Here is a 115,343-nt window from a genome sequence, read left to right on the forward strand (position 1 = left end):
CCTATTTCCATCAACCGCGATACACTCATAGTCCGTACGGGATTCGAACCCGTGTTACCGCCGTGAAAAGGCGGTGTCTTAACCCCTTGACCAACGGACCTCGAGCTTTTCAACTCTTTCTATTATACCTACTTTTTCTACCTTGTCAACTAGTTTGACTCTTTTTTCTGAAATTTTATTACTAGTTTTCATAAATTTGTATTTATATAGTAAAAAAGAGAGGAACATTTTTTATCCTCTCTTGTATCTTGTCTACTAAGATTTTAGTTTTCTTCAGCCATTTTCGATTTGACTTCATCATATGATAGAGCACGAGATTCTTCTTCTTCTTCTGATTCAGGCATCTTTCCTGTTTCATACAGAGATTTGATTTGTGTACTATCCAATGTTTCATATTTCAACAAGGCTTGTGCAATCAATTTATGCGTTTCACGGTTTGATTGAATGATCTCAGCCGCTTTATTACGTGCTTCATTCAATAAAGCTCGAACTTCTTCGTCAATTTCGTAAGCAGTACGCTCTGAAATTGTTTTTTGTGGAGATTGAGCACCAAACATAGCATGATTACCTTCATACTGAACTGGTCCAAGTTTTTCACTCATTCCATACTCAGTAACCATAGCACGCGCCATTTGTGTGGCTTGCTCGAAGTCGTTCGATGCACCTGTTGTTTGGACGTTGAAGATAATCTCTTCAGCAACACGTCCACCCATCAAACCTGCTAATTGTTCTTTCATATCTTCTTTAGATAGTAACATTTGATCTTCTTTTGGAAGAGCAATCATATAACCACCAGCACGACCACGAGGAACAATTGTTACCTTATGAACGACACGCGCATTGGACAAGACCAAACCAACAATTGTGTGTCCTGCCTCATGGTAAGCAACCATTTCACGTTCTTTTTGAGAAACAGTTTTATCTTTCTTAGAAGGCCCTGCAATTACGCGATCTTCTGCCTCATCAATATCAGAAGCATCAATGACTGACTTATTGCGACGGGCAGCAACTAAGGCTGCCTCGTTCAATACATTTTCCAAATCAGCTCCAACAAAACCTGGCGTTTGTTGTGCTACTAACTTCAAATCTACATCTTCTGCTAAAGGTTTATTTCTAGCGTGAACTTTTAGAATTGCTTCACGTCCCTTAACATCTGGACGACCAACCAATACTTTTCTATCAAAACGACCTGGACGAAGAAGGGCTGGATCTAATACGTCAGAACGGTTTGTTGCCGCAATAACGATAATTCCTTCGTTTCCTTCAAAACCATCCATTTCAATCAAGAGTTGGTTCAAGGTTTGTTCACGTTCGTCATTACCTCCACCTAAACCAACACCACGTTGGCGACCAACAGCATCGATTTCATCAATAAAGATAATGGCTGGTGCTGCTTTTTTAGCGTCCTCAAATAGAGAACGGACACGGCTTGCACCGACACCGACGAACATTTCTACAAAGTCAGAACCTGAAATACTAAAGAACGGCACGCCAGCTTCTCCCGCAACTGCTTTAGCAAGCAATGTTTTACCAGTTCCTGGAGGTCCTTCTAAGAGAACACCAGCTGGGATACGAGCACCTAATTTTGTAAAGCGTTTCGGATCTTTCAAGAATTCAACAACTTCAACAAGTTCTTGTTTTTCTTCCTCAGCTCCTGCTACATCTGAAAAGCGTACTTTGATATCTTCTTTATTAGCAGCCTTAGCTTTACTACGTCCAAAACTCATTGGATTACGTCCGCTATTTCCGCCCATATTTCCCATCATAGAAAACAGGAAGAAGAATAAAATGGCAAATGGTACTACTGAAACTAGGATGTTAATCCACATACCACTTGAGCTCTCATGCTTCACTTCAACTTGTGTTTGGTGTTCACTTGCCAGTTTCTGCAAGTCCGCTACAGTAGTATCCGATGGCAGAATAATACTTGTAAATTTCTCTACTTTTGTTACAGAAGGTGTGAAAAACTGAATACCTGTTTCTGGTTTTTCTGTTTTAGCAGTTTTATAAACACCAGATACTTCAATAACACTACCACTTGGCTGATAGGTTATTTCTTTTACATTGTCATTAGTGATTTCCTGCACCAATTCTGAGTACTTAATTTGTTGGCTATGACCAGCAGCTCTTCCAGCAAAAAAGTACTGAAATCCTGTTACTAACAAGAAAATCATCAACAAATAAAGAAATGGATTTTTTATAAAACCATTATTTTGTTTTTGCATTCAACAACTTACCCTTCTATTTTGAGTAAACTTCCTCTTTTAATACACCTACATAAGGAAGATTACGATAGTTTTCATTATAGTCTAAACCATAGCCTACAACGAATTCATTTGGAATTGTAAAACATGTATAATCTGCTTCGATTTCTACTGTACGTCCTTCTGGTTTATCCAGCATAGTAACAATCTTAACAGATGCTGCTTCTCTAGCAGTAAACATATCTCTCAAACTTTTTAAAGTCTGACCAGTATCAATAATATCTTCTACAAAGACAATGTGTCTACCTTTAACATCTTGAGTTACATCTTGTTTGATATTGATGACACCACTACTTACAGTTCCACCATGATAACTAGAAACCATCATAAAATCCATTTCAAGATGAGTGTCGATATATTTAACTAATTCTGCCATAAAAGGAATAGAACCTTTTAAAATTCCAACTAAAATCGGATTTTTTCCTTCGTAATCTTTCGTCAGTTGAGCACCTAACTTTTTAGCTGCTTCTGTAATTTCATCTTGTGAAATCATAATTTTCTTGATGTCTTGTTCTAACATGATTTTACCTATCTATTTTTTCTATATAAAGTACAGTGTTCATTATATCATTTTTCATTTTTATACTCAAATCACTGATTTCAATTCCTAAAATTGAACAAATTTCGCCGGATTGCTCAATAATAATCGCATTTTTTCGTTTTTCTGTAGGAATTTTTAAATCAATAAAAAGTCGTCTTACTTTTTTTCGGTAACCATTTTTTATCAAATAATCACCTGGCTTTCGATGTCGCAAAATCAATGATGTTTCACGGGAAACATTTATATGTTGAATATCTTCTCCTCTTAGAGGAATTCCAAATGAAAAGAGATAACCATCATAATAAACTTGATTTTGATAGTTTAACACACACTCACTACTTTTTTCATCAGACTTTGGTCTGATTTTACAAATTTGAAAGTGATTGTACTCTTTAACTAATTTGTAGCCATTTTTCAAACTATGGTGGTATTGACTTTTAGTCTTTAGAATATGATGAATTTCTCGAAATTGTTCTCTAGTTACATTTAAATCAGCAAAACGACTAAGATATTGTTGTAGTAAAACTCCTTGCGTTGCTTCACTAAAAGATAAAAACTGAGTTAAATCTTCTACATCAACTGCTTGAGATAATTCAGCCAGAGCAATTTGATAGTCAGAAACTTCTTTTCCAAACTCTAAAATTGCTTTTTTTACCTGAACATTTTCTTTTTCTAACTGTGGCAGATAGAGGTTGCGAATACGATTGCGAAGATAGTGATTTTCTTTATTCGTTGAATCTTCAAAATGCTCAATTTCAGGAAAATCCTTCTTATAAAAAGACAACAAAGGACGAATCAACTCTCCCTTATCAAACATTTGTCTTTCTTTAATAGCTGATAAATGGTGTAGTCTAACACCTCTAATCAATCGCATAAAGATTGTCTCAACTTGATCATCTGCATGATGAGCAGTTACAAGAGCTGTAGATGAAGTTTTCTCCATCACTTCTCTAAAAAATTCATAGCGAAATTGACGAGCATTCGCTTCTGAAAAATCTCCAGTAAAACAAGCTACATAAATTGGAATTCCAACTTGTTCAGCTAGTTTTCTTAATTCAATTTCTTCCTTATCTGACTCTGGTCGTTGTTTATGATTTACATGAGCTAAAAACAATTCAATACCAAGTTCTTTTTTATAGGTCAAAAGAAGTTGAAAAAGAAACATCGAATCCAATCCACCAGACAAGGCTAGCACAACTCTTGAATGTCCTTCAAAGTAACCTTTTTCTAGAAAATGATTTAAAAAATCTCGGTCTCTCATTTTAGGACCTCGTAGACATCCTTAGCAATTTTAGAAATGGTATCGTAATCAGAATTTTTGGTAAAGATTGAAATAACGAAAGGAGAATCTGTGTAGACTATTCCTACATCGTGTTTAAATTCATCTGCATCCCCAATTTTATGGGCTACCTTAGTAGAAATATTCTTAGCAATCCGCTGATTATCAAAAGATGTTTGTGAAAGGGATTCTAAAACAAAACCATTCTGATTATAAATAGATTCCATAACTTGACCAGCCATTTTAGCTGAAGCCAACTTATCTGTCACATCCCATTCCTCACCTGCGATAGTAGCCATTTCTTTTTTAAAGACTTCATCTGATTTATTCGTAATATAATAAGCAAGAATATTATGAGCTACATTGTCAGATTCTTTTGCAGTTTTTGTGATTAAATCTTTGATTGTGTATTCTTTATTGTCCGCTGTTTTAGGGAGACTTCCGCTTCCTTCCGGTTTATAAGAACCAGGAAAATCGTTAACTTCAGAAACATACTTTAGTTTCGTATCAAGTTGGTAATCACCTTGATTGATTTTTTCCTGAATATAATAAAGATAAGGTAATTTCATAACACTAGCAGCGTACATTTTTTGATTTTCATTAATGCCAGCTTCCTTACCTGTACTAAGTTGTTTAACATAAATAGAGAACTGTTCATTTTGATAATTCGCAGATAGAAACTCTTGTACTTTCTGAATACGATTATCATCATCGGAAATATAATTCGTCGAAATCCAACCTTTTTGCTTGATATGTAAGAATTCACGACCTTCAGCAAAAATAGACATATCTGCTTCAACTTCTTGATAAGACGCTAAAGTAGACTTTAATTCTTGTTGATCATAAGGACTATTATAAACGACAAATCCTGGTTCTAGCCATACTCGTTTTGAGAAATTATTGACGATGGAGCTATCGTATAAAAGTCGTTTATCAGCCATCACAAATTGATTATTAGACAATTTAAAGACAGGCTGTCCTTGTTTATTTAATCTCCATTCTGTAACGGTTAATGTTGTTTCTGCATTTACTTTACCTGATTCATTAATCAGGTCTTCTGTAGAATAAACAGGTGTCTCACCATAAAATTTTGGAGATTCTATAGTATCTTGATAATAAAAATGATACGGAGCGTGAGTTAAGGAATAAACTTCTTGTTTTGGAATAATAACTTGATTCTCAGTGCTTACTACTTGTACACTTTTTAGGAAAATAGGAAGTAGTAATATCACTAAAAATTTACGCATTCTTTTTCCCCTCTTCTTCTTGCAGTCGTAATAGATGATTTTTTTGAGCTAACTCATCTAATTTTTCATCTGATTGACTTAAAAATTGTTCAACAATCTCTAATAAATTTTCCATTTAACATTACCTAGGAAGCAAGTCCGGAATTGTATAAACTTCCTCCCATGTTTTTGAATAATAATATTTTGCACGGGAATATTTAGCAGCATAGGATTCGTCTTTTAACTTCGTTGCTAAACTAGCTTCTTTATCCTTTTCATCGCTCAATTCCTGATATTGTTTGTTCAAATCAGCTAGTTGCTGGCGACGTGTTAGTAATTGTTGATAACTTTGCGCTAAATTATAAGTTGGTAAGATAAATAACAACATAATCAAAATTAAAACCCAACCCATAAAACGATTCCGTTTTTGACGTTCTTCCATCATGTACTTACGACGTTGGTATTCATTTTGAATAAAAGAGTTATTCATTTGGACTATTTTTTTATACATCGTCTTCTACCCTTGTTTCACTGATGATTTCATACATTCCAGCTGCATCTTCTTTTTTTGTGCTATCTTTCATTTCTAGCACTCTCACAAGCAACAACTTATTTCCAAAGCGAATTTCAACCTGATCGTTGACTTTTAAATCTGTTGAACTCTTCGCAAGGATTCCATTTACCTTGATTCGCCCTTTATCTGCAACTTCCTTAGCCACTGTACGGCGTTTAATAATTCGTGATACTTTTAAATATTTATCTAATCTCATCTTATAATACCTCAAATTATTATTGTACCATTTTTATCCCTTTTATAGAAGAAAAAAGGTAACTCCTAATGTGACTCTTTTGATTCTTTTATGTTTGCTAATGTTTCTCCAAAGGTTAAAAGACCTTCTAAAATCTCATAATCTTTTTTATTTCGAATATCAAAAACAACTTCTATCAAACCTTGATTCTCAGAAATGTTAGCCTTCAAACTTGTCTGTGAGAGGGCTTGGAAATAATCTTGAGTTAAGAATAGTTGTTGAGATATCTTTTCAAATTGAATCACAAGCTTATTATCTCTTCTTTCAACACGATTGACAAAGACTTTATCAAGATAAGCTTTTGCTAATCCAATTTCTAAGAGGTAAGCAACTACATCTGGATACTCTCCAAATCGGTCTATCAACTCATCTTGTAATTCTTCGTAGTTGACACGGTTGTCAATTTGACGAATTCTCTTGTAAATTTCAATTTTATGCCGTTCATCTGAAATGTACTCATCAGGAAGATAGGCATCAATTTGTAGAAGTAACTCAGCATTTCCTTTTTCACGTTTCTTGTCAGTTCCATTTTTCTTAGCAATGGCTTCTTCCAGTAACTGAGAATACAGTTCAAAACCAACTGAATCGATAAAACCGGACTGGGAACTTCCTAAAAGATTACCCGCTCCACGGATAGACAAATCACGCATGGCAATTTTGAAACCTGAACCCAATTCAGTGAAACCTTTGATAGCTTCTAATCTTTTCTCAGAAACTTCTGTCAATGATTTATCTGGTCGATACATGAGATAAGCATAAGCAATACGATTACTACGACCAACCCGACCTCTTAATTGATACAAGGTAGATAGACCCATGTGATCTGCATTTTCGATAAACAAGGTATTGGCATTTGGAATATCCACACCTGTTTCAATGATTGTCGTGGTCACTAAAATATCATATTCACCTTCAATAAAATCAAGCAGTGTGTTCTCCAAACGAATTTCACTCATTTGACCATGAACAAAACCTATAGAAGCTTCAGGAATCAATTCTTGTAACTCTGAAACCTTCTTTTCAATCGTGTCAACTTTATTGTAAAGATAGTAAACCTGACCACCACGATCAATTTCTCTCAATACAGCATCACGAATGACACGATCATTCTGTTCAAGGACATAGGTTTGTACAGGGTATCGATTTGTTGGAGGAGTTTCGATGACAGATAAATCTCGGATACCTAACATAGACATATGAAGAGTTCGAGGAATCGGTGTAGCTGTCAAGGTTAAGACATCAACCTTCTTTTTTAATTCCTTGAGTGCTTCTTTATGCTTGACACCAAAACGCTGTTCCTCATCGATAATGATCAATCCTAAATCAGCAAATTCAACATCTTTAGATAAAACGCGATGAGTTCCTATCAAAATGTCTACTTGTCCTTTTTTCAATTTTTCAAGTGTCTCAGCCTGCTCTTTTTTACTTCTAAAACGACTCAAAACATCTACATTGACAGCAAATTGCTCAAATCTTTCTTTGAAATTACTATAATGTTGCTGAGCCAAAACTGTAGTAGGTACTAAAACAACAACCTGTTTATGATTATTGACAGCCTTAAAAGCAGCTCTCATTGCTACTTCTGTCTTACCAAAACCAACATCTCCAACTAAAAGTCGATCCATTGGTTGAGAACTTTGCATATCTTTCTTAATTTCTTCGATACTTCGAAGTTGATCTTCAGTTTCAACATAAGGGAAAGCCTCATCAAAAGCAACCTGATCTTCATCATCTTTTGAAAATGCATATCCTTTAAGTTGACTCCTCTCGGCATACAGTTTAATTAAGTCATCTGCAATATCTTCAACTTGATTTTTAACTTTTTGCTTGGCTTTTTTAAAACGTCCATCGTTTAATTTGTTTAACTTTGGAGCCTTACCATCACTAGAAACATACTTAGAAAGAGTCTGTATCTGCTCTACAGGGATAGAAATTCGATCTCCATTTTGGTATTGGACACTTACGTAGTCTCTATGAATTCCTTTTATTTCAATTGTTTCAATTCCTAAATATTGGCCAATACCATGAATTTGGTGAACAACATAATCTCCTTTTTGAAGCTCATTATAATCCTTTAATCGTTCAGCGTTGCTAATATTTTGTCTGCGATACTTGCGTTTAATCTTCTTTTTAAAAATTTCATATTCAGTGATGAATACAAGATTCTCATCTACAAAATGAAAACCATGACGAAGATTTCCTTCAACTAGATTGACAGTTCCTTTACAGATTTCACTTTGATTACTGTTATCAACTTTAATGCTATATTCATCAAGAATCGTTGACAGTTTTTTTAATTCTGTTTGGCTGCTTGATTGAAGAACAATCGTATACTTTAATTTTTTATAGCGTTCAATTTCTTCCTTCAGAAAAGAAAACTGATTGAAGAATTCTTGCATGGGATATTGATTGAATTGATAAAGATCATCAAATTTTAGATTTCCAAGACCTTTTTGAAAATTCGAAAAGAAACTCGCTGGTACATATTTTTTTAATTGACTTTCTACATCCGCAAAATATTGTAAATTTGACACAGCTTTACTGTTATGTAAATCTTCTGTCAAGTAACTAGCTGTTTCCTTATCAAAAACATCATACTGATTGATAATTTTTTGAAAATCATCAAAGATAATAGGAATTTGATTCAAATAGTCAATCAATGTCCATTGTTTTTTATAAAAAATAGATAAAAACTTGCGAATATCTGCATGAAGAACTTGCTCTTTCGTGCAACTAAAAACTTCTTCTAAGTAAGACTTTAAAGTTGGAGAAATAGCTTTATCAATCTCATGTTCTAAGAATTTTTGACCACGATGATAATCTTCAGCAGTTAGCAAAATATCACTAGCTGGATAAATCAAGACTTGAGATTGACTATCTTTTGATAATTGCGTTTCAGCATCGAATTCTCTAATCCCATCAATCTCATCACCAAAAAATTCTATTCGATAAGGAGATATTTGAGAAGTTTCAAAGATATCCAGAATATCTCCACGAAGACTAAACTCACCTTGACTTTGAACTTGTGTAACTTTTTTATAACCAAGAGAAATCAATTGAGTTTTTAGTTCACTTTGTTCACATTCTTGGCCAATTTCAAGATTTAAAATACTATTATCAAAAATTTGAGGATCTGGTAAAAATAAGCGGCTAGCTGCTAGGTTACAAACTAAAATCCCTTTTTGAGACCTATCTCTTAAAAAACGCAAAGCTTCAACCCGAGAAAAAATCTTTTCCTGAGATGATACCAAAAATTCGACCATTGGTGAATCATCTACTAGAAATGGATAAACCAGATCTGAACCTAGTATGGAGATTAAATCATTGACCAAACGCTCAGCCTCTCCATATGTAGAAGTCATCACTAAAATCTTATCCTGACTCTTTAGACTACTAGCAATAGCTAAGGATTTTGCTGATCCAGAAAGACCAAGTAGTAATTGTCTTTGTTTGAGAGATAAATGCTCATTCCATGATTGTATCTGTTTATTCTCTAAAAAGAAATCGATTAATGACATTTCCTTACCCATTATATTTCTGCACTGTTTTTTCAAAGTTTTTCTCTTGTAAATAATAATTTACAGCGTCGTCAACTTTGTCAATTGACTGTAAAATACCAATATAATCTTCTTGATCAAACTTACTCAAGACATGATGAACCACTGACATTCCTTTTTTAGGTCTTCCAATGCCAATCTTTACACGATTGAAAACCTGTGTACCGATATGTTGAATAATTGACTTGATTCCATTATGGCCACCAGCTGAGCCCTTAGCTCGGAGACGAATTTTTCCAACTTCCATGTCAAGATCATCGTAAATAATCAGTAAATCTTCAATATCTAAACCATAGTAGGTTAATAAAGCATGAACTGCTTTTCCACTTTCATTCATAAAAGTAGTTGGTTTCACCAGATAAATTTTTTCACCATTAAGGAAAAATGAAGCTAACTCCGCTTGGAATATCTTATCGTGTGTAAAGGTGACGTTCTGTTTTTTTGCTAGTTGATCAATCAGCATAAAGCCAACATTATGTTTGGTTTCAAAATATTTATCTCCTGGATTTCCCAATCCCACAAGTAGTTTTGTCATTTATTTTTCCTTTCAAAAGCCAAAAGGGTTGGAATTTTTTTCCAACCTAATTGACACTATTTAAAATGTTCATTAAACGTTAAAGCGGAATTCCATGATGTCGCCATCTTGAACGACATATTCTTTTCCTTCTTCACGCAAGCGTCCAGCTTCTTTTACAGCCTTTTCAGATCCATATTTCACCAAATCGTCATAAGACATGGTCACTGCACGAATAAAGCCTTTTTCGAAGTCAGAGTGAATAATACCAGCTGCTTGAGGAGCTTTCATACCTCGTTTAAAGGTCCAAGCACGAACTTCTTTTTCACCAGCTGTAAAGTAAGTTCCAAGTCCTAATAGATGGTAAGCAGCTCGAGTCAACTTATCCACACCAGATTCTGTCAAACCAATGGCTTCAAGAAACTCTTTTTTATCTTCATCGTCTAACTCAGAAATTTCTTCTTCAGCACGCGCAGAAATGACCACTACCTCTGCATTTTCTGTTGATGCGAATTCACGGATTTGCTTCACATATTCAATAGATTCTGGATCTCCAACGACATCCTCATCCACATTTGCTACATAAAGAACTGGTTTAGTGGTCAAGAGGAAGAGTCCTTTAACTACTTTTTGTTCTTCATCTGTGAATTCAATGGTACGAGCTGATTTTCCATCTTCAAGAACTGGTTTAATCTTTTGAAGAACGTTAAATTCTGCAACGGATTCCTTATCTTTTTGCGTACGTGCCATCTTTTCCACACGCGCATAGCGTTTATTAACAGATTCTAAGTCTGCAAGAATCAACTCTAGGTTAATAGTGTCAATATCTGCTAGTGGATCGACAAAGGCATCTTCACGACCTTGCTCACGCATAACATTCTCATCATCAAAAGCACGAACCACGTGAACAATGGCATCAACTTCACGGATATTGGCCAAGAATTTGTTTCCAAGCCCTTCACCTTTAGAAGCCCCTTTGACAATCCCTGCAATATCTGTAAATTCAAAGGTTGTTGGGACTGTTTTCTTAGGAGTAATCATTTCCGTCAATTTTTGGAGGCGTTCATCTGGAACTTCTACCATTCCAACGTTTGGATCAATGGTCGCAAAGGGATAGTTTGCAGCCTCTGCTCCTGCTTTTGTAATTGCATTAAATAGGGTTGATTTACCAACGTTTGGCAAACCCACGATACCTGCTGTTAAAGCCATAGTTTCTCATTCTCCGTTCACATTTCAATCTTCCATATTATAACACAAAAAGGGAAAACTTGCTAACCCTCTAACTTCTTGCCTTTAGTCGATGATTTTACTCATTTTTCTTTCAAAATCATAACGACTCATCATGACAACATGGTCACAATTGCTGCATTTTATCTTGATATCTGCACCTAAACGTGTGATTTCCCAACGATTGGCTTTTTTTCCTGTTGACTTGATTGTGCAAGCATGTGGTTTTTTCATCTCAACAAAATTTCCAACTTGATACATACTACTCTCCTTTTCATATTTCTGATTATATCATAAAAGAGGTGAGCTAGGCTCAACCTCTTTCCATTAATTTGTACGAACTGGTGTAATTAGCTGCATAAAATCTTCATCTGTATCAGCTGGTACTAAAGTAAAAGGACGAACTGCTGAGATGAAGCTGATTGTTACCTTTTCACTATTCAAGGCTTTCAGTGCTTCAATCAAGTAAGTTGGGTTAAAGCTAATCGTTAAATCTTCACCAGATACAGCAACTGTATCGATTTCCTCATCTACTTTACCAACTTCTGGAGAATTTACATGTGCTGTAACTACTCCTTGTTTGATTTCTAATTTTACAGTTCCATTTTGAGTAGCACTTGATAAAAGACGAGCACGTTCCATAGATTGACGTAAATTAACAACATCAAAAGTCACTGTCGTATTAAAGTCAGTTGGAATTAAGCGATCTGTATCAGGATAATTACCTTCTAAGAGGCGTGTATAGAAGCTAATATTTTCGCTTCTAAAGAGAATTTGATTATTTGCAAAGAAAATCTCTACTGTTTCAATATCGTCCGTAAAAACAGCTGAAAATTCGCGTAGAGAGCGACTTGGGATGACAACATCAAAATTATCACTATTTTTCTCAAGAGTTAATTTTTTCTGGCTCAGACGATGTGAGTCTGTTGCAACTGTTTTTAATTCTTGATGATTACTCAAAACAAAGTGAACACCAGTCAAAATAGGACGACTTTCTTGTACACTAGCTGCAAAGGCAGTTTCGTTGATAATCTTCTTAAGAAGTTTTGTTTCAAGAACTAAAGGATTACTTGCAGCGATTTCCTGGATACGTGGATATTGTTCACTGTCTTTACCTTTAAGGGTAATTTCTGACTTTCCACTTGTTAATACAATCTGATGTTGCTCAATCTCTTTGAAATCAAGAGTTACATCTGGAAGACTTGATACTACATTGATAAAGAATGAAGCTTCTAGAAGGATAGAACCTAAAGAGTTAATCAAAAGACCTGCATTCTCATCTTTTTGAGAAATGAAGTTTTCAATTGAAATTTGACCATTAGATCCAATTAATGTTATTCCTTCGTTTGTCACATCGATTTTGATTGTTGATAAAACAGGAATAGCATTTTTAGAACTAATAGCACGTTTTGTAATATTTAATGATTGCAGGAATAGATTTTTGTTAATTGAAAAATGAATCATGGAATCTCCTTTATTTATTTTTATTATTAGAAGGTTAATAGTAATAGTAGTCTGTGTGAAATTTGTGGAAAACCTAGTTTAGTATAGAAAATTCAAGAAGTTACACTTGTTTAAAAGATGTGTATAAATTAGTAAAAATATTAACACTTATCCACAAGCTATTTGATTTTCTTTTTGATAGTTTCGATTTCTATACGTAATTTATCATCAGTTTCAATCATCGATTTGATTTTTGCATGAGCATGAATGACGGTCGTATGATCTTTACCACCAAATTCTTTTCCGATTTTTGGAAGGCTGTTATCTGTCAGCTCTCTAGCTAGATACATAGCAACTTGACGAGCTAGAACAATATTCTGAACACGTCTAGTTCCCTTCATCTCCTTAACGCTGACATCATAAAATTTTCCGACTTCCTCTTGGATTTTTTCAATTGGAATGACGATCATGGTGCTGACACTTTGTTTTCGAGCACGTATAGCCTCAGATGCAATATCCACAGTTATCGTGTTGATTTGTTTGACTTTAGCCATGAGACTAATATCTTTGAGCGCACCTTCCAGTTCACGTACATTTGAATCAAACTGGCCAGCCAAATATTCGATTGTATCAGGTTGAAAATGATAATCAAGATCCTCTGTTTTACTGTTTAAGATAGCGATACGAGTTTCAAAATCTGGTGGTGTTATATCTGTAGTCAGACCCCATGAGAAGCGCGTAACAAGACGCTCAGGTAGATTTTCTAGTTGTTCTGGTCTGCGGTCACTCGTTAAAACAATTTGTTTATTATTACTGTGAAGTTTGTTAAATGTATTAAAAAATTCATCCTGAGTTTGTACTTTATTTCCACTAAGAGATTGAATATCATCAATAAGAAGTAGATCTAGACTTCGATAGGTTTTTTTAAAATTATCCATATCATTAAGCCTTAAGTGATCTAAAAATTCATTAATAAAGCTTTCAGCAGGAATGTATTTAACACGCGCATTAGGATTTTTTTTGAGAATTTCATTTCCCAGAGCATTGAGCAAGTGAGTTTTTCCTAAACCAGGTCCTCCATATATAAACAGAGGATTATAAGTTAGTCCAGGATCTTCCGAGACAGCTAAAGCAGCAGACTTGGCCCAAATATTTCCATCACCTTGGATAAAATTATCAAAAGTATAAATATCTCTTAATCCTGTTTCAGAATAAGGAATAGATTTTTCAATTTGTTCCTGTTGATGATTAGTACTTTCAACATTGCTTACTATATCGGAGGTATTAGAATTTTCCTTAGTCAATACATATTGAGCTTTTATTTCAGTATCGTAGATTTGGAAACCGACAGCTACAATTATATCATTGAGTTTTGTACTCCAAACCATTTCCATTTCAGATCTTGGTAAAAATATAGTAGCTACATTTCCCTCGACCTTTATTAATTCAGCAGGTGTTGCGTAGAAATCAAACATTGATCGTGTTAATCTCTCTTTAGCTAATTCTAAAATCTGATTCCAAAATTGTTTTTCTTTCAACAACAAACTCCTCCTTTTCTAAATGGTATAATCTTAAACACTATTTTATCATATAGCAAGCATTTTTTCCACAACTTGTGAAAAACAATCCACAATGTTTGAAAGATTTATCCACAACTTGTGGATAAAAGGTATAAATTTTGATTTTACTGCTTTTTCCTTTACTAATTCAGTGGATAAGGCTGTGATTTGAGAAAAATAAAATAACAGCCTTATTTCAGACTGTTAATAAAACGTTGGTACTCTTCTTGATTATGAAAAGAAATGGTTATTTTTCCAGCTTCCTTCTTTTGGAGGCGAATTTGGACATCTAACCCCAGTAATTTTTTTAAATTTTCTTCTTCTTCTTTGATAAAGTGATCTTTTTCTTTACTTTTTCTCTTATTTTTTTCTTCTTTAAGTAGGTGTTCTACCTGTCGAACTGATAAATCCTCTGTCTGAATGCGATAGAGTAATTTTTTTTGTTCATCAGTAGATAGTTGAATCAGGAGTCTAGCATGTGCTTGAGACAATTTTCCAGCTTCTACTTCGGTTAAAATAAAATCAGGGAGCGTTAGCAAGCGGACAAGATTGGTAATATATGGACGTGATTTCCCCATTTTTTCAGCAATTTCAGCATGAGTGAAACCTTTATCAATCAAAGATTGATAGGATTTAGCTTCCTCAACAGGATTTAAATCTTCTCGTTGCAGATTTTCAATGATTGAATGAAGCATCATATCTTGATCAGATAAATTTTTGATGATTACAGGAACTTCTGAGAGTCCAGCTAGAATGGATGCACGATAACGTCTTTCTCCAGCTAGGATTTCGTATCCAATAACTGGAGATTGACGGACGATAATGGGTTGAATTAATCCATTTTCTTTAATAGACTGAGCCAGTTCTTCTATTTTTTCTTTTGAGAATTCTTTACGAGGTTGATAGGGATTTTTTTGAATATCTTTTATATGAATTAGTTTTAATTCTTCCATATTTCTACAGTATCACATCTTTGATATTCTGTAAAGTAGGTTTACAGATATGTAAACTATTGATTTAAATCATTTGTACTCTTATCTAATTTGATTGTTGTTGTTTCTTCTTTACCATTACGATAGTAAGTTATTGTCATTTCATCTCCAACAGAGTGACTGTAAAGCGCATTTTGCAATTCAGTAGTAGATGCAATTGGGTTACCATCTACTTTTGTGATGACATCATATTTTTCTAAGTGTCCATTTGCTGGCATATTAGGTTGAACAGAACGAACAGCTACTCCAGAAGTAATATTATCAGGAAGTTTTAATTTTTGAAGATCAGTTGTGCTAAGATTTGATAAGTTAACCATTTGGATCCCCAAAGCTGGTCGAGTTACTTTTCCATTTTTCTCCAACTGTTCTATGATTTTAATAGCATCATTTGAAGGGATAGCAAATCCTAGACCTTCTACAGAAGTTCCACCATTGGTAGCAATTTTACTTGATGTAATACCAATGACTTGTCCCTGAATATTGATTAAAGGACCACCTGAGTTACCAGGGTTGATAGCTGTATCTGTTTGAATAGCCTTAGTAGAGATAGCTTGGCCATCTTCAGATTTTAAAGAAACAGTTCTATTTAAACTAGATACAATTCCTTGAGTAACTGTGTTTGCGTACTCTGAACCTAAAGGACTACCAATTGCGATGGCTGTTTCTCCAACAGTCAATTGACTTGAGTCTCCAAATTCAGCTACTGCAGAAACCTTTTCTGAAGAGATTTTAACAACGGCTATATCAGAATAAGTATCAGTTCCTACAATTTCTCCTGGTACTTTTGTTCCGTCAGCCAAACGAATATCAACTTTCTTAGCTCCATTAATAACGTGAGTGTTAGTTACGATATAGGCGTACTCCCCATCTTTTTTATAGATAACACCAGATCCTTGGCTGGAAACTTGTTCAGTATTTGTGTCTGTATCAGATTCACCGTATCCAAACAGACCATTTTGAGAATTTGCTGAATAGGTGATAATCGACACTACAGCATCTTTAACTTTATCCACTGCTTTAGTAGTTGAGTTCTCATTTTTAACTGCAGTTTGAGTGATTGTTGTACTATTCTGTGTATTAGTTTTCTGTTTTTGGTTTAGCTGAAGAATAGTCAAACTACCCAATACACCACTAAAAAAGCTGATGAGAATAATTAGTAAAAGTTTTCCGATTTTTTTTGAAATATTTTGTATTTTTTTCATAGATTGATTCCTCCATGTTTTAGTCATTGTTTAAAGTATAAAACTGTTAACTTAATTCAAACTTAAAAAAAATATGTTTTCAACAATCTGTGGATAACTTTTGGGAATATGTTAATTTCTTGAAGATTTTAGTTCTTTTACTTGTGTATAAGATGTGAAATATGATTTGAATGTGATAGAATATAAGAATGAAAATTAAAATTGTAACAGTAGGAAAACTGAAAGAAAAATACCTCAAAGATGGGATTGCTGAATATTCAAAAAGACTTTCGCGATTTGCGAATTTAGAAATGATTGAACTTGCTGATGAAAAAACACCAGATCGTGCAAGTAATTCTGAAAATCAGAAGATTTTAGAGATAGAAGGGACTAGAATTCTTTCTAAAATTGCTGACCGAGATTTTGTTATTGTACTAGCTATAGAAGGGAAAACTCTTTCTTCTGAAGAGTTTAGTAAACAATTGGAACAAGCGCCTATAAATGGTTTTTCTACTTTAACCTTTGTCATTGGTGGGAGTTTAGGTCTCTCTCCTCAAGTAAAAAAGCGTGCTAATCTATCTATTAGCTTTGGCCGTTTGACTCTTCCACATCAATTAATGAGATTAGTTTTGGTTGAACAAATTTACCGTGCCTTTACTATCCAGCAAGGTTCTCCCTATCATAAATAGGATTGACTAACCTAGATTTTTCTGATAATATAGACTAGTGAGGTCTCATAGCTCAGCTGGATAGAGCATTCGCCTTCTAAGCGAACGGTCGCAGGTTCGAATCCTGCTGGGATCATACACTAGATGTAACGCTGGGGCAACCCAGCGTTTTTTGTAAAAAATGACAGTTCAGGTACAAAAATGTGCAGTTGAGAATGAATTGTTTTAAAACAAACTCCGTTTTGTATAATAGGCTTGTAAGTTAATTTACAAGAAAAAACAATAAAGGAGAATTTAATATGGAAAAAACAGTTAAATTAGAACAGTTCAAAAAACTTACAGAAAAAGAATTACAGGAAATTCAAGGTGGGGATAAAAGATTAACTTACTTTATTACTAACCTTTTTCCTAAAAGGAAAAAATAGAAAACATTGTAGATTATAGGGAGACATAATGGGTTTATTAAAAATATTCATAGTTATTCTTCATATTTTTATTTTAACAAATAGCTATAAACTAATTTGTAGAGCAACAAAAAAAGAAAGATTTCTATTCATATGTTGGATTTTTATATTGCAGTCCATAGTTGAAATTTTCTTTTATTTTGTTTTTTTACATGGTTTAGGTTTAGAAAAACTAATGTTTCCCTTTATTATATATTTTTATCTAATAGGGATAAAAAAGTATGATAAGTACAAGGCTATTTTTATCAGCTTACTGATATCCCTATTATATCATAGTACACACACTTTTATTGCAGTAACTATATCCTCAATAACAGGTGATTCTTTTGTAACAAAATATGAAAATTTCTTCTTTTTAGTAGTATTATTACTAACTTATTTTGCTATAAAAAAAATTATTACTTATTTTCACCTTGAACTTAATTATTTTGACAAAGACTACCTCTATCCATTTCTTAAGAAAGTTATACTTGCTTTCTGTGCTTTACATGTTCTATCATTCATTTCAGATATGGTAAGTACTCATACACATTTTAATAGTTTTGGTAGTATTTTAGCAACAATTGTCTTTATTTGTTTACTACTAATCTTCTTCGCAATGAATTCTCATAAGGTACGAGTTGAAAAAGAAATAGCCCTAAAACAGAAAAAATTTGAACAAGAACATTTACAGACTTATACAGATGAAATTGTGGGTTTGTATAATGAAATTCGTGGTTTTCGTCATGATTATGCAGGTATACTTGTCAGTATGCAAATGGCTATTGACAGTGGAGATTTACAGGAAATTGACAGAGTTTACAATGAAGTTCTAGTCAAAGCTAATCAAAAATTACGTTCAGATAAGTATACATACTTTGATTTAAACAACATAGAAGATTCAGCTTTAAGAAGTTTAATTGCGCAATCTATTGTATATGCACGAAATAAGAACGTAGAGTTTACACTAGAAGTAAAGGATACTATCACAAGATTGTCAATCGATTTACTTGATCTTGTTCGTATTATGAGTGTTTTGTTGAACAATGCTGTTGAAGGTGCTGCAGAAAGTTATTTGAAACAAATGGAAGTTGCAGTGATTAAGATGGATTTGGAAACAATTATCGTGATTCAAAATTCGTGTAAAATTACTATGACACCTTCAGAAGATTTGTTTGAACTAGGTTTTTCTACTAAAGGTAGAAATAGAGGAATAGGGCTTAATAATGTTAAAGAAATTTTGGATAAGTATGAAAATATCATTTTAGAAACAGAAATGGAAGATAGTACCTTTAGACAGATTATTAGATTTAAGAGAGAGTTTGAATGAAAGTATTAATTTTAGAAGATGTTATTCAACATCAAGTCAGATTAGAAAGAACCTTGGATGAAATTTCAAAGGAATTAAATATTCCTATTTCTTATAAAACAACAGGTAAAGAACGAGAATTTAAGGAATATATCGAAAATGATGAAGTAAACCAGCTTTATTTTCTAGATATTGATATTCATGGAGTTGAGAAAAAAGGATTTGAAGTCGCACAGTTTATTCGTCACCATAATCCCTATGCAATTATTGTATTTATCACTAGTAGATCAGAATTTGCTACCTTAACTTATAAATATCAAGTATCAGCCTTGGACTTTGTTGACAAAGATATCAATGATGAATTATTTAAGAAACGTATCGAACAGAGTATCTTATATACCAAGAGTATGCTACTTGAAAATAAAGATGTTGTGGATTATTTTGACTATAACTACAAGGGAAATGATTTGAAAATTCCCTACCATGATATTTTGTATATTGAAACAACAGGAGTATCTCATAAGTTAAGGATTATTGGTAAGAATTTTGCCAAAGAATTTTATGGGACAATGGCGGATATTCAAGAAAAAGACAAAGATACGCAAAGATTTTATTCCGCTCATAAGTCGTTTCTTGTCAATGTAGGAAATATTAGGGAAATTGATCGAAAAAATTTAGAAGTGGTTTTTTATGAAGATCATCGTTGTCCGATTACTCGTCTCAAGGTTCGGAAATTAAGAGATATTCTGGAGAAAAAATCTAAAAAGTGATTGACAATTAGTAAGAAATTGATATAATGGTTATATCTGCTACAGATAGATGGTCCGTTGGTCAAGGGGTTAAGACACCGCCTTTTCACGGCGGTAACACGGGTTCGAATCCCGTACGGACTATATTATCCGCCATAGCTCAGTTGGTAGTAGCGCATGACTGTTAATCATGATGTCGTAGGTTCGAGTCCTACTGGCGGAGTCAAACAAAAAAGAACACCATTGGTGTTCTTTTTTATGTCTAATTTTAATCTCCTAACATTTTCATAAGAAAGTCTGTCATTTCTTGCGGACTTTCTTTTTTTCCATGAGCAATCCAAGTTTGGCATACACCAAATAGTGCATTTGTTAGATAGATACTACTATACTCTAACTCAATCTCGTTTAAATTTAACTGCATAAAACGTTTTTGGAGATCTGTACTGAGCAGGATGTGCAGTTTATTTCTCAAGAAGTTTTGTATTTCTTTTGTACCATTTTCAGAAAGAAGAGCAGCTAGTAGTGGTTCAGATTCTAAGTATTCGAAAACTTCTAGAATAGCATCTCTTTTATGATTTGCGTGTTTTTGGAAAATGTACTCAAAAGTATGAAATAGCTTACTTTGGTAGTGTTCAATCATATCATACTTATCTTTGTAGTGAGTATAAAAGCTAGAACGACTAATTCCGGCTTTTTCTGCTAATTTAACAGTGCTAATTTGATCAAATGGCTGTTCCGTTAATAATTGAACCATGGCGTTCTCAATAGTACGTTTGGTTTTTAAGCGTTTGTTGCTCTCTTTCATAGCTCCTCCTTGTGAACATAAATAGACAATGTGTCCAAATATAATTATTTTGACTTGTAAATAATATTTTTTAATGTATAATCTATTATATCAAAATTTTAGACAATATGTTTAAAAAAGGAGACAATATGTTTAAAGAATGGAAAGCAATTTTTAAAAAACCAACCTTTATCATTGTAATGATAGGGATTTCTCTTATTCCTGCTTTATACAACATCATATTTTTATCATCTATGTGGGATCCATATGGGCAATTATCTGAGTTGCCTGTAGCGGTTGTTAATAACGATAAGGAAGCTTCTTACAATGGAACTACAATGACTATTGGAAAAGACATGGTGTCCAATTTAAAGGAAAATAAATCATTAGATTTTCATTTTGTCAATGAAGAAGAAGGTCAGAAAGGTTTAGAAGATGGTAATTACTATATGGTAGTCACTTTGCCAAGTGACTTATCTGAAAAGGCTGCTTCTATTTTAACAGACCATCCAGAACAAATGACCATTAACTATCAAACTTCTAGTGGGCATAGCTTCATCGCAAGTAAGATGAGTGACTCTGCCATGACACAGTTAAAACAGACTGTTTCTGCTAATGTAACCGAAACCTATACGAAAGCTTTATTTCAAAAGATGGGAGATTTAAAATCTGGTTTAACGAAGGCAACAGATGGAAGTGAACAATTGGCCAACGGGGCTAGTCAGTTAGCTGTTGGAAGTCAGACATTATCTTCAAATCTTAATACTTTAGCCAACTCAAGTTTAACTTTTTCTAATGGAAGTGAACAATTTACAAAAGGGTTGACAACATATGTCACAGGAGTAAACCAACTAAATGTTGGGTTAGGAACATTTAATGATGGGTTACAGAACTATACAAGTGGGGTTTCACAGGTTGACAGTGGACTTAATCAATTATCTTCAAAGACTCCTGAATTAGTAGCAGGTGTCAATCAGCTAAATACAGGAATGAAGACATATGCAGGAGGAGTTTCGCAACTGAATGCAGGTCTCAATCAATTTTCAGTTGGTGTCAATGCATATACAAGTGGTGTTGACAAACTATCTGTTGGAACAAATCAATTATCTAGTCAATCAGATTCATTAAGAGATGGTATTACTCAATTAAATAAAGGGATAAAAGAAATTTCTACTCAATTGAATACGACATCTCAACAGAAAGAAGATATAACCCAGTTAACTACTAGTTTAGATGAGTTGAATAAAGCTCTTCAAGCTGTAACTATATCAGATAATACTGAACTTAAAACGACAATATCTAATGACTTAGCAACTATATCTACTCTCGCTCAAACTATTGTAACTAATAGTCAATCAGAACAAGAGAGAACTCTTAGCAATCTTCAATCAACAGTAACTTATCAAACTCTCACTGATGCTCAGAAAAAAGAATTGGCTGAAGCTGTTTCAAATAATTCTAATTCTACGATTGATTCAGCAAAAGAAATTTTAACATCAGTAGGAAATTTAAAAGTAAGTTTGGAAAGTGTGAACCAACCAGTCTCCAATCTTTCTACTTTACAGACGAAAGCAAATCAATTATTACCTGTAGCTTCTAGTTCTTTGACATCTATGTCAAGTGGATTTACACAGTTACAAAATGCTGTAGATAATCAGTTAGTTCCTGGTAGTCAATCAATTGAAAATGTAGTTAAAGAATATACTAAAGGATTGGATACTATTTCTTTAGGTGTAAATCAACTAAGTGAAAAGAATACAACTTTGACAACAAGTTTAGATCAATTGGTTTCTGGGTCAACTAAGTTGACAGAAAATTCTTCAACATTGACAACTGGTTTGGATACACTAGCTGGGAAAACTCCAGAATTAGCAACAGGTATCGAAAAATTATCATTTGGCTCTAGTCAATTAAATAGTAAGAGTCCAGAGTTAATGTTAGGTCTTGATAAAATATATCTAGGATCAAGTCAATTAACAGATAAATCAAGTCAATTACTTTCAGCTAGCTCTCAATTAGGAAGTGGTGCAGAAAAAATTGCAGACGGTGCTGGGAAATTAGCAGATGGCAGTGCAACTTTAACTGCTGGTATAGAAAGTTTACAAGTAGGAGCTACAGGACTAGGAAAAGGATTAGGTAGTGCTAGCAATCAGCTAAAACAAGCATCAACAGAGCCTAATAATGCAGAAATACTATCCGCTCCTTTGAGTCTTTCAAAAACAGATAATGATCAAGTTCCTGTAAATGGAATTGCTATGGCTCCTTATATGATATCAGTCGCCCTTTTTGTTGCTGCATTATCAACAAATATGATTTTTGCTAAATTACCTTCAGGTCGTCATCCTGAGAGCCGTTGGGCTTGGGTTAAGTCACGCTTTGAAATAAATGGAGTCATTGCTGTGTTAGCAGCTGTCTTAGTCTATGGAGGAGCCCATCTTATTGGCTTAACAGCAAATCATGAAATGAGAACCTTATTCTTAATCATCATCGCAAGTTTGACCTTTATGTCTATGGTAACTACTTTAACGACATGGAATAGTCGTTTAGGTGCTTTCTTCTCTCTTATTTTACTATTATTACAATTAGCATCAAGTGCAGGAACTTATCCACTTGCTTTGACAAATGATTTCTTTAAAGCGGTCAATCCTTGGTTGCCAATGAGTTATTCAGTTTCAGGATTGAGACAAACAATTTCTATGACAGGGAATATGCATCATCAAGTAATTTTCCTTCTTGTAACGTTAGTTCTATTCATAGGATTAGGTATGCTGGCTTATCAACCTAAGAAAATGGACGAAGATTAGATATGTTTCACGTGAAACAATGATATAAACAGATTGATAGAACTATCAACTAAAAATTCATAAAAACAATAAAACTCAGTTGGATTATCCAACTGAGTTTTTATAATCTAATTTAATCTTTCCAAAGTTCTTTTACTTTTGCTTGAACTTCAGCATTTTCTAAGAATTCGTCATAGGTTTCATCAATACGATCAATGACACCATTTTTAGAAAGGACGATGATGTGATTTGCTAATGTTTGAATAAATTCATGGTCATGACTGGCAAAGATGATCGATTCTTTAAAGTTTTTCAATCCATCATTCAGACTTGAGATTGATTCCAAGTCTAAGTGATTTGTAGGATCGTCAAGCACAAGGACGTTTGATTTCAAAAGCATGAGTTTTGAAAGCATCACGCGCACTTTTTCCCCTCCTGACAAGACGTTTACAGGTTTGTTAACTTCGTCTCCAGAGAAGAGCATACGACCCAAGAATCCTCGTAGGAAGGTATTGTCATCTTCTTCTTTACTTGCAAATTGACGTAACCAGTCAAGGATAGATTCGCTACCAGCAAAATCAGCTGAATTGTCTTTTGGCAAGTAAGAGCGACTAGTTGTAACTCCCCACTTGACAGTTCCTTCATATTCGATTTCACCCATAATAGCACGGATCAAGGCAGTTGTTTGGATGTCGTTTTGTCCGATAAGAGCTGTCTTGTCACCTGGACGCAAGATGAAGCTGATGTTGTCAAGAATAGTTTCACCGTCAATCTTTACAGATAGATTTTCTACTGTCAAGAGGTCATTACCAATTTCACGTTCAGCTTTAAAGCTGATAAATGGGTATTTGCGACTAGAAGGAACGATTTCTTCTAGTTCAATCTTGTCAAGCATTTTTTTACGTGAAGTTGCTTGTCTTGATTTAGAAGCATTGGCAGAGAAGCGAGCAACGAATTCTTGGAGTTGTTTAATTTTTTCCTCGGCTTTGGCATTACGGTCTGCTAGTAATTTAGCAGCAAGCTCAGATGACTCCTTCCAGAAGTCGTAGTTTCCGATATAAAGTTTGATTTTACCAAAGTCCAGGTCGGCCATGTGAGTACATACTTTGTTCAAGAAGTGACGGTCATGGGAAACAACAATGACAGTATTATCAAAGTCAATCAAGAAATCTTCTAACCATGTAATAGATTGGATATCAAGACCGTTGGTTGGCTCGTCCAAAAGAAGGACATCTGGTTTACCAAATAGGGCTTTAGCAAGGAGAACTTTCACCTTGTCCCCGTTTGCAAGTTCGCTCATATTTTGGTAATGAAGTTCTTCAGGGATATTTAGGTTTTGGAGGAGTTGTGAAGCTTCACTCTCTGCTTCCCAACCACCTAGTTCAGCAAATTCTCCTTCAAGTTCAGCTGCACGGACACCATCTTCGTCTGAAAAATCTTCCTTCATATAGATAGCATCTTTTTCTTTCATGATGTTGTATAGTTTTTCATTTCCCATGATAACAACATCAATAACACGTTCATCCTCATAGTCAAAGTGATTTTGACGAAGGACAGAAAGACGTTCATTTGGTCCAAGAGAAACATGACCAGTTGTAGGTTCGATATCACCAGCTAAGATTTTTAAAAAAGTTGATTTTCCAGCACCATTGGCACCAATCAAACCATAGGTATTTCCTTCTGTAAATTTGATGTTGACATCATCAAACAATTTTCGATCACTAAAACGTAGTGAGACGTCAGTAACTGTTAGCAAAGTTTTTCTCCTATTATATGTAATACTCTAATTCTACTAGAAAATCACTAAATATTCAAATTTTTATTTGTCAATTTTTTGTAAAGAAAGTTGACAAATGATTTACAGTTGAAAGGGTTAACAAGTCTATTGTTTGAATAAAAAAATTATCTGTCTTTTTATTAAAAAAATGCTATAATTGAAAGGACCATATCAAAGGAGAATCAAATGAATAAACCCATTATTTTAACAGGAGATCGTCCAACGGGGAAATTACATATTGGGCACTACGTTGGGAGCTTAAAAAATCGTGTCTTACTACAAGAAGAAAATAAATATGATATGTTTGTCTTTTTAGCTGACCAACAAGCCTTAACAGACCACGCAAAAGATCCTCAAACTATAGTAGAGTCTATTGGGAATGTCGCTTTGGACTATCTTGCAGTGGGGTTAGATCCTAATAAATCAACGATTTTCATCCAAAGTCAGATACCAGAATTGGCAGAACTTTCTATGTATTACATGAATTTGGTATCTTTGGCCCGTTTGGAACGAAACCCAACCGTCAAAACAGAAATTGCTCAGAAAGGTTTTGGGGAAAGTATTCCAACTGGATTTTTAGTTTACCCAGTTGCGCAAGCTGCGGATATTACAGCATTTAAAGCTAACTTGGTTCCAGTAGGAAATGACCAAAAGCCGATGATTGAACAAACACGTGAAATTGTTCGTTCTTTTAACCATGCCTACAATTGTGATGTTCTAGTGGAGCCAGAAGGAATATATCCGGAGCATGAAGGTGCAGGACGTTTGCCAGGTTTAGATGGTAATGCCAAAATGTCGAAATCACTTAATAATGGTATTTACCTAGCTGACGATGCAGATACTTTACGCAAAAAAGTGATGAGTATGTATACTGATCCAGATCATATACGTGTTGAGGATCCAGGTAAGATTGAGGGGAATATGGTTTTCCATTACTTATATGTGTTTGGTCGTCCTGAAGATGCTCAAGAAATTGCAGAGATGAAAGAACACTATCAACGTGGAGGCCTTGGTGATGTGAAGACGAAACGTTATCTACTTGAAATACTTGAACGTGAACTTGGTCCTATTCGTGAGCGCCGTATTGAATTTGCTAAGGATATGGGAGAAGTGTACAATATGCTTCAAAAAGGAAGTGAAAAAGCTCGCGAGGTTGCAGGGCAAACTCTATCTGAGGTTAAGGAAGCAATGGGACTAAATTATTTTAAATAATAGATAAAATATGAATCGTAAAACTATCTCTTCCATAGAATTACAGAGATAGTTTTTTTATGTTTTCTGCCATAAATATAATTGACAAATTTTCATAGAATGGTATGATAGATACAATACAAAAAGAGTCAAGCTCAAAAGAAAGAAAAGAGGAAACTTCAATGTCTAATTGGGATACTAAATTTTTGAAAAAAGGTTTTACCTTTGATGATGTATTGCTCATTCCAGCAGAAAGTCATGTGTTGCCTAATGATGCAGATTTAACAACAAAATTGGCAGATAATCTGACTTTAAATATCCCAATTATTACAGCCGCCATGGATACAGTCACAGAAAGTCAAATGGCTATTGCCATTGCTCGTGCGGGTGGTCTTGGAGTGATTCATAAAAACATGTCTATTGCGCAACAGGCAGATGAAGTTCGCAAGGTAAAACGTTCTGAAAATGGTGTTATTATTGATCCATTCTTCTTGACTCCAGAACATACCATTGCTGAGGCAGACGAACTGATGGGACGTTACCGTATCAGTGGTGTTCCAGTGGTTGAAACTCTTGAAAACCGTAAATTAATTGGTATCTTGACTAACCGAGACCTTCGTTTTATTTCTGACTATAACCAACCAATTTCAAAACACATGACTAGTGAAAACTTGGTTACTGCACCGGTTGGTACAGATTTAAAAACAGCGGAGAGTATTCTACAAGAACACCGCATTGAAAAACTACCTCTGGTTGATGAAGAAGGTCGCCTTTCTGGCTTGATCACAATCAAAGATATTGAAAAAGTAATTGAGTTTCCAAATGCAGCAAAAGATGAGTTTGGTCGTCTTCTAGTTGCTGGTGCAGTGGGTGTTACTTCTGACACCTTTGAACGCGCTGAAGCCCTCTTTGAAGCAGGAGCAGATGCGATTGTTATCGACACTGCCCACGGACACTCTGCAGGAGTTCTCCGCAAAATCGCTGAAATCCGTGCACACTTCCCAGACCGTACATTGATTGCTGGTAATATTGCAACAGCAGAAGGTGCGCGTGCTCTTTATGAAGCAGGTGTAGATGTTGTCAAAGTTGGAATTGGACCAGGTTCAATCTGTACAACTCGCGTGATTGCAGGTGTTGGTGTTCCACAAGTTACAGCAATTTACGATGCTGCAGCAGTTGCGCGTGAATATGGTAAAACGATTATTGCCGACGGTGGAATTAAGTATTCTGGAGATATTGTTAAAGCCCTTGCTGCTGGTGGAAATGCAGTAATGCTTGGATCAATGTTTGCAGGAACAGATGAAGCTCCAGGTGAAACTGAAATTTTCCAAGGACGTAAGTTCAAGACTTACCGTGGTATGGGTTCAATTGCTGCTATGAAGAAAGGTTCAAGCGACCGTTACTTCCAAGGTTCAGTTAATGAAGCAAACAAACTTGTTCCCGAAGGAATTGAAGGTCGTGTTGCCTATAAAGGAGCTGCGGCTGATATCGTCTTCCAAATGATTGGTGGTATTCGTTCTGGTATGGGTTACTGTGGTGCTACTAATCTAAAAGAATTGCATGATAATGCTCAGTTTATCGAAATGTCTGGTGCAGGTCTAAAAGAAAGTCATCCGCATGATGTGCAAATTACTAACGAAGCACCAAACTATTCAATGTAACAAAAAATCTCCTGTTTAACAGGAGATTTTTTGTTATTTACAACGCTGTAAAACTTAGTTTACAGATAATTGACCATTTTTTACTGTAAATACACTGAGATTATCTGGTAAGTTTTGAAGATGCTCTAGACTAGTAGTAGTAATAAAGGTTTGAATATTTTGAGATATAGTCTCTAACAATTTAAGTTGACGAGTATTGTCAAGTTCACTCATAACATCGTCAAGTAAAAGAATAGGCGCTTCCTTGGTAATACTCTCCATCAACTCAATTTCAGCTAGTTTGATAGATAAAACTAAGCTGCGATGCTGTCCTTGACTGCCAAAACTTGCTTCTATACCGTTGATTAAGAAAACCATATCATCTCGATGAGGACCAACTCCAGTGTTCTTTTTAAATAAATCTCTAGCTCTACTCTTTTGAAGTGCCCTATAAAAAGAATCAGCTAAATGTTCTTTGTCAACAAAATTTACAGAAGGTTGATAGCGTATTGACAGTTCTTCTAATTGGTCTGAAATGTCAAAATGTTTCTTTTGACCAAAGAAATCCATTTTCTGTATAAAGTCAGTTCTATGAATCATTACACGACATCCATATTCAACCAGTTGATCATCAAGAACAGATAAAAAAGTTTCATCAATGTTTTGTGTAGTTTTTAGATAGGTGTTTCTTTGTTTAAGAATATGGTTATAGCTTGACAAGTCTGACAAGTAAATCGGTTTGATCTGTCCCAACTCCATGTCAATGAATTTACGTCGAATAGCTGGCGCACCTTTGACAAGTTGTAAATCTTCTGGAGCAAATAAGACAACATTCATATGTCCGATATAATCAGAAAGACGAGCCTGTTTTAAATGATTCACTTTAGTAATCCGACCTTTTTGTGTTAAGTCGATTTCAAGTGGGATAGTTGCTGTTTTCTTCTGCAACAGTCCAGAGACTTGTAGTTGTTCTTCTTCAAACTGAATTAAATTTTTGTCTGTCTTTGTTCGATGACTTCTTGTTAAGGCTAAAAAATAAATACTTTCAAGAAGATTCGTTTTTCCTTGAGCGTTCCGGCCAACAAATACATTTAATTTTGGATTAAAATCAACTTCGATATTATGATAGTTACGAAATTGTTTAATGGATAAATTTTTCAACCACATAATTATCTACCTGGGAAGCGTGGTGCAGGTTTTGTATTTGTTGGTTGAGCTTTTTTTGTAGATTTTTTTTGAACTTTCTTATTCATTTCCTTTACAAGTTTAGCTACACGTTCTTTCTCAAGTTTTTCTAGACGAAACTCCTCTAGTTCTTCTGGGGTTGGTTGAACTAGAACGATCTGGATTTTTAAATCAGGGATTTCAATAGAATCCCCGATTCTAATTTTCTTGCCTCGACGGTTTTCTAATTCTCCATTAAAATATACAAGATGGTCAGACAAAAAAGATTTAATAGCACCACCACTTTGTATGATTCCAAGGTCTTTCAAAAGAGATTGGAGAGTAATAAATTCTTCAAATAATTTGTATTCCATAGTTCACCTCAATCTTTGGTATTATACCATATTTTGCTCAAAATAGTTGAGAAGAAACCACTGATATGAAAACGATTTTAATTTTAAAAGAGTCAAAGAGAACAAGAAAATTTTTCGTTTTCATGGTATAATAGAACTCTATGTAAAAGGAGGTAAAAGATGGAGTTATTCCCTGGAATTGCAGTGCATTTTATCCAATCTAAAAAGTTTAAGACTAATAAAATAACCATGCGTTTCACAGCTCCATTATCTCTGGATTTAATTTCAGGGCGCATGTTAAGTGCCAGCATGCTTGAAACAGCTAATAAAAGTTATCCAACCGCTCAGATTCTAAAAAAACATTTGGCTGCATTGTATGGAGCGGATTTATCGACTCATGCATATAGAAGAGGACAAAGCCATCTCGTAGATGTCAGTTTAACTTATGTTCGAGACGAATTTTTAAGTAAGAAAAACGTGTTAACTTCTCAAATTTTAGAATTATTGTATCAAGTCATATTCAATCCCTTGTCAGATGAGGAAGGATTTGAAAAGAGTGCCTTTGAAATTGAGAAAAAACAACTGTTGGCAAGACTGGAATCAGAATTAGAGGATCCTTTCTTCTTTGCGCATAAAGAATTAGATCATTTGTTTTTCCAAGAAGAATCCATGCAGTTAGTCCCTAAAGATTTGATTTCCAGAATTTCTGAAGAGACTTCTAAAACTTGTTATTCAAGTTTCCAAAAAATGCTGAACGAAGATAGGATTGATTTATTCTTTTTAGGGGACTTTAATGAAATAGAAGTTCTAGAAATCCTGAAGAAATTTAACTTGACAGGTCGTAAAGATGCTGTAAACATTCAATATCGACAAGAATATTCAAATATTCTTAGGGAAGGAATTATCAGAAAAAACCTAGGGCAGTCTATTCTAGAAATGGGGTACCATAGCACAATTGGTTATGGAGATGATCAAAAGATGGCTTTACTTCTTGTAAACGGTCTGCTTGGAGCTTTCCAGCACTCTAAATTGTTTACTCAAGTAAGGGAAAAGGAAGGTCTAGCTTATACTGTATCTAGTTACCTGGATCTTTTTAGTGGATTTTTACGATTATTTGCTGGAATTAATCGTAAAAACCGAAACAAGGCAAGAAAATTGATGAATGATCAATTACTCAATATCAAAAATGGTAGATTTACAGATGCTGAAATCAATCAGACTAAGGAAATGATTCGTAGAACGATGTTGTTGAGTCAGGATAATCAAGATTCGATAATTGACAGAGAATACTTAAGCATCTTTTTTGGTAAATCGGTTTTAGACCTGGATACTTTGATAGAGACACTAGAGCAAGTCGACAAGGAGGCAATCTGTAGGGCTGCGTCTAGTCTAAAATTGCAAGCTATCTATTTTATGGAAGGAGCAGAATGACTAGAGTAACTTTTGATGAGAAATACTATCCTGCTGTAAAAGAAACTCTTTATCAAGCAACATTAGAAAATGGCTTGACAGTTACTTTACTTCCAAAAAATGACTTTAACGAAGTTTATGGTGTAGTCACCGTTCAAGTTGGTTCAGTTGACACAGAGTTTACAGCAAGAGATGGCAAAAGAAAAACATATCCAAAAGGGATTGCTCATTTTTTAGAGCATAAACTTTTTGAAAGAGAAAATTCTGAAGATATTATGGCTGCTTTTACTGAATTAGGTGCAGATAGTAATGCCTTTACAAGTTTTACAAATACAAGTTACTTTTTTTCAACTTCTGACTATGTTACTGAGTGTTTGGACTTGCTTGACGAGCTTGTTACAAGCTTTAACATTACTGAAGAATCTGTTGAACACGAAAAGGATATCATTCAGCAAGAACGCGAAATGTATCAAGACGATCCGGATTCCTGCTTATTCTTTAAAACACTTGCAAATCTATATCCAGAAAGTTCTCTGGCTTCAGATATTGTTGGAACTGAAGATTCGATAGAAAATATTAGATTAGAGGATTTACGAGACAATTTTGAAGAATTTTACACTCCTGTCAATAGTCATATTTTCCTTGTTGGGAACTTTGATTTAGAACTGATACAGAATTATTTCAGACAAAAGGATGTTGGAGAACCGATAGATGAAACTTCGAGAGAAACAATCGCTTTAAACCCTGTAAAGAAGGTTGACAGCATTCGTATGGATGTCGCTTCTCCTAAATTAGCTATTGGTGTTCGAACGAATTCCAATATGAGTAATCAGGATTGTTACCGATATAGTATTTTGCTAAGAGCTTTATTTACGATGATGTTTGGTTGGACTTCTAAAAGATTTCAGAGTTTGTATGAAACTGGGAAATTAGATTCTTCATTAGCTTTAGAAGTTGAAATCAATCGACGTTTTAACTTTTTGATGCTAACAATGGAGACGAAGGAACCTGTTGCAATTTCGCACCAATTTCGAAAGGCGATTCAGAACTTTGTGACTGATGCAGATGTTTCGGAAGAACATCTTGATTTAATAAAAAGTGAAATTTATGGAGAGTTCATCCATAACATGAATTCTTTAGAATTTATTGCGACTCAATATCAGTCGCATATTGAGGAATCAACCCTATTTGATTTGCCAAAGATTATACAGGAAATGACCTTGGAAGATGTTCTTGAGGTAGGACATCATTTTATCGACAATAGTGAAATCGTTGAATTTACGATTTTTCCACTATAGTCATTCAAGTAAAATAGACTAGAAAGAAGGAATGGTAAGTATGAGAAAAAAAACAATTGGTGAAGTTTTACGTTTAGCAAGAATTAATCAAGGTTTGAGTTTGGAGGAATTGCAGCGTAAAACGGACATCCAACTTGATATGCTAGAAGCCTTAGAATCAGATGATTTTGATAAATTACCTAGTCCCTTTTATGCTCGTTCTTTTTTGAGGAAATATGCTTGGGCGGTTGAATTAGATGAAAACATCGTTCTAGATGCCTATGATTCGGGAAGTATGATTACCTATGAGGAAGTTGATGTTGATGAGATAGAACTATCAGGTCGTAGACGTTCCAATCGTAAGAAGCGCTCCTTACTTCCACTTTTTTACTTTGTTCTATTCTCCCTATCAATTTTAATTTTCGTAACCTACTATGTTTGGAATTATATTCAAACACAGCCAACAGAAACAACTTCAGCTAACTATCATATTGTGACTACAACTACAAATGCACCAAGTAGTGAAACAACAAGTAGTAATCAAACCACTAATCCATCAAGTTCGACTGAAGCCTCAACTGTGACAGTCACAGGGCAAGGAGATGTTATATCAGTGGAATATAAAACTCCTAAAGAAACTGCCGAACTTCAATTATCTGTAGCGGATGCAACAAGTTGGGTTAGCGTTTCAGATACTGATTTGGCTGGAGGGGCAACTCTAGATCCGAATAATAAAACAGTTAAAACAACAATTTCTAAAGGTTCTCCAGTAACTATCACATTAGGTGTTGTTAAAAGCGTGAAAATAAAAATCGATAATCAGGAAATCGATACTTCGAAATTAACAGGCCAAACTGGTTGGATTACAATGAATTTGAGTTCAAATTAAATTAAGGAAGGATAATATGAAAAAAGAGAATATTCCTAACATACTTACGCTGGGTAGAATTGTATTTATTCCGATTTTTGTTCTCCTTCTATCATTTGGACAGTCTCCTGTGTTACATAAAATAGCAGCAATTATTTTTGCCGTTGCCAGTATCACTGACTATCTAGATGGCTATTTAGCTAGAAAATGGCAAGTAGTTAGCAATTTTGGGAAATTTGCAGATCCGATGGCTGATAAGTTGTTGGTCATGTCAGCCTTCATCATGTTGGTTGGTTTAAACATGGCTCCAGCCTGGCTAGTTGCTGTTATCATTTGTCGTGAACTTGCAGTTACTGGTTTGCGCTTGCTCTTAGTTGAAACGGGTGGAACTGTTCTGGCTGCAGCTATGCCTGGGAAAATCAAGACATTCAGTCAGATGTTTGCAATCATCTTCTTGTTGCTTCACTGGAACTTACTTGGCCAGATAACTCTATATATTGCTTTGTTCTTTACAGTTTATTCTGGATATGATTATTTTAAAGGAAGCGCGTATTTATTTAAAGGGACTTTTCGCTAGATATGGAATCAATTATTGAGATTAAAAATCTGTCATTTCGATACCAGGCAGATCAGGAACATTATGATGTTCATAACATTTCGTTTCACGTGAAACGTGGAGAATGGTTGTCTATTGTTGGTCATAATGGTAGTGGGAAATCAACGACCGTTCGCTTGATTGACGGCTTACTTGAGGCTGAATCTGGAGAGATTTGGATAGACGGTGATTGCCTAACTCCAGAAAACGTCTGGGAAAAAAGACGTCAGATTGGTATGGTTTTTCAAAATCCTGATAACCAGTTCGTAGGGGCAACTGTGGAAGATGATGTTGCTTTTGGTTTAGAGAATCAAGGAATCCCTCTTGAAGAGATGAAGTATCGAGTTGCTGAAGCTTTATCATTGGTTGGGATGGCTGAATTTTTTAAAAAGGAACCAGCTCGCTTATCAGGAGGCCAGAAGCAGAGGGTTGCCATTGCAGGTGTTGTCGCCTTACGGCCAGATATTTTAATTTTGGATGAAGCTACAAGTATGTTGGATCCAGAGGGACGTCTAGAGTTGATTAAGATAGTCCAGAAGATTCGCCAAGAACACCAAATGACAGTCATCTCCATAACGCATGATTTGGATGAGGTGGCCATGAGTGATCGTATTTTGGTGATGAAAAAAGGAGAAATCGAATCAACTAGTACTCCTAGAGAATTATTTTCTAGGTCAGATTTAGATCAAATTGGCCTCGATCAACCGTTTGTAAATAAATTAAAAGATTCACTACGTGCCAGTGGTTTGAATTTGCCGGAACTCTATCTTACTGAAGAGGAGCTTGAGGAGGCTTTATGGGAATTATTCTAGACAATGTTAGTTATACGTATCAGGAAGGAACCCCCTTTGCTTCAGCAGCCTTATCTGATGTTAGTTTGACGATAGATGACGGCTCCTATACTGCAATTATTGGGCATACAGGAAGTGGAAAATCCACAATTCTACAACTCTTGAATGGTTTGTTGGTTCCCACAAAGGGAAGTGTCCGTGTTTTTGATACATTAATTACGTCAACATCAATTAACAAGCAAATTCGTCAAATTCGCAAACAAGTAGGATTGGTATTTCAGTTTGCAGAAAATCAAATATTTGAAGAAACTGTCTTAAAAGATGTAGCTTTTGGTCCTCAGAATTTTGGAGTTTCTGTAGAAGAGGCCGAGGCTATTGCGCGTGAAAAATTAGATTTAGTAGGAATTGACGAGTCACTCTTTGAACGTAGTCCATTTGAACTTTCAGGCGGTCAGATGAGAAGGGTTGCTATTGCTGGGATTTTAGCAATGGAGCCAAGTATCTTGGTTTTAGATGAGCCTACCGCAGGACTAGATCCGATTGGTCGGAAAGAGTTGATGACTTTATTTGAAAAGCTTCATCAAGATGGCATTACGATTGTTTTGGTGACTCACCTTATGGATGATGTAGCAGAGTTTGCTGACCAAGTTTATGTGATGGAAAAAGGAAGATTGGTTAAGAGTGGAGCGCCTAGTCTTGTCTTTCAAAATCTGGAGTTTATGGAAAATATCCAATTAGGTGTTCCAAAAATCACAAGATTTGCTCAAAGACTAGCTGACCGAGGAGTTTCTTTTAAACAAATGCCGATAACGATAGAAGAGTTTAAGGAGTTCATTAATGGATAACATGATTTTAGGCCGTTACATACCAGGAAACTCGATTGTCCATCGTCTGGACCCTCGTAGTAAGTTGGTGGCAATGATTTTATTGATTATCATCGTTTTTTGGGCCAACAATCCAATTACAAACGTAATACTTTTCGCTGCAACAGGCATATTTGTGGGTTTATCAGATGTTCCCTTATCTTTTTTCATAAAAGGTTTGAAGTCGATGTTTTTTCTGATTACCTTTACAACTCTTTTTCAACTTTTCTTTATTTCTGGTGGGCAAGTCTTATTTGAAATAGGGTTCATAAAAATCACTACTCATGGGATTGAACAGGCTGGAATCATTTTTTGTCGTTTTGTGTTGATTATCTTTTTCTCAACCTTGCTTACTTTGACCACAATGCCACTAAGCCTGGCAACAGCAGTTGAGTCCTTGCTTGGCCCTTTAAAAAGATTTAAAGTGCCTGTTCATGAAATTGGACTGATGTTGTCTATGAGCTTGCGTTTTGTACCAACCTTGATGTATGATACCATTCGAATTATGAACGCTCAAAAGGCGCGTGGTGTAGATTTTGGAGAGGGCAATATCATCCAGAAGGTTAAGGCTATGATTCCTATTTTAATTCCTTTATTCGCTACAAGTTTAAAAAGAGCGGATTCTCTTGCTACAGCTATGGAAGCTAGAGGGTATCAAGGTGGTCATGGACGTAGTCAGTATCGACAATTGAATTGGATGCATAAAGATAGTGTGGCCTTACTACTTGTATGTGTATTAGGCGGAATCCTGTTTTTATTAAAATCCTAAAGTGAAGTATAGAATAATATAAGGTAAAGGCATGAATCGTTTTAAAAAATCAAAATATATCATTGTTCTATTTGTCGTTATACTAGTAGTTTCAGTTTTTTTAGTGGCGACACAATCCAGTGCACTTGTGACAAAAGCTGGAGATGGAATTTCATTGGTAGATAGAATTGTACAAAAACCATTTCAATGGATAGAAGCCACAAAGTCAGATTTAGGAAATTTGACGAGAGCATATAGCGAGAATGAAACTCTCAAAAAAGAATTCTATCAAATGGAAAAGGAAAAGAATGAAGCAGATCGTTTGAAAGAAGAGAATGAACAACTGCGTCAATTATTAGATATGAAATCAAAATTGAACGCGCCCCAGGTAATTGCCGCAGATGTCATTATGAGAACTCCAGCAACTTGGAAACAGGAATTGACAGTTAATGCCGGTTCAAAACAAGGTGTAACAACTAGTATGCTCGTTGTTTCTGGTGGAGGACTTGTTGGAAGCGTTGAAAAAGTAGAAGACAACTCAACTGTAGTCAATTTATTAACAAACGCTGAAAATACAGAGAAAATTTCTGTTAAAATCCAGCACGGATCTAGTAGTATTTATGGTATTATCATTGGTTATAATAAGGAAAAAGAACTACTAAAAATCAGCCAATTGAATAGCAGTGTCGATATTAGTCAAGGTGACAAAGTGGTAACTGGAGGCTTAGGAAACTTTAATGCTACAGATATCCCTGTAGGGGAAGTCGTATCAGTTACACATAGTAATGACTATTTAACAAGAGAAGTTATGGTTAAACTGCATGCTGATCCGATGAATCTTAAGGTCGTAGAGTTAGCGGGGAATCTATCATGAGACTTTTTAAGCAGATAGGGATGTTTTTGCTCTTGCCCTTAATCGTCTTGATAGATAGCCACTTAGGACAATTTGTAAACAGCTTCTTCCCGCATTTTCAAATGATTAGCCACTTTATCTTCATTTTCTTATTATTCGAGACAATAGAAGTATCAGAGTATCTCTTTTTAGCCTATTGCTTGGTCTTAGGACTTATTTACGATATCTACTTCTTCCATTTGATAGGGATTGCCAGTCTCCTTTTTGTGATTATTGGAGCTATCGTCTATAAAAGCAACTCTGTTATTTTGTTAAATAGATGGACAAGATTATTAGCTATTTTAATGATGACTTTTACATTTGAATTTGCTAGCTTTATCCTAGCACACTTGGTAGGATTAACTGCAGAAAATTTATCTGTATTTATAGTTTATAGCCTTGTTCCTACTATGATATTGAATTTTATATGGATGTTAGTTTTCCAATATATTTTTGAAAAAATATATCTATAAGTAAGAAAGAAACAAAACTGTAATAAAGGCGTAATATTTATTAGGCCTTTTTTTGATATACTAGTATTGTCTTTTTAAAGAAGGAGTATTTACATTTATGAAGAAAAAAATTCTAGCATCACTCATGTTAAGTACAGTATTAGTTTCGCAAGGAGCTGTACTTTCAAGTGTTAAAGCTAACACAACAGATGAAAAAATTGCAGCTCAAGATAGCAAAATTAGTGAGTTGACAACACAACAGAAGGAAGCTCAAAAACAAGTTGATGAGATTCAAACTCAAGTGACAGCTATTCAGACAGAACAAGAAAAGTTGCAAGCTGAGAATGAAAAACTTCAAGAAGAATCTAAAAAACTTGAGGGTGAAATCACAGAGCTTTCAAAAAATATCGTAGCTCGTAATGAATCGCTTGAAAACCAAGCTCGTAGTGCACAAACGAACGGAACTGCTACAAGCTACATTAATACAATTATTAACTCTAACTCAATCACAGAAGCTATTTCTCGTGTAGCGGCTATGAGTGAAATTGTCTCAGCAAACAATAAAATGTTGCAACAACAAAAAGAAGATAAAAAAGCTATCTCTGAAAAACAAGTTGCAAACAATGATGCAATCAACACAGTTATTGCTAACCAACAAACACTTGCTGATGACGCTCAAGCTTTGACAACAAAACAAGCTGAATTGAAAGCAGCCGAGTTGAATCTTGCAGCTGAAAAAGCTACTGCAGAAAATGAAAAAGCAACCTTGCTAGAGCAAAAAGCAGCGGCTGAAGCAGAAGCGAAAGCAGCAGCAGCAGCAGAAGCAGCATACAAAGCAAAACAAACAAGTCAACAACAAACGGTTGCTGCTTCAGCAAATACAACATTTGCAGCACAAGTACAAGCAACTTCAAGTTCTTCTTCTTCATCAGATGAAGACTCAAGTTACACACCTGCACCTACTCCTGTAAGTCAACGACCAACTTATAGTTCAAATGCCTCAAGTTACCCTACAGGTCAATGTACATGGGGTGCTAAGACCTTGGCTCCATGGGCTGGTGATTATTGGGGTAATGGTGGCCAGTGGGCTACTAGTGCAGCAGCAGCAGGTTTCCGTACAGGTTCTACACCACAAATTGGTGCGATTGCTTGTTGGGATGATGGTGGATATGGACACGTAGCGGTTGTTACAGCTGTTGAATCAACGACGCGTATTCAAGTTTCAGAGTGTAACTATGATGGTAGCGGTACTCAACCAATCGGAAATTACCGTGGATGGTTTAATCCTACAGCATCACGTGGTACAGTAAGATACATTTATCCAAACTAATATACTGATTATTATTCAATTTAGGGTGAGGTTTTATGAATCTCACCCTTTGTATAGTGTTTAAAAATAAATTTCATAATATCATTAGTTGTCATTGACATATTATTTTCGTATTCGTTTTGGTAAAGTAATACGAAGTATAGAGAATTAGCACATAAGCAAGCTAATGAAGATAAAATAGATTTTAAGAGAGTTGGTACTGGAATTATGTTTACGTATAAAATGAATGTTGATGTTCAAGAGTGGGATTTATTTTTGCAAAATCATCCACAAGGAAATTTATTGCAGAGTAGTGATTGGTCCAAGATAAAGGACACTTGGGGAAATGAGAGAGTTGGTTTTTATAAAGACAATCAATTAGTTGGAGTAGCAAATATCCTAATTCAGCCGCTACCATTAGGACTTTCTATGTTTTATATTCCACGAGGCCCAGTAATTGACTATGAAGATAAAGAACTTCTGAAATTTGTTCTTTTAACGTTGAAAAAACTTGCTAAAAAAAGCCATGCAATAATGGTTAAATTTGACCCAATTCTATTTATCAGTAAAGGTCTTATTGGCCAAGAAATTGTCCAAAATTCTATGACTTTAGGAATTGTTGAAGAACTGAAAAAAAATAAAGTTCATTGGACAGGCTTAACAGAGGATATGGCAGAAAATATACAACCACGTTTTCAAGCTAATATTCATAAAGAAAATTTCTCACTGGATCAACTTTCTAAGTCTACTAGACAGGCTATCCGAACTGCAAGAAATAAAGGATTGGAAGTAAAATTTGGCGGGCTCGATTTATTAGATGAATTTTCGTTTTTAATGAAGAAAACAGAGTCTCGCAAGAACATTAGTTTACGAGACAAAGATTATTATCAAAAGTTACTGACTACTTATCCTAATCACTCCTTTATCACACTAAGCTATTTAGATTTACCTAATAGATTGAAAGAAGTTGAACAACAACTTGAAAAAAATCTAAAAACAGCGCAGAAGTTTACAGATAAAACAAAAGAAGGCAAAGTAAAAGATAATCAGCAAGAGAGAAACCGATTAGAAGAAGAAATTTCTTTTCTTAAGAGCTATATTGATAGAGGAGATAGTATTGTCCCATTGTCTGGTACTTTAACTATCGAATTTGGGAAGACTTCAGAAAACTTATATGCTGGAATGAATGAAGAATTTAGACACTATCAACCAGCTATTCCTACATGGTTTGAGACTGCCCAACATTCTTTTGAACGTGGAGCAGAGACTCATAATATGGGAGGAATTGAAAATAATTTAGAGGGTGGATTAATTAACTTTAAATCCAAGTTTAATCCTACTATCGAGGAATTTGTTGGTGAGTTTAATTATCCAACTAGTTCATTATATTTCTTGTTTAATCTAGCTTATAAAATTCGTAAGAAACTTCGAAGTAGATAGGATAAACTAATTATTTTACCACTACATTAAATTTAAAAAAACTAGCCATTAGAACATCTCAGCAGTATATGTTGAGATGTTTTAAATTTAGAGTTTTTAACGAGTAATTTAATAAGGAGAAAATAACAAAACTACTTGAAATAAAGCTCCAATTATGATAAAATGAAACTTGTCGTGTGAACGATAATACTCATTCTTGATGAATTGTGAAACTGTTGCCTTCGGGTTGTTTTGCGAGCTGAAATCGAGAAGAGGAAAAAACAAAAAAGGAGAAATACTCATGGCAGTAATTTCAATGAAACAACTTCTTGAGGCTGGTGTACACTTTGGTCACCAAACTCGTCGCTGGAACCCTAAGATGGCTAAGTACATCTTCACTGAGCGTAACGGAATCCACGTTATCGACTTGCAACAAACTGTAAAATACGCTGACCAAGCTTACGACTTTATGCGTGATGCAGCAGCTAATGATGCAGTTGTATTGTTTGTCGGTACTAAGAAACAAGCTGCTGACGCTGTTAAAGAAGAAGCAGAACGTTCAGGTCAATACTACATCAACCACCGTTGGTTGGGTGGAACTCTTACTAACTGGGGAACTATCCAAAAACGTATCGCTCGTTTGAAAGAAATCAAACGTATGGAAGAAGAAGGAATCTTCGACGTTCTTCCTAAGAAAGAAGTTGCACTTCTCAACAAACAACGTGCACGTCTTGAAAAATTCTTGGGTGGTATCGAAGATATGCCTCGTATCCCAGATGTAATGTACGTAGTTGACCCACATAAAGAGCAAATCGCTGTTAAAGAAGCTAAAAAATTGGGTATCCCAGTTGTAGCGATGGTTGACACAAACACTGACCCAGATGATATCGATGTAATCATCCCAGCTAACGATGACGCTATCCGCGCAGTTAAGTTGATCACAGCTAAATTGGCAGACGCTATCATCGAAGGTCGCCAAGGTGAAGATGCTGTAGCAGCAGTTGAAGCAGAATTTGCAGCTTCAGAAGCTCAAGCAGATTCAATCGAAGAAATCGTTGAAGTTGTTGAAGGCGACAACGCTTAATTCGTATAAATAGTAATTACCTAGGAGGGCGGGGCTTAGCCCGGCTCTCCTATTTTTAAAAAAATATAGGAGAATCAAAATGGCAGAAATTACAGCTAAACTTGTTAAAGAGTTACGTGAAAAATCTGGTGCTGGTGTCATGGACGCTAAAAAAGCATTGGTTGAAGTTGAAGGTGATATCGAAAAAGCGATCGAATTGCTTCGCGAAAAAGGTATGGCTAAAGCAGCTAAGAAAGCTGACCGTGTTGCTGCAGAAGGTTTGACTGGTGTATTTGTTAACGGTAACGTTGCAGCAGTAGTTGAAGTAAATGCTGAAACTGACTTCGTTGCGAAAAACGCTCAATTCGTTGAATTGGTAAATGCAACTGCAAAAGTAATCGCTGAAGGAAAACCAGCTAACAACGAAGAAGCTCTTGCTTTGACAATGCCTTCAGGAGAAACTCTTGAAGCAGCGTATGTATCTGCAACTGCTACTATCGGAGAAAAAATCTCATTCCGTCGTTTTGCTTTGCTTGAAAAAACAGATGCCCAACACTTTGGAGCTTACCAACACAACGGTGGACGTATCGGTGTTATCTCTGTTATCGAAGGTGGAGACGAAGCACTTGCTAAACAAATCTCAATGCACATCGCAGCGATGAAACCAACAGTTCTTTCATACAAAGAATTGGACGCTCAATTCGTTAAAGATGAGTTGGCACAATTGAACCATGTTATCGACCAAGATAACGAAAGCCGTGCAATGGTTGGCAAACCAGCACTACCACACTTGAAATTTGGTTCAAAAGCTCAATTGACTGACGAAGTAATCGCTCAAGCTGAAGCTGACATTAAAGCTGAATTGGCAGCAGAAGGTAAACCAGAAAAAATCTGGGACAAAATCATCCCAGGGAAAATGGACCGTTTCATGCTTGACAACACTAAAGTAGACCAAGCTTACACACTTCTTGCACAAGTTTACATCATGGATGACAGCAAGACAGTTGAAGCATACCTTGAATCAGTTAACGCTTCAGTAGTTGAGTTCGCTCGCTTTGAAGTTGGTGAAGGTATCGAAAAAGCTGCGAATGACTTTGAAGCTGAAGTTGCGGCTACAATGGCAGCAGCCTTGAACAACTAATCATACAAAAGGAAGCAAATTTGCTTCCTTTTTCTTTTATAAAAATTTAAAAGCCCTTTAACAAGGGCTTTTTGTATTTAGGAGACTACACTTCAAATTCATAGAGCGCTGTAGATAGATAACGTTCTCCGTTATCTGGTGCGAGTGCAAGTACTTTTTTACCTGCTCCAAGTTTTTTAGCAACTTCAATAGCTGCATAGATAGCTGCAGCAGAAGAAATACCTACTAAGAAGCCTTCTTTTCCGCCAATCTCACGGCCAAGCGTAAGTGCATCATCTGATGTTACACGGACGATACCGTCATAGGCTTTTGTATCAAGTGTATCAGGAATAAATCCAGCTGAAATACCTTGAATTTTGTGAGGTCCAGGTTTTTCACCGGATAAGATGGCAGACTCATCAGCTTCAACCGCAAAAACTTGAATGTTTGGATTGACAGCTTTTAATGCATGAGAAACACCTGAGATCGTTCCACCGGTACCAACACCACCTACAAAGGCATCTAGTCCATCAGAACCGAAAGCAGCTAGTATTTCAGCTCCTGTTGTTCTTTCGTGAACTTCTGGGTTAGCTTGGTTGACGAATTGTAAAGGTAGGAAACCATCGCGCTCAGCAGCAATTTCTTGCGCTTTTGCAATCGCACCTTTCATACCTTCACTACCAGGAGTAAGGACTAGTTCAGCACCATAAGCTTGGATAATCTTACGGCGTTCAACACTCATTGTTTCAGGCATAACGATGACAACTTTATAACCTTTAGCAGCACCAACCCATGAAAGACCGATACCAGTGTTCCCGCTTGTTGCTTCTACAATAGTAGAGCCTGGTTTCAGTTTACCCTCTTGTTCTGCTTTTTCAATCATGCTAAGAGCAATGCGGTCTTTAACGGAAGAACCTGGGTTGAAAGCTTCCAGTTTTACATAAACATCTGCTGCACCTTCTGGTACAATGTTATTCAATTTAACAATCGGTGTTTTTCCGATGAGTTCAGTGATATTGTTATAAATAGCCATGTTAGCACCTCTTTATATAAGATGCTTCTAGTATAACGCTAACTTTTCCTTTTGTAAAATATAGAAATCCTATCAAAGCGATAGGATTCTTTTATATCAATGATCTAAAGCATTAATTCTCAGACGGTTTTGCTCGCAAAAATTTCCAGCGAGTTCATTGCTTCATTTTCCGAACACCATATTTTCTCATTTTTAAGCTAAGTCAACAGGAACTTCAACTTCTCGTAAACCTTGGTCTGTTAAGGTGACTTTCCCATTGAAAAATTCAATAAGGGCAGCTTTGATACCTTCTTTATCCTCTTTATCAACAAAGATTGTCGTTTCAACTTGATCTGTAAAGTTGGTTTCCAGTTCTACAAGATGATGTTCTTTAAGAAAGTTCCCATATTCTTGATATTGAGCATAAGTCATGTGAATCTGAATGCCTACTTGCTCTTTGATTTCAATAATGCCAATTTCTTTGACTGCCAATGCGACACTTCCTGCATAAGCACGAATGAGGCCTCCGGCACCCAGCTTAATACCACCGAAATAACGAGTAACGACTACGCAAACATTGGTCAAATTGTGATTTTCTAGAACCCCTAGCATAGGTACACCAGCAGTTCCACTTGGCTCACCATCATCACTGGTTCGCTTAATTTCGCTACGTTCTCCGATTATAAAAGCAGAGCAGTTGTGAGTTGCTTTATAGTGTTCTTTCTTAATAGCTGTGATGAAAGCACGAGCTTCTTCTTCACTATAGACACGTTTTGCATGGCAAATGAAACGAGATTTTTTGATTTCTTCTTGGACTTGTCCGTCCTCTTTAATTGTTCTAAATTCCATGGTTTTATTGTACTAAAAAATCATATAAAGCGCTAGTTTTTCCGAACATATAAGTATGAAAGTAAATCCAAATTATCTAGGCCGACTTTTTACAGAACAAGAATTAAGTGTAGAAGAAAAACAACTGGCAGTAAAAATGCAGAGTATGAAAAAAGAGAAGGGAAAACTTGTTTGTCAACGATGTGATAGTATGATTCAAGAGGAATGGAAATTACCTATTGATGCTTACTACTGTCGCGAATGTTTGTTAATGAAGCGAGTAAGGAGCGATCAAGCGTTATACTACTTCCCTCAGGAAGAATTTCCTAAGCAAGATGTTCTTAAGTGGCAGGGACAATTAACTCCTTTTCAAGAGAAAGTATCAAAAGGTTTGCTTCAAGCACTAGAAAGTCAGCAACCGACCTTAGTTCATGCCGTGACTGGGGCAGGAAAGACAGAGATGATTTATCAAGTTGTTGCCCAGGTTATTAATGATGGCGGGGCAGTTTGTCTAGCCAGCCCCCGTATAGATGTTTGCTTAGAATTACATAAGCGATTACAGAACGATTTTGACTGTGAAATTGCGTTACTGCATGGCGAGTCTGAACCATACTTTCGAACACCACTAGTTGTTGCAACAACGCATCAATTATTAAAGTTTTATCACGCTTTTGATTTATTAATAGTAGATGAAGTAGATGCATTCCCCTATGTTGACAATAGAATGCTTTACAACGCTGTAAAGAATTGTGTAAAGGAAAATGGGCTCAGCATCTTTCTTACAGCAACTTCTACAGATGAGTTGGATAAAAAGGTTCGCTTAGGAGAGTTGAAAAGGCTGAGCTTGCCAAGACGGTTTCATGGAAATCCTTTGATTATTCCCAAACCAGTCTGGTTATCAGAATTGGACAGTTACTTAGAAAAACTTCGTTTACCAGCAAGGCTAAAAAGCTATATTGAAAAACAAAGAAAAACTGGCTATCCTTTACTCATTTTTGCATCCGAGATCAAAAAAGGAGAAAAGTTAAAGGAAATCTTGCAGCTACAGTTTCCAAATGAGAAGATTGGCTTTGTATCTTCAGTTACTGAGAACCGATTAGAACAAGTTCAAGCATTTAGGGATAAGGAATTAACTATATTGATAAGTACGACCATATTGGAACGAGGAGTTACCTTCCCTTGTGTAGATGTAGTTGTAGTGGAGGCCAATCATCGCCTCTTTACAAAATCAAGTCTCATTCAAATTGGAGGGCGTGTAGGTCGAAGTATGGATAGACCAACTGGAGATTTGATTTTCTTTCATGATGGATTAAATAGTTCGATTAAGAATGCTATAAAAGAAATTAAACTGATGAACAAGGAGGCTGGCTTATGAATTGTTTACTATGTGGACAGCATTTGAAAAGCAATCTAACCTTTAGCAATCTACTCTTGTTAAAAAAAGAGGAGACTTCAGTCTGTGTAACTTGTTCTGAAAGTTTTGAAAGGATTGGGGAAGAACATTGCCCAAACTGTCATAAAAAAGGGGTGTCAACTTCGTGTAAAGATTGTCAAATTTGGTGTAAAGAAGGGATTGATGTAGAACATCAGGCAATTTTTGTTTATAATCAAGCAATGAAAGACTTTTTTAGTCGTTATAAATTTGATGGTGATTATATACTTCGAAAGGTTTTTGCATCGATTTTGAGGGATTCCCTAATCAACTATAAGGACTACCATTTTCTTTTAATCCCATTAAGTCCTGAGAGATATGCAACAAGAGGTTTTAATCAGGTTGCAGGTTTAATAGAAGCTACAGGTCTTTCCTATGAGAATCTTTTAGAAAAAAGAGAAGAGAAAGCAAGTTCTTCAAAAACTCGTTCAGAACGTTTAGCGACTGAACTTCCTTTTTTTATTAAAGATGGCGCCACGGTTCCCAAAAAGATTTTATTGATTGATGATATATATACTACAGGAGTGACACTTAATCGTGTGAAAAAACTACTTGAGAATGCAGGAGCAGAAGAGGTTAGAACATTTTCCCTCGTAAGATGAGGAAAAAGATTGCAATAATTTTTTGAAAGCGTTATAATAAATATAGAAAAAACAAATATGTTTAGAAAGAAGGTACTTATATGATTAAATATAGTATCCGTGGTGAAAACCTAGAAGTAACAGAAGCAATTCGTGATTATGTAGTTTCTAAACTCGAAAAGATCGAAAAATACTTCCAAGCAGACCAAGAACTAGATGCACGTGTAAACTTGAAAGTGTATCGTGAAAAGACTGCTAAGGTGGAAGTAACGATTCCGCTTGGGTCTATTACCCTTCGTGCAGAAGACGTTTCTCAAGATATGTATGGATCTATTGATTTGGTGACAGATAAGATTGAGCGTCAAATCCGTAAGAATAAAACTAAAATTGAACGTAAAAACAGAAACAAAGTTTCTACTAGCCAATTATTTACAGATGCTTTGGTTGAAGAGGCAGATGTAGCTCAAGCTAAAGTTGTTCGTTCAAAACAAATTGATTTAAAACCAATGGATCTTGAAGAAGCACTCCTTCAAATGGACCTATTGGGACATGATTTCTTTATTTACATTGATGTTGACGATGAAACAACGAATGTTATTTATCGACGTGAAGATGGAGACATTGGTCTTCTTGAAGTAAAAGAATCATAATCCTAAGTATGATTTGATTAAAAAGGTGGTTTACACTAGTGTAAACCACCTTTTGTATTCATGTGCACTACAACTGAGCACAAGTGTTATTCCTTCTTTAAAGGTCGCTTTTTTAGTGCAAATATGGTATAATATTGCGCAAGAGGTTTGTAATGAAAAAAAATGAAATGAATCCCTTTTTTATATACTTATTTGCTGGGATTGCCTTTATAATCATGACTGTATTAGTTATTTTTCTTCAAAATAACCTAGTCACAATAGCATGCTTATTTTTCTTGATGGTGGCATTTCTTTTGCTATTTTATTTTCAGAAGAAATATTATCAGAAAACAGAAATTGAACAGATCCAGTACGTAAACCATCAGGCGGAAGATAGTTTAAGTTCACTCTTAGAACAGATGCCTGTTGGAGTTGTCAAGATAAACATGGAAAGTAGTGAGATTGAGTGGTTCAACCCTTACGCAGAGTTAATGTTGACAACGGAAGATGGAGAAATTGATCTTCCTCAAGTTCAAGAAATTATAAAAACATCCATCACTTCGCCTGGCATTTATGCTAATGTAGGGGAAAAACGTTATGCGGTGCATCTAGATAGAAATTCTGGTGTGCTCTACTTTTTTGATGTTTCTGGAGAGTACGAAGCCACAGTAGAATTGGTTACGAGTCGCCCTGTAATTGGTATTATTTCAGTAGATAATTATGATGATTTAGAGAACGAAACATCTGAATCAGATATCAGTCATATTAATAGTTTTGTTGCGAATTTTGTCGCAGAATTTACCGGAAAACATCAGATGTTTTCTCGTAGAGTGACTATGGATCGTTTTTACTTGTTTACTGACTATACGGTATTGGAACATTTGATGCAGGACAAGTTTTCTGTGATTGATACCTTCCGTGAAGAAGCTAAGCAGAGAGATTTAGCCTTAACCATGAGTATGGGCTTTTCATACGGTGATGGCGATCATGAGAGTATTGGTAAAGTTGCTTTATCCAATCTCAATCTTGCAGAAGTTCGGGGTGGAGACCAAGTCGTTGTAAAAGAAAACGATGAAACGAAGAATCCAATTTATTTTGGTGGAGGCTCTGCAGCTTCTATTAAGCGAACAAGAACACGTACTAGAGCGATGATGACGGCGATCTCTGAAAAATTAAAGAGTGTCGATTGTGTATTTGTTGTTGGTCATAAAAACTTAGACATGGATGCTTTGGGATCTGCGGTCGGTATGCAATTGTTTTCTAGTAACGTCTTGGACGAAAGTTACGTAGTCTATGATGCAGAACAAATGTCTCCGGACATCCATCGTGCCATTCAATTTTTAGAAAATGAGGGAGTTACAAAACTTCTTCCTCTAAATCAGGCTATGGGAATGGTCACGAATCGCTCCTTGTTGGTGATGGTGGACCATTCTAAGACGGCCTTGACTTTATCAAAAGAGTTTTATGATTTATTCACACAAACGATTGTTATTGACCACCATAGACGAGATCAGGATTTCCCAGAAAATGCTGTTATCACCTATATCGAGAGTGGAGCAAGTAGCGCGAGTGAGCTTGTAACAGAGTTGATCCAATTCCAAAACTCTAAGAAATCACGTTTAAGTCGGATCCAAGCTAGTGTTCTCATGGGTGGTATGATGCTGGATACTAAGAATTTCACCTCTCGTGTGACTAGCCGAACCTTTGACGTGGCAAGTTATCTAAGAACACGTGGTAGTGACAGTATTGTAATCCAAGAACTTGCAGCAACTGACTTTGAAGAATATCGATTGGTAAATGAGCTTATCTTGCAAGGACAGGCCGTACAACCTTCTATTCTCGTGGCTCAGGCCAAGGATAGTAAGGAGTATGATACTGTAGTGATCAGTAAAGCAGCTGATACGATGTTAGCTATGTCAGGTATTGAAGCTAGCTTTGTCATTGCAAAAAACAGCCAAGGAGATATTTCCATTTCTGCACGAAGTCGAAGTAAGATCAATGTGCAACGGATTATGGAAGAATTAGGTGGTGGAGGCCACTTCAATCTGGCAGCAGCCCGACTGACAGATATGAGTCTGCAAGAAGCGGCTGATAGACTAAAAACCGTTATTTCTAATGAAATTAGAGAAGAGGAGACAGAAGAATGAAAGTAATCTTTTTAGCAGATGTAAAGGGTAAAGGGAAAAAAGGCGAGATTAAGGAAGTTCCAACAGGTTATGCACAAAACTTTTTAATCAAGAAAAACCTTGCTAAAGAAGCAACTTCACAAGCTATTGGTGAGTTGCGTGGTAAGCAAAAATCTGAAGAAAAAGCACATGCTCAACTTCTTGCTGAAGCACAAGAAATCAAAGCAAAACTCGAAGCAGAAGAAACAATCGTCGAGTTTGTTGAAAAAGTTGGCCCAGATGGCCGAACTTTCGGTTCAATTACTAGCAAGAAGATTGCGGAAGAACTTCAAAAACAATTTGGAATTAAGATTGATAAACGTCATATTCAAGTTCAATCTCCGATTCGAGCAGTTGGCTTGATCGATGTTCCAGTAAAAATTTATCAGGATGTAACTAGCGTCATCAATCTTCGTGTAAAAGAAGGCTAAGCTAGATTTGAGAAATGATTTTGTAAAAGGAAGGGAAATCTGATGGCAGAAGTAGAAGAACTACGAGTTCAGCCCCAGGATATCTTGGCAGAACAATCTGTATTGGGAGCTATATTTATCGATGAGAGTAAACTCGTATTTGTTCGAGAATATATTGACTCTCGAGACTTCTTTAAGTATGCTCACCGTTTGATTTTTCAGGCCATGGTTGACTTGTCAGATCGTGGCGAAGCCATTGATGCAACGACTGTTCGTACGATATTAGATGATCAAGGTGATTTGCAAAATATTGGTGGCTTGTCCTACCTTGTTGAGATTATCAACTCTGTACCAACCTCTGCAAACGCTGAATACTATGCAAAAATTGTAGCAGAGAAAGCCACACTTCGTCGTTTAATTGCTAAGTTAACAGAGTCTGTAAACCAAGCTTACGAAGCCTCTAGCCCTGCAGATGAAATCATTGCGCAAGCAGAAAAAGGTTTGATTGATGTCAGCGAGAATGCAAATCGTAGTGGTTTTAGAAACATTCGTGACATTTTAAATCTTAACTTTGGAAACCTGGAAGTTCGATCGCAACAAACGTCGGATATTACGGGGATTGCGACTGGTTATCAAGATTTGGATCATATGACAACTGGGTTGCACGAGGAGGAGTTGATTATTCTTGCTGCTCGTCCTGCGGTTGGTAAGACTGCTTTTGCCTTGAATATTGCTCAAAATATTGGAACCAAGCTAGACAAGACTGTTGCAATTTTCTCTCTCGAGATGGGTGCTGAGAGTCTGGTCGATCGTATGTTGGCTGCCGAAGGATTAGTGGAGTCTCACTCTATCCGTACAGGGCAACTTACTGAGGAAGAGTGGCGTAAATATACGATTGCTCAAGGAAATCTTGCAAAAGCAAGTATCTATATTGACGATACCCCTGGAATTCGAATTACGGAGATTCGTTCACGCGCCAGAAAATTGGCACAGGAAACAGGAAATCTTGGTTTAATTTTGATTGACTACCTGCAGCTAATCACTGGGACAGGTCGTGAGAACCGTCAACAAGAGGTGTCAGAGATTTCCCGTCAGTTGAAAATCCTAGCTAAGGAACTTAAGGTGCCTGTTATCGCGCTAAGCCAGTTGTCACGTAGTGTTGAGCAACGTCAAGATAAAAGGCCGGTGTTATCAGATATTCGTGAGTCTGGATCTATCGAGCAGGATGCGGATATCGTAGCCTTTCTCTATCGAGATGACTATTATGAACGTGGTGGCGAAGAAGAGGAAGGACTTCCGAATAACAAGGTAGAAGTTATTATCGAGAAAAACCGTAGCGGTGCACGTGGAACGGTAGAATTGATTTTCCAAAAAGAGTATAACAAGTTTTCAAGTATTTCGAAGAGAGAGGAACAAAGATGACAGATGCATTTACAGATGTAGCCAAGATGAAAAAAATCAAGGAAGAAATCAAGGCGCATGAAGGACAAGTCGTGGAAATGACCTTAGAAAACGGTCGTAAACGTCAAAAAAATCGTTTGGGAAAACTTATTGAAGTTTATCCATCGCTCTTTATCGTTGAATTTGGGAATGTTGAAGGGGACAAACAGGCCAATGTCTATGTTGAATCCTTCACCTATTCAGATATTTTAACAGAAAAGAATTTAATTCACTATTTGGATTAAGGTTGAAAGTGGGAGTTTTCTCACTTTTTTCTTTTTCTTTCGAATGATATAAATGAGGTCAACCTCAAAAATTTATCTATTCGAAGGAGAATGAATGACAGATAGTAAAAAGGGAACTTTTCTTAAGAGAACGACAGTGGGGACAGCTTCACTATTGTTAGCAGGTGCTTTTTTGTTTGGTGGAGGAGTTGTTCATGCCAATCAGGCAAACAATGGTTCCATAGCTCGTGGAGATGATTATCCTTATTATTACAAAAATAGGAGCCAAAAAATTGATAAATGGCGGCTATACTCCAGACAGTGTACATCTTTCGCTGCTTTTCGATTAAGTAGTGTCAATGGGTTTGAACTACCAGCCGCTTATGGGCATGCGAAGGAATGGGGTTATCGAGCTCAAAGAGAAGGATATCGTGTGGATCAAAAGCCAGTGATTGGAGCTATTGCTTGGAGTACGAGGGGAACGTATGGTCACGTAGCCTGGGTTTCGAATGTGATTGGAGACATGATTGAAATCGAGGAGTACAATTACGATTATACAGAAACGTATCATCGTAGAATAGTAAAAGCAAGTTCTATGACTGGTTTCATTCATTTTAAAGATGTGGGGAATGCTAGTGTAGGGAATCATCAATCTGTACTAGCTCCTAGTGGAACTCATTTCTTTACAGAAAAAGTAGCTATTATGAATCAGCCATCATTGACATCTACTATTATCGATTACTATGAACCTGGAATGAGTGTTCATTATGATCAAACTCTTGAAAAGGATGGCTATAGATGGATTAGTTATGTTGCACGAAGTGGGAACAGACGCTATATCCCGCTAATTAAAACAGAAACCTCTAAGAATGGATGGGAAAAACAGGGGACAACTTGGTACTACTATGAAAATGGGAAAGTGGCTCTTGGTTGGAAAAAGATAAACGGAAGTTGGTACTATTTCCAAACTAGTGGAGCAATGAGAACAGGTTGGTTAAAAGATGGATCTAAGTGGTATTATCTGAAATCGTCTGGAGAAATGCAAACGGGTTGGTTGAAGGATAAAGGTATTTGGTATTATCTTGAAAGTTCAGGAGCAATGAAGGCTAGTCAGTGGTTCCAAGTATCAGGGAAGTATTATTACGTGAATGCATCTGGAGAATTGGCAGTAGATACGACAATCGATGGCTTCCAAGTTGACAGCAACGGTGCGCGAGTAGAACAAGCGTCCCAATAAGCTTCCTCGACAATCTAACTCTTAGCAATGGTATTTTTCCTTGCTTTCCTTTATAATGGGTGTATGGACAAGAAAAAATTATTATTGATTGATGGATCTTCAGTTGCTTTTCGCGCTTTTTTCGCTCTTTACCAGCAGCTGGATCGTTTTAAAAATGACAATGGACTACATACCAATGCAATCTATGGTTTTCACCTGATGCTAAATCACCTATTGGAACGCGTCCAGCCGAGCCATATTTTGGTTGCTTTTGATGCAGGGAAGACGACTTTCCGTACAGAGATGTATGCAGACTATAAGGGTGGCCGGGCTAAGACACCAGATGAGTTTCGGGAACAATTCCCCTTCATTCGTGAGATGCTAGACCATCTTGGAATTCGCCATTATGAGTTGGCTCAGTATGAGGCGGATGATATCATTGGAACTCTTGGTCGCTTGGCTGAAAATGAATCTTTTGATGTAACAATCGTCAGCGGAGATAAAGACTTAATCCAGTTGACGGATGAACATACAGTGGTTGAGATTTCTAAAAAAGGTGTGGCTGAGTTTGAGGCCTTTACGCCAGAATATCTCATGGAAAAGATGGGAATTACCCCAGCTCAGTTTATTGATCTTAAGGCCCTTATGGGGGATAAGTCTGATAATATTCCAGGCGTGACTAAAATTGGTGAAAAGACCAGTATCAAGCTCTTGTTAGAACATGGCTCGCTCGAAGGTATTTATGAAAATATCGATAGCATGAAGGCTTCCAAGATGAAGGAAAATCTCGTCAACGACAAGGAACAGGCCTTCTTGTCTAAAACACTGGCAACGATTGATACCAAGGCACCAATCGAGATTGGCCTAGATGACTTAGTCTATAGGGGTCCAAATGTGGAAAGTTTAGGTAAATTCTACGATGAGATGGGCTTTAAGCAGCTCAAACAAGCCTTGAATGCTTCTCAGTCTAATCAAGCTGAGACATTAAATTTCACCATGGTGGACAAAGTGAGTGAAGAGATGTTGAGTGCCGACTCCATCTTCCACTTTGAACTTTTTGGTGAAAACTATCATACAGATGATTTGGTTGGTTTTGCTTGGTCTTGTGGAGACAAGCTCTATGCGACAGATAAGTTGGAACTTCTGCAGGATTCGATTCTTAAGGATTTTCTAGAAAAAACACCTCTGAAAGTTTATGATTTTAAGAAAACCAAAGTCCTCTTAAATCGCTTGGGCTTGAACCTGCAGGCCCCTGCTTTTGACAGTCGCTTGGCTAAATACCTTCTCTCTACTGTCGAGAACAATGAAATTTCAACCATTGCGAGTCTCTATGGTCAGACTTACATGGTCGATGATGAGACCTTCTACGGCAAGGGGGTCAAGAAGGCAATTCCTGAACGGGAAAAATTCTTGGAACACCTAGCTCGTAAGGTTGCTGTATTGGTTGAGACAGAGCCTGTCCTACTTGAAAAACTCAGTGAACATGGACAGTTAGATCTCCTCTATGACATGGAGCAGCCTCTGGCCTTTGTGCTTGCTAAGATGGAAATCGCTGGAATTACGGTCAAGAAAGAAACCTTGCTTGAAATGCAAGCTGAGAATGAGTTGGTCATTGAAAAGCTAACTCAGGAGATTTATGAGCTAGCTGGTGAGGAGTTTAATATCAACTCACCTAAACAGCTGGGTGAACTGCTTTTTGAAAAGTTAGGGCTTCCCCTCGAATATACCAAGAAAACCAAAACAGGTTACTCAACAGCAGTGGATGTGCTAGAGCGTCTGGCTCCTATTGCTCCAATCGTCAAGAAAATTTTAGATTATCGTCAGATTGCTAAGATACAGTCGACTTATGTGATTGGTTTGCAGGATTGGATTTTAGCGGATGGTAAGATTCATACTCGCTATGTGCAGGATTTGACTCAGACAGGGCGTCTGTCTAGTGTGGATCCAAACTTGCAAAATATTCCTGTTCGCTTGGAACAAGGTCGCCTCATTCGTAAGGCTTTCGTGCCAGAGTGGGAGGATAGTGTCCTTCTCAGCTCTGACTACTCACAGATTGAATTGCGCGTTTTGGCGCATATCTCTAAAGATGAGCACTTAATCAAGGCCTTCCAAGAGGGAGCTGATATCCATACCTCGACAGCCATGCGGGTCTTTGGAATTGAACGTCCTGAGGATGTGACTCCAAACGACCGTCGCAATGCCAAGGCTGTCAACTTTGGAGTGGTTTACGGAATTTCAGACTTTGGTTTATCAAATAATCTAGGTATCAGTCGTAAAGAGGCTAAAGCCTATATTGATACCTATTTTGAACGCTTCCCAGGTATCAAAAATTACATGGATGAAGTGGTTCGTGAGGCGCGTGATAAGGGTTATGTAGAGACTCTTTTCAAGCGTCGTCGTGAGTTGCCAGATATCAATTCGCGTAACTTTAACATTCGTGGTTTTGCAGAGCGTACAGCAATTAACTCACCTATTCAAGGATCGGCTGCAGATATTCTCAAAATCGCTATGATTCAGCTAGACAAGGCCTTGGTAGCAGGTGATTATCAAACCAAGATGCTGTTACAAGTGCACGATGAAATCGTTCTTGAAGTGCCTAAGTCAGAATTAGCAGCCATTAAAAAACTCGTTAAGCAAACTATGGAAGAAGCCATTCAACTCAGTGTGCCACTGATTGCTGATGAAAATGAAGGCGTGACTTGGTATGAGGCTAAATAAAAAATAGACTATTAGACAAAAAGAAATCCCTTTGAACAGTAGCGTTCAAGGGGATTTTTCTTTCAGGAAAAAACAAAAGTGAAACTATCTAGCTAATAGTAGAATTTATTTGATTTGTTTCTTTTGTTCTTTTTTGGCAAGTATTGGTAGAATAACACCTAAACCAATCAGAATAATTGGGGTCAAGATGTTTGTAAGAAGAGAGAATTGCCAAGCAGTTGGATTCTCAGCATAGCTAATTTTTGGAACCATACCTAGGATACAAGCAAAGGCAGTGAAGAGGAAGCACCAAGTACCGATAACAAAGCCAAGTTTTGGATTGTTAACAAACTTGTATTCGGCATTTTTGTATGTTTTCCAAGCGCGATTGAGCATCATATAGGCAAGGAATACCCAGAGATAACGCATTGGCATTACAATAGAATTAAGGTTGGTCATCCATTTTACAAGTCCGTCAATTTCCTGAATACCAAAAATTGGAAGGATGATGATAAGGCTAACGAGGGCGCCTGTAAGGAGGTAACCGTTAATGAGGACACCTTTTTCAGTCCGTTTACGAAGCCAACTTGGGATATAGTTTTCGTCAGCATTATTGAGAAGGATTTGCAATGGTGCGTCAATAGAGAAAGCAAGTGCCGCAATTTGTCCGACCATGTTTGTAAGAGCGTAGATTACGACAAAGAGATTTCCAACTCCCCAAGAATTTCCTAACATTTGGAAGGCTTGATAAGCACCATTACGCATGAGGTCTTCAGGGATATTATTGCCATCAAATAGCATTCCCATGGCAACTGAACCAAGGATAGCAGAGAGTCCTACCATGATGGCCATGACAATCATACCTTTTGGAAATTCTTTTGCAGGATTGCGAGTTTGATTCACATAAGGGGAAATTTTTTCACAACCACCAACTGCAAAGACCAGTAGTGAGATGGTTGTAAAATAAGAAAAATCAAAGTTTGGAATGTAAGTGCTCAGTTGATCCATGTGCGGTGTCGCAAACTGGATGTCTGGCTTAATGAAAGGCAGACCGACAGCCAAAAGCACAAAGAGTAAAGACATAATCAACATGGCACTTCCTGCCAGGCTACCGATGACCTTCAGTGTTGTCAATCCTTTTGTAGAAAGGTAGAGGAAAAGTCCAAAGATTAGCAAGCAGAGAATAACAATCAAGTGGATGTCGATTTGTTTTAGAAATTGTCCGTTACCCTGCAAGGCCCATCCAAGCGGAATCAGGATTCCTTGAGGTTTTTGTGCAAGATAAGGGATATGTACAACCCAGTAGGTCCAAGCGGCAAAGTAGGCGAGACGTTTGGTTGATGTTTTTTCAACCCAGTCACTAACACCGCTTCCGCTTTCCTTGAAGGTAGAACCTAGTTGTCCGACGATGAGTGAATATGGGATAAAGTAGAGTGCGAGGATTAAAACCCAAGATACGACTACTGAAATCCCCTGTTGAGAATAGTTGTTGACGACGTTTCCTAGCCCCCAAACCATGTTGAAAGCAATCAGAGATACCATCAGCCAATTAAGTTGGTGTTGATCTTTTTTCATAATGTCTCCTTTTCTAATAATTTTAGTATATCATGTTTTTTTGAAAGCGCCTAATAAAATTCGAAATTTCCTATAAAAATCTAAAGGCTAGTTAACAGATAAGCACTAGGATTAGTTAGTTGAGAAAAGGTTATCCACAGTGTGTGAATAACTCAAGGTGTCAACAACAACAGTCTCTTTAGCGTTTTGATGTGAGAAGAAGAGACAAAATTTATAGAATAGTAAAGAATGCAAGCCTTTATAAACCCTGATAGAATAAGGTTTATAGACCTTGTTCTGTTATAAATCCTATAGACTTGGATTGGAAAAGCATTTTGAAAAAACTTGAAAATATTTTCCAAAGAAAAGTTGAAGGTTATCAACAACCTGTGGATAACTTTATATGGATAAGAAAATCCCCTTGTACATGACAAAGGGGTTGGGTTATTACTGCTTTGGTAACCAGTTGAGATTAAAGTCAAGAGTCTTGGCATTGAGCAATTCCTGATGGCGGATGCTTTGTCTTTCTTTCCCGTCCAGTAGACAGTTTTGGACAAAGTGGAAGTGTTCATGATTCTGTTGAGTACGAATCTCAAGCCATTTATCTTCTTGAGCCAGATAGATACGAAGGTGGTCAAAGAGAGGAATTCCAAGATCATAACTCGCTTTTCCTGGGCAGGTTGGGTAGAATCCAAGAGCTGACCAGATATACCAAGCAGAGAGACTGCCATTGTCCTCATCGCCAGGGTAGGCATCCCAGCTTGGTTTGAAGGCCTTCTGACGCAGCGTCTTGATGAGAAGGCTAGTGTATTCAGGATAGTTACTGTAGCGGAAGAGATAAGGGATGTGGAAACTAGGTTGGTTTGAAATGGCTAGTTGACCAAATGGCGCTGTTGCCATCTCACTCATCTCATGGATTTCATATCCATAACCCGTCGTTTCAAAGAGCGGTAGACTTTGACAAGCTTTCAAAAGATAGTTGCTAAAGGCGTCTTTTCCACCTATTAGTTGACTAAGTCCAGAAATGTCATGCAAGACACCGAGACTGGCTTGAATGGCTGAACATTCGGCGTAGTCACGGCCCCAACTATAAGGAGAAAAGTCAGGACGGAAGTTGCCATCTACATCACGCGCCCTCATATAGCCTGTCTCAGGGTCAAATAGGTTTTGATAATTCTTAGAATAGTGGGCATAGGTTTGGGCTAGCTCTTCTTGCCCTAATTTTGCTGCACAAGTAGAGATACAAAAGTCACTGTAAGCATAGTCTAGTGTGTGGCTGACACTTTCATGATAATCTGTGGACAAGTAGCCCAGTTCCTGGTATTGAGAAAGGCCATGGCGTCCGTTGATGGCTTTTGGATCTGCCTTGGTCGCAGTTTCGATCATGGCTTTGAGAAATTCTTCTTCAATTTCAGGTGCCATGTCTTTGCAAGCACTATCTGCCAGTACACCATCAATCAAAGTACCAGGCATCATTCCTCTTTCGTCAGGAGCCAGCCACTTAGGCAGATATCCAGTGTCGCGATAGCTATTGAGGAAGCCCTTAAGAAACTGACGATAGTGCTCTGGAATAATCAAGGCAAAGAGTGGGAATGAAGTGCGGAAAGTATCCCAGAAACCATTGTTGGTAAAGAGCAGACCGGGTTTGATAGTTTCTGAAGCAAGGTCTATATGAATGCTTTTACCCTGCTCATTTACCTCGTAGAAGGTTTGCGGGAAAAGAAAGAGTCTGTAAAGACAGTGATCAAAAAATGTTCTGTCTACACGGCCGGTTTCCACGACATCAAATCGACCAAGCAGGTCTTCCCAACTTGCTTTAGCATCTGCTTTTGTATCTTTAAAATCTTTGCTAGGTAGATTAAAGCGAGCTTGTTCTTTAGAAATAAAAGAAGTTGCCAGTTGAACTTGAACTTCTGCTACAGCCAAATCAATACGCCAGTCTTGCCCCTCTTGCTTGATAGATAGGATATCCTTAGAGAATGCGAGGGCAGTGAACATGACGAGAGGACTTTTGTTGGTTTCGGTTAATCCGCTTTGGCGAATATCGATAGTACGTTCATCCACTTGCACTACTGTCAAGTCATCATTCGCATGCAGATAGATGGATAGGGCTTTTCCTTGTGTCTGTCTTAGTTGAATAGAAGCCCCGTAGCAGGTTGGTGTGAGCTGAGTCTCAATCTGATAACGCTCAGAAAAAATTCTGAGATAATGGGGATTGAAAATAGCACAATCGAGGTTATAGGAAGACTGACGATGGAAGAGCGTGTCGCCGCTAATTTCTCCTGCAACAGGAGTCAGTAGTAACCAAGAATAATCGCCAATCCAAGGGCTAGGCTGGTGGGTTAGTCGAACACCCTGAAATATGGGAAGATGGGGATCAAAAAACCAAGATCCTTCCTGATCACTAGTTTGTGGAACAAAGTAATTCATGCCGAAAGGCACTCCAGTGTATGGTAGTGTATTGCCTCGTGAGAATGCGTGTTTACTGGCTGTTCCAAAACGCGTATCGATGCTTTCAAGTATAGGTTTCATAGTGATTTCCTTCAGTAGTTTTCTACATTATATCAGAAAAAGATGACTTTTAGAAAACGGCTTTAAAATATAACAATTTTGTAGAAAAATGACTATCATTTGTGTATATATTTTCTGGGCTAAAAGCTATATACTGAAAATGAATCTTGTTTGAAAGAGGCAAAATAGTTTATGGTATATTCAAAAGAAATTGTCAGAGAATGGCTAGACCAAGTAGCAGAGCGTGCCAAGGAACATCCTGAATGGGTGGATGTCTTTGAGCGTTGCTACACCGACACCTTGGATAATACAGTTGAGATATTGGAAGATGGTTCAACTTTTGTGCTCACAGGAGACATTCCCGCTATGTGGCTTCGTGATTCGACTGCCCAACTCAGACCCTACCTTCATGTGGCTAAAAGAGATCCTCTCTTGCGTCAGACCGTTGCAGGTTTGGTCAAACGTCAGATGACATTGGTGCTTAAGGATCCCTATGCCAACTCCTTTAACATTGAGGAGAACTGGAAGGGTCACCATGAGACTGACCACACAGACCTTAACGGCTGGATTTGGGAACGCAAATATGAGGTGGACTCGCTTTGCTATCCCTTGCAGTTGGCTTATCTCCTCTGGAAAGAGACTGGTGAGACCAGTCAGTTTGATGACACTTTTGTCGCTGCGACCAAGGAAATTCTTCATCTCTGGACAGTAGAGCAGGACCACAACAACTCTCCATATCGTTTTGTCCGCGATACAGACCGTAAGGAAGACACACTGGTAAATGATGGCTTTGGACCTGACTTTGCAGTGACAGGCATGACCTGGTCAGCTTTTCGTCCGAGTGATGACTGCTGTCAGTATAGCTATTTGATTCCATCCAATATGTTTGCAGTGGTTGTCTTGGGTTATGTGCAAGAAATCTTTGCAACACTAGACCTAGCTGATAGCGAGAGCATTATTGTTGATGCCAAACGTCTGCAAGCAGAGATCCAAGAAGGGATCGAAAACTATGCCTACACCACCAATAGCAAGGGTGAAAAGATTTACGCCTTTGAAGTGGATGGCCTAGGAAATGCTAGCATCATGGATGACCCTAACGTACCAAGTTTGTTAGCAGCTCCCTATCTTGGTTACTGCGATGTCAATGACGAAGTGTATCAAGCCACTCGTCGCACCATTCTCAGCCCTGAAAATCCCTACTTCTACCAAGGAGAATACGCTAGCGGTCTCGGAAGCTCTCATACCTTCTATCGCTATATCTGGCCGATTGCCCTATCAATTCAAGGCTTAACAGCTACAGATAAAGCTGAGAAAAAATACTTGCTAGACCAGCTAGTTGCCTGCGATGGCGGAACAGGTGTTATGCATGAAAGCTTCCACGTAGATGATCCGACTCTCTACTCTCGTGAATGGTTCTCATGGGCCAACATGATGTTTTGTGAGTTGGTCTTGGATTACTTGGATATTCGATAATACTCTTCGAAAATCAAATTCAAACTACGTTAGCTTCACCTTGCCGTACTCAAGTACAGCCTGCGGCTAGCTTCCTAGTTTGCTCTTTGATTTTCATTGAGTATAAGGAGCACGTTTCGCTCAACAGATTCTGGTAAAGAATCACAAATCTATTTTTAAATTAAAGTTAGAATGAGGTTTTACTCATGGAAAATGTTGTTGTACATATTATCTCTCACAGCCACTGGGATCGTGAGTGGTATCTACCTTTTGAAAGTCACCGGATGCAATTGGTGGAGCTTTTTGACAATCTTTTTGATCTGTTTGAAAATGATCCTGAGTTCAAGAGTTTCCACTTGGATGGGCAAACCATCGTCCTTGATGACTATTTAGAAATTCGCCCTGAAAACCGTGACAAGGTGCAGCGTTATATCGACGAAGGCAAACTCAAGATTGGTCCTTTCTATATCTTGCAGGATGACTACTTGATTTCCAGTGAAGCCAACGTCCGCAATACTTTGATTGGACAAGCGGAATGTGCAAAATGGGGCAAATCCACTCAGATTGGTTACTTCCCAGACACCTTTGGAAATATGGGGCAGGCTCCTCAAATCCTTCAAAAATCAGGGATTCACGTCGCAGCCTTTGGTCGCGGTGTCAAGCCAATCGGATTTGACAATCAAGTCCTTGAAGATGAACAGTTCACCTCTCAATTTTCTGAAATGTACTGGCAGGGGGCTGATGGTAGCCGTGTGCTTGGTATTCTCTTTGCTAACTGGTACAGTAATGGGAATGAAATTCCAGTGGATAAAGATGAGGCCATGGCTTTCTGGAAGCAAAAATTAGCAGACGTCCGTGACTATGCATCGACCAACCAATGGTTGATGATGAACGGATGTGACCACCAGCCTGTACAGCGAAATCTGAGCGAAGCCATTCGTGTGGCAAACGAACTCTTTCCAGACGTGACCTTTATTCATAGCTCCTTTGACGAATATGTCCAAGCAGTGGAAAGTGCACTTCCTGAACACCTATCAACGGTCACAGGTGAGTTGACTAGCCAAGAAACAGATGGTTGGTACACTCTTGCCAACACATCTTCATCCCGTATTTACCTCAAACAAGCCTTTCAAGAAAATAGCAACTTGTTAGAGCAGGTCGTGGAACCTTTGACCATTATCACTGGTGGACATAACCACAAAAATCAATTAACCTATGCTTGGAAAGTTCTTTTGCAGAATGCACCACACGATAGTATCTGTGGATGTAGCATCGACGAAGTTCACCGTGAAATGGAAGTTCGTTTTGCCAAGGTCAACCAAGTCGGAAACTTTGTCAAGAGTAACCTTCTTAATGAATGGAAGGGGAAATTGGCAACTCAAAATGCTGAGAGCGACTACCTCTTTACTGTCATCAACACGAGTCTGCATGACAAGGTAGATACTGTTAGCACGGTACTCGACGTCGTTACTTGTGAGTTCAAAGAATTACACCCAACTGAAGGCTACAAAAAGATGGCAGCCTTGACCTTGCCAACCTACCATGTTGAAGATTTGGATGGTCATGTCCTTGAAGCCGAGGTTGAAGACTTGGGAGCAAGTTTTGGCTATACTTTGCCTAAGGATAAATTCCGTCAACCTTATATCGCTCGTCAAGTGCGCGTGACAATCCCAGTTCATCTTGCTCCACTTTCTTGGGCTAGTTTCCAATTGGTTGAAGGCCAAGTAGAATACCGAGATGGTATTTATCAAAATGGGGTTATTGATACACCGTTTGTAACTGTGAGTGTAGATGAAGGAATCACAGTCTATGACAAGACTACAAATGAAGCTTACGAAGACTTTATCCGCTTTGAAGACCGTGGAGATATCGGAAACGAGTATATTTACTTCCAACCAAAAGGTACTGAGCCAATCTATGCTCAATTGAAAGGATACGAAGTCTTAGAAAACAATGCTCGCTATGCTAAGGTATTGCTCAAACACGACTTGACGATTCCAGTCAGTGCAGATGAAAAATTGGATGCTGAACAAAGAGGCATTATCGAGTTCATGAAACGAGATGCAGGTCGTTCAGAAGAGTTGACAACCATTCCTCTTGAAACTGAGATGACCGTCTTTGTGGATAATCCACAGATTCGTTTTAAAACTCGTTTTACCAATACTGCCAAGGATCACCGCATCCGTCTCTTGGTGAAAACTCATAACACTCGTCCAAGCAATGATTCTGAAAGCATCTATGAAGTTGTGACAAGACCAAATAAACCAGCAGCTTCTTGGGAAAATCCTGAAAATCCACAACACCAACAAGCCTTTGTCAGCTTGTATGATGATGTCAAAGGAGTGACCGTATCCAATAAAGGATTGCACGAGTATGAAATCCTTGGAGATGACACCATGGCTGTAACCCTTCTTCGTGCTTCAGGCGAACTCGGTGACTGGGGCTACTTCCCAACACCAGAAGCACAATGCTTGCGCGATATCGAAGTTGAGTTTGCAGTAGAATGCCATAAGGCTCAGGATCGTTTCACAGCCTTCCGTCGTGCCAAAACCTTCCAAGTGCCATTTACAGCTCTTCAGGTTGCAAAACAAGAAGGTAGCGTTGCAGCAACGGGTAGTCTCTTCAACCATCCAGCATTGAACTTGCCACAAGTTTGTCCAACAGCATTTAAGGTAGCTGAAAATGAAGAAGGTTACGTCCTTCGTTACTACAATATGAGCCAAGAAAATATTCGTGTGTCTGAAAAACAACAAACCATTCTTGACTTGCTGGAACGTCCATACCCAGTTCATTCAGGACTATTGGCACCACAGGAAATTCGTACAGAATTCATTCAAAAAGAAGAAATTTAATTTCAAATAGTAGACAGAAAAAGAAAGGAGGAGCGAAGAAGTAAGAACCAACTGCTGACTCGCTCCTTTTTGCAGGTAAAAGCAATGACCATTGCAACGATTGATATCGGAGGGACTGGCGTTAAGTTTGCTAGTCTGACTTCTGATGGAAAGATTTTAGATAAGACGAGCACCCCAACTCCAGAAACGCTAGAAGATTTGTTGGCTTGGTTGGACCAACGTTTGTCAGAACAGGACTATCGCGGGATTGCCATGAGTGTTCCAGGAGCGGTCAACCAAGAGACAGGTGTCATTGAGGGGATTAGTGCCATTCCTTATATTCATGGTTTTTCATGGTATGAGGCCCTTGCTCATCATCAGCTACCTGTCCATCTCGAAAATGATGCTAACTGTGTTGGACTTAGTGAACTGCTGGCTCACCCAGAGATTGAAAATGCAGCCTGTGTCGTGATTGGAACAGGAATTGGTGGATCCATGATTATCAATGGTAAACTTCATCGAGGTCGCCACGGCTTAGGTGGTGAGTTTGGTTACATGACAACTATCGAACCAGCTGAAAAACTCAACAACTGGTCGCTATTAGCTTCGACAGGAAACATGGTTCGTTATGTAATCGAAAAATCTGGTCAAAGTGATTGGGATGGCCGTAAGATTTACCAGGAGGCGGCAGCAGGGAATGCCCTTTGTCAAGAAGCCATTGAGCGTATGAACCGCAATCTTGCCCAAGGACTACTCAATATTCAGTATCTGATCGACCCAGATGTCATTAGCCTAGGTGGGTCTATCAGTCAGAATCCAGAGTTTATCAAAGGGGTTCAAAAAGCAGTAGATGCTTTTGTGGAAAGATATGAAGAATATACAATTGCACCAGTCATCCAAGCCTGCACCTATCACGCAGATGCTAATCTCTACGGTGCTCTTGTCAACTGGTTACAGGAGGAAAACCAATGGTAAACTTTACCGGAATTAGCAATAAACAAGCTCAAGCTCTAGAGTTGCTTCAAAAGCACATTTCTCTACCAGATGTAGAAGTGGCAGTTGCTCAGTCTGACCAAGCCTCTATCTCTATCAAGGGTGAGGGCGGACAGTATCAATTGACTTATGACAAACCTCACCAACTCTACCGTGCCTTGCCTGTGCTAGCAACAGCTTTAGCAGAAGGTAACAAGGTGGATATTGAGGAGCAAGCGGCTTATGAAGATTTAGCCTACATGGCAGATTGTTCCCGTAATGCTGTAATGAATGTTGCCTCTGCCAAGCAGATGATTGAGGTCTTAGCTCTCATGGGCTACTCAACCTTTGAACTTTACATGGAAGATACCTATCAAATAGAGGGACAACCTTATTTTGGCTATTTCCGTGGGGCCTATTCAGCTGAAGAATTACAGGAAATTGAAGCTTACGCCCAGCAGTTTGACATGACCTTTGTACCATGTATCCAGACCTTGGCCCACTTGTCAGCCTTTGTCAAATGGGGTGTCAAAGAAGTTCAGCAACTCCGTGATGTTGAGGACATTCTCCTTATCGGCGAAGAAAAAGTGTACGACCTGATTGACGGCATGTTTGCTACTCTGTCTAAACTGCAAACTCGCAAGGTCAATATCGGAATGGATGAAGCCCACTTGGTTGGTTTGGGACGCTACCTCATCCTAAACGGCGTTGTCGATCGTAGTCTTCTTATGTGCCAACATTTGGAGCGCGTGCTGGATATTGCAGACAAGTATGGTTTCCACTGCCAGATGTGGAGCGATATGTTCTTCAAACTCATGTCAGCAGATGGCCAGTACGATCGCGATGTGGAAATTCCTGAGGAAACTCGTGTCTACCTAGACCGTCTCAAAGATCGTGTAATCTTGGTTTATTGGGATTATTATCAAGATAGCGAAGAAAAGTACAATCGTAATTTCCGTAATCACCACAAGATTAGCCAAGATATTGCCTTTGCAGGTGGTGCTTGGAAGTGGATCGGTTTCACACCCAACAACCATTTCAGCCGTCTCATCGCTATCGAGGCCAATAAAGCCTGTCGTGTCAATCAGATAAAAGAAGTTATCGTGACTGGTTGGGGGGATAATGGTGGAGAAACTGCCCAGTTTTCTATCCTACCGAGCTTGCAAATTTGGGCAGAACTTAGCTATCGCAACGATTTAGAGCGTTTGTCAGCCCATTTCAAGACCAATACAGGTCTCTCAGTTGAAGACTTTATGCAGATTGACCTAGCTAACCTATTGCCAGATCTACCAGACAATCTCAGTGGCATCAATCCCAACCGCTATGTCTTTTATCAGGATGTTCTCTGCCCTATTCTTGACAGACACATGACACCTGAACAGGACAAACCGCACTTTGCTCAGGCTGCGGAGACCCTTGCTGCTATCAAAGACAAAGCAGGCATCTACACCTATCTCTTTGAAACACAGGCTCAATTAAATGCTATTTTAAGCAACAAAGTGGATGTTGGACGACGCATTCGGCAGGCCTACCAAACAAACGATAAAGAAAGTCTGCAAGCAATCGCCAGACAAGAATTACCAAAATTGAGAAGCCAAATCGAAAACTTCCATGCCGTCTTTAGCCACCAATGGCTAAAAGAAAACAAGGTCTTTGGTTTAGATACGGTCGATATTCGCATGGGAGGACTCTTGCAACGGATCAAGCGTGCAGAAAGTCGTATTGAAGACTATCTAGCTGGTTCCATCTCACGTATTGATGAGTTGGAAGTAGAGATCTTGCCATTTACTGACTTCTACGCAGATAAGGACTTCGCAGCAACGACAGCCAACCAGTGGCATACGATTGCGACGGCTTCTACTATTTATACAACCTAAGGATAAGAGTACCCTGTTAGGAGCAGGGTGTTTCTCGTGAAACATACTTCTCATATAAAAAAAGTTCTCCACATAAAATAATTTGTGGAGTTTTTTCTATAATTTGTAGTTTAAACTGTCCTAAAAATAAGAGTATACTATTTTTGTAAACGTTATCAAATCTAAAAATGTGAGATTATGAAGCTTTAGAAAAATAAAAAGGGAGGAAATTATGAATAAGTTTTCAAAAACTTTAAGAGATAATTGGATTTTTCTCTTAATGGTTTTACCAGGAACAATTTGGTTGATTTTATTCTTCTACATTCCAGTTTTTGGGAATGTGGTTGCCTTCAAAGACTATCATATGACTGGTGAAGGATTCGTCCACAGTATTATAAATAGTAAATGGGTCGGACTAGATAACTTTAAATTCTTGTTTAGTTCGAAAGATGCCTTTGTCATCACTCGAAATACTGTCCTTTACAACCTTGGATTTATCTTTATCGGTTTGATTGTGTCAGTTGGTATCGCCATTATCCTTAGTGAACTTCGCTCTAAGAGAATGGTTAAAATCTACCAAACCTCTATGTTGTTTCCTTACTTCCTATCTTGGGTTATCATCAGTTTCTTTACAGATGCTTTTCTAAATATCGATAAAGGGCTTATTAACCACACCTTGGAAGCTCTTGGCATGAAGGGAATTAACTTCTACGCTGACGTCAGTATCTGGCCTTATCTTCTCCTCTTCCTAGGTATTTGGAAAGGGTTTGGATACAGTAGTGTTATGTACTACGCAACCATCATGGGTATTGATCCAACTTACTACGAAGCAGCGACAGTGGACGGTGCTAGCAAATGGCAACGTATCCGCAACGTAACGATTCCTCAGTTGACACCACTTGTGACAGTATTGACCATCCTTGCAGTCGGAAACATCTTCCGTGCAGACTTCGGTCTATTCTACCAAATCCCTCACAACGCTGGTCAGCTCTATAGTGTAACAAACGTATTAGACGTCTATGTCTTTAATGGTTTGACTCAGACAGCAGATATTGGTATGGCTTCAGCAGCCGGTCTCTATCAGTCAGTTGTCGGTTTGATTCTAGTTATCCTATCAAACTTACTTGCAAGACGTGTTGATCCTAACTCAGCACTATTCTAGAAAGGAGGAGCATATGGCAAAAAAAATTCAAAAAGAAAAAATTGATAATGTTGGCATACACTCCTTCAGCAAGAAAGCAGATATCTTCTTTAGTATCATATCAGGTTTGCTGGCCTTCTCTTGTATCTTGCCTTTCATCTTTGTCATCATCATCTCTGTTACAGATGAGAAGAGTATTGTTCAATATGGATATAGCTTTTTCCCATCACAATTTGGATTAGATGGTTTTGAGTTTTTAGCTCAGTTCAAAGATAAGATTTTACAAGCGCTCTTTATCTCAGTATTTGTGACAGTTGTCGGTACATTGACAAACGTCTTTATCACTACAACTTACGCCTATGCCATCTCACGTTCAACATTTAAGTATCGTAAATTCTTTACAATCTTCGCTTTGCTTAGTATGTTGTTCAATGCTGGTTTGGTACCAGGCTACATCGTGGTAACTCAGTTGCTTCACCTTGGTGATACCATTTGGGCCTTGATCGTTCCGATGCTTCTATCACCATTCAACATCATGTTGATGCGTTCCTTCTTCAAGAAGACCATCCCAGAAGCAATCCTCGAATCAGCTCGTATCGATGGTGCCAGCGAGGCTCGGATCTTCTTCCAGATCTGTTTGCCACTGTCACTACCAGGTATCGCAACCATCACGCTTTTAACAGCTCTTGGCTTCTGGAACGACTGGTTTAATGCTCTTCTTTACATCAAGAGTGATAACTTGTATCCATTGCAATATTTGCTCATGCAAATTCAAAACAACATGGATTACATTGCCAAGTCAGTTGGAATGTCTGGACAACTTGCAGTTGCCCTACCAAAAGAAACAGGACGTATGGCAATGGTTGTAGTTGCAACTGTTCCAATTGCGATTCTCTATCCGTTCTTCCAACGCTACTTTGTAAAAGGTTTGACTATCGGTGGTGTTAAAGAATAAAACATTGAGAAACAAGATTTCTCTTCTCTATCTAACTTTTCATCATCAGAAAAGTTACTCATTAAAATTGTTTATAAATTAAAAATAAAAAAAGGAGTTTTTATCATGAAAAACTGGAAAAAATATGCTTTTGCATCTGCTAGCCTTGTCGCTTTAGCAGCTAGCCTTGCAGCTTGTGGAAACCTTAAAGGAAACAACCAAAAAGCTGCTGACTCAGCTTCAGGTGACAAAACTGTTATCAAAATGTACCAAATCGGTGACAAACCAGATAATTTGGATGAATTGCTAGAAAATGCAAACAAAATCATCGGCGAAAAAGTTGGTGCTAAATTAGACATCCAATACCTTGGATGGGGTGACTACGGTAAGAAAATGTCAGTTATCACTTCTTCAGGTGAAAACTACGATATCGCATTTGCAGATAACTATGTCGTAAACGCTCAAAAAGGTGCTTATGCTGACTTGACAGAATTGTACAAGAAAGAAGGAGCTGACCTTTACAAAGCGCTTGACCCAGCTTACATCAAAGGGAACACTGTAAACGGTAAGATCTATGCAGTTCCAGTTGCAGCCAACGTTGCATCTTCACAAAACTTTGCTTTCAACGGCCCACTTCTTGAAAAATACGGCATCGATATCTCAGGTGTAACTTCATACGAAACACTTGAACCAGTCTTGAAACAAATCAAAGAAAAAGCTCCAGATGTAATGCCATTCGCTGTTGGTAAAAACTTTATTCCATCAGAAAACTTTGACTATCCAGTTGCAAATGGTCTTCCATTCGTTATCGACCTTGAAGGTGATACTACTAAGATTGTAAACCGTTACGAAGTTCCTCGTTTCGTAGAACACTTGAAGACTCTTCACAAATACTATGAAGCAGGATACATTCCAAAAGACGTAGCAACAAGCGAAACTTCATATGACCTTACTCAAGATACTTGGCTTGTTCGCGAAGAAACAGTAGGACCAGCTGACTACGGTAGCAGCTTGCTTTCTCGTGTTGCTAACAGAGACATCAAAATCAAACCATTTACTAACTTCATCAAGAAAAATCAAACAACTCAAGTTGCTAACTTTGTAATCTCAAACAACTCTAAGAACAAAGAAAAAGCAATGGAAGTGTTGAACCTCTTGAACACTAACCCAGAACTCTTGAACGGACTTGTTTATGGACCAGAAGGCAAGAACTGGGAAAAAGTAGCAGGTAAAGAAAACCGTGTTAAAGTCCTTGATGGATACAAAGGAAACACTCACATGTCAGGATGGAACACTGGTAACAACTGGATCCTTTACATCAACGAAAACGTAACAGATGAGCAAATTGCACAATCTAAGAAAGACTTGGAAACTGCAAAAGAATCTCCAGCGCTTGGATTTATCTTCAACACTGACAATGTGAAATCTGAAATCTCAGCTATCACTAACACTATGCAACAATTCGATACAGCTATCAACACTGGTACTGTAGACCCAGAAAAAGCTATTCCAGAATTGATGGAAAAACTTAAATCTGAAGGTGCATACCAAAAAGTATTGGATGAAATGCAAAAACAATACGACGAATTCTTGAAAAACAAAAAATCTTAAGATAGATTGATTTCGTGTATTCATTCCTAAAAGATGCGATCACTGCCTTGTCTAGATATTTCCAGACGGGGTGGTGATTTTTTTGGGCAAACACATATATTTATTTGCATTGGTATCTAGATATTTGCTCTTACATATAAGCTTGGACACAAGCACAGCTGAAAAAAGATCTGAAATTGGGTCTTGTTTTCAATTTTCGGTCAAATAAATTGCATTCGTTTTCCCAAGTGGGTATACTAGTATAGTTAGATGAAAAATTCTGAAAATTTAAGAATAGAAAAGAGAACAAATCTTATGGCAAAAGATATTCGTGTCTTACTTTACTACCTCTATACTCCAATTGAAAATGCAGAGCAATTTGCGGCAGATCACTTGGCTTTCTGTAAATCAATTGGCCTCAAAGGCCGTATCCTAGTCGCTGACGAGGGAATTAACGGAACCGTTTCAGGTGACTACGAAACAACTCAAAAATACATGGACTACGTTCACAGCCTCCCAGGGATGGAAGATCTCTGGTTCAAGATTGACGAAGAAAATGAACAAGCCTTCAAGAAGATGTTTGTTCGCTACAAGAAAGAAATTGTCCACCTTGGTTTGGAAGACAACGACTTTGACAACGACATCAACCCACTTGAAACAACAGGTGCCTACTTGTCTCCAAAAGAGTTCAAAGAAGCCCTTCTTGACGAAGATACCGTTGTCCTTGACACACGTAACGATTATGAGTACGATCTAGGACACTTCCGTGGGGCTATCCGCCCAGACATCCGCAACTTCCGTGAGTTGCCACAATGGGTCCGTGACAACAAGGAAAAATTCATGGATAAGCGAGTTGTGGTTTACTGTACAGGTGGCGTTCGTTGTGAGAAATTCTCAGGTTGGATGGTCCGTGAAGGTTACAAAGATGTCGGTCAATTGCACGGAGGAATCGCAACTTACGGTAAAGATCCAGAAGTCCAAGGTGAGCTTTGGGATGGGAAAATGTACGTCTTTGACGAGCGTATCGCAGTTGATGTCAACCATGTCAACCCAACCATCGTAGGGAAAGACTGGTTTGATGGAACACCATGTGAACGTTATGTCAACTGTGGAAATCCTTTCTGTAACCGTCGTATCCTAACATCAGAAGAAAATGAAGACAAGTACCTTCGTGGATGCTCACACGAGTGTCGTGTTCACCCACGTAACCGCTATGTTTCAGAAAATGAATTAACACAAGCAGAGGTGGTGGAGCGCCTAGCCGCTATCGGTGAAAGCTTGGATCACGTCGCTTCAGTATAAAGTAAACAGCCTTCAAAGGCTGTTTTTCTATGCTTTTTATCTAAAAATCTAAAATTTGTTTCTGTATCTTTCAGGAAAATAGGTTATACTGTATGTAAACGATTTCAAAGGAGGCCAGTTATGGCGAAAACATTTTTTATCCCAAATAAAGAAAGCATTCTAGGACAACAGGAGATTTTAACAGCTAAGTCAGTTTTGGCCCTAGTAGATGGCTTAGAGTCACATAGTTATGATGCAGTTTACCTCCGTCAACCTCTCAATCACCTTGAGTATATCGAGTGTGGGATTGTAGGGCAGTCGCAATTTCTTTTCAAGGTCAACTATGCGGATAGTCGAAAAGGCTATCAAGTGGTGATTTCAGATTTTCTTACTAGAGCAGACTGGGAGATTGTAGAGACTCTCCTCCAGGCCCTATCTGGCAAGTTGGGGCAAGCGGTAGAAGGGCTAGAAGGATTTGACTTTGGAACCTATTTCCGACAAATGGCCAAGCATTATCTAGCTGATAAGGTGACTCGTCTAGTATATTGCCAAGGGCTCTTGTCCCCTATCTATCTCAACAAGGACTACCTGGAGAGCTTTTTAGCTGAAGATGGCTTGACACGTTTTGAAGAGTTAGTGAAGAAGGTACAAGGATCAGATGCATATCCTTCCAGTGCTAAATTCTATCCAGATGGGGAAGGGAAGGTTCATGGTATCTACCACCTTGCTCAGGGAGTAAAAACTATTTTACCAAAAGAACCGGTGATTCCAGCTCCTTACGTGGAGCAATTAGTTGGCAAGGAGCTTGTTTGGGAAATTGATTTGGTGAAAATATCTGGAGATGGTTCTAAGCCTGAAAACTACGAAGCGGTAGCTAGATTAGATTACAAAGCCTTCTTAGAAGCTCTTCCAAAGGAGCTCTATCAGGACCTAGATGCTAACCAAGTAGAAGTAGGGCCTGTTTTGGGGGAAGATTTTGAGAACTTAGTAAAAGGTGACTAAAGGCATAAATGAAAGATACTAGTTTTAAATAATGTGACAAGGCAGATCGTTTAGTCTGCTTTTTGTATACACAAAAAATCCTGTCAAGAGCTGACAGGATTTTATATTACATAAAGGCTAGAATTCGGAGATAATCAAAAACCAGTGCCATTTCTGCTAGGAAAAAGAGAAATAGGATACTTCCGTTGACTAGGAAAGCCAAGAGAAGGCGATAGAAGGAGTCGGTTTGGCTATCTTTACTTGGCCTTGAGATGGTATAGAGGTTGGCAAGAAGTGCCAGACCAATGCTAATGAGGCAAAGAAGAGCCGCAAAACGTAGACTATTAAAGAAGGCAAAGAAACTCGCAATACCCGTGAGCAGGATAGGAAGGGCGAAGAGTCTGCTAAACTCTTGCAAGGCTTTTTCCAGTGTCCAATCATTGTCCTGATCGACAAAACGTTTAACCACGAATCCACCTACGAGGATTGAAAAGTAGAATAAACTTGTCGCTACCAAGATGGAGAAGATAGAAAAGAGATTCAGTGAAGGGAAATGCTGGAGAGCTTTAGAGTCGATGGCTGCCATATGACCGTAGTAGACTTGCTTGATGTGATAGATGCTTAAGAAGAAACTCGTAGCAGAAAAGATAGTCAGGAGCGCAAAGGCAGTGTAACTATGTTTCTTATCTGTATCGAAACTAGTTGTCGGTTCTTTCAGAGCTCCTCGTAGCCAAATCCAAAAATCAGTAAATTCTTCTTTGAAGATTGCTGTTTTTGTAGGGACAGGGTCTGGGACAAATGGACTTTCCAAGGATTTGTTGGTCAAAGGTTTGCTTGTCTGAGAAACTTCTTTAACAGATTCTTCTGACTTGTCTATCTTTTCTGTATTTTCCACGATCTCTTCGTGTTCGCCATTCTCTACTTTTTCTAGGTCAGCTTCTTGTTCTTCAGAATTGACTTGAAGATTTTCTTCAACCACTGGCGCCTCTTCTCTTGTCTCTACATCTTCTTCAAGGAGAACTGAGTCGGATGGGCTATCTTTTTTATCATTGTTGGCTGTTTTCTCGAAATCAGCACTTTCGAACCATTCTTGAGTCATGATGGGACCTCCTTTTTTATTTCTTGTTTGAGTAGTAATGATTAACTATTAATAATGATTTCTCGAATTGGGTGAGCGATCTGGTTCGTCTGGAATGTTGATATCTTGGCCCGCTTTTGCAAGGAGGGTGTCTTGAGTATCTTTCTTCTCTACGTTGTAAGGATTGGAGAATTCTTCGTCCTTATTTTCATGATTTCCCTGGACAGGATGAACTCCTTCTCGAGTTCGATGATAAATAGCGCCGTGTTCAGATGAGAGGTTAAGATTGATTCTCTCAAGTTCTTTTTTGGATAACTGGATAACCATATCTTTTTTTGCCTTTAGCTCTACCTTACCGTGCACTTGGATATTGTCTGTAGTGATATGTTCATGGTCTGCTTGGATGCGGCTATCTGTTAGACTTGTTTCAAATACATTGACAATCCCAGTTGTGGTCAGTTGGCTGTTTTTGATCTCGCTATTAGTGATACGAAGAAGATAGCCATTTGACTGAATCTTGGCGTTGCTGACTTTTGCATTAGCAATCGAAAGGATACGATGGTTAACCTGGGCTGTTAGGTTTTTTAATTCTCTTCCTTTTGGTAGTGATAGAACGACTTCATCATTGCGACTTGAGACTCCACTTGCGATAAATAGGATTCCCTCGATACTAGAACCTACAAAGCGGTGTGTCGTTGACTTGGTGTCGGAAATCTCAAGAGTTTTTTCTTTGATAGAATGTTGGAGATTTTCTTTTTCAGAGATGGTTGGATGATACTGGATGTGAATCTTATCATCGTTTGACTCCGTAATGACGAGCGAATGTTCTGTCAGTGAGATGTTTAGATTTTCAATATCTTGATCAAAAACGAGTTCTTCCATTCGACTTTCAAATACTGGATTTTGAGACATTGCAAGAAGGCTTCTGACACCATCTGTTTGGATACCGATGATCATCATGGAAAAACCAATGATACTGGTGACAACACCAAAGATAAGAAATCCTTTTGTCCATTTACGCATGTCTTTCACCTCTCTTTCCTCTATTAAGAATCCATTGGATGAGTCGAAGGACTAGTAATCCAAAGAAACGTGTTACGTAAGAAGTGGCTAGTAAGACTAGGGATGAAGCTCCGATCGCCAGTAAACCACCACCAAAAATCAGCACAAAAGCAGATGTAGATTCAGCCAGAATGTAGAAGCTTTCAAATAGGAGAACAGCTCCGAGAACCATCCCAGCTGCTGATACAGCAAAGAAGGCTATAAGTACGCTGACAGCGGCGATAAAAATGCCGATGATAGCCATGAGAAGAGCAATTCCGACTGGAATTCCGATAGGAGCTGCAAGAAGGGCTAGTAGAGCGATGCGTAAAATATGGCGGTCGTTCTTGCTGGAATTTTCTTCGTTGATTTTCTTATCAAGAAGAGTAGTCAGGACATCATGGGCAGCTTCTTTTGGACTTCCCAGGCTAGCGATAAGCTCCTCCTCACCTTCTGGACCCGCATCATCAAAGAGTTCTTTGAAGTAATCCATGGCTTCAATGCGATCAGATTGAGGAAGCTTCATCAGATAGGCTTCAAGCTGATTCAAATATTCAGTTCTTGTCATGGCGAACGCTCCCTTCTATGATGCCGTTGATAGTGTCAGTGTAGAGTGTCCACTCTTCTCTGAGTACAAATAGTTGCTCCTCCCCAATCTCTGTTAAGGAGTAGTATTTCCGCATCCGACCTTGGTATTCGCGAGAGTATGTAGTCAGATAGCGGTTGGTATCCAGTTTTTTCAAGATGGGGTAGAGGGTAGATTCCTTGATTTTGGCAATGAGTTTAATGGTTTGACTAATTTCATAACCATAGGAATCCCCTTGTTCTAGGATGGCCAAGATGAGAAATTCAATCAAGGCCGCTGATGTTGGAAAATACATGGGGCACCTCCTTTTTTAGTATGTAAAAATTTTATATATAATTATTCTACACATACATCATACATCTAAATGTAAGCCCTGTCAAGTAATATGTGTAAAATTTTTATATATAAAAAATCTCCTAGTAAAAACTAGAAGATTAGAGGATTTCCTCAGTTTTATCCACCATAAAGAGGGCGATTGTCATGATGATATCAATGATGAGGAGAGCTAGAACAGCTGGAATCCAAGATTGAAACATGTCAAAACTATAGCCAAACAGAGTTGGTCCAAAGGCTGCTAGGATGTAACCACCGGTCTGGGCAAGTCCAGATAATTGGGCTGTCTTTTCAGGGGAACTAGTTTTGATGGAGAAGCAAACCATGAGATAAGGGAAAAGAGCGCTACAAGCAGTACCAATCAAGAGATGCGCTACTAACCAGTAAAGGAAACTCTTGCTCGGGTATAGGAGCATGGCAATTCCAAACATTCCAGCTAGCGAGATGACTGTCAGCATGATTTGACGGTGACCATTGGACAAACGAGTCGTTAAACTTGGAATTGTCATCGAGAAGGGGATACTAATCAGTGAAAAGATAGAAGCCAGAAGACCAGCGTCCGTATGAGATAGTCCAGCACTGATTGCCATGGTAGGTAACCAGGTCATACTGGTATAGAAGAGCAAGGACTGAAGTCCACCGAATACAATAATAGCCCAAACTTCCTTGTTTTTTAAGATATTCTCTTTCTTTTGTTTTTTCTCACTTCTTTTTAGAAAATGATTGTGACGATGATTGGGGAACCAGACAACTAAAGTTAGTAGGCAGGCCAAGGATAAACAGAGGATCAAGCCTTTCCAAGATGTCGCCTGAGTAATGGGTACAGAGAGATAGGAAGCAAGAGCCGTTGTAATCCCCATAGAGGTCACATAGATGGTTGTCAGGAGGCTAATCTTTTGTGGGTAGTTGGCCTGAATAGCGCTAGGCAGGAGCACGTTAAAAATAGCGATACTTGCTCCGATGAGTAGGGTTCCCAGATAAAGCAATGGGAGATTGAAGATACGAATCACTGAACCTATGGTCAATACGATAAGGCTGTAGGTAAAAAGGTGCTCGAGTCCAATCTTTTGAGCTAAACGGGTCGCAAAAGAGGAAAAAAGAGCAAACATTAAGAGAGGAAGGCTAGTCAAAACACCAAGTGAGCTGACCTCAACTCCTAAACCTTGAGCAATATCTCCTAAAATAGTCGGTAAGGCTGTAAAAGGAGTTCTTAAGACCGCTCCGATTAAGACAATTCCTAGAATAAAAAAGAGTGATCGTTTTTTCATGTGAACCTCAATAAACTGATTTTGATAACAGCTTATTTTAAAGCTTTTTCCTATAGATGTCAAGATAGAGAGAATCCGTTACTTAGCTCAGCGAAATCATGGGAAAAAGAAGGATAGATTTACTAGTTTTTTTCTGCTATTCAAATAAAAATAGGAAAGTCTGGAAATTTGTGATAAAATAGTGAAAGAAAATCTATACATTGGAGAAGTACTGTGTCTGAAAATCGTAAATTTAGCGTCTTGATGTCAGTCTATGTTAAAGAAAACCCAGTCTTTCTAGAAGAGGCGGTAGAGAGTATCATACATCAAACGCTCAAACCTAGCGAGGTGGTCATCGTCGAAGATGGTCTGCTGACACCTGAACTGTATCAAGTTTTGGAGAAATTGGAAGCACAGTCTAGTATTCCAATCAAGCGTTGCCCACTTGAGCAAAATCGTGGCTTAGGTTTAGCGCTTCAGTATGGCGTCTTACAGTGCCAATATGACGTCATTGCTCGTATGGATACAGATGATATTGCTGTCGAAGACCGTTTCGAACAACAGTTCGAATTGATGGAAACAGAGAATTTGGATTTGCTGGGTGGTCATATTGCAGAATTTATCGATCAACCAGACGAGATTGTGTCTTATCGTCGTGTGCCGATTAAGCATGAGGATATCGTTGCCTACCAGCGTATGAGAAGCGCCTTTAATCACATGACTGTCATGTTCAAAAAAGAAATGGTGCTCAAGGCTGGTAACTATGAGGATGGTCTTTATATGGAAGATGATCTTCTCTGGCTCAATATGATTAGTGCTGGAGCTCGAACTGGAAATGTGGATCAAATCCTATGTAAGGTACGAGTGGGGGCAGGGATGTTTGAACGCCGTGGGGGCCTTCGCTATCTCAAACTCTATCGTCAGGCACGTCAAAGAATGCACGCGCGTGGGCAGATTTCTTATGGCGAATACCTGAAAAGTGTTTTAATTCAGGTTGTCGTTGCTCTGTGCCCAGGCTTTGTGCGACAGTTTATATTTTTAAAACTTCTAAGAAAAAGCAAGTAATTGTAGCCAATTGGATTTTAAAAATTTATCTGAAGATTACTAGAAAATGTGATTCTGTGTAGGAGGATACCATTCACATGAATAAAAAAATAACAGATTACGTAATTGATCTGGTTGAAGTATTAAATAAACAACAAAAACAAATATTTTGGGGATTTTTTGATATTGCCAGTATGGTCTTATCAATTATTGTTTCCTATATTCTATTTTATGGCTTGATTAATCCAGCCCCAGTAGACTATGTCATTTACACAGGTCTAACCTTCCTGTTCTATCAACTTATGATTGGCTTCTGGGGTCTCAACGCTAGCATTAGTCGCTATAGTAAAATCACAGATTTTATGAAGATATTCTTCGGAGTGACCATCAGTAGTATCTTATCTTATGTTATTTGCTATGCCTTTTTGCCACTTTTTTCTGTCCGCTTTATCGTACTCTTTATCCTATTAACAACTTTCTTGATTCTACTTCCTCGTATCACTTGGCAGTTGATTTACTCAAGACGTAAAAAGGGAAATGGAGATGGAGAACACCGCCGTACCTTCTTGATTGGTGCCGGAGATGGTGGAGCGCTCTTTATGAACAGCTACCAACATCCTACTAGTGACCTTGAGTTAGTTGGGATTTTGGATAATGATGAAAAGAAAAAAGGTCAAAAGCTTGGGAAAATCCCAGTTTTGGGTTCTTATGATGATCTACCAGAATTGGCCAAACGCTACAGAGTAGAAAAAGTTATCGTTGCGATTCCGTCTCTAGATCCATCTGAATATGAGCGAATCCTGCAAATGTGTAACCATATCGGTATAAAATGCTTTAAGATGCCGATGATTGAGTCAGTTGTGCAAGGTATCCAGCCTCAAGCAGGTGGTTTCCAGAAAATTGATATCACAGACCTTTTGGGACGTAAGGAGATTCAGCTTGATGAATCGCGTCTAGGTTCTGAAATCACTGGTAAAACCATCTTGGTGACTGGTGCCGGAGGTTCAATTGGTTCAGAAATTTGCCGTCAAGTTAGTCGCTTCAATCCTGAACGTGTCATTTTGCTCGGTCATGGAGAAAACTCTATTTATCTAATTTACCATGAATTGATTCGCAAGTTCCAGGGAATTGATTTTGTTCCTGTCATTGCCGATATTCAAGATTACGATCGTTTGCTTCAAGTCTTTGAGCAGTACGAGCCAGCCATTGTTTACCATGCTGCAGCCCATAAGCATGTTCCGATGATGGAGCGCAATCCAAAAGAAGCCTTTAAAAATAATATCCTTGGAACATACAATGTTGCCAAGGCAGTTGATGCAGCGAAAGTACCTAAAATGGTTATGATTTCAACTGATAAGGCTGTCAATCCGCCGAATGTAATGGGAGCTACCAAACGTGTTGCAGAGTTGATTGTTACTGGATTTAACCAACGTAGCCAGTCTACTTGTTGTGCGGTACGTTTCGGGAATGTACTTGGTAGTCGGGGCAGTGTGATTCCTGTCTTTGAACGTCAGATTGCTGAAGGCGGTCCTGTAACGGTGACGGATTTCCGAATGACTCGTTACTTTATGACCATTCCAGAAGCTAGTCGTTTGGTGATACATGCGGGTGCTTATGCCAAGGATGGAGAAGTCTTTATCCTTGATATGGGCAAACCTGTTCGCATCTACGATTTGGCTAAGAAAATGGTTCTACTCAGTGGTCATACTGAAAATGAAATTCCAATCGTAGAAGTAGGTATTCGCCCAGGTGAAAAACTATACGAAGAGTTGCTTGTGTCAACTGAACTAGTTGACAATCAAGTAATGGACAAGATCTTTGTTGGTAAAGTAAATGTGATGCCTCTTGAGATGATCAACCAGAAGATTGAAGAGTTCCGTACCTTGCAGGGTTCTGAATTGAAGAGAGCAATCATAGCTTTTGCTAATGAAACAACTCATGTGGATTAAATATAAAAAATAAGGTATTATCCGTCAAATCTTCTTTAAGTGGAGGTGACAGGTAATATCTTTTTTCTATATTTAGAGGAATTTTCAGCTAATTTTAAACATATTTGCTCTAAGTGAACAGATATGGTAAAATATAACAAATAACAATAACAGAGAGTATCTTATGATTAACGCTTATAAAAGTTTCTTTAAAGGCTATGTAGATTTTGCAGGCCGTTCAACACGTTCAGATTTCTGGTGGGTTTGGCTTGGAAATATGATTCTTTATATTCCTTTCTTCTTAACATACGGAAATGCTCTAGCTAATTCACGAAAAGAGAGCGCTCTTATTGCTTTGGGCTTTATCGCTATTATCTATTTTATTTTTGGCTTAGCACTTTTCTTACCGTCGCTTGCTTTGATGGTCCGTCGCCTTCGTGACGCTGGTTTCCACTGGGCACTTATCTTTATTTTATTCGTTCCACTGGGTAGTATTGTTCTTCTAGTACTTTTTGCTATGCCAACAAAGGAAGAAGCAACTCCAGTTATGAACCAAGTAAAAGAAGTTCAAGCTGAAGAAGCTGAAGAAGTTGTAGAGGCAGTTGAAGCTCAAGAAGTCTCACCATTTGAAGAAATAGACAAGAACTAAAGTAAAATTGTTAAAGCATCTCTAGTTGATAAGATCTTTTAAGATTGTAAAGCTAGATCCTAAAAACACTCCCAGGTCTTTTACTAGATCTGGGAGTCTTCTATAACTGTACAGTAAAATAAAAATTGGGAGTATCGTATGATTAACGCGTATAAAAATTTCTTTAAGGGATATGCAGAGTTCACTGGTCGTTCAACACGTCCAGACTTCTGGTGGGTTTGGTTAGGAAACTTTATCATTTCTATTCCTTTCTGGATCATATATATCTCCATTGTATATCTTAGTACGGAGATGGATTCAGTGAGCGACTCAGCTAGCGAAGCTACTTTCATGGTTTTTGGTTTAGTTGCCATTATTTATGCAGTTTTCTACCTAGCAATTTTAGTGCCGACTTTAGCTTTGTCAGTTCGTCGTTTGCGTGACGCTGGTTTCCACTGGGCCTTTATCTTTCTTCGCTTCGCTCCAATGGGAGGGATTGCTCTGTTGATCCTATTCGCTATGCCGACAAAAGAAACTGAAGTGGTCAACTATAGTGAACCTCAAACAGTCAAAGTCGAAGAAGTCATCGAAGACACACCGTTCGAAGAATCAGATAAGAACTAAGAGATTCTAGTTTTACAGTTGAATCTTGTTTAACATCAAATATGGAGTTACCTATGATTAAGGCTTATAAAAATTTCTTTAAAGGATTTGCAGACTTTTCAGGGCATTCAACACGTCCAGACTTTTGGTGGGTTTGGTTGATGAATAATGTTTTTTGTATCCCACTTTATATTATCTATTTTCAAATGATTTTGAATGACGGAAAAGAAGTAGACCCAATTTCAGGCGTAGCCATCTTAAGTCTTTATATCATTTTATTTATGGTGTTATTTATTCCTAGCCTTGCTCTAAAAGTTCGTCGTTTAAGAGATGCAGGCCTCCATTGGGCTTTTATTTTTTTCGAATTGATTCCATTGCTAGCTATCTTAAGTGGTTTTATCTTTCTTCCTGTACTTTCGCTAGAAGGTGTTACCCTTTTAATCCTACTTGCAATGCCTACAAAGGAAGTGTCTGGTTCATAAATGGCGGAGCTTGAGGGCTGAAAGTTTAGAGACCGAAGCAATAACAAGTTAAAAAGCACTCCAATTTAATTGGAGTGCTTTTTGTTTAGGACTTCGATTGTAGTTGACGTAAAATGTCTGCTGGTTGATGAGCAACCCAGTCAGGTTGATAGGTCATGAGATCTTTCTCATCACCAAATCCCCAAGTAACAGCTAGTTTTCTAATACCAGTTTCTTGGGCACCAATCATGTCAAACTTCGTATCTCCGATAAGGACCACTTTTTCTGGATCCAAGTTATGACTTGCCAAAGCTTGACGAATAACATCTGCCTTGTGCACCGCTTGAGGGCTTGAACCATAGATGCCGGCAAAGAAATGATTGATTTCAAAATTAGCTGTCATATGGACTGCTGTCGGAGTATTTTTTGTTGTCGTGATATAGAGAGGATATTGTTGAGCTAGTTCAGCGAGTAGTTCCTTGATTTGTGGAAACAGCTGGGCTTCGTAAACTCCTTTTCCCTTATAATAGGAGCGATAAAGCTGGATAGCTAGCTCAATCTGATTGGGCAAGAGGCAACTAGCAAAACTAGTCTCCAGTGGAGGGCCCATAAAACCACGGATGGTTTTTGCGTCTGGACTAGGGACTCCAAGTTGTTCAAAAGTATAGGTGAAGCCATTGTGAATACCGATAGAGCTGTCCACAAGGGTTCCATCTAAGTCGAAAAAGATGGCTGATAAGGATGACATTGATTCTCCTAGTAATCTTGAAATTATTCGCCGAAGATTTCTTTTTGAAGACGACGGCCTGTCGGTGTAGCTGCGAGACCACCTTCGGCAGTTTCACGAAAGGCAGTTGGGAGACTAGAGCCCACTTGGTACATGGCATCAATGACTTCGTCAACTGGGATTTTTGATTCGATGCCAGCTAAAGCCATATCAGCTGCGATAAAGGCAAAGCTTGCTCCCATAGCATTTCTCTTAACACATGGCACTTCAACCAAACCTGCAACTGGATCGCAGATAAGACCGAGCATATTTTTGATAACGAAGGCAATGGCCTGGCTAGCTTGGTAAGGACTTCCACCTGCAGCTAGGGTTAGGGCGGCAGCACTCATGGCTGAAGCTGAACCCACTTCTGCTTGACAACCTCCTTCGGCCCCCGAGATAGAAGCATTGTTAGCAATGACGAGCCCAAAAGCACCAGCAGCGAAGAGGAAATCTAGTTGTTGTTCATGAGTTAGATTTAGTTTTTGAATAGCGGATGTGAGAACTGCGGGAAGACAACCTGCACTACCTGCAGTCGGTGTTGCACAAACAAGGCCCATCTTGGCATTGTGCTCATTAACGGCAATAGCGTTACGGGCAGCAGACAAGACAGTAAAGTCTGATAAGGTCTTTCCTTTTTTGATGTAGTGGTCTAGCTTGGCAGCATCACCACCTGTCAAACCGCTACGAGATTTATTCTCATTGAGTCCGAGTTCAACAGATGCCTTCATGACTTCAAGATTGCGCTCCATGAGGAGAAGAACTTCTCCACGCTCACGACCAGTTAGCTCAAACTCAGTCTTAATCATGAGTTCAGCAACGTTTCCTTGAAAATCAAGTTCGGCTTGTTCGACTAATTCTTTGATAGAGTAAAACATATTTTCTCCTATTGAAAGAAATTAACATTGTGCAAATGGGGAATTTTCCGAATCTCTTCGATAGATTCTTCACAGTTGCGACTATCAACTTCAATAATCATAATGGCTTTTTCTCCAGCTTTTTCTCGAGTTACATTCATTTGAGCGATGTTGATGCCAAAGCGAGAAAGAGCTTCTGTCACATGAGCAATCATACCAGGGACATCTTGATGAACGATGATGATGGTAGGGGTGTTCATGTTGAGAGATACGGCAAAACCATTTAATTCTGTCACCTGGATATTTCCACCGCCGATTGAAATTCCTGTTACACTGATAGTCTTACGCTCGTTCTTCACAGTGATTTTAGTGGTGTTTGGATGGGGAGCATTACTGTCCTTTTGGATGGTCCATACGATTTTAATGCCACGCTTGTGGGCAATTTCTAAACTATTTGGGATTTCAGAATCATCCGTATCCATTCCCAAAATACCAGCGACAAGAGCAAGGTCTGTTCCATGTCCACGATAGGTTTTTGCAAAAGAGTTAAAAAGCTGAAATTCGACCTCGGTTGGAGTATCATCAAAGATAGATGAAACAATTTTACCGATACGAACAGCTCCTGCCGTGTGACTACTAGATGGCCCAATCATCACAGGCCCGATAATATCAAAGACAGATTGAAAACGAAGTGATTGCATCTGTTTCCCCTTACAAAGATTCTTACCTCTATTATAACAAAGATTAGATGTAAGTGCTTATTTACATTCTGAAATATATAAAAAGATTAAAAAGCTTTAATAACAAGGGTTTTGTAACAAAAAAAAGGTTTTTTTAAGTAAATAAATCACAGTTTTGTAACATTTCTACATAGATTCGTTAACAAATAGTAATATTAGAAAGGTATCATGGTAGTATAAGAAAAAAGGAGAACTTTTTTAAATGAAATTAAACATGAAGACTAAACTTGCAGGATTTGCAGTTGTACTTGCTTTCCTTGCACCATCTCTAACTTTTGCACAAGAAACAAAAACTTATACAGTTAAAGCTGGAGACACTCTTTCAGAAATTGCTGAGACTTACAACACAACAGTTGAAAAATTAGCTAAATTGAACAACATTAAAAATGTTGACCTTATCTTTATTGACCAAGTATTGGTTATCGATGGGGAAGCTCCAGTTGCTGAAACTACAACAACAGAAGCTCCTGTAGCAGAAGTTGAAGAAACTCCTGCAGTTGCTGAAACTGTTGTAGAAGAAACTTATGAAGCTCCAGCACCTGCAGTGGCAGAAAGTTACTCAGCGCCTGCAGCAACAGAGAGCTACTCAGCACCAGCGGCAACAGTAAGTGGATCAGAAGCAGAAGCTAAAGAATGGATCGCTCAAAAAGAATCAGGTGGTAGCTATACAGCGACAAACGGACGCTACATCGGACGTTACCAATTGACAGATTCTTACTTGAACGGCGACTACTCAGCTGAAAACCAAGAACGTGTAGCAGACGCTTATGTTGCAGGACGTTATGGTTCATGGACAGCTGCTAAGAACTTCTGGCTTAACAACGGTTGGTATTAAGAACTAATGGACAGAATAGTATAAAAAGTCGGGGAATTTCCTCGACTTTTTATATTTTCTTTGGTTGATAATAAGTGTCAACTTCTTTTTTGAGGTGAGACAGCATTGCAGTTTCATCGATTAGCTCCAGAAGGGAGAACCCTTTTTGGATAAGTTTAGAATCATCCGTACAAATCCCAATACGGACATAGCAGATAGCAAGCCTATCGTAGCTTTTCTTGTTCTTGGCATCCTCCAGTAAAGTGTAGCAGATTTGTTGGCACATGTTTCTATCTTGATTGTACAAGTATAAGGTGGAAAGGTTGAGTAGGATTGCCATTCGCAAGTCATATAAATGTTGATAGTTTTTATAGACTTCTAAGCGTTGCAAGATTTTTCCAGTGATGAGATGGATATGTTCTATAGGAAAGGTAAAGAGAATGGTATTGAGGATTTTTAGGTCACTCTCATACCATGTATCTTGTTTTTCAATTTTTCTCCAAAGTTTCTTGACAACCTGTTCTGCGTGGTCTGATAATTCCCCTGGCCCATGTTGACGGATATAAATAACAACTTCAAGCATGTCGCTGATTTCCTCTATAGGGAGGTCGTGGTGGGTCTTGAGGTAGTCTTGGCATTTTTGAAATAAATTGATAAGTTCACTAGTCCCTAAGATTGAGCTCATATTGAGATAGGTCTGTATGATTTCCGCTCGTTGGCTAGGTTGATAGAGATGACAAATATAGTCAAACTCTTCAAAGGTCATATTGACTTGCTGGAGAAGAAATTCCATATTCTCATATTTAGGGGTTGTTTTCCCGCTTTCGATTTTTGATAGGCTGGTTCTTGAGAGGACACCCCCACAGACCTCCTCCTGGGTCAATCCTTTTGACTCACGTATTTCTTTATAGACCTTTCCAAAATCGTAGCGCATGATTTCCTCCTTATTTGTGAAAAAAGTTAACAAAACATAGAAATTGATTAAAAATATTGTATCATAGTAATATAAAAAGTAAAAAAGAAATCTAAAATAAATCTGTGAAAAGGGTTAACAAATTCTACGACAAGGTATATTGTATTTTATAATCAAGATGATAAAGTGCTGAGGAGGTATCTTTATGAAAAAAATCAGTAATTTCTGTATGTTACTCCTGCTTCTGTGTACCACTTTTTTTGTTTTTAATGTAAACTATACACGAGAAGTAATTCGGATTCAGGAAATGGGAAAAACAGCGGGTTCTTTGGATGTATATTTGAAAGATGTTAACGAACCTGCAGAATCTGTTCTTCGATTTTTTGAGGATGTATCAAAGGAGTACAAAGTCTCCGTCATCAAAACAGACAGTGGTGATGAGGTGATCAAGTCTGGTGTTTTTGATAAAGATACCTTCCCCTACCAAGAGTTTGGGCTTTCTTCCCTTGATTTTGCCACAGATGGTGAAGGAGTCTACAGTAATAAAGAAATTTCCAATAAACTTGGTACGATTCCGACCTTTCTAAAAGCCAAGCCTATTCAGCTTATGACTTTTCAAGCCTATATCAAGGATACATCTCGTAGTTTAAATGGTCGCTACACGATTAGTTCGACTCAAGAGATGAATAGGGATCAGATTTTACAGAAGTGGAGTGATTTTTTCAAGACCGACCAGGCTACCTTGCTAGAGCCAAACTATAAAAGTGCAGTGGAAGTCATAAATCGAGATTTGCTCTTATCTGCTATTATTTTTGTCTTGGCTATTTTGCTTCTTGTCTTAGTAACAGTGTATCAGCCGATGATGGAAATGAAAAGAGTGGGTGTACAAAAATTGCTTGGTTTTCGGGATAGAGCTGTTTTAGCTGATGTTGTGAAAGGCAATCTTTACCTCCTCCTAGGTGGGGCGCTTGTGATCAATCTAGGAGTGTTTTTCTTGCTTGATTATAAGCCGAAAGATTTGTTCCCTATGTTGTGGTTGTCTCATTTTTTGCTTTTGCAACTTTATCTCTTTATCAGTTGGTTGACTTATCTCTTAATCCAAAAAATGACAATCAGCTCTCTGCTGAAAGGTTTTTCATCTTTCAAATTTGGTCTACTCTTTAATTATTTGATGAAAATTGGAACCACCATTTTACTGACAGTCTTGCTAGTTGGGGTGGGGAAAAGTTTGGAGCAAGAAAACAAAGAGTTGGATTACCAGAAACAGTGGATCAGTCAAGGAAATTATCTGACCTTAGAAACTTTCCAACTCAATGATAACCTGTGGCAAGAGCAGTTGGCAGGCTCAGGGCAAGCAGTGGATTATTTCTATCGATTTTATCAGGATTTGGTAGAAAAAACGCAGGCAGGCTATGTGCAAACTAGTAACCTGCCTATAAAAAATTTTGCCACTGCAGAACAAGTGCAGCAGTATCAACTGGCTGATACGCTAACTGTTTACTATGCTAATAGCAATTTTCTAAAGAGCAAAGGATTCAAGTTACCAGATACTGGGACTAAAAAAGTTATTTTGATGCCAGCAAGTACGAAAGGTGAAGAAGATAAAAATCAGCTCTTGGGGAAATTAATTGCCTATCTTTCGATGAAGTATGAAGAGCAGCAAAAACGAAGGATAGAGGAGATGGATGTCGAGATTGCCTATTATGAAGGAGATTGGTCGTTCTTTCCATATAGTGATAAGCGAAAGGAAAATCTCTACAATCCAATTATTAGCTTGGTCAATGATTCTGATATGATGTGGGATGAAAAAGCCTCCCTGTCAACAACAGGTTTAAATAACCCCATTAAAATCGAAAATACGGCTCAACATCAAAAAGAGGTGACAGCGTTAGTTGAGAAATTATCAGATGAGAATTATTTAAAATTTTCATCTATTCAAGCCATTCAACAAGAGAAAGTAGATTCTTATCGAGATGCTGTTCGGAATTTTAACCTACTCTTTGCTTTGTTTGGTCTCCTTAGTATGATGATTTCCTACTTCTTACTAGTAACAACTTTCTTATTGAAGCGAACGGATATTATTACCAAGAAGTTTATGGGGTGGAAATTGATAGATCGGTATCGTTCCTTGCTGGGTCTCCTATTAGCCGTTTATAGCCTTCCTTTTATGGTTTTGTTATTCTTTGCCCATGCTCTTTTTCCACTCTTGCTTTTCGCAGGATTTACATGCTTAGATATTTTGTTTGTACTTTTCTTGGGTTCTAAGATGGAAAAACGAAATGTAGCGCAGTTATTGAAAGGGGACATCTTATGATACAGTTGGAAAATATTACGAAAACCATTGGAAAAAAAGTTATTTTGGAGAACTTATCTCTAAAGATTAACCAAGGGGACTTAGTTGCGATAGTTGGAAAGAGTGGTAGTGGCAAGTCAACCTTGTTAAATCTCTTGGGTTTGATAGATGGTGATTACAGTGGACATTATGAAATTTTCGGTCAGACAAATGTACCTGTCAATTCTGCTAAGTCGCAAGCGATTATTCGCGAACACATTTCCTATCTTTTTCAAAATTTTGCTCTGATTGATAATGAAACGGTAGAGTATAATCTCATGCTGGCTCTAAAGTATGTGAAATTGCCCCAAAAAGACAAAGTCAAAAGGATAGAAGAAATTTTAGAGAGGGTGGGGTTGCCATCAACTCTGCATCAAAAGGTTTCAGAGTTATCTGGAGGGGAACAGCAGCGAATCGCAGTTGCTAGAGCTATTTTAAAACCCAGTCAGCTCCTTTTAGCAGATGAACCAACCGGCTCTCTAGACCCTGAAAATCGAGATTTGGTTTTAAACTTTCTCTTAGATATGAACAAGGAAGGGAAAACGGTCATTATCGTTACCCACGATGCCTATGTAGCTCAACAATGCCATCGAGTTATTGAATTGTGAAAAATACAGAAATCTTATCAAAAATCTTTAAACTTAAGAACACCTTTAAAATTTAATTTTAAAACACTAATTTATTAACATTTTTTGATTGATAAAAATAGAAAATCGGTTGTTTTTAGGAGATTCTCTAAAATTACCTCCTAACCACACTTATCAAAAACGATAATTGTATGACTCTTAAGATTCAAATACCTTAGTTCTCGTGATTTTTGAGCTATTCTAGCTTTAGAATCCTTCAGAACGTAAAATTTTAAGCAGTCAAAGACTTAGAATAATCACAAAACATTTATTTTATAGCAATTCTAAGCTTAGAATTGCATGGATATATATGTATTTGAGCTGTTCGAGAGTTTGGACAGCTCTATTCTGAGAAATCTGAGCTATCAATGCTTTAGAATAGTATTATCTATTTTGGATATTATATTTGTTTGTATTTTAACTATTGCTCGATTTTATAGGACTTTTTTCTATAAAGAATAGTTTGGATTAGAACTGTATCTAAAAACAGAGGTTGGTAGATTATCAGCCTCTTTCTTGTCTTCTCCAACCAAGCGTGTTATAATGAATACTGCTCAAGCGACCTTCAATCGTTAAGCACACACGACCTTCAATCGTGAATAAACGAATAGATGGGAGACTTACCATGAGTAATAACTCTAAAACACGTGTTGTCGTGGGGATGAGTGGTGGTGTCGATTCGTCGGTGACGGCTCTCTTGCTCAAGGAGCAGGGCTACGACGTGATTGGTATCTTCATGAAGAACTGGGACGACACAGATGAAAACGGCATCTGTACGGCTACCGAAGATTACAAGGATGTGGCTGCAGTAGCAGATCAGCTCGGCATCCCTTACTACTCTGTCAACTTTGAAAAAGAGTACTGGGACCGCGTTTTTGAGTATTTCCTAGCAGAATACCGTGCAGGACGCACGCCAAATCCAGATGTGATGTGTAACAAGGAAATCAAGTTTAAGGCCTTTTTGGACTATGCCATGACCTTGGGAGCAGACTATGTAGCGACTGGGCACTATGCTCGAGTAGCGCGCGATGAGGATGGCATCGTTCACATGCTTCGTGGTGTGGACAATGGCAAGGACCAGACCTATTTTCTCAGCCAACTTTCGCAAGAACAATTACAAAAAACCATGTTCCCCTTGGGACATTTGGAAAAACCTGAAGTTCGCAGATTAGCAGAAAAAGCTGGCCTTGCGACTGCTAAGAAGAAAGATTCGACAGGGATTTGCTTTATCGGAGAAAAGAACTTTAAAGAATTTCTCAGCAACTACCTGCCAGCCCAGCCTGGTCGCATGATGACTGTGGATGGTCGCGATATGGGTGAGCATGCCGGTCTGATGTACTATACGATTGGTCAGCGTGGCGGGCTTGGTATCGGTGGACAACACGGTGGTGATAATGCTCCTTGGTTCGTTGTCGGAAAAGATCTAAGCCAGAATATCCTCTATGTCGGCCAAGGTTTCTACCATGACTCGCTTATGTCAACTAGTTTAGAGGCTAGTCAGGTTCACTTTACTCGTGAGATGCCAGAGGAGTTTACGTTAGAATGCACGGCTAAATTCCGCTACCGTCAGCCTGATTCTAAGGTGACCGTCCATGTCAAAGGAGATAAGGCTGAAGTCATCTTTGCAGAACCTCAGCGCGCCATTACACCAGGACAAGCAGTTGTCTTTTATGATGGTGAAGAATGTCTTGGTGGTGGTTTGATTGATAATGCCTACTGTGACGGCAAGGTTTGTCAGTACATATAAATTGACAAATTTTCTCATTTTGCTACAATAATAAAAGCAATAGAAATGATGGTCAAAGCTCATGGATGTTGCAGGCTTTTTTGTCCTGCACTTCTTACGAGTTTTGACTGTTTTTGTGTCGTTTAAGGGAAAGGATAAAAATGACTCAACAAGACTTTCGGACAAAAGTGGAAAATACAGTTTTTGGTGTTCGGGCGACAGCCTTGATTCTTCAAAATCGCAAACTCCTAGTTACCAAAGATGAGGGCAAGTATTACACTATTGGCGGTGCCATCCAAGTCAATGAAAGAACGGAAGACGCGGTAGTCCGCGAAGTGAGGGAAGAACTGGGTGTCAAAGCTCAAGCTGGTCAGCTAGCTTTTGTGGTTGAAAATCGTTTTGAACAAGACGGTGTCTATTATCACAACATCGAGTTTCATTATCTGGTGGACTTGCTTGAGGATGCCCCATTGACCATGCAGGAAGATGAGAAAACGCAGCCCTGTGAATGGCTTGACTTGGGTCAGCTTGAGGATTTCCAGCTAGTTCCAGCCTTTTTAAAAACAGCCTTACCAGAATGGAACGGGCAACTAAGACACATCCATCTTGAAGAATAGGAGAGAAAATGACTTATAATTTTACTGAAGAATACGATATTATTGTAATCGGTTCGGGACATGCTGGGGTCGAGGCTTCCTTGGCTGCCAGCCGTATGGGTTGTAAGGTTCTGCTTGCGACCATCAACATTGAAATGCTGGCTTTCATGCCTTGTAATCCCTCTATCGGTGGATCTGCCAAGGGGATTGTCGTGCGTGAAGTCGATGCCCTCGGTGGTGAAATGGCGAAGAATATTGACAAGACTTACATCCAGATGAAGATGCTCAACACTGGGAAGGGGCCAGCCGTTCGTGCCCTTCGTGCGCAGGCTGACAAGGAGCTCTACTCTAAGGAGATGCGCAAGACGGTTGAAAATCAAGACAACCTCACTCTTCGTCAGACTATGATTGATGAGATTTTAGTGGAAGATGGCAAGGTTGTCGGTGTTCGTACAGCTACCCATCAAGAGTATGCTGCCAAGGCCGTTATTGTGACGACAGGGACTGCACTCCGTGGGGAAATCATCATCGGAGACCTCAAGTACTCATCAGGACCTAACCACAGCCTAGCTTCGATTAACCTAGCTGATAATCTCAAGGAACTTGGGCTTGAAATTGGTCGTTTCAAGACAGGAACCCCTCCACGTGTCAAGGCTTCTTCTATCAACTACGATGTGACAGAAATTCAGCCAGGAGACGAAGCGCCTAATCACTTCTCATACACTTCGCGTGATGAGGACTATGTCAAAGACCAAGTTCCATGCTGGTTAACCTATACCAATGGTACTAGTCATGAGATTATTCAAAACAACCTCCACCGTGCACCTATGTTTACAGGTGTGGTCAAGGGAGTGGGACCTCGTTACTGTCCGTCGATTGAGGATAAGATTGTGCGTTTTGCGGACAAGGAACGCCACCAACTCTTCCTTGAGCCAGAAGGTCGCAATACAGAGGAAGTTTATGTCCAGGGTCTTTCAACTAGCCTTCCTGAGGATGTGCAACGTGAATTGGTGCATTCTATCAAAGGTTTGGAAAATGCAGAGATGATGCGTACTGGTTATGCCATTGAGTATGACATGGTCTTGCCTCATCAGTTGCGTGCGACTCTAGAAACCAAGAAAATTTCAGGACTTTTCACGGCTGGTCAGACCAATGGAACGTCAGGTTATGAAGAGGCTGCTGGCCAAGGGATTATCGCTGGGATCAACGCAGCTCTGAAAATCCAAGGCAAGCCTGAGTTGATTTTGAAGCGCAGCGACGGTTATATCGGGGTGATGATCGATGACTTGGTGACCAAGGGAACCATTGAACCTTACCGTCTATTAACTAGTCGTGCAGAATACCGTCTCATTCTCCGTCATGATAATGCTGATATGCGTTTGACCGAGATGGGACGTGAGATTGGGCTTGTTGATGATGAACGCTGGGCTCGCTTTGAAATCAAGAAAAACCAATTTGACAATGAGATGAAGCGTTTAGACAGCATCAAACTCAAACCGGTCAAGGAAACTAACGCTAAGGTTGAAGCGATGGGCTTCAAGCCATTGACTGACGCTGTGACAGCCAAGGAATTCCTTCGCCGCCCAGAAGTCTCTTACCAAGATGTGGTGGCTTTCATCGGACCTGCTGCTGAAGAGTTAGATGACAAGATTATCGAATTGATCGAGACAGAAATCAAGTACGAAGGCTACATCTCCAAAGCCATGGATCAGGTTGCCAAGATGAAACGCATGGAAGAAAAACGCATTCCAGCCAACATCGACTGGGATGACATTGACTCTATTGCGACAGAAGCTCGCCAGAAGTTCAAACTCATCAATCCAGAAACCATCGGCCAAGCCAGCCGTATCTCTGGAGTTAACCCAGCAGATATCTCCATTCTTATGGTCTATCTGGAAGGTAAAAATCGAAGCATTTCAAAAAATTTAGAAAAAAAAGCTGATTAAAAACAAAACGCTGAATTCTATTTTTGGGAATTCAGCGTTTTTAGATTTTTCTTCTTTTTTCGAATAAAAAAGAAAAGGAGGAATGATAATGCTAACAGTAGAAGAAAAAACTTTTTTAGCTCACTATAAAACAGCTTTATATCACCGTTTTTATGAGGTCGAACGCTTTGCTTCCTTGTCTGAAAAGTTGAGCAAACGTCGGCCACAGGCTGACAAGAACTAGACTTTTTGATATACTAGAACAAATTAAAGAATAGGAGAGAATGTATGAGTGTATATGGTAGATTAGAAGACGAACCAACTCCAACTTGGATGGGAAGCCAGGATGCTCTAGTAGAGAATGAGGAGCAACTTGAGGTTAAAACTCGTCAACCTGCCCGCTTACCATTTTTTAATATCCTCATTTTGAGTACTCTAGTGGTCCTTGTATCCGTAATCTTCCCCTTCTTCTTAGGATTGATAAGTCCTGAGCAGTCTCAGGATTTTTATATTGGATGGGCTATGCACCAAAGCGGAGACGTCTACACAGATTATTTTGGAACTAGTGGTCTCCTCTATTACTTTTTACAGTATGTAACTCAGGGAAGTATTTTGTTTGCCGTCTTTAATTGGTTGACTTTAGTAGGTGCCGGATTCTTTCTTTTTCGTTCGGCCTACAATCTGACGGAACAAAATAAACAATCACAACAAGTATTGACAGTCTTTTATATCCTGGCTAGTGCTCTTAGCTTTGGTGGCGGATATGCAACTATTCTTGCTCTCCCATTCTTGTTCTATGCTCTAAGTTTAGTGACGGCTTATTTGGCCGAACCAAACCAAGATAGAGGTTTCTTGCGTATTGGAGCTAGCTTGGCTCTAGCATTTTTCTTTGCACCTTTGGTTACAACCTTGTATGCATTCGTCTTGTTTCTTGCAGTAACAGCTTTTAATGTCGGTCGCAACAAATTGACTCATGGTGTCTATCAATCTTTTGCTGCGGGCCTTGGTTTTTCAATTTTCTTTTATCCAATTGGCTACTACACGGTTTATAAAGGTAGTTTTGGAAATGCGATTAGTCAAATACTCTACCCAGTAGATAGTTTGAACTTTACGTCTAACCCGGGATTGCTAGACAACATCCTTTTCTATGGATTGTTAGCCATTGCTCTTGGAGCGTTGACGATGGCATTTACAGGTCTCTTCCGATCTAAGCCATTGAAACAGTCTGTCTTATCAATCTTTGCTGCAATAGCTGTTATTTTGGTATTGGTTTTAGAAATTTTTTCTACAGACCAAATCCACGGCAGTCGTATGGTGGAGTTACTTCCTTTCTTGTCTCTTCTTTTACTGGCTGGAATTCGTACAGAGAAACCAGAAGGAGCCAATCGTCGTAGACGTTCTAGAGAAGAAACTTCTCTATGGGGAGCTTTTGTAAAAGGAAATGCCTACCTGCCAATTTTAGCTCTTGCTTACCTATTTTTAGCTCCTCTAGTATCACGATATTTGCTCCATACTGCACAATATCAAGAACGAACCAGTATTGAAGCTAAGGTTAAAGGGGAAACGCAGGCTACAGATCGTATCTATGTTTGGGATGATCAGACAAGTAGTTATAAGGCAAGTGAACGCTTGGCTGCTAGTCAGTTATTATCACCGAGATTGCATACAGGACTTGATGCAAATCGTACCAAGCTTGTAAATGATTTACGAGATAATCAACCAAAGATGATTGTAGTAAATACAAAAACAACCCTATGGACAGAAGTTGAGCAACTTTTAGCTGAAAATTATCAAGCGGTTCAAAGTGAATTCAAAGACTTTAAATTCTACAAATTAAAATAAAAACAATCAATATCTTGTGTAATTTTAAAAAATTTTTATTTTTTAACACAAGATATTGATTTTTATTTTTTTAGTGATATAATACTTTTTAGAATCAATATTATATTTAAGAAAAGGGTATGGATATGATTGTATTGGAAGAGAAGGCTGTCCCTGATCCGACTTTATTCGTTGAAAAGCGTGACGGCAGACGTGTAATTTTTGATGTAGACAAGATTGACAAAGCGCTTCATAAGGCTGCTGAAAAGGTTATGGATGTAACCCCTTTGGTTGAAAAGCGACTTAGCACCCTAGTTGAACGTATCGTTGAAGAGATTCATAGCCGTTTCCCTCAAGGTGTAAAAATCTACGAAATCCAAAATATCGTAGAGCACGAGTTGTTGGAAGCTAAAGAATACGCCTTGGCCGAGGAATATATTACTTATCGGACCCAACGTGATTTTGAGCGCTCAAAAGCAACAGATATCAACTTCAGCATCCATAAACTGCTCAATAAAGATCAGGCGGTTGTCAATGAAAATGCCAATAAGGACAGTGATGTCTTTAATACCCAGCGTGACTTGACAGCAGGGATTGTAGGGAAGTCGATTGGACTCCAAATGCTTCCTAAACATGTGGCTAATGCCCATCAAAAAGGGGATATCCACTATCACGATTTGGACTATAGCCCCTACACCCCTATGACCAACTGTTGTTTGATTGATTTCAATGGCATGTTGGAAAATGGTTTTAAGATTGGGAATGCAGAGGTTGAGAGTCCTAAGTCTATCCAGACTGCAACAGCTCAGATTTCGCAAATCATCGCAAACGTTGCCTCTAGTCAGTACGGTGGATGTTCCGCAGACCGGATTGATGAAGTCTTGGCTCCATATGCAGAGAAAAATTACCAAAAGCATCTCAAAGATGCAGAGGAATGGGTTCTGCCTGATAAGCGTGAGGAGTACGCCTGGAAGAAAACCCAGAAAGACATCTACGATGCCATGCAATCTCTAGAGTACGAGATTAACACCCTCTTTACCTCAAATGGTCAAACCCCTTTTACCTCTCTTGGTTTCGGTCTAGGAACCAATCGTTTTGAACGCGAAATTCAAAAGGCAATCCTGAATATTCGAATCAAGGGGCTGGGTTCAGAACATCGTACAGCAATCTTCCCGAAACTTATCTTCACTCTTAAAAGAGGACTTAACTTGGAGGAAGGTTCGCCTAACTACGATATTAAGCAGTTGGCTCTTGAGTGTGCAACCAAGCGGATGTACCCAGATGTATTATCTTACGATAAGATTGTCGAGTTAACAGGCTCCTTCAAGGTTCCGATGGGATGCCGTTCGTTCCTTCAAGGCTGGAAGGACGAAAATGGAGTAGAGGTTAATTCTGGTCGTATGAACCTAGGAGTCGTGACGGTCAATCTTCCTCGTATCGCCCTCGAATCTGAAGGGGACATGAATAAGTTCTGGGAAATCTTCAACGAGCGCATGAACATCGCGGAAGATGCTTTGGTCTATCGTGTGGAGCGAACCAAGGAAGCCACTCCAGCTAATGCACCAATTCTTTATCAATACGGAGCCTTCGGACGTCGACTTGGAAAAGAAGAAAGTGTTGACCAGCTCTTTAAGAACCGTCGTGCGACCATCTCTCTAGGTTATATCGGTTTGTACGAAGTGGCAACCGTCTTCTTTGGCAATAACTGGGAAAGCAATCCTGAAGCCAAGGAATTTACACTGGATATTATTCGCGATATGAAGCGCCGAGTAGAAGAGTGGTCTGACCAATACGGTTATCACTTCTCTATCTATTCGACACCATCTGAAAGCTTGACAGATCGCTTCTGTCGTTTGGATACAGAGAAGTTCGGTTCTATTCCTGATATTACAGACAAGGAATACTACACCAACTCTTTCCACTATGATGTCCGCAAAAATCCAACACCTTTTGAAAAATTGGACTTTGAGAAAGTTTATCCAGAAGCGGGTGCGTCAGGTGGTTTCATCCATTATTGTGAGTATCCAGTTCTTCAACAAAATCCTAAAGCCCTGGAAGCTGTCTGGGACTATGCTTACGACCGGGTCGGTTATCTCGGGACCAATACTCCGATTGATCGTTGCTACAAGTGTGACTTTGAAGGGGATTTTGAACCAACTGAGAGAGGGTTCGCTTGTCCTAACTGTGGAAACAATGATCCTAAAACAGTAGATGTAGTGAAACGAACTTGTGGTTATCTGGGAAATCCTCAAGCCCGTCCGATGGTCAACGGACGCCACAAGGAAATCGCAGCGCGTGTCAAACATATGAACGGTTCTACTATTAAAACGGCTGGACATGAAGTAAGAAATTAGAAAGAAAAAGAATGGGAAAATATCAATTAGACGATAAAGGAAAGGCCTTGGTTCAACGATTCCACGAGAAACATTCAAAGGGTGGGGGCAATAAAAAAGACCGAGTGGCTAGCCTTAGAGAGCAATTTTTAAACAAGAACAAGAAAAAATAAAAGTGAGAGTTGCCTCTCACTTTTCTCTTAATTGGAGGTAAAAATGATACTACGCAGACCAACATTGGCAGATAAAGAAACAGTTTTAGAGATGATGGCAGAGTTTGAACAAGTACAGTCACCTCATGATGGTGGTTTCTGGGATACAGAGAACTTTGTGTATGAAGAGTGGTTGGAAATAAATATGCAAAAAGAGATGGGAATAAACTTGCCTGAAAATCGTGTTCCTTCTATTCAATTTGTATCATTTGATGATGTAGGTCGTGCTCTAGGACTTTTGAATCTGCGATTGAGACTGAATGAGGGTTTACTGAATTATGCTGGCCATATTGGCTACTCCATTCGTCCATCTGAAAGAGGTAAGGGTTATGCCAAAGAATCCCTCCGACAAGGTCTACAAGTTGCTAAGGGAAAGAATATTAAACGAGCTTTAGTGACTTGTAGCACAGAAAATCCAGCAAGCCGAGCTGTTATCTTAGCTAATGGTGGGGAGTTGGAGGATGTTCGAAACGGAACGGAGCGCTATTGGATAGACTTGGAGTAGACAGCATGACATGGAATACACCAAAACCAGGCGAGTGGAAAAGTGAAGAACTCAGTCAGGGGCGTATCATTGACTACAAGGCCTTTAACTTTGTGGATGGAGAAGGGGTGCGCAACTCCCTTTACGTAGCAGGTTGTATGTTTCACTGTGAGGGGTGTTACAATGTTGCGACCTGGTCTTTCAATGCAGGCATTCCTTATACAGCAGAGTTAGAAGAACAGATTATGGAAGATCTTGCCCAGCCCTATGTTCAAGGCTTGACCTTACTGGGAGGAGAGCCATTCCTCAATACTGCTATCCTCTTGCCCCTCGTAAAACGCATTCGGAAGGAATTACCAGATAAAGACATCTGGTCCTGGACGGGCTACACTTGGGAAGAAATGATGCTGGAAACTCCAGATAAACTGGAACTCTTGTCGCTGATTGACATCCTTGTCGATGGACGGTATGACAAAAGCAAGCGCAATCTCATGCTCCAGTTTCGAGGTTCTTCTAATCAACGAATTATCGATGTACAAAAATCTCTGCAAAGTGGAAAAGTAGTTATTTGGGACAAGCTTAATGATGGGAAGCAAAGCTATGAACAGGTGAAGAGGGAATAAAAAACAATTGCAGAAACTGTATATTAATATAGAAGAAAAATAAAAATTTGCTCTTCATTTATGCTTTTTTGAGATAAGGAGCGATAAGAAAACAGTTTCATTCGAAAAATTAAAAAAATCCTGTCAAATCCCTTGCAATCGCAGGGGCTTTGTGTTATTCTATTATGGTGCTGTAAATTACAGCCTTAGCTTTGATGCAAGAGGTTGCGACACGCTCGGTTGCATTGCCACGCAACGCGCGTCGGTTTTCTTGTGGAGCTAGCCTATTATCTTAAATAGACGAAAAGGAGAAAAAGATGGCAAACAAAAAAATCCGTATCCGTTTGAAAGCTTACGAACACCGTACGCTTGATACAGCGGCTGCAAAAATCGTAGAATCAGCTACTCGTACAGGTGCACAAGTTGCGGGTCCAATCCCACTTCCAACTGAGCGTAGCCTCTACACAATTATTCGTGCGACTCACAAATATAAAGATTCTCGCGAACAATTCGAAATGCGTACACACAAACGTTTGATCGACATCATCAACCCAACTCAAAAAACAGTTGATGCTTTGATGAAATTGGATCTTCCAAGTGGTGTAAACGTAGAAATCAAACTTTAATTTAAAGCTTGATGCCTTGAGCATAAAAAACGCTCGTTAAAAACTTTTTGAATAAAAAAATATAGAAAAGGAACTATTTTCTCATGACAAAAGGAATCTTAGGGAAAAAAGTGGGAATGACTCAAATCTTCACTGAAGCTGGCGAATTGATCCCTGTAACAGTTATCGAAGCAACTCCAAACGTTGTTCTTCAAGTTAAAACTGTTGAAACAGATGGTTACAACGCTATCCAAGTTGGTTTCGATGACAAACGCGAAGTATTGAGCAACAAACCTGCTAAAGGACATGTAGCGAAAGCTAACACGGCTCCTAAGCGCTTCATTCGTGAATTCAAAAACGTTGAAGGCTTGGAAGTTGGTGCTGAAATCACAGTTGAAACATTCGCAGCTGGAGACGTTGTTGACGTAACTGGTACATCTAAAGGTAAAGGTTTCCAAGGTGTTATCAAACGCCACGGACAATCACGTGGACCTATGGCTCACGGTTCTCGTTACCACCGTCGTCCAGGTTCTATGGGACCTGTTGCACCTAACCGCGTATTCAAAGGTAAAAACCTTGCTGGACGTATGGGTGGCGACCGCGTAACAATTCAAAACCTTGAAGTTGTACAAGTTGTTCCAGAAAAGAACGTTATCCTTATTAAAGGTAACGTACCAGGTGCTAAGAAATCTCTTATCACTATCAAGTCAGCAGTTAAAGCTGGTAAATAATAAGGAAAGGGGAATACAGTCAAAATGGCAAATGTAACATTATTCGACCAAACTGGTAAACAAGCGGGCGAAGTTGTTCTTAACGATGCGATCTTTGGTATCGAACCAAACCAATCTGTTGTGTTTGATGTGATCATCAGCCAACGTGCTAGCCTTCGTCAAGGAACTCACGCAGTTAAAAACCGCTCAGCTGTTTCAGGTGGCGGACGCAAACCATGGCGTCAAAAAGGAACTGGACGTGCTCGTCAAGGTTCTATCCGCTCTCCACAATGGCGTGGTGGTGGAATCGTCTTCGGACCAACTCCACGTAGCTATGCGTACAAACTTCCTCAAAAAGTTCGTCGCCTTGCGCTTAAATCTGTTTACTCAGAAAAAGTTGCTGAAAACAAATTTGTAGCCGTTGATTCTCTTGAATTTACAGCTCCAAAAACTGCTGAATTTGCAAAAGTTCTTGCAGCTTTGAGCATCGATTCTAAAGTCCTTGTTGTTCTTGAAGAAGGAAACGAATTCGCAGCTCTTTCAGCTCGTAACCTTCCAAACGTGAAAGTTGCGACTGCTACAACTGCAAGTGTTCTTGACATCGCAAATAGTGACAAACTTCTTGTTACTCAAGCAGCTATCTCTAAAATCGAGGAGGTTCTTGCATAATGAATTTGTATGATGTTATCAAAAAACCTGTAATCACTGAAAGCTCAATGGCTCAACTTGAAGCAGGAAAATATGTATTTGAAGTTGACACTCGTGCACACAAACTTTTGATCAAGCAAGCTGTTGAAGCTGCTTTCGAAGGTGTTAAAGTTGCAAATGTTAACACAATTAACGTAAAACCTAAAGCTAAACGTGTTGGACGTTACACTGGTTTTACTAACAAAACTAAAAAAGCTATCATCACTCTTACAGCTGATTCAAAAGCAATCGAGTTGTTTGCAGCTGAAGCTGAATAATCTAAGGAGGAAATATCGTGGGAATTCGTGTTTATAAACCAACAACAAACGGTCGCCGTAATATGACTTCTTTGGATTTCGCTGAAATCACAACAAGCACACCAGAAAAAACTTTGCTTGTTGCTTTGAAGAACAAGGCTGGTCGTAACAACAACGGTCGTATCACTGTTCGTCACCAAGGTGGTGGACACAAACGTTTCTACCGTTTGGTTGACTTCAAACGTAACAAAGACAACGTTGAAGCAGTTGTTAAAACAATCGAGTACGATCCAAACCGTTCTGCAAACATCGCTCTTGTACACTACACTGACGGTGTGAAAGCATACATCATCGCTCCAAAAGGTCTTGAAGTTGGTCAACGTATCGTTTCAGGTCCAGAAGCAGATATCAAAGTCGGAAACGCACTTCCACTTGCTAACATCCCAGTTGGTACTTTGATCCACAACATCGAGTTGAAACCAGGTCGTGGTGGAGAATTGGTCCGTGCAGCTGGAGCTTCTGCTCAAGTATTGGGTCAAGAAGGTAAATATGTTCTTGTTCGTCTTCAATCTGGCGAAGTTCGTATGATTCTTGGAACTTGTCGTGCAACAGTTGGTGTTGTCGGAAACGAACAACATGGACTTGTAAACCTTGGTAAAGCAGGACGTAGCCGTTGGAAAGGTATCCGCCCAACAGTTCGTGGTTCTGTAATGAACCCTAACGATCACCCACACGGTGGTGGTGAAGGTAAAGCACCAGTTGGTCGTAAAGCGCCATCTACTCCATGGGGCAAACCTGCTCTTGGTCTTAAAACTCGTAACAAGAAAGCGAAATCTGACAAACTTATCGTTCGTCGTCGCAACGAGAAATAATTTAAAACTAGTTGCATAAGCGCTAGGTAATCCGCCAGCTCGGTAGCGCTCGTTGAGAGCGCAAGCCGCTGTGGTACTATATTTAAAGGAGAAAATATTAAAATGGGACGCAGTCTTAAAAAAGGACCTTTCGTCGATGAGCATTTGATGAAAAAAGTTGAAGCTCAAGCTAACGACGAAAAGAAAAAAGTTATCAAAACTTGGTCACGTCGTTCAACGATCTTCCCAAGTTTCATTGGTTACACAATTGCAGTATACGATGGACGTAAACACGTACCTGTTTACATCCAAGAAGACATGGTAGGTCACAAGCTTGGTGAATTTGCACCAACTCGTACTTACAAAGGTCACGCCGCAGACGACAAGAAAACACGTAGAAAATAAGGAGAACATAAATGGCAGAAATTACTTCAGCTAAAGCAATGGCTCGCACAGTACGTGTTTCACCTCGTAAATCACGTCTTGTTCTTGACAACATCCGTGGTAAAAGCGTAGCCGATGCAATCGCAATTTTGACATTCACTCCAAACAAAGCTGCTGAAATCATCTTGAAAGTTTTGAACTCAGCTGTAGCTAACGCTGAAAACAACTTTGGTTTGGATAAAGCTAACTTGGTAGTATCTGAAGCATTCGCAAATGAAGGACCAACTATGAAACGTTTCCGTCCACGTGCGAAGGGTTCAGCTTCACCAATCAACAAACGTACAGCTCACATCACTGTAGCTGTTGCAGAAAAATAAGGAGGTAAAATCGTGGGTCAAAAAGTACATCCAATTGGTATGCGTGTCGGCATCATCCGTGATTGGGATGCCAAATGGTATGCTGAAAAAGAATACGCGGATTACCTTCATGAAGATCTTGCAATCCGTAAATTCGTTCAAAAAGAACTTGCTGACGCAGCAGTTTCAACTATTGAAATTGAACGTGCAGTAAACAAAGTTAACGTTTCACTTCACACTGCTAAACCAGGTATGGTTATCGGTAAAGGTGGTGCTAACGTTGATGCACTACGTACTAAACTTAACAAATTGACTGGAAAACAAGTACACATCAACATCATCGAAATCAAACAACCTGATTTGGATGCTCACCTTGTTGGTGAAGGAATTGCTCGTCAATTGGAGCAACGTGTTGCTTTCCGTCGTGCACAAAAACAAGCAATCCAACGTGCAATGCGTGCGGGAGCTAAAGGAATCAAAACTCAAGTATCAGGTCGTTTGAACGGTGCAGATATCGCCCGTGCTGAAGGATACTCTGAAGGAACTGTTCCACTTCACACACTTCGTGCGGATATCGATTACGCTTGGGAAGAAGCAGATACTACATACGGTAAACTTGGTGTTAAAGTATGGATCTACCGTGGTGAAGTTCTTCCAGCTCGTAAAAACACTAAAGGAGGTAAATAACCAATGTTAGTACCTAAACGTGTTAAACACCGTCGTGAATTCCGTGGTAAAATGCGCGGTGAAGCTAAAGGTGGGAAAGAAGTAGCATTCGGTGAATACGGTCTTCAAGCTACAACTAGCCACTGGATCACTAACCGCCAAATCGAGGCTGCTCGTATCGCCATGACTCGTTACATGAAACGTGGTGGTAAAGTTTGGATTAAAATCTTCCCACACAAATCATACACAGCTAAAGCTATCGGGGTTCGTATGGGATCTGGTAAAGGGGCACCTGAAGGTTGGGTAGCACCAGTTAAACGTGGTAAAGTAATGTTTGAAGTTGCTGGTGTATCTGAAGAAGTCGCTCGTGAAGCGCTTCGTCTTGCAAGCCACAAATTGCCAGTTAAATGTAAATTCGTAAAACGTGAAGCAGAATAAGGAGAAGGCATGAAACTTAATGAAGTAAAAGAATTTGTTAAAGAACTTCGTGGTCTTTCTCAAGAAGAACTCGCGAAGAGCGAAAACGAATTGAAAAAAGAATTGTTTGAACTTCGTTTCCAAGCTGCTACTGGTCAATTAGAACAAACAGCTCGCTTGAAAGAAGTTAAAAAACAAATCGCTCGTATCAAAACAGTTCAATCTGAAGTGAAATAATAGACTAGGGAAGGAGAAATTTCAATGGAACGCAATAATCGTAAAGTTCTTGTTGGACGTGTTGTATCTGACAAAATGGACAAGACAATCACAGTTGTAGTTGAAACAAAACGTAACCACCCAGTCTATGGTAAACGTATTAACTACTCTAAAAAATACAAAGCACATGATGAAAACAATGTTGCCAAAGAAGGCGATATCGTACGTATCATGGAAACTCGCCCGCTTTCAGCTACAAAACGCTTCCGTCTTGTAGAAGTTGTTGAAGAAGCGGTCATCATCTAATCAAACCTGAAAGGAGAAAACTGAAATGATTCAAACAGAAACTCGTTTGAAAGTCGCAGACAACAGCGGTGCTCGCGAAATCTTGACTATCAAAGTTCTTGGTGGTTCAAAACGTAAATTTGCAAACATCGGTGATGTTATTGTGGCATCTGTAAAACAAGCTACTCCTGGTGGTGCGGTTAAAAAAGGTGACGTTGTTAAAGCAGTTATCGTTCGTACTAAATCAGGTGCTCGTCGTGCTGATGGTTCATACATCAAATTTGACGAAAACGCAGCAGTTATCATCCGTGACGACAAAACTCCTCGCGGAACACGTATCTTTGGCCCAGTTGCACGTGAATTGCGTGAAGGTGGCTTCATGAAGATCGTGTCACTTGCTCCAGAAGTACTTTAATCAATAAAAACAAACACAGTCCCCTGGCCTAGCCAGGGTGCCCATTGGGCGTAAGAATAAAAGGAGAAAAAAATGTTTGTAAAAAAAGGCGACAAAGTTCGCGTAATCGCTGGTAAAGATAAGGGAACAGAAGCTGTTGTCCTTACTGCCCTTCCAAAAGTAAACAAAGTTATCGTTGAAGGTGTTAACATCGTTAAGAAACACCAACGTCCAACTAACGATCTTCCTCAAGGTGGTATCATCGAGAAAGAAGCAGCTATCCACGTATCAAATGTTCAAGTTTTGGACAAAAATGGTGTAGCTGGTCGTGTTGGTTACAAATTTGTAGACGGTAAAAAAGTTCGCTACAACAAAAAATCAGGCGAAGTGCTTGATTAATCACGAAGGAAAGGAGAAGTATAATGGCAAATCGTTTAAAAGAAAAATATCTTAATGAAGTAGTTCCTGCTTTGACAGAACAATTTAACTACTCATCAGTGATGGCTGTTCCTAAAGTGGATAAGATCGTTTTGAACATGGGTGTTGGTGAAGCTGTATCAAACGCTAAAAGCCTTGAAAAAGCTGCTGAAGAATTGGCACTTATCTCAGGTCAAAAACCACTTATCACTAAAGCTAAAAAATCTATCGCCGGCTTCCGTCTTCGTGAAGGTGTTGCGATCGGTGCAAAAGTTACCCTTCGTGGTGAACGTATGTATGAATTCTTGGATAAATTGGTTTCAGTATCACTTCCACGTGTTCGTGACTTCCACGGTGTTCCAACAAAATCATTTGATGGACGCGGAAACTACACACTTGGTGTGAAAGAGCAATTGATCTTCCCAGAAATCAACTTTGATGACGTTGACAAAACTCGTGGTCTTGACATCGTTATCGTAACTACTGCTAACACTGACGAAGAGTCACGTGCATTGCTTACAGGCCTTGGAATGCCTTTTGCAAAATAATATAGGAGGTATAACTAATGGCTAAAAAATCTATGATTGCTAAGAACAAACGCCCAGCGAAGTTCTCTACTCAAGCATACACTCGCTGTGAACGTTGTGGACGTCCACACTCAGTTTACCGCAAGTTTAAACTTTGCCGTGTTTGCTTCCGTGAATTGGCATATAAAGGTCAAATTCCTGGTGTAACAAAAGCATCTTGGTAATTTAAGATATCAAGGGCGTCAAAACTCCAAGTGAAAATAGGAAACTTGACAAAGAAACTGAAGTTTCTAGGAAAGTTTATCTTTTTCACACGGAGTTTAGCCCGGGTTCAGTTGGGTTTGCCAATTTGAACACGAGCTACAGCGTTAGCAAAAAAGACCAATTTGCTTTGGAGCATCGCCCTGTATCAAATTGCCTATTTTTGCTCATTCTGTTACGCTCTTTGTATCACGTATTAACTAGCAAGTGCGACTTGCAAACTACTAGTAAGAGGAGAAAATAAAATGGTTATGACTGACCCAATCGCAGACTTCCTAACTCGTATTCGTAACGCTAACCAAGCAAAACACGAAGTACTTGAAGTACCTGCATCAAACATCAAAAAAGGGATTGCTGAAATCCTTAAACGCGAAGGTTTTGTTAAAAACGTAGAAATCATCGAAGATGACAAACAAGGCATCATCCGCGTATTCCTTAAATACGGAGCAAACGGTGAACGAGTTATCACTAACTTGAAACGCGTTTCTAAACCAGGACTTCGTGTCTACAAAAAACGTGAAGATCTTCCAAAAGTTCTTAACGGACTTGGAATTGCTATCCTTTCAACTTCTGAAGGTTTGCTTACTGATAAAGAAGCTCGCCAAAAGAATGTTGGTGGAGAAGTTATTGCTTACGTTTGGTAATTGATGATGTGAGAGCGTTAAAAGAATGCAGTGAAAATAGGAAGTTTGTAGCAGGAGCGATGCTCCAAGACAAACTTATCTTTTTCACCAAATTCTTAGCTCGAACTCAAATCAAGATACAAAGCTCGTAAAGAACAAAGCAAAATTAGGAAGTTGGAGCAGTTTGCTTACAAACAAGCCAACTTATCTATTTTGCACAGTTCTTAGAGCGTGTTCAGTTCAGCTCGTGAACTAAATAAGTATCTTAACCCCCGTGAAAACTGGCCTTCAAAGGCCTGACAATTTAACAGGAGAATAAAAATATGTCACGTATTGGTAATAAAGTTATCGTGTTGCCTGCTGGTGTTGAACTCACTAACAATGACAACGTTGTAACTGTAAAAGGACCTAAAGGAGAACTTACTCGTGAGTTCTCAAAAGATATTGAAATTCGTGTGGAAGGTACTGAAGTAACTCTTCACCGTCCAAACGATTCAAAAGAAATGAAAACAATCCACGGAACTACTCGTGCCCTTTTGAACAACATGGTTGTTGGCGTATCAGAAGGATTCAAGAAAGAGCTTGAAATGCGTGGGGTTGGTTACCGTGCACAACTTCAAGGAAACAAACTTGTCTTGGCTGTTGGTAAATCACATCCAGACGAAGTTGAAGCTCCAGAAGGAATTACTTTTGAACTTCCAAACCCAACAACAATCATTGTTAGCGGAATTTCAAAAGAAGTAGTTGGTCAAACAGCAGCTTACGTACGTAGCCTTCGTTCACCAGAACCATATAAAGGTAAAGGTATCCGTTACGTTGGCGAATATGTTCGTCTTAAAGAAGGTAAAACTGGTAAATAATGTTGAGTGGTTGAATGTCAACCACCAACTTCATTTCCAACTTTGTGCATAGCACACGATTTAAAATTAAAGAGGTGAAAACTGTGATTTCTAAACCAGATAAAAACAAACTCCGCCAAAAACGCCACCGTCGCGTCCGCGGAAAACTCTCTGGAACTGCTGATCGCCCACGTTTGAACGTATTCCGTTCTAATACAGGCATCTACGCTCAAGTGATTGATGACGTAGCGGGTGTAACGCTCGCAAGTGCTTCAACTCTTGACAAAGAAGTTTCAAAAGGAACTAAAACTGAACAAGCCGTTGCTGTCGGTAAACTCGTTGCAGAACGTGCAAGTGCTAAAGGTATTTCAGAAGTGGTGTTCGACCGCGGTGGATATCTATATCACGGACGTGTGAAAGCTTTGGCTGATGCAGCTCGTGAAAACGGATTGAAATTCTAATAGGAGGACACTAGAAAATGGCATTTAAAGACAATGCAGTAGAACTTGAAGAACGCGTAGTTGCTGTTAACCGTGTTACAAAAGTTGTTAAAGGTGGACGTCGTCTTCGTTTCGCAGCTCTTGTAGTTGTTGGTGACCGCAATGGTCGTGTAGGATTTGGTACTGGTAAAGCTCAAGAAGTTCCAGAAGCAATCCGCAAAGCAGTAGAAGATGCTAAGAAAAACTTGATCGAAGTTCCTATGGTAGGAACAACAATCCCACATGAAGTTCTTTCAGAATTCGGTGGAGCTAAAGTATTGTTGAAACCTGCTGTAGAAGGTTCTGGAGTTGCCGCTGGTGGTGCAGTTCGTGCCGTTGTGGAATTGGCAGGTGTGGCAGATATTACATCTAAATCACTTGGTTCTAACACTCCAATCAACATTGTTCGTGCAACTGTTGAAGGTTTGAAACAATTGAAACGCGCTGAAGAAGTTGCTGCCCTTCGTGGTATTTCAGTTTCTGATTTGGCATAAGAAAGGGGATAAAATGGCTCAAATTAAAATTACTTTGACTAAGTCTCCAATCGGACGCATTCCATCACAACGTAAAACTGTTGTAGCACTTGGACTTGGCAAATTGAACAGCTCTGTTATTAAAGAAGATAACGCTGCTATCCGTGGTATGATCACTGCAGTATCTCACTTGGTAACAGTTGAAGAAGTAAACTAATAAAATTTTAGGGGATGTGCAGTAGACCATCCCCTAAAACTAGATATAGTCATCTAAGATGACTCAGTATAGGCGAGTTGATAGGGGAGACAACCTTTTCTCTCTTATCGGCGCTAGCATTTTACAAAAGAGGAGAAAATATATAATGAAACTTCATGAATTGAAACCTGCAGAAGGTTCTCGTAAAACTCGCAACCGTGTTGGTCGTGGTACTTCATCAGGTAACGGTAAAACATCTGGTCGCGGTCAAAAAGGTCAAAAAGCTCGTAGCGGTGGCGGAGTACGCCTTGGTTTTGAAGGTGGACAAACTCCATTGTTCCGTCGTCTTCCAAAACGTGGATTTACTAACATCAACGCTAAAGAATATGCAATTGTTAATCTTGACCAATTGAACATCTTTGAAGACGGTGCAGAAGTAACTCCAGTTGTTCTTATCGAAGCAGGAATTGTTAAAGCTGAAAAATCAGGTATCAAGATTCTTGGTAACGGAGAGTTGACTAAGAAGTTGACTGTTAAAGCTGCTAAATTCTCTAAATCAGCTGAAGAAGCTATCACTGCTAAAGGTGGTTCAGTTGAAGTCATCTAAGTGAGGTGACCTATGTTTTTTAAATTATTGAGAGAAGCACTCAAAGTTAAGCAGGTTAGATCAAAAATCTTATTTACAATTTTTATCGTGTTTGTATTTCGTATTGGTACTAGTATTACTGTACCGTGGGTAAATGCAAACAGCTTGAACGCTTTGAGTGGTCTATCCTTCTTGAATATGTTGAGCTTGGTGTCAGGGAATGCTATGAAAAACTTTTCAGTTTTTGCTCTTGGAGTCAGTCCTTACATTACAGCCTCAATCGTCGTCCAACTCTTGCAAATGGATTTATTACCGAAGTTTGTTGAATGGGGTAAACAAGGGGAAGTTGGTCGTAGAAAGTTAAACCAAGCGACTCGATACATTGCACTAGTGCTTGCATTTGTGCAATCAGTTGGAATTACTGCTGGTTTTAATGCTCTGTCTGGAGCTAAACTTTTGACTGTTCCGCTCACACCACAGGTCTTTCTTGTGATTGGGGCAATCCTGACAGCAGGTAGTATGATTGTAACCTGGTTAGGAGAGCAAATTACAGATAAAGGTTATGGGAATGGTGTTTCAATGATTATCTTTGCAGGGATTGTTGCTTCAATTCCTGATATGGTTAAGGGCATCTATGTGGACTACTTTGTCAATGTACCAAGTAGTCGATTGACATCGTCTCTCATCTTTGTCGCTATCTTAGTAATCGCTGTTTTGTTGATTGTTTACTTTACAACTTACGTTGAACAAGCTAAATATAAGATTCCAATTCAGTATACAAAGGTAGCTCAAGGTGCACCATCAAGTTCCTATCTTCCTTTGAAAATTAACCCTGCTGGGGTTATTCCTGTTATCTTTGCTAGCTCCATCACAGCAGCACCAGCTGCAATCTTACAATTTGTAAGTGCGTCTGGTCTTAATTGGGAGTGGGTTAAAACAGCTCAAGAGTTGGTGTCTACTTCAACTCCGACAGGTGTTGCTTTGTATGCTCTGTTGATTATTCTCTTTACATTCTTCTATACATTTGTACAGATCAATCCAGAGAAAGCAGCAGAAAATTTACAAAAGAGTGGAGCTTACATCCATGGAGTCCGTCCTGGTAAAGGGACAGAGGAATACATGTCAAAACTTCTTCGTCGTCTCGCAACAGTCGGGTCTCTCTTCCTAGGTGTCATTTCTATTTTACCTATTGTAGCTAAAGATTTATTTGGTCTTTCAGAAGTTGTTGCTTTTGGGGGAACAAGTTTGCTAATCATTATCTCGACAGGTATTGAAGGAATTAAACAATTGGAAGGATATCTATTGAAACGTAAGTATGTTGGTTTCTTAGATATAACAGAATAATTGTAATAGAAAATAAAATTCACTATTGCTCAGAGAGTGGAGTGTAAAAATCAAAGACATTGTCAGATTTTTATCTCCTCTCTTCTATTTTGTTTTTAAATAGGAGTTGAATTGAATTTTTGCTTCTATTTAAATACAAAAAAGGAGTTTGAATCATGAATCTTTTGATTATGGGTTTACCTGGTGCAGGTAAGGGAACACAAGCAGCGAAAATTGTTGAACAATTTCATGTTGCACATATCTCAACAGGTGACATGTTCCGTGCAGCAATGGCTAACCAAACTGAAATGGGTGTGTTGGCTAAGTCTTATATCGACAAAGGCGAATTGGTTCCAGATGAAGTTACAAATGGAATTGTTAAAGAGCGTCTTTCACAAGATGATATTAAGGAAACTGGCTTCTTGTTGGATGGTTACCCACGTACGATTGAACAAGCTCATGCCTTGGATAAAACATTGGCTGAACTTGGAATTGAACTTGAAGGTGTTATTAACATCGAAGTAGATCCATCTTGCCTACTTGAACGTTTGAGTGGTCGTATCATTCACCGTGAAACTGGTGAAACTTTCCATAAAGTTTTCAACCCACCAGTTGACTACAAAGAAGAAGACTACTATCAACGTGAAGATGACAAACCTGAAACAGTAAAACGTCGTTTGGATGTTAATATTGCCCAAGGTGAACCGATCATTGCCCACTATCGTGCTAAAGGTCTAGTACATGATATCGAAGGTAACCAAGATATCAATGATGTCTTTAAAGATATCGAAAAGGTATTGACAAATTTGAAATAAAAGCGTTTTTCAGACTTGCAAAATGTCTTGACAAATGTTATACTGAGTTAGTCTGACTTATAATTGTTGCCTCTGTGTCTAGAGGCATCAAATCGAAATTTAGGGAGGTACTTTTGCGTGGCAAAAGACGATGTGATTGAAGTTGAAGGCAAAGTAGTCGATACGATGCCGAATGCAATGTTTACGGTTGAACTTGAAAATGGACATCAGATTTTAGCAACAGTTTCTGGTAAAATTCGTAAAAACTATATTCGTATTTTAGCGGGAGATCGTGTTACTGTTGAAATGAGTCCATATGACTTGACACGTGGACGTATCACTTACCGCTTTAAATAATCGAAAAACTTGGAGGGATAAGAAATGAAAGTAAGACCATCGGTCAAACCAATTTGCGAATACTGTAAAGTAATTCGTCGTAATGGTCGTGTTATGGTAATTTGCCCAGCAAATCCAAAACACAAACAACGTCAAGGATAAGATAGAAAGGAGAAAACATGGCTCGTATTGCTGGAGTTGATATTCCAAATGACAAACGCGTAGTTATCTCATTGACTTATGTCTATGGTATCGGACTTGCAACATCTCAAAAGATTTTGGCAGCTGCTGGAGTTTCAGAAGATATTCGTGTTCGTGACCTTACATCAGATCAAGAAGATGCTATCCGTCGTGAAGTGGATGCAATTAAAGTTGAAGGTGACCTTCGTCGTGAAGTGAACTTGAACATTAAACGTTTGATGGAAATCGGTTCATACCGTGGTATCCGTCACCGTCGTGGACTTCCTGTCCGTGGACAAAACACTAAAAACAACGCTCGCACTCGTAAAGGTAAAGCTGTTGCGATTGCTGGTAAGAAAAAATAATATAGGAGGTAAAAGTCTTGGCTAAACCAACACGTAAACGTCGTGTGAAAAAGAATATCGAATCTGGTATTGCTCATATTCACGCTACATTTAATAACACTATTGTTATGATTACTGATGTGCATGGTAATGCAATCGCTTGGTCATCAGCTGGTGCTCTTGGTTTCAAAGGTTCTCGTAAATCTACACCATTTGCTGCTCAAATGGCTTCAGAAGCTGCTGCTAAATCTGCACAAGAACACGGTCTTAAATCAGTTGAAGTTACTGTAAAAGGTCCAGGTTCTGGTCGTGAGTCAGCTATTCGTGCTCTTGCTGCCGCTGGTCTTGAAGTAACAGCAATTCGTGATGTGACTCCAGTGCCACACAATGGTGCTCGTCCTCCAAAACGTCGCCGTGTATAATCATTACCTTTACACTGCTTTTCGTTTAAGAGGGAGTAACTAAATGATCGAGTTTGAAAAACCAAATATAACAAAAATTGATGAAAATAAAGATTATGGCAAGTTTGTCATCGAACCACTAGAACGTGGATACGGTACAACACTTGGTAACTCTCTTCGTCGTGTACTTCTTGCTTCTCTTCCAGGAGCAGCTGTTACATCTATCGATATCGATGGTGTATTACATGAGTTTGATACAATCCCTGGTGTCCGTGAAGATGTGATGCAAATCATTCTAAACATTAAAGGTATTGCAGTTAAATCTTATGTAAAAGACGAAAAGACTATTGAACTTGATGTTGAAGGTCCTGCTGAAGTTACAGCTGGAGACATTTTGACTGACAGTGATATCGAAATCGTAAATCCAGATCATTATCTTTTCACAATCGGAGAAGGTGCTTCATTCAAAGCAACAATGACTGTAAACAGTGGTCGTGGATATGTACCTGCTGATGAAAATAAGAAAGATAATGCTCCAGTTGGAACACTTGCTGTAGATTCTATTTATACACCAGTCACAAAAGTTAACTATCAAGTTGAACCTGCTCGTGTAGGAAGCAATGATGGTTTCGACAAATTAACCCTTGAAATCTTGACAAATGGAACTATTATTCCGGAAGATGCTTTAGGGCTTTCAGCACGCATTTTGACAGAACATCTTGATTTGTTTACAAATCTTACAGAGATTGCTAAAACTGCAGAAGTGATGAAAGAAGCTGATACTGAATCGGACGACCGTATTTTGGAACGTACGATTGAGGAACTTGACTTGTCTGTACGCTCATATAACTGTTTGAAACGCGCTGGTATCAATACTGTGCATGACTTGACAGAAAAATCTGAAGCTGAGATGATGAAAGTAAGAAATCTTGGACGCAAGAGTTTGGAAGAAGTGAAACTCAAACTCATTGATTTGGGTCTTGGATTAAAAGATAAATAAAGGAGGAATACATGGCTTACCGTAAACTAGGACGCACTAGCTCACAACGTAAAGCAATGCTTCGCGATTTGACAACTGACCTTTTGATCAACGAATCAATCGTGACAACTGAAGCTCGTGCTAAAGAAATCCGTAAAACTGTTGAAAAAATGATTACTCTAGGTAAACGTGGTGATTTGCATGCACGTCGTCAAGCTGCTGCTTTCGTACGTAATGAAATCGCATCTGAAAACTATGATGAAGCAACTGATAAGTATACTTCTACTACAGCACTTCAAAAATTGTTCTCAGAAATCGCACCTCGTTACGCAGACCGTAACGGTGGATACACTCGTATCCTTAAAACTGAACCACGTCGTGGTGATGCAGCGCCAATGGCTATCATCGAATTAGTATAAAATCATCAATTTTGTTGAGTGTTATGATGATGGAGCCTTGTGCTCTTAGTCTAGCTCTGGTCTACCGCTAGGACTTTTGTCCTAGCGGGAACACTCATCATAATGTGATCGGGTAGACGCTTGTTTACGAAATTGTTTTTCTTTTAAGAACAATTTCGTAAGCAGGCGTTTTTTAGTTTTTTTAGTGTAAATATGCTATACTGAGAAAAAAGAAAAATGAAGCTAGACTGTTTTTCTATGAATTCAAATATGGAGGGCTGATATGAAAGCTATTATAACTGTTGTTGGTAAAGATAAGGCTGGTATTGTTGCTGGTGTTGCGACTAAGATTGCTGAATTAGGACTAAATATTGATGATATCTCACAGACTGTTTTAGACGAGTTTTTTACGATGATGGCTGTAGTATCCAGTGATGAGAAACAAGATTTTACCTATTTAAGAAAAGAATTTGAATCCTTTGGTCAGACCTTGAATGTTAAAATTAATATTCAGAGTGCTGCAATTTTTGATGCTATGTATAATATCTAGGAGGTATTTATGGATATTAGACAAGTTACCGAAACAATCGCAATGATTGAGGAGCAGAATTTTGATATCAGAACAATTACCATGGGAATCTCTCTACTTGACTGTATTGATTCAGATATTGATAAGGCTGCAGATAAAATATATGAAAAGATCACGACTAAGGCGGCAAATTTAGTTGCTATCGGTGATGAAATTGCCGCTGAGTTAGGTATTCCTATTGTTAATAAACGTGTATCGGTAACGCCAATTTCCTTAATTGGCGCTGCAACAGATGCAACGGACTATGTACCATTAGCTAAAGCTCTAGATAGAGCTGCTAAAAAAATTGGTGTTGACTTTATCGGTGGTTTTTCTGCTTTGGTACAGAAAGGCTATCAAAAAGGTGATGAAATCCTCATCAACTCGATTCCTCGTGCTTTAGCTGAGACAGACAAAGTGTGCTCGTCTGTCAATATCGGTTCAACCAAGTCAGGAATCAATATGACCGCAGTTGCCGATATGGGACGAATCATTAAGGAAACTGCTAGTCTTTCGGATATGGGTGCTGCTAAATTAGTCGTTTTTGCCAATGCGGTTGAAGACAATCCCTTTATGGCGGGAGCCTTTCATGGTGTTGGCGAAGCTGATGTTATTATTAATGTTGGTGTGTCAGGCCCTGGTGTAGTCAAACGTGCTTTAGAAAAAGTTCGTGGCCAAAGCTTTGATGTAGTAGCTGAGACTGTTAAGAAGACAGCTTTCAAGATTACTCGGATTGGTCAATTAGTTGGACAGATGGCAAGTGAAAGACTAGGTGTTGATTTTGGTATTGTTGATTTAAGTTTAGCGCCGACTCCAGCAGTTGGTGACTCAGTGGCTCGTGTCCTCGAGGAAATGGGATTGGAAACAGTTGGAACACATGGAACAACTGCTGCTCTAGCTCTTTTAAATGATCAGGTGAAAAAAGGTGGAGTGATGGCCTGCAATCAAGTTGGAGGACTATCAGGTGCTTTCATCCCAGTTTCTGAGGATGAGGGGATGATTGCTGCTGTGCAAAATGGTTCGCTCAATCTTGAAAAGCTAGAAGCCATGACGGCTATCTGTTCAGTTGGTTTGGATATGATTGCCATTCCTGAAGGTACACCAGCCGAAACCATTGCGGCTATGATCGCGGATGAGGCAGCAATTGGTGTCATTAACATGAAAACAACAGCTGTCCGTATCATCCCTAAAGGGAAGGAAGGCGATATGATTGAATTTGGTGGCCTGCTGGGAACAGCCCCAGTTATGAAAGTCAATGAGGCTTCATCTGTCGACTTCATTGCTCGTGGAGGTCAAATTCCAGCTCCCATTCATAGTTTTAAAAATTAATAAAAAAGTGAAATGGTTTAAGGTCAATTTAAGGATAAGTGTGTATACTCTAATCATTAAATAAAGACCTCCTAACTTTATTTAATAGAAATCCTAAACTTTTTCATAATAATCTCCTACAAAAGCCACTCGTAAGAGTGGCTTTTGTTTTGTATGTTCAAAAAAATAGGAAAATAGCTTTGATTCTGGTCAGTTATTTTTTAATTGACTACTTTTTCGGAGTCGAAACAGCCTAAAACCTTGCCATGATTGGCTTTTTGAAAAATTATGGTATAATAGTAGTAGTTTTATTAGATGGAGTATGATTTTTGAGAAAAAGCTTTCGTGTAAAAAAAGAGAAAGATTTTGACGCCATATTTAAAAAAGGAGCAAGTGTAGCTAATCGAAAATTTGTTATTTATCGATTAGAAAACAATGAGAAACATTTTCGAGTCGGTTTGTCAGTCAGCAAGAAGTTAGGAAATGCTGTGACAAGAAACCAGATTAAGAGAAGAATTCGACATGTTCTTATTCAAAATAGTCATCAAATTGTTGAGAATGTCGATTTTGTTGTCATTGCTCGAAAAGGCGTTGAAGTACTAGAATATGCAGAAATTGAAAAAAATTTACTTCATGTTTTGAAATTAGCAAAGATTTACCAGGAAGGAAATAAGAGTGAAGAAGAAATTACAATTGACTAGTTTATTAGGTTTGTCCTTGTTGGTAATGACTGCTTGTGCAACTAGTGAAGTGTCTGCGGATTCGGCAGACTTTTGGAGTAGACTTGTTT

At 38.6% G+C, this 115,343-nt stretch carries 120 protein-coding genes and 4 tRNA genes (1 of these 124 running past the window's edge); 91 read left to right on the forward strand and 33 right to left on the reverse strand.

Annotated elements, in window-relative coordinates:
• Positions 1–28 precede the first annotated feature (28 nt).
• From NGI26_RS08185 to htrA, 16 genes are all read right to left on the reverse strand, one after another.
• A tRNA-Glu gene (locus tag NGI26_RS08185) sits at positions 29–100 on the reverse strand.
• A gap of 163 nt (positions 101–263) precedes the next feature.
• Positions 264–2,225, reverse strand: a complete 1,962-nt coding sequence (gene ftsH, locus NGI26_RS08190; RefSeq protein ID WP_251938620.1) for an ATP-dependent zinc metalloprotease FtsH — start codon at positions 2,223–2,225, stop codon at positions 264–266.
• A 16-nt stretch (positions 2,226–2,241) separates the two neighbouring features.
• The gene (gene hpt, locus NGI26_RS08195) at positions 2,242–2,784 is read right to left on the reverse strand and encodes a hypoxanthine phosphoribosyltransferase (protein WP_004250918.1); all 543 of its coding nucleotides are present in this window, start codon (positions 2,782–2,784) and stop codon (positions 2,242–2,244) included.
• A 4-nt stretch (positions 2,785–2,788) separates the two neighbouring features.
• Positions 2,789–4,066, reverse strand: coding sequence for a tRNA lysidine(34) synthetase TilS (gene tilS, locus NGI26_RS08200; protein WP_251938623.1), 1,278 nt, complete (start codon positions 4,064–4,066; stop codon positions 2,789–2,791).
• Entirely contained in the window at positions 4,063–5,331 is a 1,269-nt protein-coding gene (locus NGI26_RS08205) for a serine hydrolase (protein WP_251938625.1), read from the reverse strand. Before NGI26_RS08205 ends, tilS begins: the two co-directional genes overlap by 4 nt.
• Positions 5,324–5,446, reverse strand: a complete 123-nt coding sequence (locus tag NGI26_RS08210) for an SP_0009 family protein (RefSeq protein WP_251938627.1) — start codon at positions 5,444–5,446, stop codon at positions 5,324–5,326. Before NGI26_RS08210 ends, NGI26_RS08205 begins: the two co-directional genes overlap by 8 nt.
• Positions 5,447–5,452: 6 nt before the next feature.
• Positions 5,453–5,821 (reverse strand): septum formation initiator family protein, encoded by a 369-nt coding sequence (locus NGI26_RS08215; protein WP_251938629.1) that lies wholly within the window; start codon positions 5,819–5,821, stop codon positions 5,453–5,455.
• A complete protein-coding gene (locus NGI26_RS08220; RefSeq protein WP_251938631.1) occupies positions 5,814–6,080 on the reverse strand; it encodes an RNA-binding S4 domain-containing protein in 267 nt (88 codons plus the stop codon). Before NGI26_RS08220 ends, NGI26_RS08215 begins: the two co-directional genes overlap by 8 nt.
• Positions 6,081–6,145: 65 nt before the next feature.
• On the reverse strand, positions 6,146–9,649 hold the full coding sequence (mfd, locus tag NGI26_RS08225) for a transcription-repair coupling factor (protein WP_251938633.1): 3,504 nt from the start codon (positions 9,647–9,649) through the stop codon (positions 6,146–6,148).
• Positions 9,642–10,211, reverse strand: a complete 570-nt coding sequence (pth, locus tag NGI26_RS08230) for an aminoacyl-tRNA hydrolase (protein ID WP_251938636.1) — start codon at positions 10,209–10,211, stop codon at positions 9,642–9,644. Before pth ends, mfd begins: the two co-directional genes overlap by 8 nt.
• Before the next feature lie 72 nt (positions 10,212–10,283).
• Positions 10,284–11,399 carry a redox-regulated ATPase YchF gene (gene ychF, locus NGI26_RS08235; RefSeq protein WP_251938637.1) on the reverse strand — a complete coding sequence of 372 codons (1,116 nt, stop codon included), beginning with the start codon at positions 11,397–11,399 and terminating at the stop codon, positions 10,284–10,286.
• A gap of 84 nt (positions 11,400–11,483) precedes the next feature.
• Entirely contained in the window at positions 11,484–11,678 is a 195-nt protein-coding gene (locus NGI26_RS08240) for a DUF951 domain-containing protein (RefSeq protein ID WP_004250933.1), read from the reverse strand.
• A gap of 66 nt (positions 11,679–11,744) precedes the next feature.
• On the reverse strand, positions 11,745–12,881 hold the full coding sequence (gene dnaN / locus NGI26_RS08245) for a DNA polymerase III subunit beta (protein WP_251938639.1): 1,137 nt from the start codon (positions 12,879–12,881) through the stop codon (positions 11,745–11,747).
• A 158-nt stretch (positions 12,882–13,039) separates the two neighbouring features.
• Positions 13,040–14,398 carry a chromosomal replication initiator protein DnaA gene (gene dnaA, locus NGI26_RS08250; RefSeq protein WP_251938642.1) on the reverse strand — a complete coding sequence of 453 codons (1,359 nt, stop codon included), beginning with the start codon at positions 14,396–14,398 and terminating at the stop codon, positions 13,040–13,042.
• A 212-nt stretch (positions 14,399–14,610) separates the two neighbouring features.
• Positions 14,611–15,372, reverse strand: coding sequence for a ParB/RepB/Spo0J family partition protein (locus NGI26_RS08255; protein WP_251938643.1), 762 nt, complete (start codon positions 15,370–15,372; stop codon positions 14,611–14,613).
• 56 nt (positions 15,373–15,428) lie between these two features.
• On the reverse strand, positions 15,429–16,613 hold the full coding sequence (gene htrA / locus NGI26_RS08260) for a serine protease HtrA (protein ID WP_251938645.1): 1,185 nt from the start codon (positions 16,611–16,613) through the stop codon (positions 15,429–15,431).
• A gap of 188 nt (positions 16,614–16,801) precedes the next feature.
• Here htrA and rlmH point away from each other — a divergent pair, with 188 nt between their 5' ends.
• From rlmH to NGI26_RS08295, 7 genes are all read left to right on the forward strand, one after another.
• Complete coding sequence (rlmH, locus tag NGI26_RS08265; protein WP_251938648.1) at positions 16,802–17,281, forward strand: 23S rRNA (pseudouridine(1915)-N(3))-methyltransferase RlmH; 480 nt, start codon at positions 16,802–16,804, stop codon at positions 17,279–17,281.
• 41 nt (positions 17,282–17,322) lie between these two features.
• A tRNA-Arg gene (locus NGI26_RS08270) sits at positions 17,323–17,396 on the forward strand.
• Positions 17,397–17,559: 163 nt separating this feature from the next.
• The gene (comC, locus tag NGI26_RS08275) at positions 17,560–17,685 is read left to right on the forward strand and encodes a competence-stimulating peptide ComC (RefSeq protein WP_006149099.1); all 126 of its coding nucleotides are present in this window, start codon (positions 17,560–17,562) and stop codon (positions 17,683–17,685) included.
• A gap of 28 nt (positions 17,686–17,713) precedes the next feature.
• Entirely contained in the window at positions 17,714–19,033 is a 1,320-nt protein-coding gene (gene comD / locus NGI26_RS08280; RefSeq protein WP_251938650.1) for a competence system sensor histidine kinase ComD, read from the forward strand.
• Positions 19,030–19,782: a competence system response regulator transcription factor ComE gene (gene comE / locus NGI26_RS08285; protein ID WP_251938653.1), complete on the forward strand. Its 753-nt coding sequence runs from the start codon at positions 19,030–19,032 to the stop codon at positions 19,780–19,782. The genes comD and comE overlap by 4 nt, the downstream gene beginning before the upstream one ends.
• 51 nt (positions 19,783–19,833) lie before the next feature.
• A tRNA-Glu gene (locus NGI26_RS08290) sits at positions 19,834–19,905 on the forward strand.
• Positions 19,906–19,910: 5 nt separating this feature from the next.
• Positions 19,911–19,984: transfer RNA gene (locus NGI26_RS08295), tRNA-Asn, on the forward strand.
• A 45-nt stretch (positions 19,985–20,029) separates the two neighbouring features.
• Here the strand turns inward: NGI26_RS08295 and NGI26_RS08300 are convergent.
• Positions 20,030–20,566 carry a TetR/AcrR family transcriptional regulator gene (locus NGI26_RS08300; RefSeq protein WP_251938655.1) on the reverse strand — a complete coding sequence of 179 codons (537 nt, stop codon included), beginning with the start codon at positions 20,564–20,566 and terminating at the stop codon, positions 20,030–20,032.
• Positions 20,567–20,694: 128 nt separating this feature from the next.
• Between NGI26_RS08300 and NGI26_RS08305 the strand changes: the two genes are divergently transcribed.
• A complete protein-coding gene (locus NGI26_RS08305) occupies positions 20,695–23,349 on the forward strand; it encodes a YhgE/Pip domain-containing protein (RefSeq protein ID WP_251938657.1) in 2,655 nt (884 codons plus the stop codon).
• A gap of 112 nt (positions 23,350–23,461) precedes the next feature.
• Here NGI26_RS08305 and NGI26_RS08310 read toward each other — a convergent pair whose 3' ends face one another.
• On the reverse strand, positions 23,462–25,084 hold the full coding sequence (locus NGI26_RS08310) for an ATP-binding cassette domain-containing protein (RefSeq protein ID WP_251938659.1): 1,623 nt from the start codon (positions 25,082–25,084) through the stop codon (positions 23,462–23,464).
• Between the two features lie 207 nt (positions 25,085–25,291).
• Here NGI26_RS08310 and trpS point away from each other — a divergent pair, with 207 nt between their 5' ends.
• Together trpS and guaB are read left to right on the forward strand one after the other, a co-directional pair.
• Positions 25,292–26,317, forward strand: coding sequence for a tryptophan--tRNA ligase (trpS, locus tag NGI26_RS08315; protein WP_251938662.1), 1,026 nt, complete (start codon positions 25,292–25,294; stop codon positions 26,315–26,317).
• 161 nt (positions 26,318–26,478) lie between these two features.
• Positions 26,479–27,957 carry an IMP dehydrogenase gene (gene guaB, locus NGI26_RS08320; RefSeq protein ID WP_251938664.1) on the forward strand — a complete coding sequence of 493 codons (1,479 nt, stop codon included), beginning with the start codon at positions 26,479–26,481 and terminating at the stop codon, positions 27,955–27,957.
• A 54-nt stretch (positions 27,958–28,011) separates the two neighbouring features.
• Here the strand turns inward: guaB and recF are convergent, their stop codons facing one another.
• Positions 28,012–29,103, reverse strand: a complete 1,092-nt coding sequence (gene recF / locus NGI26_RS08325; RefSeq protein ID WP_251938667.1) for a DNA replication/repair protein RecF — start codon at positions 29,101–29,103, stop codon at positions 28,012–28,014.
• Positions 29,104–29,105: 2 nt separating this feature from the next.
• Positions 29,106–29,474 (reverse strand): S4 domain-containing protein YaaA, encoded by a 369-nt coding sequence (yaaA, locus tag NGI26_RS08330; protein ID WP_251938669.1) that lies wholly within the window; start codon positions 29,472–29,474, stop codon positions 29,106–29,108.
• Between the two features lie 159 nt (positions 29,475–29,633).
• Here yaaA and yfmF point away from each other — a divergent pair, with 159 nt between their 5' ends.
• The 13 genes from yfmF (at position 29,634) to tsf (ending at position 42,281) form a co-directional block, all read left to right on the forward strand.
• Positions 29,634–30,884 (forward strand): EF-P 5-aminopentanol modification-associated protein YfmF, encoded by a 1,251-nt coding sequence (gene yfmF, locus NGI26_RS08335; RefSeq protein ID WP_251938670.1) that lies wholly within the window; start codon positions 29,634–29,636, stop codon positions 30,882–30,884.
• Positions 30,881–32,161 (forward strand): EF-P 5-aminopentanol modification-associated protein YfmH, encoded by a 1,281-nt coding sequence (gene yfmH / locus NGI26_RS08340; protein WP_251938672.1) that lies wholly within the window; start codon positions 30,881–30,883, stop codon positions 32,159–32,161. The genes yfmF and yfmH overlap by 4 nt, the downstream gene beginning before the upstream one ends.
• 40 nt (positions 32,162–32,201) lie before the next feature.
• Positions 32,202–33,029 carry a cytoskeleton protein RodZ gene (rodZ, locus tag NGI26_RS08345; protein ID WP_251938675.1) on the forward strand — a complete coding sequence of 276 codons (828 nt, stop codon included), beginning with the start codon at positions 32,202–32,204 and terminating at the stop codon, positions 33,027–33,029.
• Between the two features lie 16 nt (positions 33,030–33,045).
• Positions 33,046–33,585, forward strand: a complete 540-nt coding sequence (pgsA, locus tag NGI26_RS08350; protein WP_251938677.1) for a CDP-diacylglycerol--glycerol-3-phosphate 3-phosphatidyltransferase — start codon at positions 33,046–33,048, stop codon at positions 33,583–33,585.
• 2 nt (positions 33,586–33,587) lie between these two features.
• Positions 33,588–34,415 carry an energy-coupling factor ABC transporter ATP-binding protein gene (locus tag NGI26_RS08355; RefSeq protein ID WP_251938681.1) on the forward strand — a complete coding sequence of 276 codons (828 nt, stop codon included), beginning with the start codon at positions 33,588–33,590 and terminating at the stop codon, positions 34,413–34,415.
• Positions 34,400–35,239 carry an energy-coupling factor transporter ATPase gene (locus NGI26_RS08360; RefSeq protein WP_251938685.1) on the forward strand — a complete coding sequence of 280 codons (840 nt, stop codon included), beginning with the start codon at positions 34,400–34,402 and terminating at the stop codon, positions 35,237–35,239. The genes NGI26_RS08355 and NGI26_RS08360 overlap by 16 nt, the downstream gene beginning before the upstream one ends.
• Positions 35,232–36,026, forward strand: a complete 795-nt coding sequence (locus NGI26_RS08365) for an energy-coupling factor transporter transmembrane component T family protein (protein WP_251938687.1) — start codon at positions 35,232–35,234, stop codon at positions 36,024–36,026. Before NGI26_RS08360 ends, NGI26_RS08365 begins: the two co-directional genes overlap by 8 nt.
• Positions 36,027–36,057: 31 nt before the next feature.
• A complete protein-coding gene (gene mreC, locus NGI26_RS08370) occupies positions 36,058–36,879 on the forward strand; it encodes a rod shape-determining protein MreC (protein WP_251938689.1) in 822 nt (273 codons plus the stop codon).
• Positions 36,876–37,370: a rod shape-determining protein MreD gene (gene mreD, locus NGI26_RS08375; protein ID WP_251938692.1), complete on the forward strand. Its 495-nt coding sequence runs from the start codon at positions 36,876–36,878 to the stop codon at positions 37,368–37,370. The genes mreC and mreD overlap by 4 nt, the downstream gene beginning before the upstream one ends.
• Positions 37,371–37,467: 97 nt before the next feature.
• Complete coding sequence (pcsB, locus tag NGI26_RS08380; protein ID WP_251938694.1) at positions 37,468–38,679, forward strand: peptidoglycan hydrolase PcsB; 1,212 nt, start codon at positions 37,468–37,470, stop codon at positions 38,677–38,679.
• A 207-nt stretch (positions 38,680–38,886) separates the two neighbouring features.
• On the forward strand, positions 38,887–40,098 hold the full coding sequence (locus tag NGI26_RS08385; RefSeq protein ID WP_251938696.1) for an aminoacyltransferase: 1,212 nt from the start codon (positions 38,887–38,889) through the stop codon (positions 40,096–40,098).
• A gap of 280 nt (positions 40,099–40,378) precedes the next feature.
• Positions 40,379–41,161, forward strand: coding sequence for a 30S ribosomal protein S2 (gene rpsB, locus NGI26_RS08390; RefSeq protein ID WP_004250981.1), 783 nt, complete (start codon positions 40,379–40,381; stop codon positions 41,159–41,161).
• A gap of 79 nt (positions 41,162–41,240) precedes the next feature.
• Positions 41,241–42,281 (forward strand): translation elongation factor Ts, encoded by a 1,041-nt coding sequence (gene tsf, locus NGI26_RS08395; RefSeq protein WP_251938697.1) that lies wholly within the window; start codon positions 41,241–41,243, stop codon positions 42,279–42,281.
• Positions 42,282–42,366: 85 nt separating this feature from the next.
• Here the strand turns inward: tsf and cysK are convergent, their stop codons facing one another.
• A complete protein-coding gene (gene cysK, locus NGI26_RS08400) occupies positions 42,367–43,293 on the reverse strand; it encodes a cysteine synthase A (protein ID WP_251938699.1) in 927 nt (308 codons plus the stop codon).
• Positions 43,294–43,485: 192 nt separating this feature from the next.
• Positions 43,486–44,121 carry a YigZ family protein gene (locus NGI26_RS08405; protein ID WP_251938701.1) on the reverse strand — a complete coding sequence of 212 codons (636 nt, stop codon included), beginning with the start codon at positions 44,119–44,121 and terminating at the stop codon, positions 43,486–43,488.
• Between the two features lie 55 nt (positions 44,122–44,176).
• Between NGI26_RS08405 and NGI26_RS08410 the strand changes: the two genes are divergently transcribed.
• The 9 genes from NGI26_RS08410 to polA all read left to right on the forward strand — a co-directional run bounded on the left by NGI26_RS08410 (position 44,177) and on the right by polA (position 54,915).
• The gene (locus NGI26_RS08410) at positions 44,177–45,475 is read left to right on the forward strand and encodes an ATP-dependent helicase ComFA (protein ID WP_251938703.1); all 1,299 of its coding nucleotides are present in this window, start codon (positions 44,177–44,179) and stop codon (positions 45,473–45,475) included.
• Positions 45,472–46,134 carry a ComF family protein gene (locus tag NGI26_RS08415; protein ID WP_251938705.1) on the forward strand — a complete coding sequence of 221 codons (663 nt, stop codon included), beginning with the start codon at positions 45,472–45,474 and terminating at the stop codon, positions 46,132–46,134. The genes NGI26_RS08410 and NGI26_RS08415 overlap by 4 nt, the downstream gene beginning before the upstream one ends.
• A gap of 80 nt (positions 46,135–46,214) precedes the next feature.
• The gene (hpf, locus tag NGI26_RS08420; protein ID WP_251938707.1) at positions 46,215–46,763 is read left to right on the forward strand and encodes a ribosome hibernation-promoting factor, HPF/YfiA family; all 549 of its coding nucleotides are present in this window, start codon (positions 46,215–46,217) and stop codon (positions 46,761–46,763) included.
• Between the two features lie 152 nt (positions 46,764–46,915).
• Positions 46,916–48,889, forward strand: coding sequence for a DHH family phosphoesterase (locus NGI26_RS08425; protein ID WP_251938709.1), 1,974 nt, complete (start codon positions 46,916–46,918; stop codon positions 48,887–48,889).
• Positions 48,886–49,338, forward strand: coding sequence for a 50S ribosomal protein L9 (rplI, locus tag NGI26_RS08430; protein ID WP_004250991.1), 453 nt, complete (start codon positions 48,886–48,888; stop codon positions 49,336–49,338). Before NGI26_RS08425 ends, rplI begins: the two co-directional genes overlap by 4 nt.
• Before the next feature lie 42 nt (positions 49,339–49,380).
• Positions 49,381–50,739 (forward strand): replicative DNA helicase, encoded by a 1,359-nt coding sequence (gene dnaB, locus NGI26_RS08435; RefSeq protein WP_251938711.1) that lies wholly within the window; start codon positions 49,381–49,383, stop codon positions 50,737–50,739.
• Positions 50,736–51,002, forward strand: coding sequence for a Veg family protein (locus NGI26_RS08440; RefSeq protein WP_000128621.1), 267 nt, complete (start codon positions 50,736–50,738; stop codon positions 51,000–51,002). Before dnaB ends, NGI26_RS08440 begins: the two co-directional genes overlap by 4 nt.
• Before the next feature lie 94 nt (positions 51,003–51,096).
• Entirely contained in the window at positions 51,097–52,218 is a 1,122-nt protein-coding gene (locus NGI26_RS08445; protein WP_251938713.1) for an SH3 domain-containing protein, read from the forward strand.
• A gap of 63 nt (positions 52,219–52,281) precedes the next feature.
• Complete coding sequence (polA, locus tag NGI26_RS08450; protein ID WP_251938714.1) at positions 52,282–54,915, forward strand: DNA polymerase I; 2,634 nt, start codon at positions 52,282–52,284, stop codon at positions 54,913–54,915.
• 105 nt (positions 54,916–55,020) lie between these two features.
• Here polA and NGI26_RS08455 read toward each other — a convergent pair whose 3' ends face one another.
• Both NGI26_RS08455 and NGI26_RS08460 read right to left on the reverse strand, forming a co-directional pair.
• Positions 55,021–56,469 carry an APC family permease gene (locus tag NGI26_RS08455; RefSeq protein WP_251938716.1) on the reverse strand — a complete coding sequence of 483 codons (1,449 nt, stop codon included), beginning with the start codon at positions 56,467–56,469 and terminating at the stop codon, positions 55,021–55,023.
• Positions 56,470–56,895: 426 nt separating this feature from the next.
• The gene (locus NGI26_RS08460) at positions 56,896–58,980 is read right to left on the reverse strand and encodes a GH92 family glycosyl hydrolase (RefSeq protein ID WP_251938718.1); all 2,085 of its coding nucleotides are present in this window, start codon (positions 58,978–58,980) and stop codon (positions 56,896–56,898) included.
• Positions 58,981–59,151: 171 nt separating this feature from the next.
• Between NGI26_RS08460 and NGI26_RS08465 the strand changes: the two genes are divergently transcribed.
• The 9 genes from NGI26_RS08465 to NGI26_RS08505 all read left to right on the forward strand — a co-directional run bounded on the left by NGI26_RS08465 (position 59,152) and on the right by NGI26_RS08505 (position 72,018).
• Positions 59,152–60,432, forward strand: a complete 1,281-nt coding sequence (locus NGI26_RS08465; RefSeq protein WP_251938720.1) for a glycoside hydrolase family 125 protein — start codon at positions 59,152–59,154, stop codon at positions 60,430–60,432.
• A 185-nt stretch (positions 60,433–60,617) separates the two neighbouring features.
• Entirely contained in the window at positions 60,618–63,263 is a 2,646-nt protein-coding gene (locus NGI26_RS08470) for an alpha-mannosidase (RefSeq protein ID WP_251938722.1), read from the forward strand.
• Positions 63,264–63,347: 84 nt separating this feature from the next.
• A complete protein-coding gene (locus NGI26_RS08475) occupies positions 63,348–64,217 on the forward strand; it encodes an ROK family protein (RefSeq protein WP_251938724.1) in 870 nt (289 codons plus the stop codon).
• The gene (locus NGI26_RS08480; RefSeq protein ID WP_251938726.1) at positions 64,211–66,091 is read left to right on the forward strand and encodes a beta-N-acetylhexosaminidase; all 1,881 of its coding nucleotides are present in this window, start codon (positions 64,211–64,213) and stop codon (positions 66,089–66,091) included. The genes NGI26_RS08475 and NGI26_RS08480 overlap by 7 nt, the downstream gene beginning before the upstream one ends.
• 211 nt (positions 66,092–66,302) lie before the next feature.
• A complete protein-coding gene (locus NGI26_RS08485; RefSeq protein ID WP_006153360.1) occupies positions 66,303–67,232 on the forward strand; it encodes an ABC transporter permease in 930 nt (309 codons plus the stop codon).
• Between the two features lie 13 nt (positions 67,233–67,245).
• Positions 67,246–68,166: a carbohydrate ABC transporter permease gene (locus NGI26_RS08490; protein ID WP_006149055.1), complete on the forward strand. Its 921-nt coding sequence runs from the start codon at positions 67,246–67,248 to the stop codon at positions 68,164–68,166.
• 105 nt (positions 68,167–68,271) lie between these two features.
• Positions 68,272–69,756 (forward strand): ABC transporter substrate-binding protein, encoded by a 1,485-nt coding sequence (locus tag NGI26_RS08495; protein ID WP_251938728.1) that lies wholly within the window; start codon positions 68,272–68,274, stop codon positions 69,754–69,756.
• Between the two features lie 294 nt (positions 69,757–70,050).
• Positions 70,051–71,037 carry an oxygen-dependent tRNA uridine(34) hydroxylase TrhO gene (gene trhO, locus NGI26_RS08500; RefSeq protein WP_251938730.1) on the forward strand — a complete coding sequence of 329 codons (987 nt, stop codon included), beginning with the start codon at positions 70,051–70,053 and terminating at the stop codon, positions 71,035–71,037.
• Between the two features lie 120 nt (positions 71,038–71,157).
• The gene (locus NGI26_RS08505; RefSeq protein ID WP_251938731.1) at positions 71,158–72,018 is read left to right on the forward strand and encodes a DUF4299 family protein; all 861 of its coding nucleotides are present in this window, start codon (positions 71,158–71,160) and stop codon (positions 72,016–72,018) included.
• 106 nt (positions 72,019–72,124) lie between these two features.
• Here NGI26_RS08505 and NGI26_RS08510 read toward each other — a convergent pair whose 3' ends face one another.
• The 5 genes from NGI26_RS08510 to NGI26_RS08530 form a co-directional block, all read right to left on the reverse strand.
• On the reverse strand, positions 72,125–73,096 hold the full coding sequence (locus NGI26_RS08510; protein ID WP_251938734.1) for a DUF6574 domain-containing protein: 972 nt from the start codon (positions 73,094–73,096) through the stop codon (positions 72,125–72,127).
• A gap of 48 nt (positions 73,097–73,144) precedes the next feature.
• Positions 73,145–74,098 (reverse strand): DUF4097 family beta strand repeat-containing protein, encoded by a 954-nt coding sequence (locus NGI26_RS08515; RefSeq protein ID WP_251938736.1) that lies wholly within the window; start codon positions 74,096–74,098, stop codon positions 73,145–73,147.
• Positions 74,091–74,684: a DUF1700 domain-containing protein gene (locus tag NGI26_RS08520; protein ID WP_251938738.1), complete on the reverse strand. Its 594-nt coding sequence runs from the start codon at positions 74,682–74,684 to the stop codon at positions 74,091–74,093. Before NGI26_RS08520 ends, NGI26_RS08515 begins: the two co-directional genes overlap by 8 nt.
• Positions 74,671–74,997 (reverse strand): PadR family transcriptional regulator, encoded by a 327-nt coding sequence (locus NGI26_RS08525; RefSeq protein ID WP_006153330.1) that lies wholly within the window; start codon positions 74,995–74,997, stop codon positions 74,671–74,673. Before NGI26_RS08525 ends, NGI26_RS08520 begins: the two co-directional genes overlap by 14 nt.
• Positions 74,998–75,136: 139 nt before the next feature.
• On the reverse strand, positions 75,137–76,303 hold the full coding sequence (locus NGI26_RS08530; protein WP_251938740.1) for a CynX/NimT family MFS transporter: 1,167 nt from the start codon (positions 76,301–76,303) through the stop codon (positions 75,137–75,139).
• A gap of 213 nt (positions 76,304–76,516) precedes the next feature.
• Between NGI26_RS08530 and NGI26_RS08535 the strand changes: the two genes are divergently transcribed.
• From NGI26_RS08535 to NGI26_RS08555, 5 genes are all read left to right on the forward strand, one after another.
• The gene (locus NGI26_RS08535) at positions 76,517–77,347 is read left to right on the forward strand and encodes a glycosyltransferase (protein ID WP_251938742.1); all 831 of its coding nucleotides are present in this window, start codon (positions 76,517–76,519) and stop codon (positions 77,345–77,347) included.
• 77 nt (positions 77,348–77,424) lie between these two features.
• Complete coding sequence (locus tag NGI26_RS08540; protein ID WP_251938744.1) at positions 77,425–79,275, forward strand: polysaccharide biosynthesis protein; 1,851 nt, start codon at positions 77,425–77,427, stop codon at positions 79,273–79,275.
• 163 nt (positions 79,276–79,438) lie between these two features.
• Positions 79,439–79,903: a DUF805 domain-containing protein gene (locus NGI26_RS08545; RefSeq protein WP_251938746.1), complete on the forward strand. Its 465-nt coding sequence runs from the start codon at positions 79,439–79,441 to the stop codon at positions 79,901–79,903.
• A 138-nt stretch (positions 79,904–80,041) separates the two neighbouring features.
• On the forward strand, positions 80,042–80,506 hold the full coding sequence (locus NGI26_RS08550) for a DUF805 domain-containing protein (RefSeq protein WP_251938747.1): 465 nt from the start codon (positions 80,042–80,044) through the stop codon (positions 80,504–80,506).
• 53 nt (positions 80,507–80,559) lie between these two features.
• A complete protein-coding gene (locus tag NGI26_RS08555) occupies positions 80,560–80,967 on the forward strand; it encodes a DUF805 domain-containing protein (protein WP_251938749.1) in 408 nt (135 codons plus the stop codon).
• A gap of 85 nt (positions 80,968–81,052) precedes the next feature.
• On the opposite strand, the gene NGI26_RS08560 is transcribed toward NGI26_RS08555, so the two are convergent.
• From NGI26_RS08560 to sdaAB, 3 genes are read right to left on the reverse strand one after another with little or no spacing between them, the layout of a single operon-like run.
• Positions 81,053–81,694, reverse strand: a complete 642-nt coding sequence (locus NGI26_RS08560; protein ID WP_251938751.1) for an HAD hydrolase-like protein — start codon at positions 81,692–81,694, stop codon at positions 81,053–81,055.
• Between the two features lie 23 nt (positions 81,695–81,717).
• Complete coding sequence (sdaAA, locus tag NGI26_RS08565) at positions 81,718–82,590, reverse strand: L-serine ammonia-lyase, iron-sulfur-dependent, subunit alpha (protein ID WP_251938753.1); 873 nt, start codon at positions 82,588–82,590, stop codon at positions 81,718–81,720.
• Between the two features lie 8 nt (positions 82,591–82,598).
• Complete coding sequence (gene sdaAB / locus NGI26_RS08570) at positions 82,599–83,270, reverse strand: L-serine ammonia-lyase, iron-sulfur-dependent subunit beta (protein ID WP_251938755.1); 672 nt, start codon at positions 83,268–83,270, stop codon at positions 82,599–82,601.
• 241 nt (positions 83,271–83,511) lie between these two features.
• Between sdaAB and apf the strand changes: the two genes are divergently transcribed.
• Positions 83,512–84,144, forward strand: coding sequence for an aggregation-promoting factor (apf, locus tag NGI26_RS08575; protein WP_251938757.1), 633 nt, complete (start codon positions 83,512–83,514; stop codon positions 84,142–84,144).
• 49 nt (positions 84,145–84,193) lie between these two features.
• On the opposite strand, the gene NGI26_RS08580 is transcribed toward apf, so the two are convergent.
• The gene (locus NGI26_RS08580; RefSeq protein WP_251938759.1) at positions 84,194–85,057 is read right to left on the reverse strand and encodes a helix-turn-helix domain-containing protein; all 864 of its coding nucleotides are present in this window, start codon (positions 85,055–85,057) and stop codon (positions 84,194–84,196) included.
• A gap of 184 nt (positions 85,058–85,241) precedes the next feature.
• Here NGI26_RS08580 and NGI26_RS08585 point away from each other — a divergent pair, with 184 nt between their 5' ends.
• The 44 genes from NGI26_RS08585 to NGI26_RS08795 form a co-directional block, all read left to right on the forward strand.
• Complete coding sequence (locus tag NGI26_RS08585) at positions 85,242–87,350, forward strand: bacteriocin-associated integral membrane family protein (protein WP_251938761.1); 2,109 nt, start codon at positions 85,242–85,244, stop codon at positions 87,348–87,350.
• Entirely contained in the window at positions 87,347–87,976 is a 630-nt protein-coding gene (locus NGI26_RS08590; protein WP_251938763.1) for an ABC transporter ATP-binding protein, read from the forward strand. The genes NGI26_RS08585 and NGI26_RS08590 overlap by 4 nt, the downstream gene beginning before the upstream one ends.
• A 643-nt stretch (positions 87,977–88,619) precedes the next feature.
• Complete coding sequence (gene mnmA / locus NGI26_RS08595) at positions 88,620–89,741, forward strand: tRNA 2-thiouridine(34) synthase MnmA (protein ID WP_251938765.1); 1,122 nt, start codon at positions 88,620–88,622, stop codon at positions 89,739–89,741.
• Between the two features lie 140 nt (positions 89,742–89,881).
• The gene (locus NGI26_RS08600; RefSeq protein WP_251938767.1) at positions 89,882–90,337 is read left to right on the forward strand and encodes an NUDIX hydrolase; all 456 of its coding nucleotides are present in this window, start codon (positions 89,882–89,884) and stop codon (positions 90,335–90,337) included.
• An 8-nt stretch (positions 90,338–90,345) separates the two neighbouring features.
• Entirely contained in the window at positions 90,346–92,262 is a 1,917-nt protein-coding gene (mnmG, locus tag NGI26_RS08605) for a tRNA uridine-5-carboxymethylaminomethyl(34) synthesis enzyme MnmG (RefSeq protein ID WP_251938770.1), read from the forward strand.
• 88 nt (positions 92,263–92,350) lie between these two features.
• Entirely contained in the window at positions 92,351–92,485 is a 135-nt protein-coding gene (locus tag NGI26_RS09230) for a hypothetical protein (protein WP_286009856.1), read from the forward strand.
• A 44-nt stretch (positions 92,486–92,529) separates the two neighbouring features.
• Positions 92,530–94,083 (forward strand): damage-inducible protein CinA, encoded by a 1,554-nt coding sequence (locus tag NGI26_RS08610; protein WP_251938772.1) that lies wholly within the window; start codon positions 92,530–92,532, stop codon positions 94,081–94,083.
• Positions 94,084–94,208: 125 nt separating this feature from the next.
• Positions 94,209–96,416 carry an anaerobic ribonucleoside-triphosphate reductase gene (gene nrdD, locus NGI26_RS08615; RefSeq protein WP_251938813.1) on the forward strand — a complete coding sequence of 736 codons (2,208 nt, stop codon included), beginning with the start codon at positions 94,209–94,211 and terminating at the stop codon, positions 96,414–96,416.
• A gap of 11 nt (positions 96,417–96,427) precedes the next feature.
• On the forward strand, positions 96,428–96,568 hold the full coding sequence (locus NGI26_RS08620) for a hypothetical protein (protein ID WP_000521609.1): 141 nt from the start codon (positions 96,428–96,430) through the stop codon (positions 96,566–96,568).
• Positions 96,569–96,611: 43 nt separating this feature from the next.
• Positions 96,612–97,112: a GNAT family N-acetyltransferase gene (locus NGI26_RS08625; RefSeq protein WP_251938774.1), complete on the forward strand. Its 501-nt coding sequence runs from the start codon at positions 96,612–96,614 to the stop codon at positions 97,110–97,112.
• Positions 97,113–97,117: 5 nt separating this feature from the next.
• The gene (gene nrdG, locus NGI26_RS08630) at positions 97,118–97,714 is read left to right on the forward strand and encodes an anaerobic ribonucleoside-triphosphate reductase activating protein (protein ID WP_251938776.1); all 597 of its coding nucleotides are present in this window, start codon (positions 97,118–97,120) and stop codon (positions 97,712–97,714) included.
• 296 nt (positions 97,715–98,010) lie between these two features.
• The gene (rpsJ, locus tag NGI26_RS08635) at positions 98,011–98,319 is read left to right on the forward strand and encodes a 30S ribosomal protein S10 (protein WP_003009585.1); all 309 of its coding nucleotides are present in this window, start codon (positions 98,011–98,013) and stop codon (positions 98,317–98,319) included.
• Positions 98,320–98,402: 83 nt separating this feature from the next.
• Positions 98,403–99,029 (forward strand): 50S ribosomal protein L3, encoded by a 627-nt coding sequence (rplC, locus tag NGI26_RS08640; protein ID WP_000160197.1) that lies wholly within the window; start codon positions 98,403–98,405, stop codon positions 99,027–99,029.
• Between the two features lie 24 nt (positions 99,030–99,053).
• The gene (rplD, locus tag NGI26_RS08645) at positions 99,054–99,677 is read left to right on the forward strand and encodes a 50S ribosomal protein L4 (RefSeq protein ID WP_251938778.1); all 624 of its coding nucleotides are present in this window, start codon (positions 99,054–99,056) and stop codon (positions 99,675–99,677) included.
• A complete protein-coding gene (locus tag NGI26_RS08650) occupies positions 99,677–99,973 on the forward strand; it encodes a 50S ribosomal protein L23 (protein WP_001055347.1) in 297 nt (98 codons plus the stop codon). The genes rplD and NGI26_RS08650 overlap by 1 nt, the downstream gene beginning before the upstream one ends.
• Positions 99,974–99,990: 17 nt before the next feature.
• Positions 99,991–100,824 carry a 50S ribosomal protein L2 gene (rplB, locus tag NGI26_RS08655; protein WP_006144707.1) on the forward strand — a complete coding sequence of 278 codons (834 nt, stop codon included), beginning with the start codon at positions 99,991–99,993 and terminating at the stop codon, positions 100,822–100,824.
• Between the two features lie 102 nt (positions 100,825–100,926).
• Complete coding sequence (gene rpsS, locus NGI26_RS08660) at positions 100,927–101,208, forward strand: 30S ribosomal protein S19 (RefSeq protein ID WP_000533766.1); 282 nt, start codon at positions 100,927–100,929, stop codon at positions 101,206–101,208.
• An 11-nt stretch (positions 101,209–101,219) separates the two neighbouring features.
• Complete coding sequence (gene rplV, locus NGI26_RS08665; protein WP_000818137.1) at positions 101,220–101,564, forward strand: 50S ribosomal protein L22; 345 nt, start codon at positions 101,220–101,222, stop codon at positions 101,562–101,564.
• 12 nt (positions 101,565–101,576) lie between these two features.
• Positions 101,577–102,230: a 30S ribosomal protein S3 gene (gene rpsC / locus NGI26_RS08670; RefSeq protein ID WP_007518997.1), complete on the forward strand. Its 654-nt coding sequence runs from the start codon at positions 101,577–101,579 to the stop codon at positions 102,228–102,230.
• 3 nt (positions 102,231–102,233) lie between these two features.
• On the forward strand, positions 102,234–102,647 hold the full coding sequence (rplP, locus tag NGI26_RS08675) for a 50S ribosomal protein L16 (protein ID WP_002928793.1): 414 nt from the start codon (positions 102,234–102,236) through the stop codon (positions 102,645–102,647).
• Positions 102,648–102,656: 9 nt separating this feature from the next.
• Positions 102,657–102,863, forward strand: a complete 207-nt coding sequence (rpmC, locus tag NGI26_RS08680; RefSeq protein ID WP_251938780.1) for a 50S ribosomal protein L29 — start codon at positions 102,657–102,659, stop codon at positions 102,861–102,863.
• A 24-nt stretch (positions 102,864–102,887) separates the two neighbouring features.
• Complete coding sequence (gene rpsQ, locus NGI26_RS08685; RefSeq protein WP_000440801.1) at positions 102,888–103,148, forward strand: 30S ribosomal protein S17; 261 nt, start codon at positions 102,888–102,890, stop codon at positions 103,146–103,148.
• A 25-nt stretch (positions 103,149–103,173) separates the two neighbouring features.
• A complete protein-coding gene (gene rplN / locus NGI26_RS08690; protein ID WP_000616547.1) occupies positions 103,174–103,542 on the forward strand; it encodes a 50S ribosomal protein L14 in 369 nt (122 codons plus the stop codon).
• A 72-nt stretch (positions 103,543–103,614) separates the two neighbouring features.
• Positions 103,615–103,920 (forward strand): 50S ribosomal protein L24, encoded by a 306-nt coding sequence (gene rplX / locus NGI26_RS08695; protein WP_000497690.1) that lies wholly within the window; start codon positions 103,615–103,617, stop codon positions 103,918–103,920.
• A 23-nt stretch (positions 103,921–103,943) separates the two neighbouring features.
• Positions 103,944–104,486 carry a 50S ribosomal protein L5 gene (gene rplE / locus NGI26_RS08700; RefSeq protein ID WP_000013542.1) on the forward strand — a complete coding sequence of 181 codons (543 nt, stop codon included), beginning with the start codon at positions 103,944–103,946 and terminating at the stop codon, positions 104,484–104,486.
• Between the two features lie 17 nt (positions 104,487–104,503).
• The gene (locus tag NGI26_RS08705; RefSeq protein WP_001085699.1) at positions 104,504–104,689 is read left to right on the forward strand and encodes a type Z 30S ribosomal protein S14; all 186 of its coding nucleotides are present in this window, start codon (positions 104,504–104,506) and stop codon (positions 104,687–104,689) included.
• A gap of 282 nt (positions 104,690–104,971) precedes the next feature.
• Entirely contained in the window at positions 104,972–105,370 is a 399-nt protein-coding gene (gene rpsH, locus NGI26_RS08710) for a 30S ribosomal protein S8 (RefSeq protein WP_004251095.1), read from the forward strand.
• A gap of 302 nt (positions 105,371–105,672) precedes the next feature.
• Complete coding sequence (gene rplF / locus NGI26_RS08715; RefSeq protein ID WP_251938782.1) at positions 105,673–106,209, forward strand: 50S ribosomal protein L6; 537 nt, start codon at positions 105,673–105,675, stop codon at positions 106,207–106,209.
• Positions 106,210–106,292: 83 nt separating this feature from the next.
• The gene (rplR, locus tag NGI26_RS08720; protein ID WP_004251098.1) at positions 106,293–106,649 is read left to right on the forward strand and encodes a 50S ribosomal protein L18; all 357 of its coding nucleotides are present in this window, start codon (positions 106,293–106,295) and stop codon (positions 106,647–106,649) included.
• Between the two features lie 17 nt (positions 106,650–106,666).
• Positions 106,667–107,161 (forward strand): 30S ribosomal protein S5, encoded by a 495-nt coding sequence (gene rpsE, locus NGI26_RS08725; protein WP_004251100.1) that lies wholly within the window; start codon positions 106,667–106,669, stop codon positions 107,159–107,161.
• Between the two features lie 13 nt (positions 107,162–107,174).
• Positions 107,175–107,357: a 50S ribosomal protein L30 gene (rpmD, locus tag NGI26_RS08730; protein WP_000057241.1), complete on the forward strand. Its 183-nt coding sequence runs from the start codon at positions 107,175–107,177 to the stop codon at positions 107,355–107,357.
• Positions 107,358–107,502: 145 nt separating this feature from the next.
• Positions 107,503–107,943, forward strand: a complete 441-nt coding sequence (gene rplO / locus NGI26_RS08735) for a 50S ribosomal protein L15 (protein WP_195183501.1) — start codon at positions 107,503–107,505, stop codon at positions 107,941–107,943.
• 12 nt (positions 107,944–107,955) lie between these two features.
• Complete coding sequence (gene secY / locus NGI26_RS08740; RefSeq protein WP_251938784.1) at positions 107,956–109,266, forward strand: preprotein translocase subunit SecY; 1,311 nt, start codon at positions 107,956–107,958, stop codon at positions 109,264–109,266.
• A 155-nt stretch (positions 109,267–109,421) separates the two neighbouring features.
• A complete protein-coding gene (locus NGI26_RS08745; RefSeq protein WP_178895570.1) occupies positions 109,422–110,060 on the forward strand; it encodes an adenylate kinase in 639 nt (212 codons plus the stop codon).
• Between the two features lie 117 nt (positions 110,061–110,177).
• Positions 110,178–110,396: a translation initiation factor IF-1 gene (infA, locus tag NGI26_RS08750; protein ID WP_001029883.1), complete on the forward strand. Its 219-nt coding sequence runs from the start codon at positions 110,178–110,180 to the stop codon at positions 110,394–110,396.
• Between the two features lie 24 nt (positions 110,397–110,420).
• Positions 110,421–110,537: a 50S ribosomal protein L36 gene (gene rpmJ, locus NGI26_RS08755; protein WP_001808836.1), complete on the forward strand. Its 117-nt coding sequence runs from the start codon at positions 110,421–110,423 to the stop codon at positions 110,535–110,537.
• Positions 110,538–110,554: 17 nt separating this feature from the next.
• A complete protein-coding gene (rpsM, locus tag NGI26_RS08760; protein ID WP_004251117.1) occupies positions 110,555–110,920 on the forward strand; it encodes a 30S ribosomal protein S13 in 366 nt (121 codons plus the stop codon).
• A 17-nt stretch (positions 110,921–110,937) separates the two neighbouring features.
• Positions 110,938–111,321 carry a 30S ribosomal protein S11 gene (gene rpsK, locus NGI26_RS08765; RefSeq protein WP_001118385.1) on the forward strand — a complete coding sequence of 128 codons (384 nt, stop codon included), beginning with the start codon at positions 110,938–110,940 and terminating at the stop codon, positions 111,319–111,321.
• Positions 111,322–111,364: 43 nt separating this feature from the next.
• A complete protein-coding gene (locus NGI26_RS08770; RefSeq protein ID WP_006153389.1) occupies positions 111,365–112,300 on the forward strand; it encodes a DNA-directed RNA polymerase subunit alpha in 936 nt (311 codons plus the stop codon).
• Positions 112,301–112,311: 11 nt separating this feature from the next.
• On the forward strand, positions 112,312–112,698 hold the full coding sequence (gene rplQ, locus NGI26_RS08775; protein ID WP_004251124.1) for a 50S ribosomal protein L17: 387 nt from the start codon (positions 112,312–112,314) through the stop codon (positions 112,696–112,698).
• A 262-nt stretch (positions 112,699–112,960) separates the two neighbouring features.
• Positions 112,961–113,227, forward strand: a complete 267-nt coding sequence (locus tag NGI26_RS08780) for an ACT domain-containing protein (protein ID WP_251938786.1) — start codon at positions 112,961–112,963, stop codon at positions 113,225–113,227.
• A 9-nt stretch (positions 113,228–113,236) separates the two neighbouring features.
• Positions 113,237–114,574, forward strand: a complete 1,338-nt coding sequence (locus NGI26_RS08785) for a PFL family protein (RefSeq protein WP_251938788.1) — start codon at positions 113,237–113,239, stop codon at positions 114,572–114,574.
• Between the two features lie 308 nt (positions 114,575–114,882).
• Positions 114,883–115,254, forward strand: coding sequence for a ribonuclease P protein component (gene rnpA / locus NGI26_RS08790; RefSeq protein WP_251938790.1), 372 nt, complete (start codon positions 114,883–114,885; stop codon positions 115,252–115,254).
• Positions 115,229–115,343, forward strand: partial view of a YidC/Oxa1 family membrane protein insertase gene (locus tag NGI26_RS08795; RefSeq protein WP_251938792.1) — the 5' end (the start) only. Its footprint extends 701 nt past the window's final position; 115 of the gene's 816 nt are visible here — the first part of the coding sequence; the start codon lies at positions 115,229–115,231; the stop codon falls past the right edge of the window. Before rnpA ends, NGI26_RS08795 begins: the two co-directional genes overlap by 26 nt.

Origin of the sequence: Streptococcus sp. Marseille-Q0941 (assembly GCF_943736975.1) — a bacterium.
GTDB lineage: Bacteria > Bacillota > Bacilli > Lactobacillales > Streptococcaceae > Streptococcus.

Bases quoted from the DNA above. Each gene is read 5' to 3' on its own strand.
- NGI26_RS08405 (WP_251938701.1), bottom strand. From the start codon at position 44,121: ATGGAATTTAGAACAATTAAAGAGGACGGACAAGTCCAAGAAGAAATC.
- hpf (WP_251938707.1), top strand. From the start codon at position 46,215: ATGATTAAATATAGTATCCGTGGTGAAAACCTAGAAGTAACAGAAGCA.
- mnmA (WP_251938765.1), top strand. From the start codon at position 88,620: ATGAGTAATAACTCTAAAACACGTGTTGTCGTGGGGATGAGTGGTGGT.
- NGI26_RS08440 (WP_000128621.1), top strand. From the start codon at position 50,736: ATGACAGATGCATTTACAGATGTAGCCAAGATGAAAAAAATCAAGGAA.
- NGI26_RS08780 (WP_251938786.1), top strand. From the start codon at position 112,961: ATGAAAGCTATTATAACTGTTGTTGGTAAAGATAAGGCTGGTATTGTT.
- NGI26_RS08785 (WP_251938788.1), top strand. From the start codon at position 113,237: ATGGATATTAGACAAGTTACCGAAACAATCGCAATGATTGAGGAGCAG.
- NGI26_RS08365 (WP_251938687.1), top strand. From the start codon at position 35,232: ATGGATAACATGATTTTAGGCCGTTACATACCAGGAAACTCGATTGTC.
- NGI26_RS08510 (WP_251938734.1), bottom strand. From the start codon at position 73,096: ATGACTCAAGAATGGTTCGAAAGTGCTGATTTCGAGAAAACAGCCAAC.
- NGI26_RS08515 (WP_251938736.1), bottom strand. From the start codon at position 74,098: ATGCGTAAATGGACAAAAGGATTTCTTATCTTTGGTGTTGTCACCAGT.
- rpmC (WP_251938780.1), top strand. From the start codon at position 102,657: ATGAAACTTAATGAAGTAAAAGAATTTGTTAAAGAACTTCGTGGTCTT.
- NGI26_RS08210 (WP_251938627.1), bottom strand. From the start codon at position 5,446: ATGGAAAATTTATTAGAGATTGTTGAACAATTTTTAAGTCAATCAGAT.
- recF (WP_251938667.1), bottom strand. From the start codon at position 29,103: ATGTGGTTGAAAAATTTATCCATTAAACAATTTCGTAACTATCATAAT.
- rpsM (WP_004251117.1), top strand. From the start codon at position 110,555: ATGGCTCGTATTGCTGGAGTTGATATTCCAAATGACAAACGCGTAGTT.
- NGI26_RS08215 (WP_251938629.1), bottom strand. From the start codon at position 5,821: ATGTATAAAAAAATAGTCCAAATGAATAACTCTTTTATTCAAAATGAA.
- rplI (WP_004250991.1), top strand. From the start codon at position 48,886: ATGAAAGTAATCTTTTTAGCAGATGTAAAGGGTAAAGGGAAAAAAGGC.
- NGI26_RS08475 (WP_251938724.1), top strand. From the start codon at position 63,348: ATGACCATTGCAACGATTGATATCGGAGGGACTGGCGTTAAGTTTGCT.
- sdaAB (WP_251938755.1), bottom strand. From the start codon at position 83,270: ATGCAATCACTTCGTTTTCAATCTGTCTTTGATATTATCGGGCCTGTG.
- comD (WP_251938650.1), top strand. From the start codon at position 17,714: ATGGGTTTATTAAAAATATTCATAGTTATTCTTCATATTTTTATTTTA.
- NGI26_RS08360 (WP_251938685.1), top strand. From the start codon at position 34,400: ATGGGAATTATTCTAGACAATGTTAGTTATACGTATCAGGAAGGAACC.
- rplC (WP_000160197.1), top strand. From the start codon at position 98,403: ATGACAAAAGGAATCTTAGGGAAAAAAGTGGGAATGACTCAAATCTTC.
- rplO (WP_195183501.1), top strand. From the start codon at position 107,503: ATGAAACTTCATGAATTGAAACCTGCAGAAGGTTCTCGTAAAACTCGC.
- cysK (WP_251938699.1), bottom strand. From the start codon at position 43,293: ATGGCTATTTATAACAATATCACTGAACTCATCGGAAAAACACCGATT.
- NGI26_RS08545 (WP_251938746.1), top strand. From the start codon at position 79,439: ATGATTAACGCTTATAAAAGTTTCTTTAAAGGCTATGTAGATTTTGCA.
- NGI26_RS08540 (WP_251938744.1), top strand. From the start codon at position 77,425: ATGAATAAAAAAATAACAGATTACGTAATTGATCTGGTTGAAGTATTA.
- NGI26_RS08240 (WP_004250933.1), bottom strand. From the start codon at position 11,678: ATGTATCAAGTTGGAAATTTTGTTGAGATGAAAAAACCACATGCTTGC.
- rplF (WP_251938782.1), top strand. From the start codon at position 105,673: ATGTCACGTATTGGTAATAAAGTTATCGTGTTGCCTGCTGGTGTTGAA.
- NGI26_RS08705 (WP_001085699.1), top strand. From the start codon at position 104,504: ATGGCTAAAAAATCTATGATTGCTAAGAACAAACGCCCAGCGAAGTTC.
- rpmJ (WP_001808836.1), top strand. From the start codon at position 110,421: ATGAAAGTAAGACCATCGGTCAAACCAATTTGCGAATACTGTAAAGTA.
- rodZ (WP_251938675.1), top strand. From the start codon at position 32,202: ATGAGAAAAAAAACAATTGGTGAAGTTTTACGTTTAGCAAGAATTAAT.
- rpsQ (WP_000440801.1), top strand. From the start codon at position 102,888: ATGGAACGCAATAATCGTAAAGTTCTTGTTGGACGTGTTGTATCTGAC.
- guaB (WP_251938664.1), top strand. From the start codon at position 26,479: ATGTCTAATTGGGATACTAAATTTTTGAAAAAAGGTTTTACCTTTGAT.
- NGI26_RS08415 (WP_251938705.1), top strand. From the start codon at position 45,472: ATGAATTGTTTACTATGTGGACAGCATTTGAAAAGCAATCTAACCTTT.
- NGI26_RS08425 (WP_251938709.1), top strand. From the start codon at position 46,916: ATGAAAAAAAATGAAATGAATCCCTTTTTTATATACTTATTTGCTGGG.
- rplN (WP_000616547.1), top strand. From the start codon at position 103,174: ATGATTCAAACAGAAACTCGTTTGAAAGTCGCAGACAACAGCGGTGCT.
- mfd (WP_251938633.1), bottom strand. From the start codon at position 9,649: ATGGGTAAGGAAATGTCATTAATCGATTTCTTTTTAGAGAATAAACAG.
- tsf (WP_251938697.1), top strand. From the start codon at position 41,241: ATGGCAGAAATTACAGCTAAACTTGTTAAAGAGTTACGTGAAAAATCT.
- rpsH (WP_004251095.1), top strand. From the start codon at position 104,972: ATGGTTATGACTGACCCAATCGCAGACTTCCTAACTCGTATTCGTAAC.
- yfmH (WP_251938672.1), top strand. From the start codon at position 30,881: ATGACTAGAGTAACTTTTGATGAGAAATACTATCCTGCTGTAAAAGAA.
- pgsA (WP_251938677.1), top strand. From the start codon at position 33,046: ATGAAAAAAGAGAATATTCCTAACATACTTACGCTGGGTAGAATTGTA.
- secY (WP_251938784.1), top strand. From the start codon at position 107,956: ATGTTTTTTAAATTATTGAGAGAAGCACTCAAAGTTAAGCAGGTTAGA.
- rpsE (WP_004251100.1), top strand. From the start codon at position 106,667: ATGGCATTTAAAGACAATGCAGTAGAACTTGAAGAACGCGTAGTTGCT.
- htrA (WP_251938645.1), bottom strand. From the start codon at position 16,613: ATGAAAAAAATACAAAATATTTCAAAAAAAATCGGAAAACTTTTACTA.
- rpsS (WP_000533766.1), top strand. From the start codon at position 100,927: ATGGGACGCAGTCTTAAAAAAGGACCTTTCGTCGATGAGCATTTGATG.
- NGI26_RS09230 (WP_286009856.1), top strand. From the start codon at position 92,351: ATGCTAACAGTAGAAGAAAAAACTTTTTTAGCTCACTATAAAACAGCT.
- NGI26_RS08465 (WP_251938720.1), top strand. From the start codon at position 59,152: ATGGTATATTCAAAAGAAATTGTCAGAGAATGGCTAGACCAAGTAGCA.
- NGI26_RS08590 (WP_251938763.1), top strand. From the start codon at position 87,347: ATGATACAGTTGGAAAATATTACGAAAACCATTGGAAAAAAAGTTATT.
- tilS (WP_251938623.1), bottom strand. From the start codon at position 4,066: ATGAGAGACCGAGATTTTTTAAATCATTTTCTAGAAAAAGGTTACTTT.
- nrdD (WP_251938813.1), top strand. From the start codon at position 94,209: ATGATTGTATTGGAAGAGAAGGCTGTCCCTGATCCGACTTTATTCGTT.
- NGI26_RS08300 (WP_251938655.1), bottom strand. From the start codon at position 20,566: ATGAAAGAGAGCAACAAACGCTTAAAAACCAAACGTACTATTGAGAAC.
- NGI26_RS08470 (WP_251938722.1), top strand. From the start codon at position 60,618: ATGGAAAATGTTGTTGTACATATTATCTCTCACAGCCACTGGGATCGT.
- NGI26_RS08525 (WP_006153330.1), bottom strand. From the start codon at position 74,997: ATGTATTTTCCAACATCAGCGGCCTTGATTGAATTTCTCATCTTGGCC.
- pcsB (WP_251938694.1), top strand. From the start codon at position 37,468: ATGAAGAAAAAAATTCTAGCATCACTCATGTTAAGTACAGTATTAGTT.
- NGI26_RS08255 (WP_251938643.1), bottom strand. From the start codon at position 15,372: ATGGAAGAATTAAAACTAATTCATATAAAAGATATTCAAAAAAATCCC.
- rplP (WP_002928793.1), top strand. From the start codon at position 102,234: ATGTTAGTACCTAAACGTGTTAAACACCGTCGTGAATTCCGTGGTAAA.
- rpsB (WP_004250981.1), top strand. From the start codon at position 40,379: ATGGCAGTAATTTCAATGAAACAACTTCTTGAGGCTGGTGTACACTTT.
- NGI26_RS08355 (WP_251938681.1), top strand. From the start codon at position 33,588: ATGGAATCAATTATTGAGATTAAAAATCTGTCATTTCGATACCAGGCA.
- mreC (WP_251938689.1), top strand. From the start codon at position 36,058: ATGAATCGTTTTAAAAAATCAAAATATATCATTGTTCTATTTGTCGTT.
- rplD (WP_251938778.1), top strand. From the start codon at position 99,054: ATGGCAAATGTAACATTATTCGACCAAACTGGTAAACAAGCGGGCGAA.
- NGI26_RS08530 (WP_251938740.1), bottom strand. From the start codon at position 76,303: ATGAAAAAACGATCACTCTTTTTTATTCTAGGAATTGTCTTAATCGGA.
- mnmG (WP_251938770.1), top strand. From the start codon at position 90,346: ATGACTTATAATTTTACTGAAGAATACGATATTATTGTAATCGGTTCG.
- rlmH (WP_251938648.1), top strand. From the start codon at position 16,802: ATGAAAATTAAAATTGTAACAGTAGGAAAACTGAAAGAAAAATACCTC.
- hpt (WP_004250918.1), bottom strand. From the start codon at position 2,784: ATGTTAGAACAAGACATCAAGAAAATTATGATTTCACAAGATGAAATT.
- rplE (WP_000013542.1), top strand. From the start codon at position 103,944: ATGGCAAATCGTTTAAAAGAAAAATATCTTAATGAAGTAGTTCCTGCT.
- NGI26_RS08205 (WP_251938625.1), bottom strand. From the start codon at position 5,331: ATGCGTAAATTTTTAGTGATATTACTACTTCCTATTTTCCTAAAAAGT.
- rpmD (WP_000057241.1), top strand. From the start codon at position 107,175: ATGGCTCAAATTAAAATTACTTTGACTAAGTCTCCAATCGGACGCATT.
- ftsH (WP_251938620.1), bottom strand. From the start codon at position 2,225: ATGCAAAAACAAAATAATGGTTTTATAAAAAATCCATTTCTTTATTTG.
- trpS (WP_251938662.1), top strand. From the start codon at position 25,292: ATGAATAAACCCATTATTTTAACAGGAGATCGTCCAACGGGGAAATTA.
- NGI26_RS08650 (WP_001055347.1), top strand. From the start codon at position 99,677: ATGAATTTGTATGATGTTATCAAAAAACCTGTAATCACTGAAAGCTCA.
- NGI26_RS08455 (WP_251938716.1), bottom strand. From the start codon at position 56,469: ATGAAAAAAGATCAACACCAACTTAATTGGCTGATGGTATCTCTGATT.
- NGI26_RS08745 (WP_178895570.1), top strand. From the start codon at position 109,422: ATGAATCTTTTGATTATGGGTTTACCTGGTGCAGGTAAGGGAACACAA.
- NGI26_RS08550 (WP_251938747.1), top strand. From the start codon at position 80,042: ATGATTAACGCGTATAAAAATTTCTTTAAGGGATATGCAGAGTTCACT.
- NGI26_RS08625 (WP_251938774.1), top strand. From the start codon at position 96,612: ATGATACTACGCAGACCAACATTGGCAGATAAAGAAACAGTTTTAGAG.
- NGI26_RS08485 (WP_006153360.1), top strand. From the start codon at position 66,303: ATGAATAAGTTTTCAAAAACTTTAAGAGATAATTGGATTTTTCTCTTA.
- apf (WP_251938757.1), top strand. From the start codon at position 83,512: ATGAAATTAAACATGAAGACTAAACTTGCAGGATTTGCAGTTGTACTT.
- yaaA (WP_251938669.1), bottom strand. From the start codon at position 29,474: ATGGAATACAAATTATTTGAAGAATTTATTACTCTCCAATCTCTTTTG.
- dnaB (WP_251938711.1), top strand. From the start codon at position 49,381: ATGGCAGAAGTAGAAGAACTACGAGTTCAGCCCCAGGATATCTTGGCA.
- NGI26_RS08410 (WP_251938703.1), top strand. From the start codon at position 44,177: ATGAAAGTAAATCCAAATTATCTAGGCCGACTTTTTACAGAACAAGAA.
- NGI26_RS08305 (WP_251938657.1), top strand. From the start codon at position 20,695: ATGTTTAAAGAATGGAAAGCAATTTTTAAAAAACCAACCTTTATCATT.
- NGI26_RS08610 (WP_251938772.1), top strand. From the start codon at position 92,530: ATGAGTGTATATGGTAGATTAGAAGACGAACCAACTCCAACTTGGATG.
- polA (WP_251938714.1), top strand. From the start codon at position 52,282: ATGGACAAGAAAAAATTATTATTGATTGATGGATCTTCAGTTGCTTTT.
- NGI26_RS08385 (WP_251938696.1), top strand. From the start codon at position 38,887: ATGTTTACGTATAAAATGAATGTTGATGTTCAAGAGTGGGATTTATTT.
- rplX (WP_000497690.1), top strand. From the start codon at position 103,615: ATGTTTGTAAAAAAAGGCGACAAAGTTCGCGTAATCGCTGGTAAAGAT.
- NGI26_RS08520 (WP_251938738.1), bottom strand. From the start codon at position 74,684: ATGACAAGAACTGAATATTTGAATCAGCTTGAAGCCTATCTGATGAAG.
- pth (WP_251938636.1), bottom strand. From the start codon at position 10,211: ATGACAAAACTACTTGTGGGATTGGGAAATCCAGGAGATAAATATTTT.
- NGI26_RS08580 (WP_251938759.1), bottom strand. From the start codon at position 85,057: ATGCGCTACGATTTTGGAAAGGTCTATAAAGAAATACGTGAGTCAAAA.
- yfmF (WP_251938670.1), top strand. From the start codon at position 29,634: ATGGAGTTATTCCCTGGAATTGCAGTGCATTTTATCCAATCTAAAAAG.
- NGI26_RS08770 (WP_006153389.1), top strand. From the start codon at position 111,365: ATGATCGAGTTTGAAAAACCAAATATAACAAAAATTGATGAAAATAAA.
- rplV (WP_000818137.1), top strand. From the start codon at position 101,220: ATGGCAGAAATTACTTCAGCTAAAGCAATGGCTCGCACAGTACGTGTT.
- NGI26_RS08505 (WP_251938731.1), top strand. From the start codon at position 71,158: ATGGCGAAAACATTTTTTATCCCAAATAAAGAAAGCATTCTAGGACAA.
- NGI26_RS08445 (WP_251938713.1), top strand. From the start codon at position 51,097: ATGACAGATAGTAAAAAGGGAACTTTTCTTAAGAGAACGACAGTGGGG.
- NGI26_RS08220 (WP_251938631.1), bottom strand. From the start codon at position 6,080: ATGAGATTAGATAAATATTTAAAAGTATCACGAATTATTAAACGCCGT.
- NGI26_RS08555 (WP_251938749.1), top strand. From the start codon at position 80,560: ATGATTAAGGCTTATAAAAATTTCTTTAAAGGATTTGCAGACTTTTCA.
- NGI26_RS08490 (WP_006149055.1), top strand. From the start codon at position 67,246: ATGGCAAAAAAAATTCAAAAAGAAAAAATTGATAATGTTGGCATACAC.
- comE (WP_251938653.1), top strand. From the start codon at position 19,030: ATGAAAGTATTAATTTTAGAAGATGTTATTCAACATCAAGTCAGATTA.
- NGI26_RS08480 (WP_251938726.1), top strand. From the start codon at position 64,211: ATGGTAAACTTTACCGGAATTAGCAATAAACAAGCTCAAGCTCTAGAG.
- comC (WP_006149099.1), top strand. From the start codon at position 17,560: ATGGAAAAAACAGTTAAATTAGAACAGTTCAAAAAACTTACAGAAAAA.
- NGI26_RS08585 (WP_251938761.1), top strand. From the start codon at position 85,242: ATGAAAAAAATCAGTAATTTCTGTATGTTACTCCTGCTTCTGTGTACC.
- trhO (WP_251938730.1), top strand. From the start codon at position 70,051: ATGGCAAAAGATATTCGTGTCTTACTTTACTACCTCTATACTCCAATT.
- nrdG (WP_251938776.1), top strand. From the start codon at position 97,118: ATGACATGGAATACACCAAAACCAGGCGAGTGGAAAAGTGAAGAACTC.
- rplQ (WP_004251124.1), top strand. From the start codon at position 112,312: ATGGCTTACCGTAAACTAGGACGCACTAGCTCACAACGTAAAGCAATG.
- NGI26_RS08560 (WP_251938751.1), bottom strand. From the start codon at position 81,694: ATGTCATCCTTATCAGCCATCTTTTTCGACTTAGATGGAACCCTTGTG.
- ychF (WP_251938637.1), bottom strand. From the start codon at position 11,399: ATGGCTTTAACAGCAGGTATCGTGGGTTTGCCAAACGTTGGTAAATCA.
- NGI26_RS08495 (WP_251938728.1), top strand. From the start codon at position 68,272: ATGAAAAACTGGAAAAAATATGCTTTTGCATCTGCTAGCCTTGTCGCT.
- sdaAA (WP_251938753.1), bottom strand. From the start codon at position 82,590: ATGTTTTACTCTATCAAAGAATTAGTCGAACAAGCCGAACTTGATTTT.
- NGI26_RS08460 (WP_251938718.1), bottom strand. From the start codon at position 58,980: ATGAAACCTATACTTGAAAGCATCGATACGCGTTTTGGAACAGCCAGT.
- dnaN (WP_251938639.1), bottom strand. From the start codon at position 12,881: ATGATTCATTTTTCAATTAACAAAAATCTATTCCTGCAATCATTAAAT.
- NGI26_RS08600 (WP_251938767.1), top strand. From the start codon at position 89,882: ATGACTCAACAAGACTTTCGGACAAAAGTGGAAAATACAGTTTTTGGT.
- rpsJ (WP_003009585.1), top strand. From the start codon at position 98,011: ATGGCAAACAAAAAAATCCGTATCCGTTTGAAAGCTTACGAACACCGT.
- mreD (WP_251938692.1), top strand. From the start codon at position 36,876: ATGAGACTTTTTAAGCAGATAGGGATGTTTTTGCTCTTGCCCTTAATC.
- NGI26_RS08620 (WP_000521609.1), top strand. From the start codon at position 96,428: ATGGGAAAATATCAATTAGACGATAAAGGAAAGGCCTTGGTTCAACGA.